Source organism: Hymenobacter lapidiphilus, assembly GCF_013377885.1.
In the GTDB taxonomy this organism is placed as follows: Bacteria; Bacteroidota; Bacteroidia; order Cytophagales; family Hymenobacteraceae; genus Hymenobacter; species Hymenobacter lapidiphilus.
Genome location: NZ_JABKAU010000018.1, coordinates 1 through 89882, shown reverse-complemented (window position 1 = coordinate 89882; position 89882 = coordinate 1). Strand labels below are relative to the sequence as shown.

General features: G+C 61.8%; 76 protein-coding genes and 1 pseudogene. 41 read left to right on the top strand and 36 right to left on the bottom strand.

Features of this window, described 5'->3' with window-relative positions:
- Nucleotides 1-154: 154 nt before the first annotated feature.
- Nucleotides 155-1966 carry a M61 family metallopeptidase gene (locus HW554_RS11405; RefSeq protein WP_176908715.1) on the bottom strand — a complete coding sequence of 604 codons (1812 nt, stop codon included), beginning with the start codon at nucleotides 1964-1966 and terminating at the stop codon, nucleotides 155-157.
- Between the two features lie 210 nt (nucleotides 1967-2176).
- Between HW554_RS11405 and HW554_RS11400 the strand changes: the two genes are divergently transcribed.
- The 3 genes from HW554_RS11400 to HW554_RS11390 all read left to right on the top strand — a co-directional run bounded on the left by HW554_RS11400 (nucleotide 2177) and on the right by HW554_RS11390 (nucleotide 4751).
- Nucleotides 2177-2821, top strand: coding sequence for a C40 family peptidase (locus HW554_RS11400; protein ID WP_176908714.1), 645 nt, complete (start codon nucleotides 2177-2179; stop codon nucleotides 2819-2821).
- A gap of 692 nt (nucleotides 2822-3513) precedes the next feature.
- Nucleotides 3514-3951 (top strand): DUF2147 domain-containing protein, encoded by a 438-nt coding sequence (locus HW554_RS11395; protein WP_176908713.1) that lies wholly within the window; start codon nucleotides 3514-3516, stop codon nucleotides 3949-3951.
- Nucleotides 3952-4115: 164 nt separating this feature from the next.
- Nucleotides 4116-4751, top strand: coding sequence for a hypothetical protein (locus HW554_RS11390; protein ID WP_176908712.1), 636 nt, complete (start codon nucleotides 4116-4118; stop codon nucleotides 4749-4751).
- Between the two features lie 87 nt (nucleotides 4752-4838).
- On the opposite strand, the gene HW554_RS11385 is transcribed toward HW554_RS11390, so the two are convergent.
- The 4 genes from HW554_RS11385 to HW554_RS11370 form a co-directional block, all read right to left on the bottom strand.
- Nucleotides 4839-6860 carry a M1 family aminopeptidase gene (locus HW554_RS11385; protein ID WP_176908711.1) on the bottom strand — a complete coding sequence of 674 codons (2022 nt, stop codon included), beginning with the start codon at nucleotides 6858-6860 and terminating at the stop codon, nucleotides 4839-4841.
- Nucleotides 6861-7237: 377 nt separating this feature from the next.
- A complete protein-coding gene (locus HW554_RS11380) occupies nucleotides 7238-7882 on the bottom strand; it encodes a cytochrome c oxidase subunit 3 (RefSeq protein ID WP_176908710.1) in 645 nt (214 codons plus the stop codon).
- Between the two features lie 180 nt (nucleotides 7883-8062).
- Complete coding sequence (locus tag HW554_RS11375) at nucleotides 8063-8410, bottom strand: hypothetical protein (protein ID WP_176908709.1); 348 nt, start codon at nucleotides 8408-8410, stop codon at nucleotides 8063-8065.
- Nucleotides 8403-8642 (bottom strand): hypothetical protein, encoded by a 240-nt coding sequence (locus tag HW554_RS11370; protein WP_116941490.1) that lies wholly within the window; start codon nucleotides 8640-8642, stop codon nucleotides 8403-8405. The genes HW554_RS11375 and HW554_RS11370 overlap by 8 nt, the downstream gene beginning before the upstream one ends.
- A gap of 254 nt (nucleotides 8643-8896) precedes the next feature.
- On the opposite strand from HW554_RS11370, the gene HW554_RS11365 reads away from it, so the two are divergent.
- The 5 genes from HW554_RS11365 to HW554_RS11345 all read left to right on the top strand — a co-directional run bounded on the left by HW554_RS11365 (nucleotide 8897) and on the right by HW554_RS11345 (nucleotide 13973).
- Nucleotides 8897-9697 carry a TapB family protein gene (locus tag HW554_RS11365; RefSeq protein ID WP_176908708.1) on the top strand — a complete coding sequence of 267 codons (801 nt, stop codon included), beginning with the start codon at nucleotides 8897-8899 and terminating at the stop codon, nucleotides 9695-9697.
- A 32-nt stretch (nucleotides 9698-9729) separates the two neighbouring features.
- The gene (locus HW554_RS11360; protein WP_176908707.1) at nucleotides 9730-10248 is read left to right on the top strand and encodes a DUF4920 domain-containing protein; all 519 of its coding nucleotides are present in this window, start codon (nucleotides 9730-9732) and stop codon (nucleotides 10246-10248) included.
- Between the two features lie 191 nt (nucleotides 10249-10439).
- On the top strand, nucleotides 10440-12554 hold the full coding sequence (gene ligA / locus HW554_RS11355) for an NAD-dependent DNA ligase LigA (RefSeq protein WP_176908706.1): 2115 nt from the start codon (nucleotides 10440-10442) through the stop codon (nucleotides 12552-12554).
- Nucleotides 12555-12627: 73 nt separating this feature from the next.
- Nucleotides 12628-13080, top strand: a complete 453-nt coding sequence (locus tag HW554_RS11350; protein ID WP_176908705.1) for a rhodanese-like domain-containing protein — start codon at nucleotides 12628-12630, stop codon at nucleotides 13078-13080.
- Between the two features lie 200 nt (nucleotides 13081-13280).
- Nucleotides 13281-13973: a spondin domain-containing protein gene (locus tag HW554_RS11345; protein WP_176908704.1), complete on the top strand. Its 693-nt coding sequence runs from the start codon at nucleotides 13281-13283 to the stop codon at nucleotides 13971-13973.
- 136 nt (nucleotides 13974-14109) lie between these two features.
- Here HW554_RS11345 and HW554_RS11340 read toward each other — a convergent pair whose 3' ends face one another.
- Entirely contained in the window at nucleotides 14110-15033 is a 924-nt protein-coding gene (locus HW554_RS11340; protein ID WP_176908703.1) for a polysaccharide deacetylase family protein, read from the bottom strand.
- Nucleotides 15034-15170: 137 nt separating this feature from the next.
- On the opposite strand from HW554_RS11340, the gene dapA reads away from it, so the two are divergent.
- Together dapA and HW554_RS11330 are read left to right on the top strand one after the other, a co-directional pair.
- Nucleotides 15171-16040, top strand: a complete 870-nt coding sequence (dapA, locus tag HW554_RS11335; RefSeq protein ID WP_176908702.1) for a 4-hydroxy-tetrahydrodipicolinate synthase — start codon at nucleotides 15171-15173, stop codon at nucleotides 16038-16040.
- 3 nt (nucleotides 16041-16043) lie between these two features.
- Nucleotides 16044-16550 (top strand): DUF2199 domain-containing protein, encoded by a 507-nt coding sequence (locus tag HW554_RS11330; RefSeq protein ID WP_176908701.1) that lies wholly within the window; start codon nucleotides 16044-16046, stop codon nucleotides 16548-16550.
- A gap of 4 nt (nucleotides 16551-16554) precedes the next feature.
- Here HW554_RS11330 and HW554_RS11325 read toward each other — a convergent pair whose 3' ends face one another.
- Nucleotides 16555-17289, bottom strand: a complete 735-nt coding sequence (locus tag HW554_RS11325; RefSeq protein WP_176908700.1) for a (Fe-S)-binding protein — start codon at nucleotides 17287-17289, stop codon at nucleotides 16555-16557.
- Nucleotides 17290-17576: 287 nt separating this feature from the next.
- A complete protein-coding gene (locus tag HW554_RS11320; RefSeq protein ID WP_176908699.1) occupies nucleotides 17577-18431 on the bottom strand; it encodes a hydroxymethylglutaryl-CoA lyase in 855 nt (284 codons plus the stop codon).
- Between the two features lie 309 nt (nucleotides 18432-18740).
- On the opposite strand from HW554_RS11320, the gene HW554_RS11315 reads away from it, so the two are divergent.
- The 5 genes from HW554_RS11315 to HW554_RS11295 all read left to right on the top strand — a co-directional run bounded on the left by HW554_RS11315 (nucleotide 18741) and on the right by HW554_RS11295 (nucleotide 23553).
- Nucleotides 18741-20075 carry a M23 family metallopeptidase gene (locus HW554_RS11315; RefSeq protein WP_176908698.1) on the top strand — a complete coding sequence of 445 codons (1335 nt, stop codon included), beginning with the start codon at nucleotides 18741-18743 and terminating at the stop codon, nucleotides 20073-20075.
- 203 nt (nucleotides 20076-20278) lie between these two features.
- On the top strand, nucleotides 20279-20764 hold the full coding sequence (locus HW554_RS11310; RefSeq protein ID WP_176908697.1) for a thioredoxin family protein: 486 nt from the start codon (nucleotides 20279-20281) through the stop codon (nucleotides 20762-20764).
- A gap of 80 nt (nucleotides 20765-20844) precedes the next feature.
- Nucleotides 20845-21888 carry an FAD:protein FMN transferase gene (locus HW554_RS11305; protein WP_176908696.1) on the top strand — a complete coding sequence of 348 codons (1044 nt, stop codon included), beginning with the start codon at nucleotides 20845-20847 and terminating at the stop codon, nucleotides 21886-21888.
- A 59-nt stretch (nucleotides 21889-21947) separates the two neighbouring features.
- Nucleotides 21948-22196 (top strand): DUF4266 domain-containing protein, encoded by a 249-nt coding sequence (locus HW554_RS11300; RefSeq protein WP_176908695.1) that lies wholly within the window; start codon nucleotides 21948-21950, stop codon nucleotides 22194-22196.
- Nucleotides 22197-22380: 184 nt separating this feature from the next.
- A complete protein-coding gene (locus HW554_RS11295) occupies nucleotides 22381-23553 on the top strand; it encodes a DUF3570 domain-containing protein (protein ID WP_176908694.1) in 1173 nt (390 codons plus the stop codon).
- A gap of 407 nt (nucleotides 23554-23960) precedes the next feature.
- Here the strand turns inward: HW554_RS11295 and HW554_RS11290 are convergent, their stop codons facing one another.
- The 3 genes from HW554_RS11290 to HW554_RS11280 all read right to left on the bottom strand — a co-directional run bounded on the left by HW554_RS11290 (nucleotide 23961) and on the right by HW554_RS11280 (nucleotide 27229).
- Complete coding sequence (locus tag HW554_RS11290; RefSeq protein ID WP_176908693.1) at nucleotides 23961-24563, bottom strand: hypothetical protein; 603 nt, start codon at nucleotides 24561-24563, stop codon at nucleotides 23961-23963.
- A 222-nt stretch (nucleotides 24564-24785) separates the two neighbouring features.
- Nucleotides 24786-25517: a hypothetical protein gene (locus HW554_RS11285; protein WP_176908692.1), complete on the bottom strand. Its 732-nt coding sequence runs from the start codon at nucleotides 25515-25517 to the stop codon at nucleotides 24786-24788.
- Entirely contained in the window at nucleotides 25514-27229 is a 1716-nt protein-coding gene (locus tag HW554_RS11280; protein WP_176908691.1) for a S8 family serine peptidase, read from the bottom strand. Before HW554_RS11280 ends, HW554_RS11285 begins: the two co-directional genes overlap by 4 nt.
- Before the next feature lie 187 nt (nucleotides 27230-27416).
- Here HW554_RS11280 and HW554_RS11275 point away from each other — a divergent pair, with 187 nt between their 5' ends.
- Both HW554_RS11275 and HW554_RS11270 read left to right on the top strand, forming a co-directional pair.
- Nucleotides 27417-28244, top strand: coding sequence for an OmpA family protein (locus HW554_RS11275; protein ID WP_176908690.1), 828 nt, complete (start codon nucleotides 27417-27419; stop codon nucleotides 28242-28244).
- 320 nt (nucleotides 28245-28564) lie between these two features.
- Nucleotides 28565-28798: a hypothetical protein gene (locus HW554_RS11270; RefSeq protein WP_176908689.1), complete on the top strand. Its 234-nt coding sequence runs from the start codon at nucleotides 28565-28567 to the stop codon at nucleotides 28796-28798.
- Between the two features lie 93 nt (nucleotides 28799-28891).
- On the opposite strand, the gene HW554_RS11265 is transcribed toward HW554_RS11270, so the two are convergent.
- Nucleotides 28892-30289, bottom strand: coding sequence for a M20/M25/M40 family metallo-hydrolase (locus HW554_RS11265; protein ID WP_246285196.1), 1398 nt, complete (start codon nucleotides 30287-30289; stop codon nucleotides 28892-28894).
- 85 nt (nucleotides 30290-30374) lie between these two features.
- Nucleotides 30375-30938, bottom strand: coding sequence for a phosphoglycerate mutase family protein (locus HW554_RS11260; protein WP_176908688.1), 564 nt, complete (start codon nucleotides 30936-30938; stop codon nucleotides 30375-30377).
- Between the two features lie 238 nt (nucleotides 30939-31176).
- Between HW554_RS11260 and HW554_RS21080 the strand changes: the two are divergent.
- The 3 genes and pseudogenes from HW554_RS21080 to HW554_RS11245 all read left to right on the top strand — a co-directional run.
- Nucleotides 31177-31659: pseudogene (locus HW554_RS21080) on the top strand (ATP-binding cassette domain-containing protein); the annotation flags it as partial.
- A gap of 654 nt (nucleotides 31660-32313) precedes the next feature.
- Nucleotides 32314-33873 (top strand): ABC transporter permease/substrate-binding protein, encoded by a 1560-nt coding sequence (locus tag HW554_RS11250; RefSeq protein ID WP_176908686.1) that lies wholly within the window; start codon nucleotides 32314-32316, stop codon nucleotides 33871-33873.
- A gap of 170 nt (nucleotides 33874-34043) precedes the next feature.
- Nucleotides 34044-36482, top strand: a complete 2439-nt coding sequence (locus HW554_RS11245) for a gliding motility-associated C-terminal domain-containing protein (protein WP_176908685.1) — start codon at nucleotides 34044-34046, stop codon at nucleotides 36480-36482.
- 50 nt (nucleotides 36483-36532) lie between these two features.
- On the opposite strand, the gene HW554_RS11240 is transcribed toward HW554_RS11245, so the two are convergent.
- Complete coding sequence (locus tag HW554_RS11240) at nucleotides 36533-37252, bottom strand: TIGR04283 family arsenosugar biosynthesis glycosyltransferase (protein WP_176908684.1); 720 nt, start codon at nucleotides 37250-37252, stop codon at nucleotides 36533-36535.
- Between the two features lie 171 nt (nucleotides 37253-37423).
- On the opposite strand from HW554_RS11240, the gene HW554_RS11235 reads away from it, so the two are divergent.
- The gene (locus HW554_RS11235; RefSeq protein ID WP_176908683.1) at nucleotides 37424-38104 is read left to right on the top strand and encodes a response regulator transcription factor; all 681 of its coding nucleotides are present in this window, start codon (nucleotides 37424-37426) and stop codon (nucleotides 38102-38104) included.
- A gap of 9 nt (nucleotides 38105-38113) precedes the next feature.
- Nucleotides 38114-39460 carry a sensor histidine kinase gene (locus HW554_RS11230; RefSeq protein WP_176908682.1) on the top strand — a complete coding sequence of 449 codons (1347 nt, stop codon included), beginning with the start codon at nucleotides 38114-38116 and terminating at the stop codon, nucleotides 39458-39460.
- Nucleotides 39461-39606: 146 nt separating this feature from the next.
- Here HW554_RS11230 and HW554_RS11225 read toward each other — a convergent pair whose 3' ends face one another.
- The 4 genes from HW554_RS11225 to surE all read right to left on the bottom strand — a co-directional run bounded on the left by HW554_RS11225 (nucleotide 39607) and on the right by surE (nucleotide 46933).
- Nucleotides 39607-41055, bottom strand: a complete 1449-nt coding sequence (locus tag HW554_RS11225) for a TolC family protein (protein WP_176908681.1) — start codon at nucleotides 41053-41055, stop codon at nucleotides 39607-39609.
- A complete protein-coding gene (locus tag HW554_RS11220; RefSeq protein ID WP_176908680.1) occupies nucleotides 41048-44245 on the bottom strand; it encodes an efflux RND transporter permease subunit in 3198 nt (1065 codons plus the stop codon). The genes HW554_RS11225 and HW554_RS11220 overlap by 8 nt, the downstream gene beginning before the upstream one ends.
- A gap of 276 nt (nucleotides 44246-44521) precedes the next feature.
- Entirely contained in the window at nucleotides 44522-45616 is a 1095-nt protein-coding gene (locus tag HW554_RS11215; RefSeq protein ID WP_176908679.1) for an efflux RND transporter periplasmic adaptor subunit, read from the bottom strand.
- A gap of 435 nt (nucleotides 45617-46051) precedes the next feature.
- Entirely contained in the window at nucleotides 46052-46933 is an 882-nt protein-coding gene (surE, locus tag HW554_RS11210) for a 5'/3'-nucleotidase SurE (protein ID WP_176908678.1), read from the bottom strand.
- Nucleotides 46934-47219: 286 nt separating this feature from the next.
- Between surE and HW554_RS11205 the strand changes: the two genes are divergently transcribed.
- The 3 genes from HW554_RS11205 to HW554_RS11195 all read left to right on the top strand — a co-directional run bounded on the left by HW554_RS11205 (nucleotide 47220) and on the right by HW554_RS11195 (nucleotide 49907).
- Entirely contained in the window at nucleotides 47220-47654 is a 435-nt protein-coding gene (locus HW554_RS11205; RefSeq protein WP_176908677.1) for a DoxX family protein, read from the top strand.
- 69 nt (nucleotides 47655-47723) lie between these two features.
- Nucleotides 47724-48137, top strand: a complete 414-nt coding sequence (locus HW554_RS11200; protein WP_176908676.1) for a hypothetical protein — start codon at nucleotides 47724-47726, stop codon at nucleotides 48135-48137.
- Between the two features lie 33 nt (nucleotides 48138-48170).
- Nucleotides 48171-49907, top strand: a complete 1737-nt coding sequence (locus HW554_RS11195; RefSeq protein WP_176908675.1) for a M14 family metallopeptidase — start codon at nucleotides 48171-48173, stop codon at nucleotides 49905-49907.
- 203 nt (nucleotides 49908-50110) lie between these two features.
- On the opposite strand, the gene HW554_RS11190 is transcribed toward HW554_RS11195, so the two are convergent.
- The 7 genes from HW554_RS11190 to dnaG all read right to left on the bottom strand — a co-directional run bounded on the left by HW554_RS11190 (nucleotide 50111) and on the right by dnaG (nucleotide 59207).
- Nucleotides 50111-50896: a hypothetical protein gene (locus HW554_RS11190; protein ID WP_176908674.1), complete on the bottom strand. Its 786-nt coding sequence runs from the start codon at nucleotides 50894-50896 to the stop codon at nucleotides 50111-50113.
- A 118-nt stretch (nucleotides 50897-51014) separates the two neighbouring features.
- A complete protein-coding gene (locus HW554_RS11185; protein ID WP_176908673.1) occupies nucleotides 51015-52265 on the bottom strand; it encodes a bifunctional 3,4-dihydroxy-2-butanone-4-phosphate synthase/GTP cyclohydrolase II in 1251 nt (416 codons plus the stop codon).
- 139 nt (nucleotides 52266-52404) lie between these two features.
- Complete coding sequence (proC, locus tag HW554_RS11180) at nucleotides 52405-53208, bottom strand: pyrroline-5-carboxylate reductase (RefSeq protein ID WP_176908717.1); 804 nt, start codon at nucleotides 53206-53208, stop codon at nucleotides 52405-52407.
- Nucleotides 53209-53381: 173 nt separating this feature from the next.
- Entirely contained in the window at nucleotides 53382-54587 is a 1206-nt protein-coding gene (locus tag HW554_RS11175) for a glycosyltransferase (RefSeq protein ID WP_176908672.1), read from the bottom strand.
- Nucleotides 54571-55794 carry a glycosyltransferase family 4 protein gene (locus HW554_RS20970; protein ID WP_176908671.1) on the bottom strand — a complete coding sequence of 408 codons (1224 nt, stop codon included), beginning with the start codon at nucleotides 55792-55794 and terminating at the stop codon, nucleotides 54571-54573. Before HW554_RS20970 ends, HW554_RS11175 begins: the two co-directional genes overlap by 17 nt.
- A gap of 104 nt (nucleotides 55795-55898) precedes the next feature.
- Nucleotides 55899-56984, bottom strand: a complete 1086-nt coding sequence (locus tag HW554_RS11165) for a potassium channel family protein (RefSeq protein ID WP_176908670.1) — start codon at nucleotides 56982-56984, stop codon at nucleotides 55899-55901.
- Between the two features lie 159 nt (nucleotides 56985-57143).
- Nucleotides 57144-59207 carry a DNA primase gene (gene dnaG, locus HW554_RS11160; RefSeq protein WP_176908669.1) on the bottom strand — a complete coding sequence of 688 codons (2064 nt, stop codon included), beginning with the start codon at nucleotides 59205-59207 and terminating at the stop codon, nucleotides 57144-57146.
- A 103-nt stretch (nucleotides 59208-59310) separates the two neighbouring features.
- On the opposite strand from dnaG, the gene HW554_RS11155 reads away from it, so the two are divergent.
- Nucleotides 59311-60414 (top strand): Mrp/NBP35 family ATP-binding protein, encoded by a 1104-nt coding sequence (locus tag HW554_RS11155; protein ID WP_176908668.1) that lies wholly within the window; start codon nucleotides 59311-59313, stop codon nucleotides 60412-60414.
- Nucleotides 60415-60541: 127 nt separating this feature from the next.
- Nucleotides 60542-61123, top strand: a complete 582-nt coding sequence (locus HW554_RS11150; protein WP_176908667.1) for a hypothetical protein — start codon at nucleotides 60542-60544, stop codon at nucleotides 61121-61123.
- Between the two features lie 169 nt (nucleotides 61124-61292).
- Here the strand turns inward: HW554_RS11150 and HW554_RS11145 are convergent, their stop codons facing one another.
- Nucleotides 61293-63929 (bottom strand): M1 family metallopeptidase, encoded by a 2637-nt coding sequence (locus HW554_RS11145; RefSeq protein WP_176908666.1) that lies wholly within the window; start codon nucleotides 63927-63929, stop codon nucleotides 61293-61295.
- Nucleotides 63930-64029: 100 nt separating this feature from the next.
- On the opposite strand from HW554_RS11145, the gene pxpB reads away from it, so the two are divergent.
- The 7 genes from pxpB to HW554_RS11110 all read left to right on the top strand — a co-directional run bounded on the left by pxpB (nucleotide 64030) and on the right by HW554_RS11110 (nucleotide 72502).
- On the top strand, nucleotides 64030-64767 hold the full coding sequence (pxpB, locus tag HW554_RS11140; protein ID WP_176908665.1) for a 5-oxoprolinase subunit PxpB: 738 nt from the start codon (nucleotides 64030-64032) through the stop codon (nucleotides 64765-64767).
- Nucleotides 64764-65774, top strand: a complete 1011-nt coding sequence (locus tag HW554_RS11135) for a 5-oxoprolinase subunit C family protein (protein WP_176908664.1) — start codon at nucleotides 64764-64766, stop codon at nucleotides 65772-65774. The genes pxpB and HW554_RS11135 overlap by 4 nt, the downstream gene beginning before the upstream one ends.
- Nucleotides 65775-65968: 194 nt before the next feature.
- A complete protein-coding gene (locus HW554_RS11130) occupies nucleotides 65969-66748 on the top strand; it encodes a LamB/YcsF family protein (RefSeq protein ID WP_176908663.1) in 780 nt (259 codons plus the stop codon).
- Complete coding sequence (locus tag HW554_RS11125) at nucleotides 66745-67926, top strand: NRAMP family divalent metal transporter (RefSeq protein ID WP_176908662.1); 1182 nt, start codon at nucleotides 66745-66747, stop codon at nucleotides 67924-67926. Before HW554_RS11130 ends, HW554_RS11125 begins: the two co-directional genes overlap by 4 nt.
- Nucleotides 67927-68035: 109 nt before the next feature.
- On the top strand, nucleotides 68036-68470 hold the full coding sequence (locus tag HW554_RS11120) for a hypothetical protein (RefSeq protein ID WP_176908661.1): 435 nt from the start codon (nucleotides 68036-68038) through the stop codon (nucleotides 68468-68470).
- A 33-nt stretch (nucleotides 68471-68503) separates the two neighbouring features.
- Nucleotides 68504-69940, top strand: coding sequence for an amidohydrolase family protein (locus tag HW554_RS11115; protein ID WP_176908660.1), 1437 nt, complete (start codon nucleotides 68504-68506; stop codon nucleotides 69938-69940).
- A 117-nt stretch (nucleotides 69941-70057) separates the two neighbouring features.
- On the top strand, nucleotides 70058-72502 hold the full coding sequence (locus HW554_RS11110) for a TonB-dependent receptor (protein WP_176908659.1): 2445 nt from the start codon (nucleotides 70058-70060) through the stop codon (nucleotides 72500-72502).
- Nucleotides 72503-72685: 183 nt separating this feature from the next.
- Here the strand turns inward: HW554_RS11110 and HW554_RS11105 are convergent, their stop codons facing one another.
- The 5 genes from HW554_RS11105 to HW554_RS11085 form a co-directional block, all read right to left on the bottom strand.
- Complete coding sequence (locus tag HW554_RS11105; RefSeq protein WP_176908658.1) at nucleotides 72686-73798, bottom strand: ArsO family NAD(P)H-dependent flavin-containing monooxygenase; 1113 nt, start codon at nucleotides 73796-73798, stop codon at nucleotides 72686-72688.
- Between the two features lie 5 nt (nucleotides 73799-73803).
- On the bottom strand, nucleotides 73804-74235 hold the full coding sequence (locus HW554_RS11100) for an arsenate reductase ArsC (RefSeq protein WP_176908657.1): 432 nt from the start codon (nucleotides 74233-74235) through the stop codon (nucleotides 73804-73806).
- A gap of 54 nt (nucleotides 74236-74289) precedes the next feature.
- Nucleotides 74290-75387: an ACR3 family arsenite efflux transporter gene (gene arsB / locus HW554_RS11095; RefSeq protein ID WP_317170871.1), complete on the bottom strand. Its 1098-nt coding sequence runs from the start codon at nucleotides 75385-75387 to the stop codon at nucleotides 74290-74292.
- A 156-nt stretch (nucleotides 75388-75543) separates the two neighbouring features.
- Complete coding sequence (locus tag HW554_RS11090; RefSeq protein ID WP_176908656.1) at nucleotides 75544-76005, bottom strand: DUF6428 family protein; 462 nt, start codon at nucleotides 76003-76005, stop codon at nucleotides 75544-75546.
- Nucleotides 76006-76123: 118 nt separating this feature from the next.
- The gene (locus HW554_RS11085) at nucleotides 76124-76474 is read right to left on the bottom strand and encodes an ArsR/SmtB family transcription factor (protein ID WP_176908655.1); all 351 of its coding nucleotides are present in this window, start codon (nucleotides 76472-76474) and stop codon (nucleotides 76124-76126) included.
- A 382-nt stretch (nucleotides 76475-76856) separates the two neighbouring features.
- Between HW554_RS11085 and HW554_RS11080 the strand changes: the two genes are divergently transcribed.
- From HW554_RS11080 to HW554_RS11055, 6 genes are all read left to right on the top strand, one after another.
- Complete coding sequence (locus HW554_RS11080; protein WP_176908654.1) at nucleotides 76857-77231, top strand: Imm51 family immunity protein; 375 nt, start codon at nucleotides 76857-76859, stop codon at nucleotides 77229-77231.
- Between the two features lie 183 nt (nucleotides 77232-77414).
- The gene (locus HW554_RS11075) at nucleotides 77415-77897 is read left to right on the top strand and encodes a DM13 domain-containing protein (RefSeq protein WP_176908653.1); all 483 of its coding nucleotides are present in this window, start codon (nucleotides 77415-77417) and stop codon (nucleotides 77895-77897) included.
- Nucleotides 77897-78751 (top strand): hypothetical protein, encoded by an 855-nt coding sequence (locus tag HW554_RS11070; protein WP_176908652.1) that lies wholly within the window; start codon nucleotides 77897-77899, stop codon nucleotides 78749-78751. The genes HW554_RS11075 and HW554_RS11070 overlap by 1 nt, the downstream gene beginning before the upstream one ends.
- Before the next feature lie 282 nt (nucleotides 78752-79033).
- Nucleotides 79034-79756 carry a response regulator transcription factor gene (locus tag HW554_RS11065; protein WP_176908651.1) on the top strand — a complete coding sequence of 241 codons (723 nt, stop codon included), beginning with the start codon at nucleotides 79034-79036 and terminating at the stop codon, nucleotides 79754-79756.
- A complete protein-coding gene (locus HW554_RS11060) occupies nucleotides 79750-81240 on the top strand; it encodes a sensor histidine kinase (RefSeq protein ID WP_176908650.1) in 1491 nt (496 codons plus the stop codon). Before HW554_RS11065 ends, HW554_RS11060 begins: the two co-directional genes overlap by 7 nt.
- A gap of 637 nt (nucleotides 81241-81877) precedes the next feature.
- Entirely contained in the window at nucleotides 81878-82096 is a 219-nt protein-coding gene (locus HW554_RS11055; protein WP_176908649.1) for a TolC family protein, read from the top strand.
- 8 nt (nucleotides 82097-82104) lie between these two features.
- Here the strand turns inward: HW554_RS11055 and HW554_RS11050 are convergent, their stop codons facing one another.
- Both HW554_RS11050 and HW554_RS11045 read right to left on the bottom strand, forming a co-directional pair.
- Nucleotides 82105-83481 carry an erythromycin esterase family protein gene (locus HW554_RS11050; RefSeq protein WP_176908648.1) on the bottom strand — a complete coding sequence of 459 codons (1377 nt, stop codon included), beginning with the start codon at nucleotides 83479-83481 and terminating at the stop codon, nucleotides 82105-82107.
- Nucleotides 83482-83562: 81 nt separating this feature from the next.
- A complete protein-coding gene (locus HW554_RS11045; RefSeq protein ID WP_317170870.1) occupies nucleotides 83563-86001 on the bottom strand; it encodes a zinc-dependent metalloprotease in 2439 nt (812 codons plus the stop codon).
- A gap of 158 nt (nucleotides 86002-86159) precedes the next feature.
- On the opposite strand from HW554_RS11045, the gene HW554_RS11040 reads away from it, so the two are divergent.
- Nucleotides 86160-87944 (top strand): S41 family peptidase, encoded by a 1785-nt coding sequence (locus HW554_RS11040; RefSeq protein ID WP_176908646.1) that lies wholly within the window; start codon nucleotides 86160-86162, stop codon nucleotides 87942-87944.
- Nucleotides 87945-88044: 100 nt separating this feature from the next.
- Here the strand turns inward: HW554_RS11040 and mgrA are convergent, their stop codons facing one another.
- The 3 genes from mgrA to HW554_RS11025 all read right to left on the bottom strand — a co-directional run.
- Nucleotides 88045-89037 (bottom strand): L-glyceraldehyde 3-phosphate reductase, encoded by a 993-nt coding sequence (gene mgrA / locus HW554_RS11035; protein WP_176908645.1) that lies wholly within the window; start codon nucleotides 89035-89037, stop codon nucleotides 88045-88047.
- Between the two features lie 35 nt (nucleotides 89038-89072).
- Nucleotides 89073-89522: a type II toxin-antitoxin system RatA family toxin gene (locus HW554_RS11030; RefSeq protein ID WP_176908644.1), complete on the bottom strand. Its 450-nt coding sequence runs from the start codon at nucleotides 89520-89522 to the stop codon at nucleotides 89073-89075.
- A 151-nt stretch (nucleotides 89523-89673) separates the two neighbouring features.
- On the bottom strand, nucleotides 89674-89882 hold a 209-nt coding region (locus tag HW554_RS11025), incomplete at its 5' end, for a hypothetical protein (RefSeq protein WP_176908643.1).

Genomic DNA, 89882 nt, shown 5'->3' with positions numbered 1-89882 from the left:
GTACAGATGGCGGCGCAACTACAGCAGGAGTAAGGCACAAAAAAAGCGCCGGCCTACTGGCCAGCGCTCTGCTTAAGTTTTGGGTAAGGACAAGGCCGGATTCCGGCGAGGGCGTTTAACCTTTAAAAACGGAAACTAATAGCTCAATGCATGCTTAGGCGCGCACCGGCAGCCACTTATCGAACACGCGCTGCTGCTCGGCGGTGGGGTTGGGCTGGCGCTCGATGCGGTAGCGGCTGAGGGGGCTGGCCAGCAGCGGGAAACTCACCTCCTGCACCCGGCCCTCGCGGGTTACGAGCAGCTTAACGGTAGAACCCACGGGCCGACCGGCCAGCAGCTTATTGAGGTCGTCGGTTACGCGCGCGCCATCGAGGCTCAGGATTTCGTCGCCTACATTGAGGCCACCCTGCCAGGCACTGCCGTCGCGCACTACGCTGGCCACCGTCTGGCGGCCCCCGGCGGGACTGATACGGGCACCAAGGTCAATTTCGGTGGCCGGGGCGGGCGTTATGCTTAGGCGCAGACCAGCATAGGCCAGGGCCTGCTCGTAGGGCAGCATTTCGGTGCCGTACACGTGCTTGGCAAAGAACGAGTCGAAGCGCTGGCCGGCTATTTTGGCTACCGCATCCTGGTACTCCTGATCGGTGAAGCCCCGGCCCTGCTTGAGGTAGTATTGGTCGTAGAGGTAGCGCATCACATCATCAAGCCGCTTCTCGCCTTTGGTGGCGTTAATTACCATCAGGTCGAGCACGGCCCCGATTACTTCGCCCTTATCGTAGTAGCTGATGGCCGTGTTGGACGAATTTTCGTTGGGGCGGTACTGCTTGATCCAAGCATCGAAGCTCGACTCGGCGGCCGACTGCACCTTGTTGCCGGGCGTGTTCTCGACGCGGTTGATGCCGTTGCTTAGGTCGGCCAGGTACTGATCGGGCGTCACGAAACCAGCCCGCTGCATAATCAGGTTGGAGAAGTACTCGGTGCCGCCCTCGCTCACCCACAGCATGCGGGTGTAGTTTTCCTTGTCGTAATCGAACGGTCCCAGCGCTACCGGGCGGATACGTTTCACGTTCCAGAGGTGGAAATACTCGTGCGCCACCAGCCCCAGGAAGCCCTTCCAGCCAGCTTCGGAGGCGTAGGCATTGCGCGACACCGACAGCGTAGTGGAAAACAGGTGTTCCAGTCCCCCGGTGCCCCGGTCAATGTTGTGCACAATGAACACGTATCGGTCGAGCGGGTTGCGGTCCATCACTTTATGCGACTCCTCGCACACGCGCTGCATATCGCGGGTGAGGCGCTGCTCGTCCACTACCGGGTCGCCGTACATGGCCACCGTGTGGGGCGTGCCGTTGGCCGTGAAGGTGTATATCTTCTGGTTCCCGATTTCGATGGGCGAATCGGCCAGCTCGTCGTAGTTGCTGCTGCGGTAGGTGAAGGTGCCACCGGCGGGCTTGAGGCTGGTGCTTACCTGGCTCCAGCCAGCAGCGGGCTTCACCTCCAGCTGGCTGGGCAGCTGCTTGTTTTCGGCCGGATACATGAACACACTTGTGCCATTCACGTAGCCGTGCGAAGCATCAACGAAGCTGGTGCGCACGCTTAGCTCGTAGGCGTACACTTTGTAGCGCACCACGAAGTTGCGGGCTTTGGGATGGTAAACGCGCCAGGTGTTCTTGTCTAGCTTCTCGGTGCGCAGGGCCTGGCTGCCGGCCGTGGCGCCGAAGTCCTCCACGTTGCGCTCAAATTCCCGAATCAGGTACGAACCGGGGGCCCAGACGGGCATTTTAACGTCGGTGTAGGCTTTGTTGAAACCGTCGAGGTTCATCTCGACTTCGAAGTAGTGGGTTTGCGGGGCCGGCATGGCCAGCGTATAGCGCAGTGTGGGCGCGGCCAGGGCGGCTGGGGCCACGTGGCCCAGCAGCACACCCAGGGCCGCCACCGCCAGGCGGCGGCGAGGAGCAGTCAGGAGCATTCAGAATGAAAAAAGGGTGGGCAAACAGATAGACCCAGCCTTACAGGCTGGTTGGGCAAAGAACGGAGAAAACCCCGAAAGGCTGCAACTACCAGCGGGGTATGCCGCCTATTTGCCACCGGCAATATACTTTACGTGTGTCCGCCCAGCACACCGGAACCCGCACCGTATCATAGCCGTTAAGCAAGCCACCAACTCTAATTTCAAGCAATGCGCTACGTCTGGTCGGTTTTTCTGCTGCTGATTGCCCTGCTGGTGGGTCGGGCGATTTGGGTGCGGCTACCGCATCCCGCTTCTGCACGTGATGCCACTGCTGCCTCCCCCACGCCAGCCCGCACCACCGCCTATACGCCAGCCGCCACAGGCCCGGCAGTTGGTAAATCACGTTCTGTTGCCGCTTTACCGTCCCCGAACCCAGCATCTCCAGCATCCGGCTTGCGGGCCGGTGCGCCCTCCAGCAAGGCCGATAGTATTGTAGCCTTCGCTCTGCGGCAACTCGGCACTCCTTACCTGTACGCCGGCACCACGCCCAACAGTGGGTTCGACTGCTCGGGATTTGTCATGTATGTGTTTGCCCGGTATGGCGTGCCCACACCTCATTCCACAGCCATGCTGATTGATGTGGGCCGCCCAGTGGCCCGCACAGCCGCCCGCCCCGGCGACATTGTGGTGTTTACCGGCACGGCCGCTACTTCTACCACGCCGGGCCATGCGGGTATCATCGTCAGCCAGCCCGGCGAGCCCATCCGGTTCGTGCATTCGTCCTCGGCCCGCCGCGAATCGGGGGTTAAAATCAGTCAGGTAGAAGGCTCCGGCTACGAGCGGCGCTTCATGCAGGTACGGCGGGTGCTTTAGCAAATACAGCTGCAGGTCAATCAATTGCTGAGTTTTGTCCATTCCTGCCGACCACACCAGTAGCCCTACTCCGCTACCACCTGAACGCAACGATGCCCGGCTGCCTGTGCAGACCTCCTTTTCGAGGCTGCTGGGCAAACCGGGCATCTAATCCTTCAAATCTTACCAAGCGGCTGAACTGGGGTACAGCCCCGCCATCTATCTGTAAGACCTTGCCAGAATGCGAAAACCCACCCTGAAGGGCTAACTGGGTTCTGCGCGTAAGCTGTTGTTAAGCGCGTCCGGCGGTGATGCGGACTACATTCGACAGGCTTGGCAGGATTTGGTTGGGACTACTAGACATTTTGTACCTCCTTTCTTTAGATCCGACATAACCCCTGCTTCGCTGCCCAGCACCTTAGGGCGGCTTGGCGGAGGCTGTAGCACTCACTACGCATGGTAAAGTTAAACGCTAAGGGGAAGGTTCAAAATAAAAACAGCTTTTTTTACGCTCCAGAGACGCATTTAATTCCATCTAATTGATAATCACTGGCTTTTACTGGGCTTAATTCACCGGTCGGTGAGTGTATTCAGATTCTGGCTTCATAGTTGCAACATAGCCGATATGGTTGAAATCTGGCCGATCAGCCGGTTCAGCTCGATTTCACTATCTTTTCTCACGAATTCACTCCCACTTCACCATCACCAATTCCATGAAAAAATTTCTTCTTCTAAGCGTAGCAATCCTCTTTGGCCTGCTATCCTCGGCTTCGGCCCAATCTCTCTCTCCGCTGGGCGTATGGACCAATGCTGAAAAGAAGGCCACCTTCGAGATTTACAAGTGTGGTACCAAGCTCTGCGGTAAAATTGTGTCGCTGACGGTGCCCAACGACGCGTCTGGCAAGCCCAAGACGGACACCCAGAATCCCGAACCAAAGCTTCGTACCCGCCCCCGCCTGGGCATGGTATTCATGAACGGCTTTGAGTATGACGAGAGCAACAAGTGGGATGATGGCAAAATCTACGATCCGGAAACCGGCAAAACCTATTCCTGCTACATGAAGATGATCAACGCCAACACCATGGAGGTGAAAGGCTACATCGGCTTCTCGCTTATCGGTAAGTCGCAGACCTGGACCCGGGTGAAATAAGGCGCACTACTGCACCAGCTTCGGCGGGGCTCCCGATAACGGGAGCCCCGTTTTTTTGCGACATCCGGGGCCGTGTGCCGGCCTGTTTTTGGAACCTGGGCGGCCGGCTGGCCAGCAAACCATTTGACCAGCCTGCGGTTACTACTTAAATTCAGCCACTCGTTTTGCTCGACCTGCTCAAAAAGCTTTTTATCGGCTCCACCCCCGAATCGGGTGTCTGGCAGCCGCTGCACCGCAGCCCGGCGCAGGAGCGGCGCAGGCAGCAGTGGCTGGCTCAGCAGGTGTATCTCAACTGGGCGGGGCCTTATTTCAAGGCCTATCATTACCAGAAAGCCGGCTTGCCCGGGGCCAGGTTTCGGGTGCAGCTGGCCCGCAAGGAAGGTCAGCGCGGGGCAGTGTTCCTGTACGACCCCAGCATGGGACCAGGCAACTTCCAGCATTTTTTCGACTTCGTTCGCGACAGGGTGCTGGCCCAGGGCTATCAGTTGGGTGCGGCCGACCAACGCACCCTGCACCACGAGCAGTACGCCGAAAGCACTCAGAAGTATTTCCTCAAGCCCCAGCCCAACGACTGCACGGACACCGGCCGCTGCAACCAGCGTTTCGGCAACGTAACCCTCGATCTGGTAAGTGTGAATGGCCAACCTGGCTTTATCCGGCTCGCCAACAACCCCTTCACCGACGAAATTTTTACGCCGGCCGCGACCTTCGATGCGCTGGTAGATGCCGTTTTCAACCTACCCCCTGCCCCGCCTGAGGTGGAGGAGCTGATAATGGCCTACAAAAAGCCATTAGCATAGCGGCTTGTACCAGCTAAAAACCGGCAAGGCCGCTGAACTTCCTATTGAGGAAGTTCAGCGGCCTTGCCGGTTTTTAGCTGGTACTTTTTAATTCTCCTTCACGAACCGGGCACGGCTGGCCGAACCGTCGGGGCTGAGCAGGCGCAGGTAGTAGAGGCCGGGGCGTAGCGTACTGGTTTGCAGCACGGGGCGGGCGGCAGGCACGGTTTGGCGCAACACCACGCGGCCGGCCGCATCGGTTACCACCGCCTGCGCGCTCGGGCCGCCGAAATCGGCTAGGCGCAACTGGTCGCGGCAAGGGTTGGGGTACACGCTGAGCTGCGGCGTATGGGCCGATTGGGTGCTCGTCACAACTCCCTCATCGCGCACGGCCGGGCCGGCAGTGTTGTTGAGCAGCCACTGATCGGGGTCGATTTCGATGCTAATCACCGCGCGCGACTCGGCTACGGCCAGGGTGCGCACCGGCTGCGTCTGGGCGAAACGAATGGTGCGGGTGCTGTTGTCGGCAAAGGTCAGGCGGTAGTCAATATCGGTTTGGAAAAAGGGCGTAACGGTAGGCATCGATACGGTTTGAGTGCTTTGCAGGTACACCTGGCCGCCGGTCTGGTTCCAGCGCAACGCAAACGTGGGGTAGCCTTCGCCCCGGAACCACTGGTCGAAGAAGTACTGCAGCGAGCGACCGGCTTCGGCCTCGAAAAGCCGTTGCAGGTCGCGGGTGCGGGCCGTGCGGCCGCCATAGGTACTCTGGAAGGTGCGCAATACCCGGAAGAACTTGGTGTCGTCGTTGAGCAGGTAGCGCAGCATGTGGACAACGGACGCGCCCTTCTTGTAGCTAAGCCGGGAGCTGAAGATGCGGCCCACGTTGCTGGTATCACTCACGAATATGCTGCCGCCGGGCTGGCTCATGGCCGAGCTATGGGCTTGGTTGAGCCAGCTACGGGCTGAAGCAGGCGTAGAAAACGCGTTCAGCGCGAGGTACTCGCCATAGGAAGCAAAGCCCTCATTGAGCCAGATGTCTTCCCAGGCCCCGCAGGTTACGTTGTCGCCAAACCACTGGTGGAACAGCTCGTGGGCCGTAAGCGTGAAATTGAAGCCGTCCTGGGTGGTCATGGTCTGGTGCTCCATGCCGCCACCGATGGGGGCCATGCTGTGGCCGTACTTCTCGTTGGCAAATGGGTAGAGCCCCACCTGGGCCGAAAAGCTCTCAATGAAGCCCGGTGTACGGTCTAATTCAGTGCGGTAAAAATTGAGGGCGGCCTGGTTGTAGACGTAGTTGACGATGGGAATACGCGGGCCGCCTGCAGGGTTTGCGTAGTTCACGTACTCGATGTAAGGTGCCACGGCCACCGAAACCAGGTAATAAGCAATGGGGTGGCGCGACTTCCACTCGTAGCGCACCTCATTGCCCGGCAGGCTGGTTATGCGCTCCAGCACCCCGTTGGAGCCCACTTTGTTGGTGGCGGCCGTCGTCACCCACACGTCGGTCGAGTCGGCTTTATCGGCGAGTACTTGCTTACAGGGCCACCACTCGTAGGCGTTGTAGGGCTCCGATAGGCTCCAGGTGGTGCTTACGTTGTAAGTGGGCGCAATACGGGTATTTAAAGCGTTGCCGATGGCGCCCGCGTTGCTGTTGGGAGCTGTGCCGTTGTAGGTAATGCGGGCCTCGAAGAACGTGTTGGCCGCCACCGGCCGGGCTAGGCCAACCGTTACGTCGCCCTGGCCTTTGCGTACCAACCCGGCGCTGGCCTGCCCGTCCACTACCACCGATTCGATGGCGAAGGTGCTGAACAGCTCGAAGGCCAGCGAGTCTAGTGGCTGGCTGCCGGTGCGGGCCTTGATGGTAACCGTGCCGCCCACGTTGCGGCTGGTGTTACTCAGCCGGATATCGAGTTTGTAGTACTTGACGTCGTAGCTGGCCATTTTCTGGCGGTGGCTAAGGCTGGCGTAGGCCGGGCGGGCCGCCGCGCCGGTATGCACGCGGGCGCAGGCCTCGGCCGCCGAGCCATCGAGGTCGGTAGCCAGGGGGCGGTAGGTGGGCAATTGAGCGGTAGCCGACAAACTGCCCGCCAGCAGACCAGCTAGTGTAAGCAGAAAAGTAGAAAGGCGCATAAAGGGGGTTGGAGTGGGAATCAGGATGCCGGGCCAAGGTACGTCCTCGCCGCTCAAAATCAGTGGCTTGTGCTTACCGGCTGCCGCGTGTGCTGAGTGCTGGTTTTGGTAGTAGCCGAGAGGGTATTCCAGCCACTGTCATAAATCGCCCTGCTTAACCCAGGTTGCCAAGAGCTTGCGCCTAGAGTGTGTAGCGCGAAGCTCCAGCTTCGCGCATCGTTGAACGATAGAACATGGCGCGGCATTCAGCGACGACACGCGAAGCCGGAGCTTCGCACCACACGCTCTGGATTTAAATTCTATCAACCAAGAAAACCGCCCCCGATACCTGATCAGGTACCGGGGGCGGAGCGGTTCGGCAGCTTGCCTACAGAGGCTTAGTACAGAAGCAGAAAGGCCGCAAACAGCGCAATCCAGAGGCCATCGATGAAGTGCCAGTAGAGCGTGACCATGCGCAGCTGGAGGCGGCGGTAGGGGTTACGAATGAACACGAGCGTACGCACGGCATCGGCGGCGGCATGGTGAGTGCGTATCAACAACACCAGCAGAAACACCATGCCGCCCAGCAGGTGCGCTACGTGCAGGGCCGACAGCAGGTACACGAACGAGCCGCTGGCCATGCCATCGAAGAACACGCCTTGAGCCATCAGCTCGCGCCAGCCCAGCACCTGCAGGCCCGCAAAAACGCAGCTCAGCAGCATAGTAGCCCCCAGGCAGCGGCGCAGCGTGGGTAGGTCGTCTTGGGCATAAATGCGGCTGGCCTGGGCAATAACGTAGCTACTGGCCAGCAGCACAATGGTACTCAACGAGAAGAAGCGCGGCAAAGCAAACAGCCCGCTGGGTGCCCCGGTCCGGAAGTGCGTAATGGCGTAAGCCCCCACCAGCCCCACAAACAGCACCGTAATTCCGGCCAGGCCCACGTAGAGCATCATCAGCAGCGGCGGCATCCGCTCCATGCGCTGGAAGGCAGAGGCCGGGCGGGTGGAACCTACCTTTTTGGGAGAATTGTGGTCGGAGCTCATAGAATAGAAAAACGGGCAGACATACGAAGTGCAAACCAATCAACGGTCCTTTAGTTCCGGGGAGCCAACGGCTGGTTTCGCCCCCCCGGGTTGTTTCTAAAGTACGCGAAATGGCTTGTTGCAACCGTACGTTTTTCGGGCCGGTTTTCTGCTGGTTCTCCTCAGCCGGCGGGCCGGTAGCTACAGCTTGCGGAAGAAGGAGCCAATTTTACCGAATACCGCGTTTATGGTAATTTTTGGGCTGTTGCTGGCTCCAAACGTAACGTGGGTTTTGCCCGCTACCCGCAAATCGAGCACCAGGCCCAGCTGCCGGGCCAGGTCGTTGAGCTGCTGCAGTGGGTCGGGGCCGGGCGGGCCCTTGGGCTTGGGCGGGGCGTGCGGGTCTTTGGGCGGGCCGGCCGTAATTTTGTCGAACACGCGCTGGCTGGGGAAATTGATAATCAGGTAGCCACCCGTGCCCGCCACCTGCACCTCGTCGCCATCAAGCGACACCACCAGCTGCGCCTCGATATCGAGGCCGCTAGCCAAGTGTGGCAGGGTTGGGGTTGGCCGGCGGCAGGTTGCCGGAAGGCGGATTCTCGCCGCGGGTACGGATGCGCAACGCGCCGTTGAGCCGCCAGGTAGTGGGGGTGCCGGGGTTCTGGGCGTTGGGCACCTGCAGCTCCATCTGGTCGAAATTCAGGGCCAGCTCAACGCCGCCCGAAAGCTTGGAAAGCAGCGAGGCGGCCGTATCGGCCCAGGAAGTAGGTTGGTCAGGCATAGTTTTGTAGTGAGTGGTTGGTATTTGGTGTGTAGGGCAATTACGCTATTCTTCGTTGCGCGCTGAATGACGTTCTTGCGCGGGCCGACGATGGCAACCCTGCAAACGCTGTTGCGGCGACCAAGTTACAGTTTTGGGCGGGCACGGCTTTTGCCTAATGCCCAATACCCCCGGCAGAATCCAAACGGGCTGGCCTGCGTATGCAGGGCGTACAGCCGGTTTTACCGGATCAGATTTTCACTTCGCTCCACTCTATGTCCTCCTCTTACTTTGTGGCTCTGGCCACCGGCCTCTTGGCTACGGTAGCCCTCCAGGCCCAAACCCTCCCGGCCTCTACTCCGGCGGCAAACTGTCCTCACCCTTTCGGCCTGGCCGACAACACGGCCCGCACCTTTACCCTGCAGGACGGTAAGGGCGAAACAACGGGCTTTGTGCACCAGCGGGTGGTGCGCTTGGAAACCGAGCAGAACAAGAAAAAGACCCAGACCACCAACACCGTGCTGCTCAAAAGCGGGGCCTACGATACCAAAGGGCGCCTGCTGTACCTGCGCGACCTAACCTTCCGCTGCCGCCAGGACACGGCCTTTACCGACGGCCTCGACCAGCTCAACCCGGAGCAGCTCAGCTCCTTCCGCGACCGGCTCCTGACCTACACCCCTACGCCTCTGGCCTGGCCCAACCAGCCCACCGTGGGCTCGGAGCTGCCCGGTGGCGGCATGCTCGTTGATGTGCGTAGCTCGGCCGTGGATATTGCCAAGGTGTACGCCACCGTCAGCAAGCGCCGCGTAACGGGCCAGGAGTCGGTTACGACGCCCGCCGGCACCTTCCTGTGCTACAAAGTGGAAGCCGAGCTGGAGTCTGCCACCGTGGCCCGCGCCGACCTGAAGCTTGCCTCGATAGTGCGCGTGGTAGATTATTACGCCCCCACCGTGGGGCTGGTGAAGTCGGAAGTATATAACAAAAAGGGCCGGCTGGAGCAGGTGCGGGTGCTGACGGGGCTGGACCAATCAGCGGGCTCCGTTGTGAAAGAGACGAGTAAGCGCAAAAAGTCCTAAATTCCGACTTTCCACCGCTTTTTTTCCGGCTTATGCGCCCCCTCCTTTTACTGCCCGCCGCGCTGCTGCTGCTGCTGGGTGCCTGCCAGAATGCAACGTCCACTTCCGGCACGGCTGCTACCGCCCCGGAGGCCGTTCCGCCAACTGCCACTTCGCCCCAGGGTAAAACCTACGGCGCGGCTATTACAAGCGCGGGCGCCCAGCCCCTATCGGCCCTGCCTACCTTGCTCGGCACCCAGGATTCGGCCCAGGTGAAGCTGGTGGGCCCGGTGCAGGAGGTGTGCCAGGCCAAAGGCTGCTGGATGACCATGAAGCTGGCCGACGGCCGCGACATGCGGGTGAAATTCAAGGATTACGCCTTCTTCGTGCCCAAAGACATCAGCGGTAAAACCATCGTCATCAACGGCTGGGCCCACCGCGAAACCGTGCCCGTATCCGACCTGCAACATTACGCCAAAGACGCCGGCAAATCGGCCGCCGAAATTGCCGCCATAACCGAGCCCCAGCAGCAGCTAAACTTCGAGGCCGACGGGGTATTGGTGCAGGAGTAGGGACGACCAGGAAAACGCCTGTCATGCTGAGCGGAGCGAAGGATCTGTACAGAAGGTAGTATCAAACTATACCTTTTATACGGATCCTTCGCTCCGCTCAGCATGACAGGCGTTTTCTCATTTATCAGCTCGCTCCTTCCCCGCTTCAACCCCTCAGTTCGTAGCTTGCGGCCCCAACCTGCCATGCCCCTATGAGTCCCGATATCGAAGCGCGCATTATCGCCCTTACCGAGCAGCTGCACCACCTCAACTACCAATACTACCAGCTCGACCACTCCGAAATACCCGACCAGGCGTTTGACGCGCTACTGGCCGAACTGGCCCGGCTGGAGGCCGAACATCCGGCCCTGGCCCGACCTAATTCGCCCACCCGGCGGGTAGGTGGCACCGTTACCAAGCAGTTCCCCACGGCCGAGCACCGCTACCCCATGCTGAGTTTGGGCAACACCTACTCGGAGACCGATTTGCGCGAGTTCGATGAGCGGGTGCGCAAGGGCCTGGAGGGGGCCGAAATGCAGTATGTGTGCGAGCTGAAGTTCGATGGCGTGGCCATGAGCCTGACCTATGAGCACGACGAACTGGCGCAGGGCGTTACGCGCGGCGACGGCACCCGCGGCGACGTGGTAACCAACAACGTGCGTACCATTCGCAACCTGCCGCTGCACCTGCGGCCTGCCGGCCCGGCCCGGCCGGCCGAGTTCGAGGTACGGGGCGAAATTTTCATGCCCCTGCCCGTATTCGGCGAGTTGAACGAGGAGCGCGAGGCCAACGGCGAAGCCCTGCTGGCCAACCCACGCAACGCTGCCAGCGGTGCCCTCAAGCTCCAGGATTCGGCCCAGGTAGCCGCCCGCAAGCTGCGCTTCTATGCCTATTCCTTCCTGATGCCCGGCCGCTCGCAGTTCGAAACCCACAGCGCCTCGCTCGAAGCCCTGAGCGCCTGGGGCCTGCCCGTTTCGGACACTTGGCGGCGCTGCGCCACTATCGAGCAGGTGCTGGATTTCGTGCACGAGTGGGACAAGAAGCGGTTTGGGCTGCCAGTCGCCACCGATGGCATCGTTATCAAGGTAGATGATTTCCGGCAGCAGGAACTGCTGGGCTATACCTCAAAAAGCCCCCGCTGGGCCATTTCTTTCAAATACCCCGCCGAGGCCGGACGCACCCGCCTGCAGGCAATCCAGTACCAGGTGGGACGCACCGGGGCCGTTACGCCAGTGGCCCTGCTCGACCCCGTACCGCTGGCCGGTACCGTGGTAAAGCGCGCCTCGCTGCACAACGCCAACCAGATTGCCGCCCTCGATCTGCGCCTCGGCGACCTGGTGTTCGTGGAGAAAGGCGGCGAAATCATCCCTAAAGTAACGGGGGTTGACCTGGAAGCCCGCCCCGCCGATAGCCAGCCTATCGTGTACCCGACGGAGTGCCCGGCCTGTGGTACGCCGCTCATTCGGCCCGAGGGCGAGGCCCACTTCCGCTGCCCCAACGACCGGGGCTGCCCACCCCAGCGCAAGGCTAAACTCGAGCATTTCGTGTCGCGTAAGGCGCTTGATATTGACGGGCTAGGCGCCGAAACGGTAGGCCGCTTCTTCGATTTAGGTTTGGTGACCGATGCAGCCTCGCTGTACGAGCTACCGGCGAAGGCTGAAGAGTTAGCCCAACTGGAGCGCATGGGCGAGAAGTCGGTGCAGCGGCTGGTGGCGGGGCTGGAAACCAGCAAGCAGGTACCGTTCGATAGGGTGCTGTTTGGGCTGGGCATCCGCTACGTGGGCGAAACCGTGGCCGAGAAGCTGGCCGCCCACTACCGCACTATCGAGGCGCTGGCGGCGGCCACGGCCCCCGAGCTGGCCGCCGTGCCCGAGGTGGGCGGCGTCATTGCCGAGTCGGCCGCCGCGTGGTTTCAGGAACCCGCCAACCTCGATTTGGTGGAGCGCCTGCGGGCAGGCGGCGTGCAGCTGGCCCTCACCGGCGAGGCGCCCCAGCCCCAAAGCGACCGGCTGGCGGGCCTCACGTTTGTGCTCTCGGGCGTATTTGAGCTGCATAGCCGCGACGAGCTGCAGCACCTTATTCAGCAGCACGGCGGCAAAATCACGGGCAGCATCAGCAAGAAACTCAGCTTCCTGGTCGCCGGCGACAAAATGGGCCCAGCCAAGCGCGAGAAGGCCACAACCCTCAACGTGCCCATCATCGGTGAAACCGAGCTGCTGGCCATGCTGCCCGCGGCTGGCGAAACGCCGGCTGCCCCAACCAACGAGAGCCCAGCCACTCCTACCAGCCAAGCTCCGGGCACTCTCACCCAGGGTTCGTTGTTCTAAAGTCCGGCGGGCCGGCCGTGCAACGCGAGCGGGCCGGCTGCGTTCTTATGTATCTCTCCCTGAAAAACTTACTATGCTTCGTCATCTGCTGCTGATTACTCTGGTTGCCGCCCCTATGGCCGTACTGGCTCAACGCCCGGCCTTTCCTCAGCAACCCAAAACCGATATGCCTGATGCCCGCACTGCAGATGGATTCAAAGACACCGGTGCCATTACTTCAGGTATCGTGCCCGTAGCCCCCGTGGCCGAAGTGAAGAAGACGCTCAGTCAGCCCAACGTAGTCCTGCTCGATGTGCGCACGCCTGAAGAGTATGCCACCGGCCATCTGCCCGGAGCCGGCAACGTCGATTTCCGCGCCCCTGACCTGGCCGCGCAACTGCAGAAGCTTGACCCCAGCAAAACCTACGTACTCTACTGTGCCTCCGGCAACCGCAGCAACAAAACTGCCCTGCTCATGCAGGAAAAAGGCTTCAAGCACGTCATCAATGCCGGGGCTTACAAGGATTTGAAGGACGAGGTGAAGTAGCGTCAACCGCCGTAAATGACATGGGCCGTGCCAGAGCGCAATCCTGCCAGTCGGTTTTTTCCGTATCATTTACTACGACGCTGCTCACGTACTGCGGAGTAGGGTTAAGTCGTTCGCTGCATCCGCTACGTCAGGAGGCCTACCTCACGACCAAGTAGCCATCGGCGCACCAATTATAGCCCACCTTAACTCCTCACGCCATGCCCCGTCTGTTGCGCCCATTGTTTCTGTTTCCGCTATTTGCGGGCTTGGCGGCCTGTTCAGAAGGGGTGGAATCCATGCCTGAGATGCCCGCCCCGGCAGTTGGCGCGGCCCTGTACCGCGTTACGTTCGAAGCCAGCTGGAGTGCGGCCACGCATGCCAGCTTCCCGGCCGGCGCCCATTTCTCCGCCGTAGTAGGCGCTTCCCACCGCGCCGATGGCCTGCTGTTTCAGCCGGGTCAGCTGGCTAGTGCCGGCATCAAGGACATGGCCGAGCGGGGCAACAACACCAAACTGCGCGCCGAAATCAACGCTTTGCAAGGCAGTGGGGCCGCTTTTAGGCTGCTGGAAGGGCGGGGCAACATCAACTCGCCCGGCATGGTGGCCGACACCATCCGCCTGGATGCAGCGCATTCCCGGCTGAGCCTGGTAACCATGATTGCGCCGAGCCCGGATTGGTTTGTGGCGCTGGAAAATGAAAACCTGCTCGGAGCCGATGGGCAATGGGTAGCCGAGCGCCGGATAGCGGCCCGGGCCTACGATGCCGGTACCGACGGCGGCGCTACCTTCACGGCGCCCGACCAGCCGATGCTACCGGCCGGGGTAATCGTGCGGCTACCATTGCCCCCCCCAACTGGACCAGCCCCCGACGGCCCCCCACTGGGCAGCTGGCACCTGGAGCGCATCAAGTAAACGGCCCCTACAGCGTGCCGACAGACCTATTCGGTGGTTCGGGTTAAATAGACAAAACCTGCCATACCAAAAGCCCCTGACGTCAGTATTGACATCAGGGGCTTTTGCTTTTTACTTCTCCTCTTTGACTTCGAGCCTAGAAGCTCTGTACCATGTTGTTGTGCAGAGTGCGAGGGGTCCAGTAGCCGCTGGCGATGATGCGGCGAACGGTGAAGAGTGGGTCCTGCTGGTCGCGCTTTTCGGCCAGGATAAAGGCCGCGTCCATGCCGCGCGACTTCAGCTCCGGAATAGCTTCGGGGTTCCAGAGGCCGAAGGGGTAGGCGAAGTAGTTGACTTTCTTGCCCGTAATTTCTTCGAGCACTTTGGTGGGCTTCTCAATCTGCGTCACCCAGTCCTGGCCCTGGTACTTCTTCACGTTGTGGTGGTCCCAAGTGTGCGAGCCGATGACGTTGCCCTCATCGGAAAGCTGCTTGACCTGCGCCTTGCTCATGTAGCGGGGGCGGCCGAGGCTCACGGTCATGATGAAGTAAACACCCTTGAAGCCGTACTTTTCTAGCGTCGGGCGGGCCACCGTGAACTGGTCGAGGTCGGTATCGTCGAAGGTGAGCATGACCGGCTTGCTGGGCAGCGGGGCGCCGGTGGTGAGGTAGGCGTAGAGCTGGTCGGGCAGAATGGCGTGGTAGCCCGAGTCGGCCAGCATTTTCATCTGAGCCTTGAACTGAGCCACCGGAATGATGTAATCCTTAGCACCTTTCGAGTCAGATGACTTCCAGTCGCGAATTTGATGGTAGCACAGAATAGGTACCTGCTTACGGCCCAGAATGGTAGCGGCATCGGCCCGCTGGCCGGCCGGGATAGTAGCCGGGCTGCCGTTGTTCAGGCTGGCGGCTGTGGCGTTGCCGGCGGTTGGCGTGGCGGCGGTTTCGGCCGAGTCGGCGGCTATTTCGGTGGCGGCGGCAGCTGCTTCGGTGCCGGCGGCGGTTTTAGTTTCGGTGCAGGCGGGCAGCGCGGCCAGGGTGGCCAGCGCGGCGGCCAGCACAGGGTACTTCGTGAACTTCATGGGTGATTGGAACGCAGGCCGCTAAGAGGCGGGCCACAGGGGGAAATGCGGTGGAGGAAAAACAGATGAACCTTAGCTGCGGCGGCCGTATCTTGCCGCCGGTCCTTCTTTCTACAAAGCAACCGCTTATTTCCCGCATGGACAAACTCCGTGGCACCGGCGTGGCCCTGGTTACGCCCTTCCTCCCCTCCCCCGACCGCGCCGTAGACTACCCGGCCCTGCGCCGCCTCATCGATTTCCAGCTGGAAAACGGCACCGATTACCTCGTTATCAACGGCACCACCGCCGAGTCGCCGACCCTGACTATTGAGGAGCGCACCGAAATCCGGCGAGTGGCCCGCGAGCATACGGCCGGCCGCGCCCCACTGGTGTACGGGCTGGGCGGCAACGATACGGCCGCGATGGTGCGCAGCCTCGAAACCATCGACTTCAGCGGCTACGACGCGCTGCTGTCGGCTTCGCCCTACTACAACAAGCCCAGCCAGCGCGGCATCATCGCGCATTACCAGCGCGTGGCCGATGCCTCGCCGGTGCCGGTGCTGCTCTATAACGTGCCCGGCCGCACCAGCTCTAACCTCACGGCGGCTACTACCCTCGAACTGGCCCAGCACCCCAACATCATCGGCATCAAGGAAGCCAGTGGCAACCTGGAGCAGTGCATCGCCATTGCCGCTGCCAAACCCGCCGATTTCCTGCTGATTTCGGGCGACGACATGATGACGACGGCGCTCATCAGCTTCGGAGGCGCGGGCATCATCTCGGTGCTGGCCAACGCTTTTCCGAAACGCTTTTCCGACATGACCCGCGCCGCCTTGAACGGCAACTTTGCCGAAGCCAGCCAGTTGCTGTTCGGCTTCGCCCAGCTCAACCCGCTCATGTATGAGGAAAGCAACCCCGTGGGCGTAAAAGCCGCCCTGGCTGCTCAGGGCCTGTGTTCAGATGCCGTTCGGTTGCCGCTGCTCGAGGCTAGTGAGGGGCTGACTGCCCGGATTAAGGAGTTGCTGTAGGAAATGCAACACTTCGTCTGCCCTACTTGCGGTGAAACTCATGCTGGACCTTCTTTCTGCTTTGGAGCAGAATATCCTGATTTTTATTTCAGCATTCCGCTGGCAGAGCGAGATGAACGCATTGAAATCAACAAGGATTTGTGTGTAGTTGACGAAAGTCACTTCTTCATCCGCGGCCGCATTGAAATTCCAATTATTGGGCACGATGAGCCATTCTGTTGGAATGTCTGGACGTCGCTAAGCAAGGAGAATTTTGTAAGAGTTAACGAACTATGGCATGAAATAGGTCGTGAGCAAGAGCCGCCTTATTTCGGTTGGCTTCAAACTGTTCTCCCCGGCTATCCGAACACTTTAAGCATCAAGACGACGGTGCACACTCAGCCTGTTGGCACGATTCCCAAAGTCAGAATTATCGAGGAGGCTCATCCACTCTTAATAGAGCAGGAACATGGTGTAACGATGGAACGAGCCTTGCAAATTGTGCATGGCTTGTTTCATTCCGACAACTAAACTGTTACCAACCACTCGCCAGCACATCGGCAATGTGCAGGGTTTTGATGGGCTTTTGCTCGCGGCGGATGTAGGCGTCGAGGTGCATCAGGCAACTCGTGTCGGTGCTGATGAGGTAGTCGGCGCCGGTGGCCAGGGCGTGCTCTACCTTTTGCTCGGCCATGGCCACCGATATGGCTTCAAACTTCACGGCGAAAGTGCCGCCGAAGCCGCAGCAGGTTTCAGTTTCGGCCATTTCGAGGCGCTCCAGGCCGGCTACGGCATCGAGCAGCTGGCGCGGGGCCTCGCGGATGCCGCACTCACGCAGGGCCGCGCAGGAGTCGTGGTAGGTGTATTTACCGTTGAGTTGCGCCCGCGGAATGCTAGTGATGCCCATCACATCGACTAGGAACTCTGTGAGCTCGAAGGCCCGGCGCTGTACGCCGTGGTAGCGACCAGCATCGGGCGTGCCCTCGAACAGGTCGGCGTAGGTGTTGCGCACCATACCGATGCAGGAAGCCGAGGGGCTCACGATGTAGCGCTCCTGCTCGGTAGGGAAATCGGTGAGAAACTTGCGGGCCACGTCGCAGCTCTCGGTTTTGTAGCCCGCGTTGTAGGCCGGCTGCCCGCAGCAGGTTTGGTTGGCGTTGTAGTGCACCTCGCAGCCCACAGCCTCTAGCACCTTCACCATATTCATGGCCGTGTGCGGGAAAAGCTGGTCAACAAAGCAGGGAATGAAGATATCGACGAGTGTGGGCATAAACTTGATTTTTAAGTTGATTAGTACTCAACAACAAGCTGCCAATCACCTGGATTTTGAAAATCAGTCGAATAGGGCCGCTCGAAAATTTTGTACTCAAAAACGTCCTCTAAATACACTATAATTAAATCGGGCCCAAACTCAATTCGATACTCTGTCTCAACGGACACAATTCGATATTCCATCCCCACTTGCATTTCTACCCCATGCTCAAAAGGTTCTAGACAAAGCTCAAGCCGCACGGGCTGCCGGTTATAAAGATCTATGCTAATATTGTTGCTCATGCGCTAATGCCCCGCAAAGATGCGCTGATTCAGCCGCATAGCCTCATTCAGCGCCTCTAGGTTCACGCCGGGCTCCAAGCCAACCTGGGTGGAAAACTCCAGGAGTCGCTCGGTGGGCATGTTGCCGGTGAGGTCGTCGGCGGCCATCGGGCAGCCGCCATAGCCACCCAGCGCCCCGTCGAAGTGTCGGCAGCCGGCCTCGTAGGCGGCCTGCACTTTTTCCTGCCAGGTATCGGGCGTGGTGTGCAGGTGGGCCCCGAAACGGATGTGCGGGTAGGCGGCCGTCAGTTCGCGGAAAGCGGGGGCAATGGTGGCCGGCGTGCTGGCCCCGATGGTGTCGGACAGCGCCACGATGCCCACGCCCAGCGCATCGAGCTGCTGGGTGAACTCGCCCAGCACGGCCGGGCTCCAAGCGTCGCCGTAGGGGTTGCCGAAGCCCATGCTCAGGTACACCACCTGCTGCTGGCCGGTGCGGGCGCACACTTCCTGGATGCGGGCCACGTCGTCGAGGGCCTGGGCAATGCTTTTGTTGGTATTGCGCTGCTGAAAGGTTTCCGACACCGACAGCGGGAAACCAATGTAGCGAATTTGCGGGTGCGTAGCCGCCGTTTCGGCCCCGCGCAGGTTGGCCACAATAGCCAGTAGCATGGTGCCCGACTGGCTCAGGTCGAGTCCCTCCAGCACTTCGACCGTGTCGGCAAGCTGCGGAATGGCCTTGGGCGACACGAAGGAGCCGAAATCGAGGGTGCTGAAACCCACTTTGAGCAGGGCGTTGAGGTAGGCTATCTTGTCGGTGGTCGGGATGAATGTGGGCCAGCCCTGCATCGCGTCGCGGGGGCATTCGGTGAGGTAGAGCATGGGCGGGATGTGGGTGGAGCGTAAAGATAAACCCTCCCCCGACAACCCCAGCCTCACTCCTGCTCCACTCCTGCCAACGGCCCACCACCCCGCAGCGGCCGCCCTTCACGTTCAGAATCAGCAAGCCGCCCACGAAAGGGTTTTGCAAACAAGGGGAACACTACGCTTTTCCGCTGCCCGGACTTCCTATTGGGCACTGCCACCATCCGGGCTTCCTGCCGGGCCCACAGCTTGCGGGCGAACTACCCGGCGCGTTTCGGGGTTGAGACAGTCCCTTCCAGTATCGCCTTACTCTTCCCCACTCGCTTCATGCCGCACCGCCTTCGCGCCCTGCCTTTTCTGTTATTGATAACGCTGCTGAGCGCCTGTAGCCAGAACCAAACCCTACGCGGCCTCTTTCAGCAAACCACGCCCCACGAAACCTACGCCCGCCGCCTGCAACAGTCGGGCCTTGCCGAAACGGCCCTGGGGCGCGACTGGCTCCGGGCCGCCGACCAAGCGCTGCGCGACTCGCTCCTTGTGAAGCTGCCTTACCAGGAATCGGGCTTCTTCCCGGCCGACCGGGCCGTGGCGCTGGGGCTGCGCTATGGCGTGCGGGCGGGCGAGGCTATCCAGGTCAGCCTCACGCTGGCTCCCGGCACGGCCGCGCCCCGCGTGTTTCTCGACGCTTTTGAGCTCAGCCCCGACCAGCCTGCGCCCCGGCACCTGATGGCCGCCGATACAGCCAGCCTCTCGTTTCGCTACGTGGTGGAGGCCGACCGCCAGCATCTGCTGCGGGTGCAGCCTGAGCTGCTTCGTGGGGGCCGCTACTCGCTCAGCATCCGCCGCGAGCCCACCCTCAGCTTCCCGGTGCAGGGTAAGTCTGATAAGGCCATTGGCTCCTTCTGGGGCGCGGGGCGCGACGGCGGGGCCCGTCGCCACGAGGGCGTCGATATTTTTGCGGCCCGTGGTACGCCCGCCGTGGCCGCTGCCGCCGGCGTCGTTACCCGGGTAAACGAAACGCCGCTGGGTGGCCGGGTCGTGTGGCTTTCTACTGCCGATTTCAACGCCCACCTTTACTATGCCCACCTCGATAAGCAGCTGGTGCAGCCCGGCCAGCGCGTGCGCGTAGGCGATACGCTGGGGCTGGTAGGCAACACCGGCAACGCCCGCACCACGCCGCCCCACCTGCATTTCGGCGTGTACCGCAGCGGCGCCCTCGATCCGCTACCCTTTGTACGCAAGGCCGATGCACCAGCTGCAACGCCGGAGAAGCTGCCCGCCGAGCTGGGCCAGTACGTGCGGGCCCGGGCCCCACGGCTCCTGTTGCGCCCCACACCGGCCACTACCGCCAAGGCCCTGGCCGGCCGCACCGCTGCGCCTACCATCCCGCTGCTGGTGCTAGGCACCGTGCCCGGCTGGCTGCGGGTGCAGCTACCCGGCGGTGGCAGCGGCTTCGTGCCCGCCCCGGCCGTGCGGACTGCCGTACCGCTGCGCCGTGAAAAGCTGGCGGCCGAGGCCGAGCTGCGCTCTTTCCCGCTGCCCGGTGCACCGGCTGTGGCGGCACTACCGGCCCAAACCGCCGTGGCCGTACTGGGCGAGTTCGGGGGCTACCGTCTCGTGCGCCAGGCCAACGGCCGCACCGGCTGGGTTAAGGCCGGTTAAGCGACCGGGATAATGCGCGCCTGTTTTTTCCGGCTCTTCATTCGGGCTTCATATAGTCGCCCGTACGTTTGAACCGGTGATTGGAGCAAGAACGCGGAGTGGCTTTTTCAGAAGCTGTTCCGCGTTCTTGCTTTACTCCGGAGCAGCAGTTGCTTCGTATGTGGCTACGGCCGCTGTATCTTACCTCTTTCTACTACCTACATATGCGCGTTTTACTTTTCGCAACTGCTTTGCTGGCAGCTGAATTAGGCTTGGCATCAGCTGGTTTCGCCCAGACGACTTCTGCGGCTGCCGTGCCCGCCGCGCCCTGGGTTAGTAGCCTGGAAGTGGCTATGCAGCAGGCCAAGGCCACCAACCGGCCCGTGCTGGCCGTTTTTTCGGGTTCCGACTGGTGCAAGCCCTGCATTATGCTGAAGCAGGAAGTGTTCGATACGCCGGCCTTCGAGCAGTTCGCCCGCGACAGGTTTGTGCTGGCGCACTTCGATTTCCCGCGCAGCAAGAAGAACAAGCTGTCGGCTGAGCAGCAAAAACAAAACGAGCTGGCCGCCTCCAAGCTCAACCAGGAGGGCTCCTTTCCGCTGGTAATCTTGCTTTCGCCCGAGGGTAAGGTGTTGGCCAAAACCGGCTACCGGCCCGGCGGTGAGGCTGCCTACGAAGCGCACCTCACCGCCCTGCTGGCCCGCAAATAGAGCACCCTTTCGCCTTGGTTGGTGCCGCCTGAATAGCAGCACCAATCAGTTTCTTTTCGGCTCCGATTATCCAATTTGCTATGCCTGCCGCCTCCTTGCTGCGTTTTTTCTGGCTGCTGGTGCTTTTGCTGCCTTGGAAACCCATGAGCGCGGCCGCTCAGCTGCGCAACTTCAGCAAGCAGGCCCAACTCATGGGCTCGCACTTCACCTACACAGTAGTGGCCGACAACGACACGCTGGGCTGGACGTCGCTCAACGCCGCCATTGCCGAAACCCGCCGCATCGACCGGCTCATGTCGTTCTGGGATTCTACTTCCCAAATCACGCAAATCAACCGGGCCGCCGGCCTGCGCCCGGTGGTCGTCGACCAGGAAGTGTACGAGCTGATTGAGCGTACCCTGCGGATTTCGGCTTTGAGCGGTGGCGCCTTCGACATCACCTTCGCCTCGGCCGACAAAATCTACCGCTTTGACCGGCAGGACCACCCGCTGCCGCCCGAGGCCGTGCGCCGAGCCGCCGTGGCCCGCATCAACTACCGCCACGTACTGCTCGACCCCACCCGGCACACCGTTATGCTCCAGGAGAAGGGCATGCGCATCAATCTGGCCGGGGTGCTGCAGGGCTACGGCATCCGGCGGGCCCGGCAGGTACTCGATAAGCTGGGCATAAAAGGTGGCCTGCTCAACGGCTCGGGCGACATTCTGTGCTGGGGCCGGCAGGCCGACGGCTCGCTCTGGCGCGTGGCCATCGGCAACCCCGACCACCCCGGCAGCATTTCGAGCTGGGTGCAGGTAACCGATGTGGCCGTGGTAACGGCCGGCAACTACGAGCAGTATTTCACATCGGGCGGCAAGGTGTACGGCCACATCATCAACCCCGCCACCGGCCTGCCCGCCACCGGCCTGCGCTCCGTCACCATCATCTGTTCCGATGTAGAGCTGGCCGACTGCCTCGATGAAGTGGTATTCGTGAAGGGCGCCGTGGAGGGGCTGGCCTTCATCAACCAGCTCAAGGGCGTCGACTGCACCCTGATTACCGACGACAACCGCACGCTGGTTTCTAAAAACATGCAGATCAACTACTACCGCAACAGCGCCCCGGTACCGGCAACCCGCCGACCGTAACCGGGTAATTTATCGTACATTTTCTGGCGCTCCGCCCTCACGCTTTCTGTCCCCTGCTCATGCCGGATATTCCCGCTTTTATTTGCCTGCGCCGCCCGGCTCTTGGGCTGGCCTGTCTGCTGCTGGCGGCGGGCAGCCTGGGGGGCTGCGTGTCGGTGGCTGCCTACCAGAAGGTATACCTCAACGACGAGGATATGAAGCTGTCCAACAAGCGGATAGAAGTGTATGAAACCAACTTCGAGTCGTACCGCGAAGGTGCTGGCGGAGCCAATGGCGGCAAAGTTGGCGGCGGTTGCGGCTGTAATTAAAGCGGTTGACTTATTATACCGGGCCTGGTTTTTTGGAAGCGTGCTTTTCGCTTATTGTATGCGTTTGATTTGGACTAGGATGGTTTTTTTTCGGCGGTTGAGCATAGCGGCCTGCGGGGTACTGTTACCTACGCTGGCCTGGGCACAGGGGGGCACCACACCTAACCGCATAGACGGCTCCGGGGTGCCACTTCGCCTCCAGACCACTGCGCCCAGCACTTCGGTAGGCGAAACCGAAATCAATATTCTGGGGAGCTACTACCAGCAGGACGGCACGCATGGGGCCGTGCAGGGCGGGCGCGGCACCGAGTACCTCACCGACGTTACCCCCACCATCATTCTCAGTATCCCGCTCGATACGGTCAGCCGGCTCACGGCCAACATCGGGGCCGACTTTTACGCCTCCGCCTCCACCGACCGTATTGATGGCGTGGAGGGCCTTTTCCTCTCCACCCCTTCGGCCCGCGACACGCGCCTGCACGCCGATTTCGGCTACTCGCGCGAGAACAAGGCCAAGCGGCGCATCATTGGGTTGGGGGCCGGTGTATCGACTGAATACGACTACTTCTCGGTGAACGTGGCGGGCTCGTGGGCCAAGAGCTCCCGCGACGGCAACCGCGAGTTCAGCGTCGCCGGACAGGTGTACCTCGATAAGGCTACCCTTATTTACCCCACGGAGCTGCGCACCGGCCAGCAGCTCGTACCCACCGATAAGCGCCAGAGCTACAATTTGTCGCTGGTGTATTCGCAGGTAATCAACCAGCGGTTACAGGTTGCCGTCAGCACCGAGCTGGTATACCAGCGCGGGCTGCTGAGTACGTCCTTCCACCGGGTGTATTTCCGCGAGCCGGGCAACGTGGCTCCCAAGGTAGAGCAGCTGCCGCAGCGCCGCTTTAAGTACCCGGTAGCACTACGCGCGAGCTACTTCGCTTCCGACTTTGTGCAGCTGCGGGGTTTCTACCGCTTCTACAACGACAATTTCGGCATCACGGCCCACACCTTTGAGCTGGAAACGCCGCTGAAAGTAACGCCTTTCTTTGTGCTCTACCCCTTCTACCGCTACCACACCCAAACGGCGGCCAGGTACTTCGCCCCCTACGCCCAACATTCCAGCACCAGCGAGTTCTACACCTCCGACTACGACCTGTCGGATTTCTCGGCCAACAAGTTCGGACTGGGGCTGCGCTATTCGCCGGTGTACGGCATCAGTCGCTTCAAAACCCCCTTCGGCAACGGCCAGGGCGGCCGTAAAGTGGCCAAATTCAAGTCGCTCGATGTACGCTACGCCTATTACCAGCGCAACAACAACTTCAACGCCAACCTAGTCAGCTTCGACTTGGCCTTCACGATGCCATAAGGAAGTAATGAGTGGTGAATTGGTAGCCTGACGTATTCTCTGCTGAAACTGTTTGGCAAGTAGTTGCTGCTCCAAGAATCGTCCTCCTTCATACAAGCCAAAGCGCCGCCGGAGTATCTCCGGCGGCGCTTTGGCTTGTATGAAGGAGGACCGGACACTCGTGCGGCAGTGCAAGTAGCTTGCTTTTTATGTAGAAGCTGTTTAGTAAGTACCCGGAATCAATTACAACGTCATGCTGAGCTCAGCCGAAGCATCTCTACCGCTTCGTTGAATGACTGTAACGAAACGGTAGAGATGCTTCGGCTGCGCTCAGCATGACGTTCTTTTGACTTTCTAAACAGCTTCGTAGTCACTTACCCGTCCGAACAGGAACTGCTGGCTGTCTGCCAGAAGCTCCTGACTCAACCTTATTCGGCAATGACTACCGCACGCTTCAGGGCCTTGGAGAAGGCCAGGCGCCGCTCCCGGCCATCGGCCGAGGGGTAGTCGAAGCCAATGGCCCGGCTATCGGCTTTCACCGACGACCACGACTGAGCATCCACGTTTTCGGGCTGAACAGCTGCCTTTGGTACAGCCGGCTGCACAAACCGGTCGTCGCGGAAAAAGCCGTTCATGCCCTGCAGAATAGCAATTTCCTTGTCGCGCACAGTGGCCGTCTGCGGGTCGGTCATGTCCTGGTCGCGGATGAGGGCGGTGGCGGGCATCACCTCCTGGCGCAGCGTATCGCCGGTGCTGTTGAGGATAATAAAGTAAGCCCGCGACGAGGCAATTTTGGGCCCGCGCAGCTGCAACACAAAGGAATCTTTGTCCTTGGTTGAGGAGAAGTTATGGCTGGCGGTTACTGTGCGCAACACGGTCCGTTCGCTCACCCGGCCGCGGTTGGCCTCTAAGCCAGGCGTAAATTGACGGTCGGTGTTGCGGGAGGTGGCCACTTCGCGCTCCGTATTCAGGCAAGACGACAGCTGAAGCAGGCAAAAGGCTCCGGCAACGGGGATTAATAGTTTTTTCATGAGTAAACAGACGCAGCAACAATTCAGCCAGACAGCCTTTTGAAAGGCTCCAGCCCCGAAAGTTCGGGATTTCCCCGCATTCGGCCAATTATTAATATCCCTAAATCAATTGACTATTAATGCCCTGCCCCTACGCTTGCATAGCTGAGTGGCCGACAGTTCACTTATTTACGAAATCTGCCCGCCGACAGACTGTTTGGGGAAGTTTTTTTTGGTCGGAACTCAGAACACCCCTACTTCTATGCCCAGCAGCCAGCGCGGTAGCTCGGGGTAAATAGCCGGTGCCGAGCTGTTAAACGCATCGGCGAGGCGGTAGCGGCCTACCAGCGCATAGCGGCCCGCACCCAACCGCGTGCCCAGGCCCCAGTTCCAGCGGCTCAGGTAGGCTGGGCGTACTTCGCGCACCAGCGTCCGAGTACCCTGCCCCTGGCCGGGCCGGTCTTCGTAGCTGTGGTTGCTGCTTAGTGCCCAGCTGCCCCAGCCGCTTACGTCGAGGTAGTGCCCTACCACGTTCCCACGCCGTCCGAAACTCAGCCGGACAAAGGGCTCCAGCTGCAGCTGCGTAAGGCTCAGGGATTCGCGGTAGTGCGGCTGGGCGGTGGGCACCTGCTTGGCGCTGTTTTGCCGCAAGTGGTAGCGCAGATAGGCAAAGCGGGCATCCAGCCCGGCCGCCGTAGCCCCTGTTATGCGCCACTTGTTACGAAGCCCGGCAAACAGCTCGCCCGACTGAGGGTAACGTAGCGGGACTCCGGGCCCATCGGCGGCGCCCACCACGGCGGTGTAGCCCAGGTACAGGTGCTGGTAGAAAGCCCGATTGGGGCCGTAGCGCCCAGGAATGGTATCGGTGGCGGGGTCGGCGCGCAGTAGCACCCGCTGGGCCGCTGCCAGGCGGGGCCAAGCGGCCAGCAGCAGCAGGGCCAGCAAGGGTAGCCAAATGGGATTGTACCTTCTCATAAAGCGCTAAAGCTAGCCGTGTACCCCCGGTAATGCACCCGCAGCGTACCGCCGGCTGGCAGCTGCCGCAGCGGCACTCGCAGTATGGCCCGCTGGCTTACCTCCAGTACCTCGTAGCGCGTAATAAAGCCGCTGGCATCGCGCAGCTGCCAGTACAGCGGGGCCAGCGGCCCGACTGCAGCGGCGTTCGAGTCGTCCAGAGACTCGGCAACGGCCTCCAGCGGCAGCGAATAAGCGGGCACAACGGCCGCTTCGGGCCGGATGATGACACTAACGGCCGAGTCGGCGACCAAAAAATCGAAGGTAGAATCCGGCGCTGCCGCCGGCTGGCCGGCAGCGCTGAAGGCGGCTGCCCGGGGCAAGCCGTAACCGTGGGCATAGTCGAAATACGGATAGAGGTGCCCGGCCTGCTGCAGCCGGGCGAATAGCGCCATAACCGGCAAATCGCGCTGCTGCTGCCAGGCACAGGCCGCAAAGCCCGCCACCAGCGGGCTGGCAAACGAGGTACCTTCGACCCGTTCGAAGCCACCCGGCACGGCCGTTATGGCCACCCCAAAAGCCGACAGATTAGGTTTGAGCCGCCCGCCCGCCGCGGGCCCGTAGCTACTGAAAGACAGGTGCAGAAACGTATCGGGGGCGAGGCCGCCCACGGTTAGCACCGAGTCGGCATCGGCGGGCGTGCCAACGATGCGCCACCTGGGGTCATCACCAGCATTGCCGGCCGCATTCACTACCAGAATACCCTTGCGCACGGCTATGGCAGCGGCGCGGGCCACCAGACTGGCACGCCCATTCATCTGCTCCGGGAAGTAGCGGCGGTCGGTGTAGCCCAACGACGAGTTGATGATATCGGCTCCGTTCCGGTCGGCCCATTCGGCGGCGGCCAGCCAGGCCTCTTCCTCGGCGTACAACTCGCTCCCCTGCTGCTCGGTGCGGGCCAGCAGGAATTCGGCGGCCGGCGCCAGCCCCAGGAAAGTGCTGTCGGGCAGCTGGCCGGCCAGGCACGAAAGCACCTCGGTGCCGTGGCTGCCGCCCCGGTATACATCGGGGGTGCGGCGCAGGAAATCGTAGGTGGCTGCTATTGCCCGGCGGCGGTACAGGTGCGCGAAGGCCGGATGCGTGTCGGTGGCGCGGAAGCCCACATCGAACACGGCAATACGCAGCCCCTGCCCCTGCTGCCCCGCCTGCCGGAACCCGGTGGCCCCGAGCACGGCCGTTTGCCGGCGGGCCAGCACCAAATCGGCGGGCGAGAGGGGCGCGGGCGAACCAGCCGGCGGCACAGCAGGGCGTTGCAATTGGTGGGCTCCGGCAGGTAGCATGGGGCGCTCGGGCCAGGTCTCAACGCTGCGCACGCCGGGTAATAGCCGCATACGGGCTGCCTGGGCAGCGGTGGCCCGGCAGGCCACGGCATTAAACCAGCGGCTGACAAGCGTGACGGAATCGGTGAGTGCCTGCACCCGGGCCAGATAGTCGGGGCGGACCGGGAAATCGGTGCTGTCGGCGGCGGGCAGGTGCTGGCGGCGGCGGCGGGCCTGGGCAGCCGGGTCGAAATAGGCGGAGGGCTGCAGCGTCTGGCCCGCTTTGTCGCGGAACGTAACCCAGTAGCGGGCCGCAGAAGCCGCAGGAGCCGCAACGGGTGCGAGGTGCTGCGCGGCGGCTGGCAGCCCGGCCAGCAACCCCAGCCACAATATCAGATATTCACGAAACCGCAATTGTTCTCTTACCTAAAACCTGTTTCAGCTTCGAAGGTACAATAAAGCCTCATTCGGCGAAACACCGGCGGCGCACCAGCCGGCAACCAGCCCCACGGTTGAGCCGTTGTAGCGGTGTAGCTGCTCAGAATTATTTTTGCGGCGCTTCTGGACAATCATTTTCTGTTTTTTCATTTTTACTTTTCATATGTTCTTTTCTTCCGTTTTCCCCAAAGTGCTCTGCGGAGCTGCTCTGCTTGTTGGCTCGGCCAGCTGCGTGTCGCAGAAAAAATTTGACGCTGCGCAACGCTCTTTTCAGGAGGCAGCCCAGGCCCGCGACCAGTTACAGGTTGAGAAATCGGCCCTCGAAAATGAGAAGGCGCGCAATGAAGAATCGTTACGTAGTAATTTACTTTCCAAAAATCAGCAGGTAAACCAGCTTAACCAAAGCCTGAGCGGAGCCCAGCAGGAAAATTCGCAGCTTTCCACCGATTTGCGAACCAAGGAAGAGCGCATTGCCGAAATGCAGCGTGTGCTCGACCAGAAGGAAGCCGCTGTGAAGGCGCTGCGCCAGAAAGTAGGCGACGCGCTACTTGGTTTCAACGCCCAGGATTTGCAGGTAAATGTAAAAAACGGCAAAGTTTACGTGTCGCTTTCCGAGCAGCTACTCTTCAAGTCGGGCTCAACCAAAGTAGACCCTAAAGGCCAGGAAGCCCTCAAGAAACTGGCGGCCGCCCTGAAAGGCAACCAGGACGTGAACGTGCTGGTGGAAGGCCACACCGACAATGTACCGGTGCGCGGCGTAGTGAACGGGGCAAAGGACAACTGGGATTTGAGCGTGTTACGGGCAACCGAAATCACGCGTATCCTCACCGAATCGGGACTTTCTGATTCGCAGGTAACGCCTTCGGGCCGGGCGCAGTTTGTGCCTATTGCAGCCAACGACACTCCTGCCAACAAGGCGCTTAACCGCCGTACGGAGATTATTCTGACGCCTAAGCTCGACGAGCTATTTCAGATTCTCGAGCAGAATTAACGACCTGCCAGCCAATGTCTTTGCCTGTAATCGACGCACTCAGCAGTCGGTAATTCACAGGTAGAACTGCATCTTCTGGCCGTAAACTATGCAGTTTGCAGGACCAGTACTATTTCAAAAGCAGGTAGCCTGTTTATCCGATTTTTAATCCGGATAAACAGGCTACCTGCTTTTACAGTGGTAACTTTATTTATTCTCCTGGCTAGACATTTTATTGTTTTTCACGTATCGGGATTATTCCGGATGCAGAAATACTTGTGAAATAAAAATAAACAGGCAACTTTGCAACCTCATAATTTCTCAACCCAGTTATTTCCCCAATGGCAACCAACGACCTCAATAAGCTCCAGGAAATTCTCAACAGCGCCGAAGACAACCACGCGCTTTTGACCCGTATTCGGAAGCAGGCTTCTAAAATCAACAGCCTGATGGAAGAAATGAATGCTATGCTGGATCCTGATTACAAGATTGAAAAGAAGGAGCGCAAGCCGCGCGCTGCCAACAGCACCGGCAAAGGCCCCGGCCGTCCGCGCAAAAACGCCGCCGCCGAATAATATTCCCGGAAAGCATAGAACTGAAAATGCCCGGCTGCCAATGGCAGCCGGGCATTTTTTTGCGGCATATTTCTCAACAGACAGGCGAGACGCTTATAGTCCGTATTTGTTTAGCAGATAAATCAGCGCAGCCATGCTGGCACCGCCCAACTCCAGCTCGCGGCGGTTTACCTTATCAAAAGTATCGGCGGCGGTGTGGTGAATATCGAAATAGCGCTGCGAGTCGCAGTCGTAGCCCACTAGGGCCTGCACCTGGCCTTTCAGCGGGCCGATATCGGTGCCGGCGTGCCCCTGGGCAAACTGGCCGCTGCCGTAGGGAGCAAACAGGGGCTGCCAGACTTCAATTTTACGCACTACGGCCGGTGCGGCATCGATATTAAAGCCCCGGGGCGTAAAGCCGCCACCATCGGACTCCATTGCCGCAAGGTGGTTTTCGTTGTTGGCCTTCGCTATTTCGGCGTATTTAATGCCGCCGCGGTTGCCGTTTTCCTCGTTCATGAACAGCACGGCCCGCACGGTGCGTTCGGGGAGCAGGCCGGTGGCCTTCAGCAGGCGCAGCGCCTCTATGCTTTGCACGCAGCCCGTACCGTCGTCGTGGGCGCCTTGGCCCAGGTCCCAGGAGTCGAGGTGGCCGCCCACAGTAATGATCTGCACGGGATATTTGGTACCTTTTATCTCGCCGATGACATTGTAGCTTTTCACGTCGGGAAGGGTCTGGCAGCTCATTTCCAGCTCCACGCTCAGGTTGGAGTCGGCCTTGAGCAGCTGGCTCAGCTCATCGGCCCCCTTGGTGCTGAGGGCAGCGGCGGGCACCTTGGCCACGCCCTCTTGGTAGCTCATGGTGCCGGTGTGGGGCAGGTCGTCCTGGGCCAGCGTGAGGCTGCGCACGAGCGCGCCCACGGCCCCGCGCTTGGCGGCGGCCACTGCCCCGGAGCGGCGCTGGTCGCCGGCTTCGCCATAGGCTTTGCCCGTTTCTACATACAGCGGGTTCATGGGGCGGTTGAAGAACACAAACTTGCCCTTAACCTGCGCTTCGGGGAGAGCGGCCAGCTGGGCCAGGCTCTGCACCTCCACCACACCGGCGCGCAGCTTGCCGCCGGTGCCCACTGAGCCGCCCAGGGCAACCACGTTCAGGCTCACACCCTTGCCCTTATCGGCCCGGATGGTGGCTTTTTCGGGCTTGCCGCGCACCCAATGCGGCACCATTACCTCCTGCAGATACACGCGGTCGAGGCCTAGCTTTTCCATGGTTAGCTGCCCCCACTGCACGGCCTGGGCTGCCTGGGGCGAGCCGCTGAGCCGGGCGCCAATCTGGCCGGTAAGGTAGCGCAGGTTCTCGTAGCTCTGCCCCCGGGCCAGGGCCTCATCGTAGATGCGGCGGATGTTCACCGAGTCGGTGGCGGTGGGGGTTTGGGCCTGGGCGGCCAGCGGAACGGCAGGCAACAGCAGCGCCAGCGCAAGGGCGCGGCGGCGGAGGGCAGAAAGCATCATAGTAGAAGAAAGGAGGGAAAGCAAACCGGTACAGTGGCTAAGAGAAGCGTAAGCGGGCCGCCGGGTTGCAGCGCCCCGGCCCTGGCTAATGGCTCCGCACGCCGTAGTGATGCGCAACGGCCGTGGCGGGCAGGGCGGCATCGGCCGGCAGGCGCACCTCCAGCAGGTAGTCGTAGGCTTCGTCGGGGATGAGGGGCACGGGTCGGGGGGCACCCAAAGCATCCACGGTTTCGAGGATGGTGTTGGAGTGGCCCACTACCAGCACATTCTGGTTGGGGTAGTCGCGGCGGAGCCGGGCGGCCAGCGCGGGCAGGTCGCGGGCCTCGTAGAGCAACACCGGCAGGGCGCGGGCGGCGGCCAGGGGCTGGGCCGTAGTACGCGTGCGGGCGGTATTGGTGCTGAAAACGGCGCTCAGGCGCGTCTGGCGCGGAATAGCGGCGGCCAACGCCTGCGCCCGGGTCTGCCCTTCGGCCGTCAGGGGCGGGTCGGTGAGGCCGGGTGTGAGGTCTTTTTCGGCGTGGCGCACAATGTACACCCGGGTTACGGGGCCGGTGGCGGCCTCGGTGGGCGTTGCTTTACGCACGCAGGCCGCCAAAGTCATCAGCAGGCTAAAAAAAAGCAGAATCCGACGAGCAGACAGTTGTATCATGGGGAAAGAGCTGTTAAATCCGGGTGAGCAACCGGAAGGTGCTGGCGGCCGCACTTGGTTTGCATGGGCATGGGCCGCCGACAATTGTTTGCTCAAAGCTAAGCCAGATTCGGAACCGGACAATTTTGGGGGTGGTTGGATGCACCTAAAGATTGTATGGCGGGCTGTTGGCTTTCCTGGGCCGGATTAGCCCACTGCCTTTTCCTACCTTACCTTTCAGCGCCTTACCCCCGCCGCCATGCCCGCCCTCGAAGCCCGGAACCTGACCAAGCACTACGGAAGCCGCGCGGCGGTGCAGGACGTGTCGTTTCGGGTGGAAGCGGGCCAGACGCTGGTGCTGCTGGGGCCCAGCGGCTGCGGCAAAACTACGCTGCTGCGCATGCTCAACCGCCTCGTGGAGCCCGATACCGGCGTGGTGCTGGTTAACGGGCACGATGCCAGGAGCCAGCCGCCCGAACTGCTGCGCCGGGGCATGGGGTACGTGATTCAGCAGGTGGGGCTGCTGCCCCACTACACGGTAGCCGAAAATGTGGCGGTGGTGCCGCAGCTGCTGGGCCACGCCCCGGCCGCCGTAGCTGCCCGCACCGAGGAGCTGCTGCGCCGCTTGCACCTGCCGCCCGAGCAGTTCGCACACCAGTACCCCAACCAGCTTTCGGGGGGCCAGCAGCAGCGCGTGGGCCTGGCCCGGGCCCTGGCCGCCGACCCACCCATCATCCTGCTCGATGAACCCTTCGGCGCCCTCGACCCCATTACGCGGGCCAGTATCCGGCGCGAGTTCCGGGAGCTGCCCGAGCTGCGCCGCAAAACAATGGTGCTCGTCACCCACGACGTAACCGAAGCCTTCGAGCTGGCCGACCAGATTCTGCTGCTCGATGCCGGCCGGGTGCAGCAGCTGGGGCCGCCCCGCGAGCTGCTGCTGCGCCCCGCCAACAACTTCGTCCGCCGCTTCTTCGGGGCCGATCAGCTGGCCCTGCAACTCCGGGTTCTGCGGCTGGCCGACATACTATGCGAGCTACCAGACAACGAATATTTTCAACCATCAAGTATCAGTTATTCAGTCAATAATCCTCTTCCATCTACAGCATCAATACATGACACACTGGAGAAGCTGAGCCACATCCCGGCCCCGGCTTCCGGCGAGCCCACAGTGTGGGTGCAGGTGTCGAAAAGTACCGCCCGACCTCTCACCTACCCCACGCTTATGACCGCCTTCGGCCGGGCCATACGGCGGCTGAGGGAAGGGCCGTAAAGAACGAATGGGGGCGGGACTTGTCCCCGTCTGCCGCTAACCAAACCACGCACCGCCGCTGCACGGGGGGCGGGGCAAGCCCCGCCCCCACTCATTCTTTACGGTCCACATTTCCTGCATTTCACCTTGACCATCCTTACCGAACTCTTCGCCTTTTGGCAGGCGCAGGCCGACAAACTGGGCCAGCAAACCCTGCAGCACATCGGGCTGACGGCGGCTTCGCTGCTGGCAGGCGTGGTGGTGGGCGTGCCGCTGGGGCTGCTGCTCACGCGCCGGCCGCGGCTGGCCCCCTGGGTGCTGGGCGGGGCCGGCGTGCTCCAAACCATTCCGAGCATTGCCTTATTGGGCTTCCTGATTCCGGTGCTGGGCATTGGGCCAGGGCCAGCCATTGTGGCGCTGTTTCTGTACTCGCTGCTGCCCATTGTGCGCAACACGCTGGCGGGCGTGCAGGGCGTAGATGCCGCCGTGGTGGATGCCGCCCGCGGCCTGGGCCTCACCGATGGGCAGGTGCTACGCCGGGTAGAGCTGCCGCTGGCTTTGCCGGTACTGCTGGCCGGCATCCGCACGGCGGCCGTAATAAACGTGGGCGTGGCCACGCTGGCGGCCTACGTGGCAGCGGGCGGACTGGGCGAGTTCATTTTTGGCGGCATTGCCCTGAACAACCCGGCCATGATTCTGGCGGGCGCTATTCCGGCCGCGGCGCTGGCTTTGCTGTTTGATGGGGCGCTGGCCGGACTGCAGCACCTGCGCGGCCGCCGGCTGATGTGGGCCGGGCGGGCGCTGCTGCTGGCGTTGCCCCTACTGGCGGGGCTGTACCTGCTGCCCCGCGCCGCCAGCAAGCTGCTGGCCGGTTTCAGCCCTGAGTTTGTGGGCCGCTCCGATGGACTGCCGGGACTGCGCCAACTTTATGGTCTCGACCCCGCCTCAGTGGTGCTGGCCCCGGCGCTGGTGTACGAGGCAGTACGCAGCGGCGACGTGGACCTGATTGATGGCTACTCGACCGACGGCCGCATCCGGGCCTACGACCTACAGGTACTGCGCGACGACCGTCACGCCTTTCCGCCCTACCAGGCCGTGCCCGTAGTACGCCGGCAGGCCCTGGAGGCCCACCCCGAGTTGGCCCCGGCGCTAGCCCGCCTCGCCGGCCAGCTCTCCGACTCGGTGATGACGGAGCTGAACTACCGGGTGGATATCCGCCACGAAACGCCCCGGGCCGTGGCCCACGATTTTCTGCGTCGCCGAGGGCTGTGGCACGCCCCGCAGCCCGCTACTGGGGCCACCATTCGGCTGGGTTCCAAGATTTTTGGGGAGCAATATATTCTGGCCGAGATGTATGCGGCCCTTATCAAAGGCTACACCAACCTGCAGGTGGAGGCCAAAACGGGTCTGGGCGGCACCAGCATCTGCGCCGACGCGCTGCGCACCGGCGCCATCGACCTCTACCCCGAATACACCGGCACCGGCCTGCTGGTGGTGCTCCAGCCGTCGGCGGCCGTGCTCGACTCGCTCGGCCCCGATCCGGCGGCCGTGCTGGCCTACGTGCGCCGCGAGTACCGCCGCCGCTACAACCTGGAGTGGCTGGCGCCGCTGGGCTTCAACAACACGTATGCGCTGCTCATGCGTCGCCAGCAGGCCGAGCAACTGAGCATCCGTACGGTATCGGAGCTGAGCGCTTATTTAAGGTAGAAAAAGGCGACTTAAACTGGGCTTTGTTTTAGCTAGATTTTTCCATCATTTTTGTCTTAATCGAGGGGTTACCTGCTACATTGGCAGTCGATTTTACCCCTCTTCGAATGATTGCACCTCTAGCAGCGAATCCATCATCCAGGCGAGTCCGCTACTGGTGCCTTTGGCTTATGGCCATCTGCTTCGTGCAGCTGGCAACCGCCGCTACCGCCCAGCAATTGCCCAGGCGGCAATGGGACCGGGTGCTGGGCGGCGATGGGCTTGAAAATTTTAAATCGGTTCAGCCCACTACCGACGGCGGGTACATTTTGGGCGGCACTTCCGGCTCCGGCGTGTCGGGCGACAAAACCCAGCCCACCAAAGGCGCCCCCTCAGAACCTAGCACCAACTACGACTATTGGCTGGTAAAGCTGGATGCAGCCGGCAACAAGCAGTGGGACCGGGCCTACGGCGGCAACGATACCGACGCCCTCGCGGCGGTGCAGCAAACCACCGACGGCGGGTATATCATGGGCGGCTACTCTGTTTCTCCGGCTTCCGGCGACCGAAGCGCTCCGGCCAAGCACGGTTACTGGGTGGTGAAAGTGGATGCGCAAGGAGTGAAACAGTGGGATAAGTCGTTCAGCAACCAAAGCCTGCCCTCCCTGAATGCCCTCCAGCAAACCGCCGATGGGGGCTACATTCTGGGCGGCTACAGCCTGGGCGACCTACCGGGCACCCCGGGCCGGGACGACCAGTCGGGACCCTACCAGGGCGGGCACGACTTCTGGGTAATCAAGCTCGATGCAGCCGGCAACAAGCAGTGGGACCGGGCCCTGGGCGGCACCGAATTCGACTTCCTGCACGACGTGCGGCAGACCGCCGATGGCGGCTACCTCGTAGGCGGGACCTCCACCTCCGGTATTTCGGGCGACAAAACCGAGGCCAGCCGGGGAGGCAACGATTACTGGGTGGTGAAACTCGACGCGCGCGGGGCCACGCAATGGGACCGTACCTACGGCGGAGCCGGCCCTGATGCCTTGTATAGCCTGTGCCAGACCCTTGATGGCGGCTATATTCTGGCCGGGCAATCTGGTTCGGGCATTTCGGGTGATAAAACCCAGGCCCAGCGGGGCGGCGGCGACTATTGGATACTGAAAGTAGATGCGCAGGGCCGCAAACTCTGGGACCGAAGCTTCGGCGGCAGCGGGCAGGACCAGCCCAACAGCGTCTGGCCCTGCCCCGACGGCGGCTTTCTGGTGGCGGGCCAGTCCGATTCGGGCATTTCCGGGGATAAAAGCAAGGCCGGCTTTGGCCTGGCCGACTACTGGCTGGTGAAGCTGAATGCCGCTGGCACCAAAGATTGGGACGAGGTGTATGGCGGCAGCAACCTGGATTTTTTGCAGGGTGCGCGGCCTACGCCGGATGGAGGCTTTATACTGGGTGGCACTTCGTATTCGGGCGCTTCCTGCGGCAAAACCCAGGACACTTGGGGAAGCGCCGATTACTGGATTATCAAGCTGGGCACGGCGGCCAACTCGCCACTCGGCACCATCATCGGCGATACGCTATTGTGCGGAACAAGTCCCTCTTTACTCCGTCTCAAAACAGTCGTAACGGCCTCCTCCTACCAGTGGAGTACTGGCGCCACCACCGCCTCTATTCCTGTTACGCAGCCGGGCCTCTACTCCGTCAGCGCCACATTGTGCGACGGAACCGTAGCGGCGGCCCAAATTCGGGTGGGCCAGGTAACAGCGGCAGTGCGCGGGCCCGCTTCTTTCTGTGCGGGTAGCACCGCCGCGCTGCTGGCAGATGCTCCGGGAGCTACGGGTTTCTCTTGGAACACGGGCCAGCGCACGGCCGCCATTACGGTGGCGCAGGCGGGCACCTACACAGTTACGGCAACCTTTCCCGGCGGCTGTAGTCTGGTCAGCTCGCACACCGTTGGCGTGCCGCAGGTAACGCTTAGCGGCGACTCGTTGCTGTGCGAGGGCCGCCCGCAGCAACTAACGGCTGCAACCACTGATGGGGTGGCTTCTTATCGTTGGAGCACAGGAGCCACCACCGCCAGCATCGCCGTTGCCCAGCCGGGGCGCTACTCGGTAACTGCTACGCATGCCAATGGCTGTACCAGCACCGCCACCCAAACCGTTGGCCTTATTCCCCGCCTCTCCCCGCCGCCGCCCAGCACCGACACCACCGTTTGCGAAACGGCCGAACTTGTGTTGCGGGCCCCGGTAGCCCACGACACCCGCGCCACCTACCGCTGGTCCGATAACTCTACCGATTCTACGCTGCGCGTTACTCAGCCGGGGCTTTACACGCTGCAAGTCACTAATCCTTGCCAGACGGTAGCCGTTAGCTGGCGCGTTACCTACCGTAGTTGCGTCTTCATTCCCAACATCGTTACGGCCAACAACGACGGCGTAAATGACCGATTTGTAATAAACAACTTGCCCGCCGGAGCCTGGGATTTGCAGGTTGTCAACCGCTGGGGCGCTCAGGTATACCATGCGGCACATTACCGCAACGACTGGGGCTTGGAGGCCATTACCGGGGTGTATTACTACGTGCTGCGTAATACCAAATCCACGGAGATTTATAGAGGATGGGTACAGGTTGTACGCTAAGAGTTGAACAGAAGCCCGAAAGTATACCGCAGGCTTTAGGTCGGATAACCTCATCCCCGCACCAGCCACTTGTACAGCTGCACCAGCCGGGGTTGCGGCACGCCGAGCCAGAACAGCCCGGTGAGCAGCGCAAACACGCCCTGGAGTCGGTAAACGCCGTTGCGCCGATACTTGCGGGCCGAGGTAATGATGTAGCCCGGCAGCACCCGAAACGGGCCGTGTTGCCGCAGCCGACCCACAATTTCCTGGTCCTCGAGCAGCTGCAACTTCTCGCGGTAGCCGCCGGCTTGCTCAAACACCTCCCGCCGCACAAACAGGCTCTGGTCGCCGTAGCGGATGCCGTTGAAATTGAAGCGCGTAAACCAGGCGTTGGCCACCAGAAACCAGTGGGGCTCGTCGAAGCGGAGGCGGTAGCAACCGGCCGCGGCCCCGCTGGCCACGGCGGCGCGCAAATCGGGCAGCAGGGTGGCGGGTGGCAGCGAGTCGGCGTGCAAAAAATACAGGAGTTGCCCGGTGGCATGGGCGGCCCCGTGGTTGAGCTGGGCGGCCCGGCCCCGGCGTGGGCACTGCACCACCCGGGCCCCGTGGGCGGCGGCTTCGGCAACCGTTTCGTCGGTGCTGCCCCCATCGGCCACCACTATTTCCACGGCCGCATCGGGGCCGATAATAGTCCGCAGGTGAGCCAGCAGTCGGCCAATATGCTCCTGCTCGTTGAAAGTGGGAATAATGATGCTGACGAAAAGCGGCGGAAAAGCAGGGCCGGAGGGCATGGATATGTGGGGCGGGCGACGGGCAATACTGGCCCCAACTTACGAAACCAGCCGCCCGGAAATTTCCCGGGCAGCTACTTTTCAGCGCAGCTCACGCATAAGCCAGTGCCCTATTCATCACTCCTTCATGGCCGGCTGCGTAAGTTGGGGTTCATTTAGGCCCTGCTTTCTATGCACGTATTGCTGGTTGAAGACGAAAAAAGCCTGCACCAGGAGGTGCGGCAGTTTCTGGTTGGGTCGCAATACCTGGTCGATTCAGCCTTCACCTACGCCGAAGCCTCGGAGAAAATATTTACGAACAGCTATGATTTCGTGCTGCTCGACCTGGGACTGCCCGGCGGCGACGGCCTCGACCTGCTGCGCGAAGCTCGCCAGAATGAGCGCCAGGAAGCCTCGTTCATCATCCTGACGGCGCGCGGAGGCATCGACGACCGGGTGAAAGGCCTCGACCTGGGGGCCGACGACTACCTGCCCAAGCCCTTTTCGCTGCTGGAATTGCAGAGCCGGATGCAGGCCGTTATGCGTCGTAAATTTGGCCTCAAGCGCCAGGAGGTATCTTTTGGAGAGGGTTTTTCGCTCGATGTCAGCGGCCGCACCATTCGCCACGGGGGCCAGGATGTGCCGCTCACCAAAAAAGAATTCGACCTGCTGCACTACCTGCTGCTGCACCGCAACCGGGTGCTCACCCGCCTGCAGCTTGGCGAGCATCTGTGGGGCAACGTGCTCGAAGACGATTCCGACTCCAACTACATCGACGTACACATTAAAAATCTGCGCAAAAAGCTCAGCCAGTTTGCCCCCGCCGATTTCATCGAAACCGTGCGCGGCATCGGGTATTCGATTAAAAACTGACCTTCTGCTATGCGTCTTGAAGCCAAGCTGGCGCTGTCCAATACCCTTTCGAAGCTGCTGCTGGTATTGCTGGGGGCCCTGCTGATTCCGCCCATCGTGGAGCGCGTAGCAGTGAGCCACACCGACGAGCAGCTGCGCGAGAAGTGCGAGCAGGTGCTGACGCTTATCCGCCGCGATGGGATAGCCACTTTCGTACAGGGCGAGCAGTATGCCGACTACAATATTCTCAAGCAGGAATATATAACCCTGACACGCTTACCGGCGGCCTCGGGTGGTGCCCTTCCGGCTCCCCTTCGCATTTTCGACGAGCCCCGCCAGGTCGACAATGAAATGGAGGACTTCCGGATTATAAGCCGGCAGTTCGTTTCCACCGGTCAGCGCTACCGCCTCGAAATCGGTTCGTCGCTGGCGACGGTGGAGCTGCTAACCGCTACGCTACGACGGATGGCGCTCTGGGTACTCGTGATTGGGGCCTTGGTTACCGTCTTGTCGGATGCGGCATTTGCCCACCACTTGCTGCGGCCGCTGCACCAGCTCATTGTGCGGCGGCTCGAAGGCGTGCACCACCCGTCGGCTTTCTCCTACGAGCCGCTGGCTACCACCACCGCCGATTTCCAGCGCCTCGACAGCAGCCTCACCGACATGATGCGGCTGGTACAGTCGGCTTTCGAGAAGGAGCGTGAGTTCATGAGCAACGTGTCGCACGAGCTGCTCACGCCGGTCAGTATCCTGCAATCCAGGTTTGAAAACATGCTGCAGGACCCTACTCTAGGCGATGCGCATTTACTAAAACTGGTAGATTCGCAGAAGACGCTTTACCGGCTACGCAACACAGTGAAAACGCTGCTGCTCATCGCCAACATCGAAAACGAGCAGTACCTGCGCGACGAATCGGTATCGGTGGCGGCGGTGCTTACCGATGTAGTCGAGGAGCTAGAGGACCGGCTGACCCAGCGCGAAATAGTGCTACACCAAGACCTACAGCCCGATTACGTGCTGCTCCAGGCCAACTCCACGCTGCTGTTCACGCTGTTGTTCAACCTCGTCAGCAATGCCATCAAGTACAACTGCGAGGGCGGCCGCATAACAATTACGGGTCGGCCCGCTGTTACGGGCGGCTACCAACTAGCCGTTACCGATACCGGGCCGGGCATTGCGGCCCGCCACCTGCCCTATCTGTTCGACCGTTTCCGGCGGGTGCAGGCCGGGGCAGCTGCGCCCGAGGGCTACGGGCTGGGGCTGCCCATCGCCAAAACCATTGCCGAGTTCCACCAGGCGCGGCTGACGGTAGAATCGACCGAGGGCCAGGGCACCACGTTCACCCTCCATTTCAGCCAACCGTCCCGCAACGCTTAGCCATATGGGTGCCGGGTCAGCTAACCGGGCACTGCTGCCTGAGCGGCCGTGGTGCCCGGTAATCAGCTTCATTCTCACCGGGCGCCATTCTATAGTAGCTCTGAACCCCGCCTTAGCCGCGTCTGGGGCAACGGCAACTTGTCATCTTACTTCCAGCCGCCACCTAGGGCGCGGTACACGTTCACCTGGGCATTGAGCTGCTTCATCTTCAACTCAATCAGCTCGTACTTGGCTTCCAGGGCGTCGCGCTGGGTGAAAAGGACTTCGGTGTAGTCGGCGCGGGCCGAGCGAAAAAGGCTGTTGGAGATGGTAACCGACTGGTTGAGGGCGGCCACGGCGCGGGCCTTTTCGTCGTAGCTCTGGCCCAGGTTGCGCAGGCTGGCAAGCTGGTTGCTTACCTCCACGTAGGCGTTCAGCACTGTTCGTTCGTAATTGTAAGCCGTCTGAATCTGGGCCGCGTTGGCGCTACTATACACCGACTTGATGCCGTTGCGGTTGATGAGCGGGGCCATCAGGTCGCCGGCCGCCGAGAACAGCAGCGACTGGGGCGTGGTGAACAGCAGGCCGGGCCGGAAAGCCTCGAAGCCGGCCGAGCCGGTGATGCGCAGCGCCGGATAAAAGGCGGCGCGGGCCACCTGCACATCGAGGTTGGAGGCCAGCAGGCGCTGCTCGGCCTGCCGGATATCGGGGCGGTTCTGCAGCAGCTGGGCCGGTACGCCGGCCCGCACCAGCGGCGGCACCAGGGCATTAAAAGCCTCGTCGTTGCGCACCACCAGTTGGGGGTAGCGGCCCACCAAAAAGTTAATGCGGTTCTCGGTTTCCGTGATTTGCTGCTGAATGCTGAACTGGTTGCTGAGCGTGTTGTGCAGCTGGGCCTCAAAGCGCTGCACGGCCAGTTCGGTGGTGCGGGCCGACTCCTTCTGCAGCTGCACCAGCTGCACCGCGTTGCGCTGAATCTCGATGTTCTGGCGCGTAATGGCCAGCTGATTATCCAGCGCCAGCAGCTCGTAATACGAGGTAGCCACCTCGGCAATCAGGTTGGTAACGGTGAAGTTCCGGCCCTCCACGCTGGCCAGGTAGCGCAGCGCGGCGGCCTTGCGGGCGTTGCGCAGCCGGTGCCAGATATCCACTTCCCAGCTCGCAAACGCGCCCACCTGGTGGTTGGCCAGCGGATTGGGGTTGCGGTGGTCTTCCCTGATACGAATCTGCTCCTCGGTGGCGCCGCGCAGCGTGTAGCGGCCGGGCCGGCCCACGTCGGAGCGCACGCCTACGCCCAGGAACGGCAGGTACTCGCCCTTGCGCACCTGGATTTCATTTTTCGAAATCCGGATTTCCTGCAGCGCAATGTTCAGCTCCTGGTTGTTGCGCAGGGCCGTGTCGATGAGGGCGGTGAGGTTGGAGTCGATGAAAAACTCCTTCCAGCGCAGTTGGGCGGGGTTAATGCTGTCGGCGGGCGCCGCGGCGTAGGTGCCGGGGTAGCTGGCCGGCACCGCGTGGCTGGCCGTGCGGGGCGCAATGCCCGGCGTAACGCAGCCCGCCAGGGCCACCGCACAAGCGGCAGCCCCCAAAAAGTTATACAGGCTCTTCTTACGCATGGGTGGCAACTTGTTCTTCTTCAATTACAGTTACGTGGGGCTCAAATTCGGAAAGCGGGTTCTCGTTTTCGTCTTGGATGAGCTTGCGGCCGGCGGCCATGGTGCCGAAGACATAGTACAGCCCGGGCACGATAATTACGCCGAATACGGTGCCGAACAGCATGCCGCCCAGCGCCGCCGTACCAATGGTGCGGTTGCCAATAGCGCCCGCGCCGGTGGCCAGCACCAGCGGAATCAGGCCGGCAATGAAGGCGAAAGAAGTCATCAGAATCGGGCGGAAACGAACTTTCGCGCCCTCGATGGCGGCGGCGCGCACGCTCATGCCCTCCTCATGCTTCTGCACCGCAAACTCGACAATCAGCACCGCGTTCTTGCCTAGCAAACCCACCAGCATCACCAGCCCCACCTGGGCATAAATGTTGTTGGCCAGGCCCATCACTTTAATCAGCAGGAACGCCCCGAAAATGCCCGCCGGCAGGCTGAGCACCACTGCCAGCGGCAGCAGGAAGCTCTCGTACTGGGCGGCCAGCACCAGGTACACGAAGCCGAGCACAATCAGGAAGATGATGACGGCTTCGTTGCCGCGGCCCACTTCGTCCTTGCTCAGCCCGCCCCAATCAATATCGTAGCCCCGGGGCAGGGTTTTGGCCGCTACTTCCTGCACCGCCTTAATGGCCTCGCCCGAACTGAAACCGGCGGCGGCGTCGCCCCGAATCGAGGCCGTGGTGTACATGTTGTATCGGTTGATTTCGTTGGCGCCCTGGCTCTTCTTGATTTTCATGAAGGCCGAAAACGGGACCATCTCGCCCTTGTCGTTCTTCACCCACATGTTCAGAATGTCCTTGGGCAGGCGGCGGTACTCGGGCGAAGCCTGCACGTACACCTTGAAAAAGCGCTGGTACTTGATGAAGCCCAGCTCGTAAGTCGAGCCAATCATGATGCTGAGCGTGTTCATGGCGTTGCCGATGCTCACGCCCTTCTGCATAGCCAGTTGGTTGTCAATCTGGAGCTCGTACTGCGGGTAGTTGGCCGAGTAGAACGTGAACAGACCGGCCAGCTCCTTGCGCTTGCGCAGGTTGGCCATAAACTCGTCGTTCACCTGCTCCAGGGCCTTGTAGTCGCCGGTGTTGGTTTTGTCGAGCAGTTGCAGCTGGAAACCGCCCGCTGCGCCGTAGCCCGGCACCGCCGGCGGCTCAAAAAACTCAATGGTCGCGCCCGGAATTTCCTTGGCCTTCTCTTCCAACGCCAGAATGACGTCGTGGATGGATTCCTTCCGCTCGCTCCAGGGCTTGAGGTCAATCAGGCAGGTGCCGGCGTTGGAGCCGCGGCCCTCGGTGAGCACTTCATAACCGGCCAGCGTGGAAATGCTGGCAATGCCGGGCACGTCTTTGGCCAGCCGCTGCAAATCCTGCGAAATGGCGTTGGTGCGCTCCAGCGTCGAGCCGGGCGGCGTCTGGATAATGGCGTACAGCATGCCCTGATCTTCGGCCGGAATGAAGCCCGAAGGCAGCGTAGTCGAGATGCCGAAGATGCCGAAGCCGAAAGCGGCCAGCACCAGAAACGTAAGCACCCGGCGGTCCACCACTTTCTCCAGGAAGCCCACGTACACGCCCGTCAGGCGCTCAAAACCACGGTTGAACCAGTCGAGGAAGCGGTTGATGGGCGACTTGCTGCGGGGCTTACCGTGGTTGTTTTTCAGAATCATGGCGCACAGCACCGGCGTCAAAGTCAGGGCCACGATGCCCGAAATAACAATGGCGGAGGCCATGGTAATCGAGAACTGCCGGTAGAAGATACCCACCGGACCGCTCATGAACGCCACCGGCACAAACACGGCCGTCATCAGAATGGTAATGGCAATAATGGCCCCGCTGATTTCGCCGATAACCTCGCGCACGGCCCCGTAGGGCGAGAGGTGCTTTTCCTCCATCTTGGCGTGCACGGCCTCCACCACCACAATGGCGTCATCGACCACGATACCGATGGCGAGCACCAGCGCGAACAGGGTAATCATGTTAATGGTGAGCCCGAACGCCTGCATGGCCATAAATGCCCCAATCAGCGACACGGGCACGGCCAGAATCGGAATCAGCGTCGAGCGCCAGTCGCCCAGGAACAGGAACACCACCAGCGCCACCAGAATAAAGGCGTCGCGCAGGGTATGAATTACGTTTTCAATGGAAGCGTCGAGGAAGTTCGACACGTCGTAGCTGATTTTGTAGTCCATGCCGGGCGGCATGGTTTTCTTCAGCTCGTCGAGCTTGGCCTTCACCTCGGCAATTACGTCCTTGGCGTTCGAGCCGTAGGTTTGCTTGAGCACAATGGCCGCCGAAGGGTAGCCGTCGAGGTTGGAGTAGATGTCGTAGAATTCGGAGCCCAGCGCCACGTCGGCCACGTCTTTCAGGTGCAGACTTTCACCGTCGGCGTTGGCCCGCAGAATCACGTTCTTGTACTGCTCCACGTCGCTGAAACGGCCCTCATACGTCAGCACGTACTCCAGCGCCTGCGACTGGCCCCCGTCGGAGCGGCCGATGCGGCCGGGCGAGCCAATCACGCTCTGCTCGTCCAGGGCCTTCATCACGTCGTCGGCCGAGATGTTGTAGGCCCGCATGCGGTCGGGCTTGAGCCAGATGCGCATGGCGTACTGGCGGCTACCCAGAATGGAGGCCCGCCCGATGCCGTTGATGCGCTGGATTTCGGGCAGCATGTTCACCCCGGCATAGTTGAACAGGAACTTCATGTCCGTATTCTTGTCCTTGCTGTACAGGTTCACATACATGAGCATGTTGGGCACCACGCGGTTCACAATCACGCCCTCGCGCTGCACCAGCACCGGCAGGCGGTTGATAACCTGCGCGATGCGCGTGTTCACGTTTACTACCGCCTGCTCGGGGTCGGTGCCCAGGTTGAATACAATCTGGATGTTGGCCTCGCCCGCACTCACGGCATCGGCGGTCATATACTTCATGCCCGGCACGCCGTTCACGGCCTGCTCCAGCGGAATCAGCACCGACTCGGTGAGCACCTTGGCGCTGGCGCCGGGGTAGGCCACGCTCACCATTACCATAGGCGGCGAAATCTCGGGGAACTGCGAGGTGGGCAGCGTATTCATGGCCAGCATCCCCAAAAAGACGATGACGATGGAAATGACGATGGCAAAAACCGGCCGTCGAATGAATTTACTGAACATGTTTTTTGAGTTGTTAGCGGAGAGCCGATAGGCACGGTCATACTGAGCGAAGGCGTAAGCCGCAGTCGAAGCATCTCTACCGCAATGAAATTGTCATGCTGAGCGAAGGCGTAAGCCGCTGTCGAAGAATCTTTACCGCAATGGAACTGTCATGCTGAGGTCACGAAGCATCTGTACCGCATCGTTGCAGTCGGATGGATTACCATTGCAGTAGAGATGCTTCGGCTTCGCTCAGCATGACATCGTTCTATTCGCCCTTCTGGCTGCTGTTCCCAGTTACTCCGAGTGGGTGCCCAAGTGGGTGATAACCTGCTTGGGCGCCTCGTACTCGAAGTCGATTTTGTCGCCGTCTTTCACCTTGCGGATGCCTTCGAGCAGGAACTTCTCGCCGGGCTTCAGGCCACTCTGCACCACGTACAGGTCGGGCATTTCCGAGCCGACGGTGATTTCGCGCTGGTGCACGATGCCCTTGGCGTCGAGCACGTAGAGGTACTTCTTCTCCAGCACCTCATAGGTGGCTTTCTGCGGAATGATGAGGGCCTTTTTGAGCGGCACCGTCATCAATACACTACCCGTTTCGCCGCTCCGCAGCAGGCCCTCGGGGTTGGGGAAAGTGGCCCGGAAGGCAATGTTGCCGGTTTCGTTGTTGAAGTCGGCCTCAATGGTCTGCACCACGCCGGGGTGCTTGAACTGCTCGTTGTTGGCCATCAGCAGCTTCACGTTGGTCTGGTTGGCGGCCTTGGCGTTGGTTTTATAGGAGAGGTACTCGGCCTCGGGCACGTTGAAGTACACCCACATCTGACTGTTGTCCGAGAGCGTAGTCAGCAAGTCGCCCTCATCCACCAGACTGCCCAACCGCACCTGAAACTGGTCCATCAGGCCGCTGAATGGCGCCTTGATGGTAGTAAACGACAGGTGCGTTCTGGCCAGCGACACTTCGGCCTGGGCCTTGCCCACCTTGGCGGCGGCCAGGGCCAGCTCGCTTTTCGACACCACGTTGTTGTCGGCCAGGCGCTTGGTGTTCTGGTACTCGATGCCCACGTAGTTGGCCTCGGCCTCCGACTTCTTCAGCTCGGCCTGGTACATGAGGGGCATGATCTGGAACATCAGCTGGCCCTTGCGCACGGCCTGGCCCTCATCCACGTAAATCTTTTCGAGGTAGCCCTTCTCCAGCGCCCGCAGCTCAATATGCTGGATGGCCTTGATCTGGGCCACGTACTCCTTGGTGATGGTGGTATCCTGCAGCAGCGGGCTGGTAACGAGGTATTTTACAACTTCTTCCTTTGCCTCCTCATGCTTGGTACAGCTGGTGCCGAAGCACAGGACGCCAAGGCCGAGCAGCAGAAGGGTTTTCGTATTGCGGGCTATCATAATGGCCGTTAGGGGTTTCATTTACACTCGTTCACTGTGCCGGAGCCGGACCCCACAACAGCCATAATTCAGGCGGCGGCAAGTGCCGGCTTGGTCGCGGGCTACCGGCTAACCCGAAAGCCAGCATGGTGGCGGCTTCCAGTCAGCTTCGGTCATTGACTGGCACAAAGCAAACGCCCGCTTCATGAAGCGGCTATGAAGCCACTGCTCCCGGCCCACAAAGTTTTAGCAGCCGCCTGCTGGATTTTGAAGCCGTGACCGCAACGCAAAAACGCCCGCCACGTCACCTTCCCAAGCAGGAAAAGCAACACGACGGGCATTAAGTCGAAACTAGTGAACGGCTGATAGCGCAAGATGAATCAGCGCGCTATCAGCCGTTTATCAAAGCATTTTACGATTCAGGGCCGGAAGCAAACGCTCCCTTCGCTGGCACTCCTACCCCAGCCCGGTAGCCGATTCGCCGGGGCCGGGAGTAGCGCTGCCAACTGCATCCAGGGGAAATTCTGGGGCCGGGGTGGCCGAGCCGGGCACCGAGAGGTCCCAGCTTTGCTGCATCTGACGCAAACCCGACTGCGAAGTCAGGTCGTACTGGCAGGGCACGATGGATATGTAGTTGTTGGCCAGTGCGTATTCGTCGGTATCCTGACGCGGGTCTTCGTTTACAAACGAGCCGATGAGCCAGTAGTAGGGCCGCTTGTAAGGGTCGTGGCGCAGGTCGAACTCTTCCTGCCACTTCGCCCGGGCCTGGCGGCAGACCATGGCCCCGGCAATAGGCTGGTCCGATTTCTTAGGAATATTCACGTTCAGGGCCGTGCCGGCCGGAATACCGTGCTCCAGCGCCTGCCGGGTCAGGCGCTCCACCCATTCCTCGGCGTGCGAGAAGTCGGCATCGTGGCCATAGTCGCAGAGCGAGAAGCCGATGGCCGGCAGCCCTTCAATAGCCGCCTCAATGGCCGCCGACATGGTGCCCGAGTACAGCACATTCACGGCCGAGTTGGAGCCGTGGTTGATGCCCGACACCACCAGGTCGGGGCGGCGGTCCTTGAGGACGTGGTGCTTGGCCAGCTTCACGCAGTCGGCGGGCGTGCCGCTGCACTCATAGGCCTCAATGCCCTCAAAAATGTGGTTGGGGTCGAGGCGCAGTGGCTTACCGATGGTAATAGCATGGCCCATACCCGACTGGGGCGAGTTGGGCGCTACCACCACCACTTCGCCCAGCCGGCGCATTACGCGCACGAGCGTGGCAATACCGGGGGCCGTAATGCCGTCGTCGTTGGAGATAAGAATAAGCGGCTTGGCAGAGGCGGAAGTTGACACAGTAGACAGGCTTATGAGGATAAGAAGGAATTGCCGGGCAAAGGTACGCTCTGCCCGGCAGGCGTGTTTCTTAACGCCCCTCTGCGCTCGGATGTTTTACGACCCGGCCACCACTGCCCGACCACCAGACCGCAACAGCCTGAACCGTAGCCACCGGCCCAATAGCAGCGCCGCCACTTGGACAATGCTACAAATAATGTATTTTGCCACCCCTATATACGTCCTAACCATCGTGGCGGGCCGTTTTTGTCCTACTCTCTGCCTTGGCCCACCCGGCCACCTGCTTATGGCTTTGTTTGAAAATCGTTACCGCACGCACGATTTGGGCCTGCTGCTACTGCGCGTGGGTATTGGCTTTATGTTCACGGTGCACGGCTACCCCAAGCTCACGGGTGGCCCGCCCGTGTGGGCCGAAATCGGGGGCGTGATGAAGCTGGTGGGCCTCAATTTTGCCCCCGTCTTCTGGGGCTTTCTGGCCGCTTTTGCCGAGGCCATCGGTGGGCAGCTGCTAGCGGTGGGCCTGTTCTTCCGCTGGACCTGCGCGCTGCTGCTCGGCACCATGATAATGGCTACCATTATGCACCTGAGCAAGGGCGACGACTTCAGCGGCTACTCGCACGCACTCGAATCGGCCTTCCTTTTCCTGGGGCTGGCTTTTACCGGCCCCGGCCGCTTCAGCCTCGACCAAGTGCTGTTTCCTGCCCCCCGGCGGCTGTACTAGGGATTAAGGAGCAGCTAAACTGTAACCACATACTCTCTTTTGAGGATAAATTTCATGAGGATACATAGTATGAAAAATGCATTCATTGTATTGGCTTACTTGCTGATTTCTATTTCTTGCGTGGCACAAGAAAAGGCACAGCAAATATCAAATTCAGGTTTGCCAAAAGAGTTTTTTCGTCGCTGGAAATTAGATTATGGAACGGCAGACGGAAGTAAGATAGACCTCTCACAAGCCCCACACGATGAGTATGAGTTTAAGCAGAATGGTAAATACGTGCTTTATATTGAAGATGGCTCTTTACTAACTGGGACGTGGGAATATGACGAAAAAGAGAAGGTAGTCTATACAAAACGTGATGACGGAGAATTAAATGGGAGAATTACAGAGATAAAGCCGGGAAGTATAACGCTAGTCCCTGATGGCAAGGGTATCTCAGGAACAATGTTTGAGAAGTTTAAATTTTATTATAAGCCGAACTAGAATCAAACTTTACCAATACGCTAGTTTCGCCTCATGCTCCTGCTTTCCCTGCTCTCCTTGCTGCTGACCACGCCCACCAGCCCGGCTCCGACCGACTGGCGCACGCCCTTCGAGCGGGGCAACGGTAATACCACCGCCACCTATGACGAGTGCATCGGCTACTACCAGCGGCTCGATGCGGCGTATCCCGAAATCCAGCTGCGCGAGGCGGGTACCACCGACAGCGGCCGGTCGCTGCATGTAGTGGTCGTATCGGCCGATGGCGACATGGAGCCGGCTTCGCTGCGGGCCAAGGGCCGGCGCATTGTATTTATCCAGAACGGCATCCACCCTGGCGAGCCCGAGGGCATTGATGCCAGCCTGATGCTGGCCCGCGACTACGTGCAGAAAAAGGCCCTGCGCCGCCAGCTCGATGATGTGGTGCTGGTCATCATCCCGATTTACAACGTGGGCGGCGCGCTCAACCGCAACTCCAGCACCCGCACCAACCAGAACGGCCCCGAGAGCTACGGCTTCCGCGGCAACGCCCGCAACCTCGACCTTAACCGCGACTACATCAAGCAGGATTCGCGCAATGCCCGCTCATTTGCGGCCCTGTTTCAGCGCTGGCAGCCCGATGTGTACGTGGACACCCACACCTCCAACGGCGCCGACTACCAGTACACGCTCACGCTCATTGCCACCCAGAAAGACAAGCTGCACCCCGCCCTGAGCCAGTATATGCAGCAGCAACTACTGCCGGCCCTCTACGGCGGCATGGATAAGCAAAAGTGGTATCTGAGCCCCTACGTGGATTTTAACGGCCGCACGCCCGATGCTCGGGGCCTGCAGGGTTTCCTGGAAAGCCCGCGCTACTCCACCGGCTACACCGCACTGTTCAATACCATCGGTTTCGTAACGGAAACCCACATGCTGAAGGCCTACACGCCGCGGGTGCGGGCCACCTACGATTTTCTGCGCTTGCTGATTGGTACGGTGCAGCAGCAGAAAGCCGCGCTGGCTTCGGCCCGCACCGAGGCCACCCGCCTCAGCCAGCAGCAGCAGGCGTTTGCCCTGGGCTGGCGGCTCGATACCACGCAGGCCGAGCGGTTCACGTTCCGCGGCTACGAGGGCAAAACCAAGCCCAGCGACGTGAGCGGACAGCCGCGGCTGTACTACGACCGGAAGGCGCCTTACACCAAATCCATCCCCTACTACAACACCTTTGTGCCCACGGCCACGGTGCAGCGGCCCCGCGCCTACGTGCTGCCCCAGGCCTGGGGCGAGGTAGCCGAGCGCCTGCGCCTGTCGGGCGTGCAGCTACGGCAGCTGTCGGCGGACACCGTTATCAACGGCGAAACCTACTACATCCAGGACTACAAAACCAGCCCCCGGCCCTACGAGGGCCACTACCTGCACTCCGGAGTGCAGGTCCGGCCGGTGCGCCAGCCCCGCCAGCTGCTGCGCGGCGACTTCTACATCTCTTTAAATCAGCCCGCCGCCCGCTACCTCATCGAAACGCTGGAGCCCCAAGCCACCGACTCGTTTTTTGCCTGGGGCTTCTTCGACAGCATCCTGCAGCAAAAAGAGTATTTCTCTGATTACGTGTTCGAGGACCTGGCCGCCCAGCTGCTGCGCCAGCAGCCCGCGCTGCAGGCCCAGCTTAACCAGAAAAAGCAGGCCGACCCCGCCTTCGCTGCCAGCGGCCCCGCCCAGCTCGACTGGCTTTACCGCCAATCCGACCACTACGAGCCCAGCCACCTGCGCTACCCCGTGCTACGGGTGTTGTAACAATGAATACGGGAGGTCTGGTTAACCCTGGTTTTGCAGAACGGTGTAGGGGCGGGGCTTGTCCCCGCCCGCCGTTGCAACAACATGTTGAACGGCTGTTTGGACGCCCAGAAAAGCCCGTGCACACGGCGGGCGGGGGCAAGCCCCGCCTCTACACCGTTCTGCGGAATTCCAGGTTAACTAGCGTTTCCACATTAATTCATTTACTCACTGACTACCAGCGAGTTAGCATAGTTTACCAGATAAGCCAGGTCGCGGGCATCGGTGTAGTTGAGGTTGTTGGTTTTGGCGTATTGGGCTAGCTGGCGGGCCTGTGCCCGGAAGTAGCTGGGCAGGTCTTTCTTGGGCGTGCGCAGTGGCAGCACGGTGCCGTCGGGCAAACCCAGGAAGAAGTTATCCTTGACTTCGGTGTAGTAGCCCAAGGTCATGCCGGCTAGGCCCATGCCGCCGTAGCTGTAGGGGCCACCGGCCGTGATGGGCCGCTCCACCAGCCCCTCGCGGCGCAGCAGAATAACGGGGCCACCGCTGAGCTGCTCGAAAAATCCGGGGGCTTTAAAGTCGCTGTAGTCATTGTCGCGGTTCCAGCGGTACACCCGAAACACACGCAGCAGGTTGGTATCGGCCCGTTCGCGGCGGCGGGGTGGCGGGGTGGCGCCAAACCCGGGGTTGCCCGAGTAGTAGCCCTGGCGCATGGCGTAAAAGTCGTCGTAGTAGAGCCGTTCGCGGCTTTGGTCGTATTGCTCGCCGCGCACTGCGAAGCTCTGCACATTTACGGCGGGCAGCGTGCGGACAGTGTTGTCGGCTAACGTCATCGTCAGGGTTTCCTCGCCCCGGTGCAGCGCCAGCGGCCCGCTGATACTGTCGCCCGAGCTGAGCAACACGCTGCCCTGGGTGAACTGCTGGGTAAAGCCCTGCCCGCCCCCACGCTGGGCCTGCGACGTCAGGGGTAGCAGCAGGGCCAATAGTAGCGGATAAAACAAGTTTCTCATATCCGGAAGTTAGCTGATTGCGGCCATATTAGCATGCTTTGCCCCCGCCCCACACGCAACGGCCCGGCCAGCAAATGCTGACCGGGCCGGACGGAACAAAAAGAAGGGTTACAGGAGCTTACTGCCCCGTAACGCCGGGCACCTCAGCAACCGGATTAGCGGCGCCGGTCTGGTGCAGAATGGTGTGGCCCAGCTTGTCGCGCTTGGTGGTGAGGTAGCGCTGGTTGTGCTCGTTGGGTTCCACCTCAATGGCCACCGACTCAACCACCTCCAGGCCGTAGCCGATGAGGCCGGTGCGCTTGCGGGGGTTGTTGGAGAGCAGCCGCATCTTGCTGATGCCCAAATCGCGCAGAATCTGGGCCCCTACGCCGTAGTCGCGCTCGTCCATGCCGAAACCCAACTCCAGGTTGGCCTCCACTGTGTCGCGGCCCTGCTCCTGCAGCTTGTAGGCCCGCAGCTTGTTGAGCAGGCCAATACCGCGGCCCTCCTGGTTCATGTACACGATAACACCGCGACCTTCGCGCTCAATCTGTTGCATGGCGTGGTGCAGTTGGGGGCCACAGTCGCAGCGGCACGAGCCGAAAATATCGCCCGTTACGCAGGAGCTATGCACGCGCACCAGCACTGGCTCGGGGCCCGAAATATCCCCTTTCACCAGCGCCAGGTGCTGGGTATTGTTACTCTGCTGGGTGTAGGCAATCAGGTCGAAGTCGCCGAAATCGGTGGGCAGGCGCACCGATATTTCGCGGGCAATCAGGCTTTCCTTTTCGAGGCGGTACTTGATGAGGTCCTGCACCGAAATCAGCTTCAGATTCCACTTGTCGGCAATTTCGCGCAGTTCGGGCAGGCGGGCCATTTCGCCGTCCTCCTTCAGAATTTCCACCAATACCCCCGCCGGCTCGAAGCCAGCCAGACGGGCTAGGTCCACGGCCGCCTCGGTGTGGCCGGCGCGGCGCAGCACGCCCTCTTTGCGGGCCTTAAGCGGGAAAATGTGGCCCGGCTTGCCCAGCTCCTCGGGCTTGGTTTCGGGGTCGATGAGAGCCAGAATGGTTTTGGAGCGGTCGGAAGCGGAAATGCCGGTAGTCACGCCGTTTTTCAGCAGATCAACGCTCACCGTAAAGGCTGTGGCATGCAGGGCCGTGTTGTTTCCCACCATCAAATCGAGGCCCAGCTCCTCGCAGCGGGTTTCGGGCAGCGAGGCACACACGAGGCCGCGGCCGTGTGTGGCCATAAAGTTGATGACTTCGGGCGTAGCGCAGCGGGCGGCACAGATGAAGTCGCCTTCGTTTTCGCGGTCTTCATCATCAACCACCACTACCACCTTACCGGCGCGGATATCAGCAATAGCGTCTTCAATCAAGTCAAGCATGGATCACGGATTAGCGCGGATTTTTTCGGATTTCACGGATTCGGTAGCGCCCAGCGGGCTACCGTGGGGCTGGCGTACAACCAGCGGCGGCCGGGCAAAGTTACGAAGCCGGAACTGGCAGCCGGCAGCAGTGGCACCCTCACTCGCTGGCCAGCTCGGTGGCGCGGTGCTGGGCGGCTTTCATGCCGGCAATCAGGGTTTCGGCCAGGCCACCAGCCCGGAACTCGCGCAACGCGGCTTCGGTGGTGCCGCCCTTCGAGGCCACGGTGGCAATTAGCTCGTCGGGACTTAGGGCGGAGGTGTTGAGCAGGTGATAGGCGCCGAGCATGGTTTGTTTGACGAGCAGCCCGGCCACCGACTCGGAAAAGCCCATTTCCTGGCCTGCCTGCATCATGGCCTGCACCAGAAAGTAGAAGTAGGCCGGGCCGCTGCCGCTCACGGCCGTTACGGCATCGAGCAGGCTTTCGTCTTCCAGAAAAATGGAGCGGCCGGTAGCGTTTAGCAGGTTCTCTACTTCGTGCAGGCGGCTACGCTCGACCTCGGGCGCGGCCGAAAAACCGGTGATACCCATACCCAGCAGTGCCGGCGTATTGGGCATGGCCCGCATCACCTGTTGGTGGTTTAGCTCGCGCTGCAGCCGCGCAATCGGAATGCCGGCCATAATGGACACCACCACCTGCCCCGGCTGCAGCACCGCCCGCAGCCCTGCGGCCACCTGGCTGAAATCCTGGGGTTTTACGGCCACTAGCACCACGCCATAATCGGCCACAGCGGCGCTCAGGGCCGCTACGGGCAGATCGGGGTGCTGCAGGGCGAGGCGCTGGCAGTGCTCGTCGTGGCGGGCCACCAGCAGCAAATCAGGCCGGGCCACCAGGTTGTAGTGCAGAAACGACCGGGCAAAAGCCAGGCCCATGTTACCGCAACCCACAATAGCAATACGCAGTGGTTTCATGAGGGGAAAGTGAGTATAGAGAAATAGGTACAGAGAGGTGAGAAATGAGAGGTGAGTAAAGGAACGTCATTCAGAGCATGATGCGCTTGGAGCAGCATGCTCTGAATGACGTTCCTTTATTCCCTTCTCACCTTTCTGTACTCACTGCTCATCTCTACCCCCTCTCACCGCCTACCCTGGAACCGGGCAGTAGGCTCCCAAACGGCGGTTTTTATGCCGCGCAAATAGCGCCAGAAGCCCAGCAGCAAGGCCGCGTTCATGGAATAAAAATGGCTGATGAAGCGTAGCAGCCGCAAATGAATACCTACCTGATGCAAGGCGGCATCGAGCAGCGGCAGCAGCAGCGCGCCCAGCTGCCCGGCCAGCAGCAGCTGGTACAGCCAGCCGCCGCCCCGCGCCACCAGCAGCGCGCAGCTTAGCAGCATACCCAGCAGCAGCAGCGGCGTAAGCCAGCGCAGTACTTTATGCGACCAGTAAGCAAAACCCACACCCCGCCACGGTGGCCACAGCAGGCGCCGGAACACCACCAGATTCTGGAAGTTGCCGGCCGAAATGCGGGCCTTGCGCCGGAACTCCTCGGGCAGCTGGTCCGACACGTCTTCGTGGCACACGGCGGCCAGCTCGTTGATGGCCTGGTAGCCGTCCTGCAGCACGGCCATTGAGATGAAGAAGTCATCAACAATAAAGCCGCGCGGGGCCGGGTGGTAGCAGGCGCGGCGTACCGCAAAGCAGCCGCCGAAAGCGCCTATCATGCTTCCCCACACCACGCCCTCCTGGTACTTAATCAGGTTTTCGCGCTCCAGATACGCTTTCTCCTGGCCCGAAATGCCTTCCTGGCGGTGGTCGGGGTTGAGGATGTGGCCCCCCACCAGGCCAATGGCCGGGTTGCGGAAATGCTTCACCAGCTCATACAGCGTGTCGGGCGTGAAAAACACGTTGGCATCGGTGAGCACCAGCACCGGCGCGGTGGCTTGCTCCGACAGCACTTCCATTACGCCGGGCTTACCGGTGCGCTGCCCCAGCGGCCGGAACTGCAGGCCCGGGTACCCGGCTGCCAGTTGGGTGATAAGGGCATTAGTGCGGTCGGAGGAATTATCGGAGCCGATGTAAAACGTGAGCTTATCCAGCGGGTAGGTGGTGGCGAAGGTTGAGCGGATTTTCTCCTCAATCACCTGCTCCTCGTTGTACACGGCCAGCAGCACGTCCACGGCTGGCAGCTCCGCGCTATCGGGGGCGTACACCTCAGCGTTTTGCCGGCGGCCGCGGGCCAGGCGGGCCAGTAGCAGCGGGTACAGCACGTAGGTGTGGGCCACCAGCAGCAGGCTGCCCCAGAACGTGGCCGCCGCCAGCACGTCAGGTAGAAGCGGCACGGGCGGGCAGCAGAATGGTGTATAAATCGAGGAAGCTCTCTATCACCCGGTCGTTGTCGTAGCGGCGGGCAATGGTGCGGGCGGCCTCCTGCCCGATGGCGGCGGCCGGCAGCTCGTTGCGGTAGTAGCGGCCCAGCTGCGCCAGCCACTCCGGGGCCGAATCGGCTACTATAATATCGAAACCGGGCTTTACATGAATGCCTTCGGCCCCGAGCGTGGTGCTGAGAATGCACTTACCCAGAGCCATGCCCTCGATGATTTTGATGCGCATGCCGCCCCCGCTCAGCAGCGGTACCAGCATCAGCTCGTACTGCTCCATAAACGCCGCGGCCGACTCGACGAAGCCATGCACCGTGACGCCGGGCAGCCGCAGCTGCCGGAACCTCTCGGGCATGTTCTTGCCGCCTATATGCAGCTGCAGCTCCGGAAACTGCCGCCGCGCCTCGGGCCACACCTCGCGCAGCAGCCAGTCGAGCCCCTCCTGGTTGGGCAGCCAGTCAAACGAGCCCAGCATGCACAGCGTGCGCGGCCGGGGCCGGATGGTGGGGTCGGGCCGGAAACGGCTCAGCTCGACACCGGCCGGCACAAATACTACCGGCTCGGAGCAGCCCAGCCGGCGCAGGCGCTGCTGGTCGGGTTCGGTAATGGCGGCCACGGCATCGAAGCGGGGCAGTACCAGCTGCTCGAAACGCCGCAGCCGGCCGGCCAGCTGGCGCAGATACCACTTTTTGAGCGGGTTGCGGGTTTTGTCGGCCAGCATCTGCCAGATGGTGTGCTCCACGTTGTGCGCCCGCAGCACCACCGGCACCGTGGGGGCCAGCCGCTTCAGCACCTCCACGTACCAAGCCACAAACGTGCCCTCCACCTGCACCACATCAAACTGCTCCTGCTGCAGCAATTCGGCCAGCTGCGCCTCCACGGCCGGGCTCACGAACCGCTCCACGTTGTAGGGCAGCGTGCTGGAAAGCAGGTTCTGCAGGGCTTTGCGCGGCGAAAGACGCGTATCCACATCCACGGTCAGCAGGCGCACGTGGGGGCCCAGGTGGGCAAGCACGGTGGCGGGCTGCTGATGCTTGGGCGTGTTGAGGGCCAGCACCGTTACGCGGTGGCCGGCGCGGGCCAGGCCGGCGGCTACGTCGTACATGGCAATGGCCCCGCCATCGGTAGGCGGGAACGGTACGCGCGGGCAGATTTGGAGGATATGCACGAGGGAAAGGCGGGCTGATGCGGCCGCGTAAAGCTACGAAAGAAGCACCCGTGGCCCCAGATGCCCCAGGCTTCCCAGAGCTAAAGCCTTGGGGCATCTGGCAACTACGCCCCCCGAAACGAATCCAGCAGCCTCGTTATCTGCTCCTCGGTGCCCAGAAACAGGAACACGTCGCCGGGGCCAGGCACGATGTCGGCGGGCGGGCTGATGGTGAACTCGCCGGTTTGGTGGCGCAGGCCGATAACGGTGGTGCCGGTGCGGGAGCGGACGTCGAGCTCCCGGATGCTGCGGCCCTGCAGCTCGGGGCGCAGCTCCTCGGTGCGCATTTCTTCCAGCCGCAGCCGGTGCGGACCCATGCCCGAAATCATATCCAGGAACCGGATGACCTCGGGGCGCATGATGAGGTTGGCCATGTGCGAACCCCCGATTTCGTCAGGCATCACCACCGAATCGGCCCCGGCCCGGATAAGCTTGGTTTCGGAGCTTTTGAGGCTGGCGCGGGCGACAATCGTGATGTTGGGAGCCAGTTCGCGGGCCGTAAGCGACACGAATACGTTGTCGGCATCCTTGGGCAGGGTCGTAATCAGGGCCCGGGCCCGCTCGACGCCGGCGGCCCGCAATGTGTCGTCGAGCGTGGCGTCGCCGCGCACCACCGAAATATTTTTGTCCTGGGCCGCCTCGTCGGCCACGTCTTCCTGGAGCACGGCTTCGTCGAGTTCAACTACCACCACCTGTGCCCCGCTGGCGCGCAACTCCAGGTAGGCTTTGCGGCCGTTGCGGCCAAAACCGCACACGATTACGTGGCCGGAGTACCCCCTGATTTCCTGGTCGTTTCTGAGCATGGCAAACATAATGCGTAAGCCCCCGTCGAAGATGTAAGTGCTTAGCACCGACAGCAGGTAGGCTAATATCAGCAGGTTGAAGAAAATATACACCGACACGAACAGGCGGCCCGCCGCCGAGAGCGGGTGCACCTCCGAGTAGCCCACCGTCGAAACGGTAATCATGGTCATGTAAAGCGCATCAAGAAACGAGTATTTCTCAATCCACATGAAGCCGGTAATGCCCGCGGCCAGAGCGCTTCCGGTAAGCACCAGCGCGCCCACAAAGCGCCCCAGCTTGAAGCGTCGCCAGACGTCGCGCACGTAATTCGACAAGCCGGGACGTGGGGGCTGAATGAGAGGGGGCATTGGTACGTTTGAGCTGCTTTCTTTGCGCTGGTAGCTGGTAGCTGCGGGCATTTGTGCTAAACTGAGTTGTGCTCGCGGCTGAAATAGCCCATTTTTCGCGGGAGTCAATAGCGGAGCCGCAAGAACGCCAAGCGCGGGCGCAATGACAAGGCGGTAGCGCTACCCGTTCAGGCGCGGAATAACCGTGCCCAGCAGGTTGGCCAGCTGGTTATCCATTTGCTTGAGCAGATGAATGGTTTGCAGGTTTTCCATCATTTCGGCCTCGTCGGTGGGGTTGCGCAGGGCTTCGAGGCGCACGGCCAGCTCGCGCTCCACATTTACTTTGTTGAGGCGCAGAATGGCGTTGTCGCAGGCCGGCTGGAGTACATCCAGCTCGCGGGGCACATGAATCTGGTGGGTGGTCCAGTTGGGGCTCAGCTCGTACTTCTCGGTGGCCAGCTCGGCCACCGCGCTCCGGATATCGGCGCGGCCGTGCTGGATGAGCGTACGCACCTCGGGCCAGCGGCCCTGGTTGAGCTCCTCGCGGCACAGGTGCAGCATATCGGCGTAAATACCGGTCTTGAATGTCGTATCGTCGAGCTGTTCCAGCAGGTATTGGGCCACGCTGACTTCGGGGGCCAGCGGCTGGGCCGAGTACAGCAGCAGCAGCCGCACTACCTCCCGCTCGCAGCGCTCCAGGATGTCGGGCACCGGCTCCATGTCGTCGGTGGCCGCGCCTGCGCCGCCGCCCGCCAAATCCTCGGGCGAGGCGCCGTACATGAGGGCCTCGGCCTCTTCTTCGGGGCTGAGCTGGCGGCTGGCGCGAGGCGGCTGGTTTCGGGTTTCGGGCTGGAAGCCGGCCCCGCTCCCACCGCCGCTGCTGGTGTTGCCGCCGCCGGTGCCGGGTTTGCCGGCGGGCTGGCGGGCCAGCTTGTTGTACTCGCTGATGATTACCTGCTCATCAATCCCGAAGGTTTGCGAGGTCTGCTGCAGAAACACCTGCCGCTTGATCGGGTCGGGCACTTTGGCGATGCTCTGGAGCACTTCGCGGATGGCCTCGGCTTTCTTCACCGGGTCGTGGGCGGCTTCGCGGCTCACCAGCTCGGTTTTAAACTGGATAAAGTCCTGGCTGGCCGTTTCGAGGTAGTCCTTGAAACGCTGGTCGCCAACTTTACGGATATAGCTGTCGGGGTCGTCGCCGTCTGGAAACAGCACCACGCGTACGTTCAGGCCGCCTTCGAGCAGCATATCGATGCCCCGCAGCGAAGCCCGGATGCCCGCCGCGTCGCCGTCGTAGAGCACGGTTACATTGTCGGTATAGCGCTTCACGAGCCGGATCTGCCCATCGGTGAGCGAGGTACCGGAAGTCGACACCACGTTCTTCACGCCGCCCTGGTGCAGGCTCAGCACATCGAGGTAGCCTTCTACCAGGTAGCACTGCTCCTCGCTACGGATAGGCTGCCGGGCCTGGTAGAGCCCGTACAGCACGTCGGATTTATGGTAAATCTCCGATTCGGGCGAGTTGAGGTACTTGGCCGTTTTGTCGTGGGGCTTGAGTGTGCGCGCCCCAAAGCCAATCACGCGGCCCGATACGTTGTGAATCGGGAACATCACGCGCCCCCGGAACCGGTCGTAGCGCCGGCCGGTATCCTGGCCATTATCGTCTTCCTTGACGACGACAAGGCCGGTTTTCTCCAGGTATTTCTGCTCGTAGCCCGCGGCCGTAGCCGATTTAAGCAGGTTGTCCCACTGGTCGAGCGAGTAGCCGAGCTCAAAGGTGGCAATGGTGGTCTGGTTGAGGCCGCGCTGGCGCAGGTAGCTCCAGCCCACGCTCTGCCCCTCGTCGTCGTGCTCCAGCAGGTGGTGGTAGTGGTCCTTGGCCCAGTTGGACACGATAAACTGGGAGTCCTTCTCGTTCTGGGCCAGCTGCTGCTCGGGGGTTTTTTCTTCCTCCTGAACGTCGATGCCGTACTTTTTGGCCAGGTACTTCAGGGCCTCCACGTAGCTGGTGCCCTCAATGTCCATGATGAACTGCACCACCCCGCCCGCCTTACCACAACCAAAGCACTTGTAGAGCCCCTTGGCCGGCGCCACCGAAAAACTGGGCGACTTCTCGTGGTGAAACGGGCAGCAGGCCCACATATTCTGGCCCTTTTTCTTGAGGCTCACGAAGTCGCCCACCACCTCCACAATATCGGCGTGGTGGATAATCTGGTCGACGGTTTCTTTGGGGATGCGGGCCATAGCGGGCAAAGGTAGTGATGCCCGCACCGAACCCGGCGGGCCGCAACCGCCACCCCGGTTTCCGGGTTATCTTTGCGCTTCGTTACTTACCCGCAACAACCCTATGGCCACTATCACCAAAGAAGCCGTCCTGAAAGCCCTCAGCTACGTCGAGGAGCCCGATTTAGGCCAGGACCTCGTTACGCTCAACATGATTGAGGACGTGGCCATCGATGGTCGCACCGTCTCGTTCACCGTTGTGCTCACCACGCCCGCCTGCCCGCTCAAGCAGCTCATCCACGACGCCTGCGAACGGGCCATCCATACCATGGTCGACAAGGACGCGGAGGTGGTTATCGTGATGACCTCCCGGGTGACGACTATGCGCCAGAACCGCGACATTCTGCCCGGCGTGAAGAATATTATTGCCGTGGCTTCGGGCAAGGGCGGCGTGGGCAAAAGCACCGTAACGGCCAACCTGGCCATTGCGCTGGCCCAGTCGGGTGCCCGTGTGGGCCTCATCGACGCCGATATTTCGGGCCCCAGCATGCCGCTTATGTTCGGGCAGGAAGCCGCCCGGCCGCACGTGTTTCAGGGCGAAGACGGCAAGAACCGCATCCAGCCCATCGAGGCCTACGGCGTGAAGCTGATGAGCATTGGCTTCCTGGCTCCCGCCGAGTCGGCCATTGTGTGGCGCGGCCCGATGGCCTCGTCGGCCCTCAAACAGTTCATCACGGAGGTCGATTGGGGCGAGCTGGACTACCTGCTGCTCGACATGCCCCCCGGAACGTCCGACATTCACCTGACCATGGTGCAGACCGTGCCCGTAACCGGTGCCGTTATCGTGACCACGCCCCAGAAGGTGGCGCTGGCCGATGCCGAAAAGGGCCTCCAGATGTTCCGGCTGCCGCAAATCAACGTGCCCATCCTCGGCGTAATCGAGAACATGGCCTGGTTTACGCCCGCCGAGCTGCCCGACAACAAGTACTTCCTGTTTGGCCAGGGTGGTGGCCAGAGCCTGGCCGACAAGCATGAGCTGCCGCTGCTGGGTCAGATTCCGCTGGTGCAGAGCATCCGCGAAAACGGCGACCAAGGCACGCCCGTTATGCTGCAGAAAGATTCGCCGGCCGCCGCCGTATTCGGACAGCTGGCCGAGGAAGTGGCCCGGCAGGTAAGCATCCGCAATGCCGTGGCGCCTAAAACGAACATTGTGGAGATGAACCGCTAGTCATCTTTGCAAACCAGATAAAGGTTGCGCCGCGGGGATAGTGCTGTTCGTTGAATAGCACTATCCCCGCGGCCTTTTCTTTGGCCTTCGAGGCAGAAAATCCAGTAGAAGGCCAATCTTTGCGCTTATGAAAATCCTGCTGCCTGCTCTGCTTGCTCTGTCCTGCACCGCTGCCCTCGCCCAAACGCCTGCCCCCACCGACCCCGCCGACCCTGCCGTTCCGCGCCTGATTGCCGAGCGCCAGCAGCTGGTAAGCCAATACGAGGCCGCCAACGGCCAGCGCAATGCCTTTCTGGCCAACAAACCCAGCAAAAAAGACCTGCAGGAAGTCGTGGACGCGCTTAAGGGCATCATCCGCAAAGATACCGAGCTGATTCAGGCGGTGCAGGCAGCCACCCTGCGCAGCACCGCCGCCGTAGTGGCCGAAAACCAGCAGGTGAAGCAGCAGGTAACCGTGGCCCAAACCGACCGCAGCAGCACCCAGCAGCGCTTCTACGACCTCGAAAACCAGGTGCAGAACCTACAGGAGCGCGAGCGGCAGCAGGCCAAAAAAATGCGCGACCTGCAGGCCACCGCCGATGCTGCCACCGGCGCCCGCACCAGCCGCGAAGTACTGGCCGCCACCCTGGCCCTGCTCGCCGCCGGGCTTTTGGCCTACGTACTCAAGCTGCGCGGCCAGCTAAGCGCCCGGCCGGCCCGGCGGACGTAGTTGTCGGTCGCTGGTAAACGGCTGCCGGAAGAAGAAACGTCATGCTGAGCGGAGCCGGAGGCGGAGTCGAAGCATCTCTACCGCCAAAGTAATCCTGATGCCAGGGTGTGTTTCGGCGGTAGAGATGCTTCGGCTGCGCTCAGCATGACGTTCTTTTTTGCCCTCAAACCTACTCCTGCACTAGCTTCTCAGCCCGAAACACATCGTCAGCCGCCTGCAGCAGCTTGGCGCGGAGCTGGGGGTTGTAGCTGGGGTGGGCCCTGAGGAACTCACGAACGGTGCGGGCGGCGGTGGGCGTCTGGTAGCTGCCGAGCGTGGATTGGAGCCAGGAATAGGGGAAGAAAATGTCGCCGGTCTGCTGGATTTCTTCGAGCAGGGCTAAGCTCTGGGGCAGGTATTTTTCGGAGGTGGCGGCCCGTAGCGGGTGGTGCAGGTAGGCCAGGGCGGCCGTCACCCAGGCTTCTTTTTCGCGGTTCTTTTCATCAGCCAACGAGGCAAAGAAGGCGTCGCGGGTGGCCGGGTCGGGCGAGAGGGCGGGCAGCAGGAACTCCATGCGCTTGCGGCGGTCGGGGTTAGGAATTCGGGTGAGCTGGCGGGCCAGAATGAGCGCGGGAGCCGGATAGTCGCGCACAGCCAGCGCCAGGGCCAGGCTCGTGTAGTCATCCTCGGTCAGCTTCACGCCCGCCGGGGCCTGTTGGGTGTCCCAGATGCGGTAGAGGCGCGTTTGGGCCGCCCGGCTCAGGGCTATGCTCTGGTAGGCCTTGAACAGCAGCTTTTTGGCATTGGGCGCGGAATTTTGCTCCATTGCCCGCCATAATTCGGCTTCCAGCGCGGGGGCCAGGGTGGCACGGCGGGCGGGCGGCAGCAGCTTCCAGTACACGTCGGTGAGCTGGCCCGTGAGCAGCTTGAGGTTCAGCTCCTCGGTTTCCAGCGGCAGCTGGCGGCGCACCACGGCCAGCAGTTCGGCGGGCGTGAGGGCGCGGCCGTTGAGCATGTTCTCGTAGAGGTTCACGTAGGCCGCCGCCCGCGCCACCGGGTTGGTGAGCGTGGCCAGACCGACCGGCAGCGGCTTATCAATGGGAAACACGCCGTAGCCCAGGCCCGTGGAATTGAAGAGGATAAACGCGGGGGCCGGCTCGCCCACGGCAGCGGGTACCGCCACTTCGCGGGCGTTCTGGTTCACAGTCAGCTCGCGGGTGCGGCCGTTAGGGTACACCAGCAGCACCTCGAATAGCTGGGGCCAGATGCGTTCGGAGCCGTCTTCGGCTTGCTGGGTTAGGGTGAGTCGGGTAATTTTTCCGGCGCTGGTTTTTAGGTCGTAGTCGAACACCGGGCGGCCGGGCTGGTTCACCCAAACCTGGTTCCAGGCCTGCAAATCAGCCGGCGTACGTTCGTCCAGTATGCGGATGAGGTCGGGCCAGGTGGCGTTGCCGTGGGCGTACTGCTTCAGGTAGGCGCGCAGCCCGTCGCGGAAGGGCTCCTCCCCCATCAGCCGCTCCAGCTGGCGCATCATAATGGGCGCTTTGTGGTAGATGATGCCCCCGTAGAGCGAGCCCGCGTCGCTCAGGTTTTCTAGATTCTGGCGGATGGGGTTGGCCCCGCTGGTGCGGTCGACGCCGTAAGCGGCCGGGTAGTGGTCGATGACGAACTTGAGGTCGTAGTTCGACTCCGGAAGCGCGACCTGGGTAATTTTATCAGCCATGAAATTGGCGAACACCTCCTTCATCCACACGTCGTTGAACCACTGCATGGTTACCAGGTCACCGAACCACATGTGGGCCGTTTCGTGGGAAATCAGGTTGGAACGGGCATTTTTTTGGTCCTGGGTCGCGCCCTCATCCAGAAACAGCGAGCTGGCTTTGTAGTCGATGGCCCCGACATGCTCCATGCCGCCGTACTGGAAATCGGGCAGGGCTACGAAATCGAACTTCTGAAACGGGTACGGGATACCGGTATAGCTCTCCATAAACCGGAGCGCGTCGGCATGAATCTGGAAGATGGGGTCCAGGCTCAGGGCCAGTTTGCTCTTGTCGGTTTCGCGGTGCAGCAGCTGCATGGGCCGCCCCGCCACAGTTCGTTCGAGGCGCGAGAACCGGCCCGCCGCAAACGAGAACAGGTAGGTGCTGATAGTATCGGAAGGCGCGAAATAGTAGGTCGTCGACGGAGGAAATAAGCCACCTAAATTATTTTCGCTTGACCTAAGCGGCGCGTTGGCCATAGCCTCCCAACCGCTGGGCACATCCAGCGTGAGCGTGAAGGCGGCCTTCAGGTTGGGCTGATCGAAGACCGGAAATACCGTGCGGGCGCGGTCGGGCACGAGCAGGGTGTAGAGGTAGTCGGCGTTGCGGTTGAGGCTCTGGTTGCCGGCTGTAAAGTCTATCTGCACCTCGTTGAGGCCGGTTTTGAGGGCGGCGGTGGGTAGCACCAAGTGCTCGTCGTGGTGGTCGATAGGCACCGGCTGGCCGTTTACGCGCAGCCGGCGTAGGTTGGCAGTCGGGGCCTTGAAGTCGAGTTGCAGCGGCTGGCCGACGTCGGCGAGGCGGAAGCGGACGGTTTCATGGGCCTCAATAGGCGCCGCCTTGTCGGCGGGCACGTTCAGGCTCAACTCGTAGCCCAGGCGCGACACCCGGCGGGCCCGGTCCTCGGCCAGCTCCCGGCTCACGCCCGGTACCACAGCCACTGCTGGGGCGGCGACGGCCGCAGCGGGCGTAGCCACCGGCACCAGCGGCACGCGGGCGCAGGCGGCCAGAAGCAGCGGCAGTGAAAGCAGTGGATAAGCGGCGCGCGGGCGGGTCAGGAAACTCATGCGGAGGAAAAAATCAGCAGGACGAAGTGGCTCAAGATACGGCCGTTTAGCCGCTGTGGCCCAGACTAAAGTTCATGCCACAGCCCTATCTTGCCCATCCATGCCCCAGTCTTCCCTCCTACCCGCCGCCCTGTCCCCCCGCATCTATCCACTCGGCGAGGCGGCCGTGGTGCTGGAGTTCGGCGCCGTTATCAGCGAGGCCACCAACGCCACCATTCAGGCCGTGGCCGATTACCTGCTGGCCCACCCTTTTGAAGGTTTGCAGGAATTGGTACCCGCCTTTACCACGCTCACCGTTTTCTACGACCCCTGGCAGGTGCGCTCGGCCGGGGCCGGGTCGCCATATGAAGTCGTAGCCGCCACCTTACGGGAACGGCTGGCCCAACTGCCTACTGCCGCGGCCGCCGCGGAAACCGGGCCGGTGATAGAAATTCCGGTCTGCTACGGGGGTGAGTTCGGGCCTGATTTAGAGGCGGTGGCCCAGCACTGCGGGCTGAGCCCGGCGGAGGTGGTGGCCCGCCACGCCGGGGCAGAGTACCGGGTGCATTTCATCGGTTTCGCGCCCGGTTTTCCCTACCTGGGCGGCCTACCCGCCGAGCTGGCCATGCCCCGACGGGCCAGCCCCCGGCCCCAAGTGCCGGCCGGGGCGGTGGGTATTGCCGGCGCTCAAACCGGCATATACTCCCTGCCCACGCCAGGCGGCTGGCAGTTGATTGGCCGCACTCCCGAACGGCTGTTCCGGCCCGAAGCGGCCGACCCCAGCCTGCTGCGGGCGGGGCAGCGGCTGCGATTCGTACCCATCACGGCGGAGCAGTTCCATCAGTGGCCCACCGCATGAGCCTGCACATCCTGCGTCCCGGCCTGCTCACCACTATTCAGGACGCCGGCCGGCCCGGCTACCGGCGGGCGGGCGTGAGCGTGGGCGGCCCTGTCGATGCCCGAAGCCTGCGCGTAGCCAACCTGCTGGTGGGCAACGCGGCCGGCGCGGCGGCCCTCGAAATCACCCTGCTCGGCCCCACCCTGCGCTTCGAGGCTGACCATCTGCTGGCCCTCTGCGGCGCCGACCTGGACGCCATGCTCAACGGCCGGCCCCTACCCCTGAACCGGGCCGTAGCCGTGCGGGCGGGCACCGAACTCACCTTTGGGCGGCCTCAGGCAGGCTGCCGGGCCTACCTGGCCGTGGCCGGCGGGTTGGCGGTGCCGACGGTGCTGGGTAGCCGCGCCACCTACCTGGCGGCCGGCATCGGCGGGTTGGCGGGCCGGGCTTTGCGGGCCGAGGACGTGCTGCCCGTGGCCGAACCCGCTCCTGCCGCCACTAGCCTGCGCCAGCACCTGCTGGCCCGCTCGCCCGAATTACCCCGCGTAGCAGCACCCTGGTTCGCCGACCCGGCCCTGACGCCCCAGCCCGAAGCTACGCCCGTGCTGCGGGCGGTACGCGGACCGGAGTACGGGCAGTTTACGGCGGCCAGTCAGCAGGCTTTCTGGACCGAGGAATTCCAGGTGACGCCGGCCTCCAACCGTATGGGCAGCCGGCTGGCGGGCCCGACCCTGCTTCGCTCCGCCGATGTACCCGAGCTGCTCTCATCGGCCGTTACGTTCGGCACGGTGCAGGTACCGCCCGGGGGCCAGCCCATCGTACTGCTGGCCGACCACCAAACCACCGGCGGCTACCCCCGCCTGGCCCTGGTAGCCGCCGCCGACTGGTCCCGCCTGGCCCAAGTGCCCCCGGGCGGTACGTTGCGGTTCCAGGAAATCAGCCTGAATGAAGCCCAGCAACTGTATATGGCCCAGGAAGACCGGCTGCGCCAGCTGGAACGAGCCGTGGCACTGCGGAGGTCGATGTAGGGGCGGGGCTTGTCCCCGCCCGCAGTTGAACGGAATCGGACGCTACCGTTCGACGAACCCAAGCGCCGCTGTTCAATCAAACCAGCCGCCCGTCATCAATGGCACCATGCGCCACTGTTCAATGATAACCGTTCAACGGCGGGCGGGGGCAAGCCCCGCCCCTACATCGGCCGCTTCCGCCTATCTTGCCGACCATGACTCATTCCTACTCTGTTGACCTCAACTGTGACCTGGGGGAAAGCTTCGGCGCGTACTTTCTGGGGCAGGATGAAGCCATTCTGCCCTTGATAACGTCGGCCAACATTGCCTGCGGCTACCACGCCGGCGACCCGGCCGTGATGAAGCACACCGTGCGCCGGGCCCTGCACCACGGCGTGGCCCTGGGGGCCCACCCCGGCCTACCCGACCTAGTGGGTTTCGGCCGCCGCGAAATGGCCATTTCGCCCGAGGAAGCCTACGACATGACCGTGTACCAGATTGGGGCGCTGTTGGCGTTTATGCGGGCCGAGGGCGGCACATTGCACCACGTAAAGCCCCACGGCGCGCTTTATAACATGGCCGCCGGGAACCCAGCCCTGGCCGAGGCCCTGGCCGAAGCCGTGTACCGGGTGGCCCCCGAAGCCTGCCTCTACGGGCTGGCCGGCAGCGCCCTACCCCAGGCGGCTGAAAAGCTCGGCCTGCGCACCGCCCACGAGGTATTTGCCGACCGCAGCTACCAGCCCGACGGCACGCTCACGCCCCGCCGCCAGCCCGGCGCCCTCCTCACCGACCCCGCCGAAGCCGAAGCCCAGGTGCTGCGCATGGTCCGCGAGGGCAGGGTGCGGGCCCAGTCGGGCGAGGACGTGGTGATTCAGGCCGATACGGTGTGTTTGCACGGCGACGGGCCCCACGCCCTGGCCTTCGCCCGCCGGCTCTGGGCCGCGCTGGCGGCGGCTGATGTGGCGGTGCAAACGCCCTTTGGGCGGTACGTATGAAGCCGGCCCGCAACTGGGACGTGCTGCTGGGGGCCGCCTTTCTGATGGCCACTTCGGCTGTGGGTCCGGGCTTCCTGACCCAGACCACCGTGTTTACCGAACGGCTCGGGACCAGCTTCGGGTTCGTTATTATGGCGTCTATTCTGCTCGATATCGGGGTGCAGCTGAACGTGTGGCGGGTAATTGCCGTGGCCGAGCTGCGGGCCCCCGACATTGCCAACCGCGTGCTGCCGGGCCTGGGCAGCGTCATTTCGGTGCTGATTGTGCTCGGCGGCCTGGCCTTCAACGTGGGCAACGTGGGCGGCGCCGGCCTGGGCTTATCGGCCCTCACGGGGTTGCCCGTAACGGTTTGCGCCGTGCTGGGGGCCGGGGTGGCGCTGGGGGTTTTCCTGGTGAGGGAAGCCGGCCGGCTCATGGACCGCTTCGCCCAGGTAATGGGCCTGGTGCTGGTGCTCACCATCATCTACGTGGCCTTTGCTACCCATCCGCCTTTGGCCGAAGCCGCCCGCCGCACCCTGGTTCCCACCCAACTCGACCTCACGTCCATCATCACGCTGGTGGGCGGCACGGTGGGCGGCTACATCACCTTCTCCGGCGGCCACCGCCTGCTCGATGCCGGTATCCGGGGCGAAGCAGCCCTGCCCGAAGTCACGCGCAGCGCCGTACTGGGCATTTCGGTGGCCTCGCTGGTGCGGGTGTTCCTGTTTCTGGCTACGCTGGGCGTGGTGAGCCAGGGCTTGGCCATTGATGCGGCTAACCCGCCCGCCTCGGTGTTCCGGCTGGCGGCCGGGGAGCTAGGCTACCGGCTGTTTGGGGTGGTGATGTTCGCGGCGGCCGTCACATCCATCATCGGCTCGGCCTACACCTCCATTTCCTTTCTCAAGGCCCTGCTGCCGCGGGTATCGGCCCACGAGAACCGCTGGATTATCGGCTTTATTGTGCTTTCCACGCTGCTGTTCCTCACCATTGGCCAGCCGGTGCAGGTGCTGCTCTGGGCCGGGGCACTCAACGGCTTCATTCTGCCCCTCACCCTGGGCACATTGCTGGTGGCGGCCTACCGTCCGGCCATCGTGGGCAGCTACCGCCACCCGCTGGTGCTGGCCATATTCGGGATGCTGGTGGTGCTGGTGATGACCTGGCTCAGCGGCTCGGTGCTGCTGAAGGCGCTGGCAGGCTGAGCAAACTTGCGCCCAAGCTGCGCCACTTTCTTTTTATCACACTCCGTTCACCGTTGTGCATCAAAAATTTCTGTGGGCTCCATATAGCCGCATACTCGCACTACTTGTAATGACTGGTCTATCCGGCTGTACAGCAGAAAATACCGAAACCATCGAAAAACGCAAACTACCGCCCGAGAAGAATACGCCACCTTCGGTTTACCCCATCAGTAGTGCGAGCATGGATACCTTTCTGCTTTTTAGCCCTCATGAAATCAAGATCTACATGAACTATGATTACGTGTCGCAATTAGCCAAAAGCAACCACGTTGAAAACAGCGTCATTTTTACGTGTGAACCCGATGACGCGTACTTCAATATTTTGAGTTCGCGCTTTGTGGATGATACGGCTTACGTTCGCTTCACCACGATCAACAAAGCACTCCCGACTGCTCCGGTTCTTAAGGCTAGGTTGCGTTATCGGCTCAAAATGGATTTCGATCCGGCCAGACCAGGTATTGACACGACGTTTGTATTACACGACATGTTTTACCTCAAGCGGTGAGTTCGCGCGCTTTCTTAGCCTACCTTCCACCCCATGCCCCACCCCACCCGACTCCTGTTCGCCGCCGCCCTGTTGCTGGCCGCCAGCTGCACCACCCCACCCGCCACCACGACCTACGACCTCGTCATCACCCACGCCAACGTGGTGGACGTGGAAACCGGCACCATCCGGTCCGACCAGACGGTGGCAGTAGCTGAGGGCGTCATCCGCCAACTCGGTGCCACTACGGCTAGCACGCCGCGGGCCACGCGCACGCTCGATGCGCAGGGGCGCTACCTGATGCCCGGGCTCTGGGACATGCACGTGCATTTTCGGGGCGGCGACTCGCTGATAACGGCCAACCGCAACCTGCTGCCCCTGTACCTGGCCCACGGCATTACCACCGTGCGCGACGCGGGCGGCGACCTGACTCCGGCCGTGCAACAGTGGCAGCGGCAGATTACGGCCGGCCAGCTAGCGGGGCCCACCATTTTCACTTCGGGCCCGAAAATAGACGGACCGGGCGCGTTCTGGGCCGGCTCGCTGGAAGTGGAAACGCCCGTCCAGATTAGTCGCGCCCTCGATTCGTTGCAGCGGCTGAAGGTCGATTACGTGAAGATTTACGAGAGCACGATTTCGCGGGAAGCGTTTCTGGGCACCATTGCGCAGGCCGAAAAGCGGGGGATGCTGACTACCGGCCACATGCCCTACACCGCCACGCTGGCCGAGGCTTCTGCGGCGGGTCTCGACGCCTCCGAGCACCTCTACTACGTATTCAAGGCCTGCTCCAATCGGGAAGACAGCATTACGGCCGCCATCCGCCAGAGCCAGGGCACCGCCCGGCCCATCGGGCTGTTTGCGGCCCTGCCGGCCGTGTACCGCACCTACGACCCGGCCACCGCCGCCCGCACGTTCCGGATGCTGGCCGAGCGGCGCACGGCCGTGGTGCCCACGCTCTACATTCAGCAGCTGCTAGCCGATTTGCCCACCACCGACCACTCCCGCGACTCGCTGCTGGCCTACATCGACCCCAGAATTGAGGCCACTTACACCCGCCGACTGGCCGGGGCCCGGCAGCAGTCGGCCGCCACCCGGGCCTTCAACCAGCAGCTAGGGGCGCGGTTCCGCAGCCTGATTCCGGGCATGCAAAAGGCCGGCGTACTGCTGCTGGCCGGCTCCGACAGCGGGGCTTCGAACTCCTACGTGTATCCCGGTGCAGCTTTACTTGGGGAGCTCGACCAGCTGGTGCGCGCCGGCCTCACGCCCGCCGAGGCACTACGCACGGCCACTATCAACGGAGCCATCTTCTTTCACCAGGAAGCCACCGCCGGCTCCATCGCCCCCGGCAAAGCCGCCGATTTGCTGCTGCTCGACCAAAACCCGCTGACCAGCCTATCGGCCCTGCGCGGCCCGCACACCGTGGTGGCCCGGGGCCGGGTGTACCCGGCCGCCGAGCTGCGGCAGATGATACAAGCCGTGCGGCGGCGGTAGCGTGGGCAGCCCGCCTGAAACCTCTCCGCACCGGTTGGGTTTGGGTTGAATAATCACAAAGCTGACACAGAACGGCCGTTCTGCCTCCCTTTAATCATCCCAGCACCCCACTATCGTATGCGCTTCCTCTACCTGCTGTTACTTTGGTTGCTGCCACTCATCAGCTGGTCCCAGACGGGCGTGCTTAGTGGAACGGTGCGCGACCGGGCCACCCAACAGCCGGTGCCGGGCGCCACCATCACGCTGGAAGGCAGCACGCTGGGCACGGCCGCCGATGAGCAGGGCCGTTTTCGGCTGGCTGATATTCCGACGGGCAGCTACAACGTGCGGGCCTCGTTTATTGGGTATGAGCCGCTGTTGCGCGCCAACATCGTTATTACCAGCGGCAACGCCAACATTGTGGGCTTGGAGCTGGTAGGGGCTCAGCAGCAGCTGGGCGAGGTAACCGTGACGGCCAGCCGGGCCATTCGGGTGGCTACGGCCGAAACGCCGCTGAGCGTGCAGCGCCTGAGCGCCCAGGAAATCAAGAGCAATCCGGGCGGCAACTTCGACATCTCGAAGGTGGTGCAGGTGCTGCCCGGCGTGGGCGGCGGCGGCACGGGCGGCACCGCCGGCTTCCGCAACGACATCATCATCCGGGGCGGCGCACCCAACGAAAACGTGTACTACCTCGACGGCATTGAGGTGCCGGTCATCAACCACTTCCAGACCCAGGGCAGCGCCGGTGGGCCGGCGGGCATGCTCAACGTGAGCTTTATTGAGGACGTGACGCTGAGCACCTCGGCCTTCGAGGCGCGCTACGACAACGTGCTGAGCAGCGTGCTGCAATTCCGGCAGCGCGAGGGCAACCCCGACCGGGTGCAGGGCAACATCCGCTTGAGCGGCACCGAGGTAGCCGGCACGCTCGAAGGTCCGCTGGCCCCTAACACCACGTTTCTGGCTTCCGTGCGCCGTTCCTATTTACAGGTGCTTTTCAAGCTGATTGACCTGCCTATCCGGCCCGATTACTGGGATTCCCAGTTCAAAATCACTTCGAAGCTGGGGCCCAAAACTACCCTCACGGCTCTGGGTCTGGGCGCTTTGGACCACTTCGAGGTGGCCGTGCCGCGCACCACTACCCCCGAGAAGGCCTACATCATCCGCAACACGCCCACCATTGACCAGTGGAACTACACCGTGGGCCTGAGTTTGCGCCAGCTGCTGCCCCAGGGCTACCTCAATCTGGCCCTCAGCCGCACCCAGCTCAGCAACCAGGTCGACTTTTTTGAGGGCGGGTCTGTTAACCAGGGCGATGAAAGCAAGCGGGTGCTGCTCACGCGCTCGGGCGAAACGGAGAACAAGCTGCGCCTCGACGTGAACCGGAGCGTCGGCCGCTGGCGCTACGCTTACGGGGCCGTGGGCCAGCTGGTACACTACGACAACCGCTTTTTCAACCGCCTGCGCCAAGCCGTACTGGCCCCCGATGGCACCGAGCAACAGCCGGCCGTTACCGTCAATTTCAACGCCAGCCTCGACTTCGCCCGCTTCGGCGCGTTTGCCCAGCTCACCCGTTCCTTCCTCGAGGCCGACCGCCTCACGCTCTCGGCCGGCGTGCGCACCGACGGCAACAGCTTCACCGATGGCGGGGCCAATTTGCTGCGCACGATTTCGCCCCGAATTTCGGCCACGTACGCCCTCACGCCGCGCTGGAACGCCAGCGCCAGCGTGGGCCGCTACTACAAAATTCCGCCCTCCACCCTGCTCGGCTTCCGCGACAATGCGGGCCGGCTCGTGAACAAGGGCAACCGCTACATCGGCAGCACGCACTACGTGGCGGGTCTGGAATTCCTGCCCAGCGCCAGCCGCCGCATCACGCTCGAAGGCTTTTGGAAGCAGTACGACCACTACCCGGTGAACGTGCGCGACGGTATTTCGCTGGCCAACCTGGGCGGCGACTTTATTGCCCTGGGCAACGAGGCCGTGACCAGCACCGGCCGGGGCCGGGCCTTTGGGGGCGAGCTGTTTTTTCAGCAGCAGCTCACCCGCAACCTCTACGCAGTGGCTTCCTACACCCTGTTCAACAGCGAGTTCACCGGCGCCGATGGCCGCTATAAACCTTCGGCTTGGGATACCCGCCACCTGGCCTCGGCGCTGTTGGGCCGCAAATTCGGGCGGGGCTGGGAGCTGGGCCTGAAGTACCGCCTGGCCGGCGGCGCGCCCTACACGCCCTTCGACAACGCCGCCTCCCGGGCCAACTACCTCACCGTGGGCAACGGCGTGCTCGACTACAACCGCCTGAACACCCAGCGCCTGGGTACCTTCCAGCAGTTCGACTTCCGCCTCGACAAGAAAATCAACCTGCGCCGCTTCACCTTCGATTTCTACGTCGACATCCAGAATGCGCTGGCTCTGAAGTCGCCCGCCACGCCCAGCTATGCTTTCCAGCGCACCCCCGATAACACCGAATTCGTGTCCACCGACGGCCAGCCCCTGCGTCCCGACGGTAGCAACGGCATCCCCGTATTGCTCGACAACAACGCCGCCACCGTGCTGCCCACCATCGGCTTTATCGTGGAGTTTTAGAGCATATATGGAAATTTATCAAGACAGTGTTTACGTCATGCGGAGCTTGCCGAAGCATCTCTACCGCTTCGTTAGAAAAGCTCCTGGCAAAGCGGTAGAGATGCTTCGGCAAGCTCCGCATGACCGCCTTGTGCTTTCTCAATAGATTCGATTCCCGAATCCAGCTTAAAGGCACCGGCCAACCTATTCGTTCGATGCTTGGCTGAGGTCTAGGAACGTCTTGATTTCGTCCACGGCAGCGCGGGCCGAGCGGCCCACACCGATGAGTGTGGCCGATGCAAAACCCGTCCAGGTGCCGTAACCCACCAACCACAGGCCGGGCGCGGCAGTGGCGCGGGCACCGGCAGTAGCCACCCGGCCATTGGGCTGCAGTACGCCCAGGCCGGCCAGAAACGATAGTGCAGGCCGGAAACCGGTGCACCAGATAACCGCGTCCACGGCTTCCTCGCGCCCATCCGCCCACACAACACCCGTTTGTGTGAACCGCACAAACGGGCGTACACTACCCAGCACGCCTCGGCCGCGGGCTTTCTTCACGGGCGGCACCATTACGATGTGGCCGAACGTAGCTGGCGGAGCTGGCGCCGCGCCGGCTTGAGCGTTATAGCGCTGGGTGGCCTGGGTGAAGAGTACCCGGCCGTCCACGTCGTCGGGCAGGAAGCGGGGTTCTTCCTGGGTGACCCAGGTAGTGCGGGCTACCTGGGAGACTTCGGCCAGCACCTGGGCCCCGGAGTTGCCGCCGCCCACCACCAGCACCCGCTGCCCGGCAAACGGGGCCGCCTGCTGGTACCGGGCCGAATGCAGCTGAACCCCGCCAAAATCGGCCTGGCCGGGGAACTGCGGCACAAAGGGGCTACGCCAGCTGCCTGTGGCGCATACCATGGCCCGCGCCTGGTACGTGCCGGCGTCGGTTTCTACCACGAAGCTGCCTATACTGCCCGACAACGACGACGACGACCGGCGCACAGCGGCCACGCGCACGGGGCGGCGCACCGGTAGTTCGTAGCGCTGCTCGTACTGCGTGAGGTAGTCAATTACCGCGTCGCGGGTGGGGAAGCCGCTATCGGCGGCGGGTGGCCGGGGCATGAGCCAGCCGGGCAGGGAGCTGGCATCGGCCGGCGAGAACAGCCGGAGCGAGTCCCAGCCGTGGGGCCAGGCCCCGCCGGGAGCCGCCTGGTCGTCGAGCAGTACGAAATTCAGGCCCGCCCGCCGCAGATAATAGCCCACCGCCAGCCCGCTCTGGCCGGCCCCGATAACGAGCACATCGGTGGTAAACGCAGCAGAAACGGTGGCCATAAACGTTAGGTAGTTAGGAATTCGGTCCGCGCGAAATTGTGGGCATAGGCCTTCACCTGGTCGCGCACCTGACGAAACTGCTGGCTGATTTCTTCCTCGGTGCCCGTGGCTTTGGCCGGGTCGAGGAAGCTGTGGTGGTGCTTTTGGGCCGTGGATGGGAACACCGGGCACACCTCCTGGGCGTGGTCGCATACGGTGAGCACGTAGTCGAAGGGCACGGCCGCGTACTCGTCTACATGGTTGCTGGTGTGGTGGCTGATGTCCAGGCCATCCTCGGCCATTACGCGCACGGCACGGGGGTTGAGGCCATGCACTTCCACGCCGGCGCTATACACGGCAGCCCGCTCGCCCAATATCTGTTCGAGGTAGCCGTGCAGCAGCTGGCTCCGGCAGGAGTTGCCGGTACAGAGCACCAGTACGTTTTTCTTGCTTTCCATAGGTAGTGGTGAGAAGCGGGAGATGAGAAGTGGTAATTTAGAGAGGGCAACAACTTACGCCGCCGCCGTTTTGCCACCGTACCAGCGGCGGCGGAACCAGAAAGCCACGTTGACCAGCGCAATAAGGGCCGGTACTTCAATCAGCGGGCCAACGACGCCGGCAAAAGCCTGGCCCGAGTTCAGGCCAAACACCCCGATGGCCACGGCAATGGCCAGCTCGAAGTTGTTGCCGGTGGCCGTGAAGGCAATGCTGGCATTCTCGGCGTAACCGGCCCCTAGCCACTTGCCGGCCGCAAAGCTGACCACGAACATGACACCGAAATACAGCGCCAGCGGCAGGGCAATGCGCAGCACATCGAGCGGCACCTGCACAATGGTTTCGCCCTTCAGGCTGAACATGACCGCAATCGTCAGCAGCAAGGCCACCAGCGTAATCGGGCTGATGGCGGGGAGGTAGACCTGCTCGTACCAGGTGTCGCCCTTGAGCTGGCGCAGCACTAGGCGCGACAGGAATCCGGCCGCAAACGGGATGCCCAGGTACACCAGCACGCTCCGGGCAATATCCCAGATGCCGATATTCACGACGTAGCCCTGCAGCCCAAAATACGGCGGCAGCACCGTGATAAACAGCCAGGCCAGCACCGCATAAAACAGCACCTGGAAGATGGAATTGAGCGCCACCAGTCCGGCGGCATACTCGCGGCTGCCATCGGCCAAGTCGTTCCAGACCAGCACCATGGCAATGCAACGGGCAATACCAATGAGAATCAGGCCCATCATGTACTCGGGCTTGTCGGGCAGCAGCCAGATGGCCAGCCCAAACATGAGCACCGGCCCCACCACCCAGTTCAGCACCAGCGAGAGCCCGATAATGCGCGTGTTGCGGAAGACGGTGGGCAGCTGCTCGTACTTCACTTTGGCCAGCGGCGGGTACATCATCAGCACCAGCCCAACAGCCAGCGGCACGTTCACGGTACCCACCGAAAAGTAGTTCACCGTGTCGTTGAAGCCGGGCACCAAGTAGCCCAGGCCCACGCCCAGCAGCATGGCCAGAAATATCCAGAGCGTAAGGCCCCGGTCGAGGCCCGAGAGCTTTTTTTCGGCCAGCACGGCGGGAGCCGGGGCGGCCTGGATGGATGGGTGCGAAGTCAAGTTGAGAGGAATTTAGAGCCAGGTTACTCCCCGGCCCCGGTGCTAACAGGCGGTTTGGGTTGTAGAGACGCAAGGTTTTGCGCCTCGTCGTTGCACGGACAACATCAGCAGCGAGGAGACGCAAGATGTTGTGTCTCTACATCGTTTAATACAGCTCTAGCAGCACCCGCCGCCGGGCGTGCAGGCAGCCATTTGCAGCTGCGGCAGGGCTATTTGCTGAGCGTCGGGGATGCCGCAGGCATCCTGGGCCAGGCAGGCGGTTTGCTTGGCCGTCAGCACGAAATCGGTGCCGTCGAAAGTGAGGCCGAACTTGCCAATGGTCGCCTGCTGATACTCCACTTCAATGGCTAAATCCTCGCTGCCCAGAATCTTATCCGACAGGTTGAGGATGTGCAGGAATTTCTGGGGAGCCAGCCGGTGGTCGTAGTCGCCGGCTTCCCAGAGCTGGAAGTTGGCCACCGTTTCGCGACGCTCGGTGCCGCCACAATCCACAAAGTGCTTGCTGACCAAGCCTACCTCCGTAACGTGGAAGTGCGGGGGCAGCTGCTCGCCGGTGGGTAGGCGGAAGTTCACCGCGCTGAGCCCCTGTAGGGCCTGCTTCATTTCGGAGATGTTCATGGCTAAAAGGAGTTAATTGAAGCGTGGGTTGAGTGTCTGTTTCAGTATTTTCTAAGGCAACTACTGCTGTTGAACCGGGGAGCTAATGGCTATCAGCTAAAAGCTGACAGCTTATCAATCAGCACGCGCAACTATCGTCCGGGCCGCAGGCCGCGCCGGTAGTGGCGGCCGTGAAGAAGGCGGTGAACTGCTGCTGTACCTGGAGCAGCAGCTCGGTATTGAGGCAGTAGCAGACTGTGAGCCCGTCGATTTCGCCCCGAATCAGGTCCAGCGCTTTGAGTTCCTGCAAGTGCTGGAAAACGGTGGTGCGCGAGAGCGGCAGCTCGGCGGCAATATCACCCGAGATGCAGGTGTGCTTGCTGGCCAGTAGCTGAATGATGGCCACCCGCGCCGGGTGGGCCAGGGCTTTAGCCACGCGGGCCAGCTGCTGCTGGTCGGCGGTAAAAGCGGCGGTTTTGGCGTAGGTCATAGAGGGAAGCGGGTAACTATGTCGCAAATATACGACATATTATGACGCATGTTTACGACATAGGTGTCTGGATCGGTCATAGTAGCCACGTATTCAGTTCACATACCTCTCTTAATAAATTGAAATACAGGTTTTTTACCTTCACAAAACCCCAACACATTTCAATACAAATCGAGTAGTAGTAGTAGTAGTATAGTGGTTTCGCAAACGGTGGACCATGCTGGGAAGCCGCAACAGTTAGCGTTTCTCGTGGCTGATGTTTCGTATGCAGCATGGCCGTTCAAGGGTGAAACGCCAGCTGTTACGGCTTCCCAGCATGGTTCATTGTCTGCGAAACTGCCATAAGCGCCTCTCTACCCCGCCCGCCGTACCTTGCGGCCCTATGCCCACAACGCCCCCCGACACCCACCCCTTCATCCTCACCCAGGTTTCGCCGGAACTGATGACGCCCGAGCGGCAGCAGCGCCTGCTGGTCGACCTCTCGGACATGGACGATTACTACGTGGTGTTCGAGCGCTACGGCTTCGGGGGCGGTGGGGCCAGCTGGGCCGAGCACATCGAAACCATGCTGGAGGAGCACGACCCCGAGCTGCTCGACCATGTGGAGCTGGCCGGAGCGGGTGAGATTTTCCGGGCCTACACCGACGGGCCGGCCGCCACGGCGCGGCTGCTGGCGCTGGTGCAGCCCGTGTTTGCCGATTTGGGGGCTCTGAGCAAGTACCTGGCCCAGGCCGACCCCACCGACTTTTTCGAGTAGTAGCTAAATCAAGTTGCAGACCAGCAACCAGGGCTAACGCCTCTCCTTCCCAAGGAGGGGCGTTAGCGGCTTGGCCCAGGGAGTTCCCAAAAGCAAAGAACACAGATATATAGCTTATCCGTGATACTTTCGTGAAGTGTAGAGGCGAACTTTAGCTCATTGCTCATCCATTTCCTCCAACGCATGAAAAAGCTACTGTTTCCCCTATTGCTAGTGGCCCTGCTAGGTACGCCTGGCCTGCTGTCGTCTTGCTCCAGCAGCAACGACGATGACCCGGCTCCGCAGCCCCCCACCACCGGCACGGTTACGCCCAACGGCAACCTCACCACGCTTAAAACCGGCACCATTGCGCCCCAGAGCGGCACGCCTACCACCGGGATGCTTACCATTGTGCGCGACGCCGACAACCGCGAATTTGTGCAGCTGGCCGATAATTTTGTATCGGACTTTCACACGGGCACCGTTACCATTTACTTAGCCAAAGACGCCACCAATATCGGAGCCCAGCGCCGGGCCGATGCTACCAACGTAAAGGTGGTGGCCTTGGTGAATAAGAACGGCCGGCAGGTTTTCCTCATCGACCGGGGCGGGCTGGAGTCGTTCTCCACCGTAGTGTTCTACTGCGAAACTGCCGCCATTAACTTCGGGGCGGCCCCGCTGAAATAGTGCGGGCGGCTGTCAGGACCGGCGTGGGGCTGCTGCTGGCGGGCGGGCTACTGGGTACGGGCGGCACCGCTCACGCTGGTGGTGGCTGGATTCGGCCTGCCGGTGGGGCCTACGCCAAAATCGGCCTCACCAGCGTCAATACAAACAAATATTACACGCTCGCGGGCCAGGAGATTACCACTAATCGTTTCAGTCAGCAGGTGGCCAGCCTTTACGCCGAGGTGGGGCTGGGCCACCACCTGGAAGCCGTGCTGAATTTTCCGGCTTACCGGCGGGCCAGGTTCAGCGCCTCCACGGCCACGCAAGGCATCGGCGATGCGCAGTTGGGGCTGCGCTACGGGGTGTTGCGTGGGGCCTGGCCGCTGGCCGTAAGCGTAACCGCCGAACTGCCCACCGGCAACCCTGATGCCCGCGGCACCAACACCAGCAACTCGCAAATAGTAATTGCCCTACCCACCGGCGACGGCGAGTTTAACGTCTGGACCCACGCCGCCCTGTCGCACAGCTTCTTCGAGCAGCTTTACGGCACCGTAGATGTGGGCTTTAACGCCCGCACCAAAGGCTTTACCAATCAGTATAGCTACAGCGCCCAAGTGGGTTATTTACTGCTGCGCAAAGTCTGGCTGACGGGCACAATCCGGACGCTGGCCAACGTGCAGACGCCGCGTTCCGGTCGGCTGGCCAGCATCGGCATTGGCGAGGGCGTGGCTTACTCCACGGCCGCGTTGGGGGCCAACTACGCCGCCACCGACCACCTCTGGCTTACGGCCGACTGGGCCACCGGCTTCGGCAAGCTGCGCAACGTGTACGCCGGCAGCCAGTTCACGGTGGGCGTAGCCTGGGAGTGGAAGTAGGTTTTGAACTGCGTCTTACGGGTTATCCTGCGTATGTTCGTTACTCTGATAGAAGCTGATTAAGAAGTCAAAAAGAACGTCATGCTTCATCTGGCGTCCGCGCAGTCGAAGCATCTTTACCGCTTCGTTGCAATCATCAGAGTTAGCATTGCAGTAGAGATGCTTCGGCTGCGCTCCGCTTCGCTCAGCATGACACGTTCCTTTCTGACTTTCCGAACAGCTCCTCCGTTACTTTGCCCCAAAAGTTAATAGCCAACAGCTAGTAGCTATCAGCTCAAAAAAATGCCCACCAAACACGCCCTGATTGTGGAGGACGACGCCGACATTGCCGCGCTAGTGGCCGTGAATCTGCGTGACATCGACTGTGGTGCAACGGTGGCTACCAACGGGCTGGAAGGGCTGCGCCAAGCCACAGAGGGAGAGTTTGACGTGATTATTCTCGACATTATGCTGCCCGGTTTGAGTGGCATTGAGGTGTGCCGCCGCATCCGGGAGCAGCGCGTGAGCACGCCCATTCTCATGCTCACGAGCAAGGCCGAGGAAATTGATAAAGTGCTGGCCCTGGATCTGGGGGCCGATGACTACCTGACCAAGCCGTTCAGTGTGCGCGAACTGCTGGCCCGGGTGAAAGCCCGCCTGCGCCGCTCGGCCCCCGACAAGGAGCCCGGATTTGCCGGGGCCACCGCGCCCATCCGCTTCCGTTGCGGGGCGCTGGAGCTCGATACCGAGTTGCACCGCGTGAGCGTGGCCGGCCGGCCAGTGGAGCTAACGGCCAAGGAATTCGCACTGTTGGCCCAGTTCATGCGCCACCCCGGCCGCACCTACTCGCGCACCGAGTTGCTGGATCAGGTGTGGGGCTACTCCTATTCGGGCTACGAGCACACGGTGAACTCGCATATCAACCGCCTGCGACTCAAAATTGAGCCCGACCCCGCCCAACCCACTTACGTGCTAACCGTGTGGGGCGTGGGCTATAAGCTCACCGACGAAGCGCCCGTATGCTGAGCTGGCCCCGCCCCCGGAGCCTGCAGCTGCGCCTCTCGCTGCTGTTCGTAGTCCTGCTGGTAGCTGTGAGCGGGGTGTATCTGCTGCTAATCTCGCGCAATGCCGATGACTACCTGGCCGAAAACATGCAGCGCCGCAACCTGGATTTGGCGGCCTCGATAGCCAACGTGCTCAGTATCGACTCGGCTACCAACGAAATTGCGCCCGCCGCCATTGCCGAAACCTTCCATGCGGCCATGGTCATCAACCCCAATATCAAGCTCTACCTGATTGGGCTCGATGGGCACCTGCTGGCCGCCTCCGCCCAGCCCAACGAAATCCGGACCCGCACCGTGGCCATGGATCCGGTGCAAGACCTGCTGGCCGGCCGTCAGCCCCTTCCCCTCTACGGCACCGACCCCCGCCATCCCGCCCGGCCCCGGCCCTTTTCGGTGGCCCCGCTACACAATGGGGGCGGCGGGGTACACTGCTACCTCTACATCACCCTCGACGGGCCCGCCGCCGCTTCTTCCGAACCAGCTGCGTTGCGCCAGAACCACTTACTGGGCGTGTTGCTGCGCACGCTGCTGGTGGCCGGTGCGGGCGTGCTGGTGGTGGGGCTACTGCTGATTTCGCTTCTCACCCGCGACGTGCAGCGGCTGGTGGCGGTGGTGCGCCGCCTGCAGGCCGGCGACTACTCGGCCCGGGCCCGCGGCATTGGGGCCAACGACGAACTAAGCGAGCTGGCCACGGCCTTCAACGCCATGTCGGTGCGCACCGAGCAGGCCCTCGACGAGCTGCGTACCACCGATGCCCTGCGCCGCGAGCTGGTAGCCAACATCTCCCACGACTTGCGCACGCCGCTGGCCAGCATTGAGGGCTACACCGAAACTATCCTGCTCCGCCAGCACCTGCTGGCCCCCGCCGAGCAGCAGCAGTACCTGGAAACCATCCTCAAAAACACCCACAGCCTTAAGCGTTTAATATCCGAGCTGTTTGAACTCTCGAAGCTCGAAGCCCACCAGACGGTGCCCCAGCCCGAGCCTTTTTCGCTCCCCGAGCTGGTCCACGACGTGGTGCAGCAGCTCAAACCCACCGCCCAAACCCAGGCCGTAACCCTGCGGGTTGACCCCACCCCCGCCGCCCTGCCCTTCGCCTACGCCGACGTGGGCTTACTCGAACGGGTGCTGCAAAACCTGCTCGACAACGCCCTGCGCTACACGCCCGCCGGCGGCGCAGTGAGTGTACAGGTAACCCCCACCGCCGGCCGCCTCGCGTTGCAGGTGCGCGATACTGGCCCAGGCATTGCCGCTCCCGACCTACCCCGCCTCTTCGACCGGTTCTACCACTCCGACCAGGTGCGCTGCAAGTCGCGGGGTGGGTCGGGGCTGGGGTTGGCCATTGCCCGCAAAATCGTGGAGCTGCACGGCGGCGAGCTGACCGTTAGCAGCACCCAGGGCCAGGGGGCGTGCTTTGCGTTTTCGGTGCCGGTGTACGCGCCTTGAGTAGTCGGAGCAAACCTGAAGATGCAGCGGTAACTTCTCTCCCCAAAAGCGTTCTGCTACCGCGAATATCAGTCACCCGTCAGGCACTACCGATTTATTGGGAATTATTCCCGGCGCTGGCGCTGGGATTTCCTTTCTATCAACCAGCTCATACAGCATCCATCATCCTACATATACATCGAAGCTGTTTAGGAAGTACCAGGAATCAGTTAGGACGCCAGATGAAGCATGATGTTCTTTTGACTTTCTAAACAGCTTCATCCTATAAAATCAGCGGTTCCAAACGGTTTCTCGCCCCTAATGAGGCCGGATTGCCGGCTTTGCTCCTGGGGCGGGAGTAGCCGGGGAATGACTTTTGTGCCGTCGGGCTGCCGTCATACGCACTTCTTTCGTCCCCAACTCCTCTCCAATACCCCTGCCCCTGCTCTCCCGTTTCCGTTGGTTGCTGTTAGCCAGTTTGTCACCCCCAGTGTTCAACCGCGCCGAGCTGCGAGCCGGTTACCGCCGCTCGGTGGTCTAGCAACAGATTGCCTACAGCACCTACCAGAAGGCCGTTCAGGTAGGTTTCGAGGAAGTGAGCACCAACCTGCGCGGCATCGGGAACTACCAGCGCGTGTTCGAGCTGCAACTGTAGGAAGTGGAGGTCCTCCAGAAGGCCGTGAGCATCTCCGACGACCTGTTCAAGGCCAGCTACGCCACCTACCTCACAGTCGTCAGTGCCCAGCGCAGCGTGCTCGAAGCCGAGTTGGAACTCAGCGACACTCGCCGCCAGCAGTTCCTGCAGCTCATCGACCTGTACCGCGCCCTCGGCGGCGACTGGGCCGCTACTGACGCCCCTAACCCGGCTGGTCGGTAACTACTCGTTCATTTAATAGGCTTGAAGCTGGTTGGCAAGCAGGGAGTCATCGTGCGCAGATAGAAAATTCCATCGTAAAAGTTGGGCCAGTTAGCATAAATTATCTGGTGACCCTTGCCCTTCATAGCGAAGTATTCGGGTGGAAGCTGTTGGCTCTGCAGGGGTTTAAAGTCAATAAACCCATACGCTACATCAGCAGGCAGCCAGCTTTCCAAACTGTTCTTACTAGGCGAAGGCAGTACCGTGGGCGCACGCACGGTAGTACGCTGGCTCATGCCACTACCCGAGGTGAATCCAAGTATATAGGTCTGCGCCCGATTACGTGCATCTCCCGTAAATACCAATCCCATTGGACGTATTGCCGCAAGCTCTGCCCGAATTTGGACTTGCTGCGTAGCCGGCAATCGGCCTTGCACGAGATAGTCGCTGGCTTTGCCTTTCGTTATATGGGAACTTGCTGCCCAGACAATGATTTTTTCGCCGGCGAACTTTGTATTTACCAGCCAGTCAAGATTATCGGCCATTTGAGCATCCCGCACGTTGTAGGTGGTGTTATGGTCCTCGGTATAAGCGGCGCTTTCCTGGGCCAGTGCGTAAAGGTTGCGCAGTAATAGCCGGTCGAACGACCCAGCGCTCAAATGGGGAGATAATTGCGCCGTAATCGTGTCAAGGCAGGTTTCAAAGCGTTGCAGCTTGGCATGCTTGTCACGGATTGCTAGCCCATGCATCTGGTTGTCCAAGTCCAATTTTCCGGTAATGAAATTGGTGGACACCAATAGCGTATCCACGAAAGGCCGGAAGAATTGCTGGTAGGTACTGGTCTTAATAAAATCTAGCTGGTTCTTCGCCAGCAAATCGTGTAGGTACTGCGGAAAATGGCCCTTGCTAAAGCTGCTGTACAGCTGGTTATCAAAGCCCGAAATATGCAACGGGTGCGGGGTACTCGTTGTCTGCGGCACATACTGGTAAAGGAGATTGTCGCATTGCTGGCAAGCAGACCAATAGCGGTAAATGTTGCTATTCAAAAAAGCCGCTTGTGCAGCGGGGGTGCCAGCCACTTTCTCCCAACCCTGGTTCAAGGCAAAGAGGTCGCCTTCGAAGGCTAACACGTTGAAGCCTTTTTGTTCGTGCAAATACTTGACGAGTCTGGTTTTGGCGGTGAAGGTGGCTCCATCGCCGTGGTCCTGCTCCCCTAGCATCACGATGCGGGCATCGCCAACAGCTTCTCCAAAAGCCGCTAAATCCGCGTTATCGTGGTAATCTGGCTCAACAGAAGCAACCCGATTCAGCTGTTGTTGCACATGCCTCTTCGCGCGGGTTTGGGCGGCTCCGGATAATGTTGATAACGCAAAAAATATAGTCAGCGTGAGGTAGCGGAGTAGCATGGAAAGGATTAATTGGTCTGCTTGGTCAGATACCTTGGTTAGATTTAGAGTTGCAATCGAAATCTTATTAGTCCGGCTTCATTACCAAACCCCGCAGTCATCGGAGCCGATGGGGGCACCGTCGGGCATGGTTAGGGCGGGCGTGGGCTGAAACTTCTCGGGGTTTTCCTCGAACTCTCCGATAGTGCGTAGGGCGAATAGGCCCGTAGCGCGCTGGCTTTCGTTTTTGGCTGATTTCTGGCTTTTTTCGAGCTGGGTTTTCAACCTATCTATTTTGAGAGCTACCAGGGCCCGCACACCCATCGGAGCCGTGGGCGTGGCGGCCAAGGTGAGCAGCTGCCGGAGCGTGAGTAGCTGCACGAGGCGCTGTAGCTCGCCGGCCGGGCCGGTTTCGGGGCGGGCGTGCCAGGTGGCGGCCAGCAGCTTGTCGAGCACGGCGCTCAGGCCGGGCTGTTCGGGGTGGCGGGCGTGGTAGTCTTCCAGGCGGGCCGCCCGCTGGGGGTTCAGCAGAAACTCCAGCGTGGTAGCCGCCGCCGATTCGGCCGCACCCAGGGCGTCGAAGGTCAGGCCGGTGCGGGTGGGGAAGGTTTCGCGGGAGCGGCCATAGTTCACGGGCCGGGGCGGAATCTTGGCCAGCAGCTCCTCCGATAGGGCCAGCTCGCGGGGCGAAATCGTGCGTAGCAGGGCTTCCACGGCCTTCCACTGCTCGGCGGGCGGCACCAGCTTCGTAATGGTCTGGCCGTCGCCTTTCAGAGCGTAGGTGTAGTAGAGGCCACCCACCTGCTTGGCCGCCGCCTCTACCTGGTAGCGCTGGAGCAGGTAAATGGGCACCAGCACTTCTTCCAGAAGCGCCATCGGCCGGCCCGGGGCCAGGGCTTTTTCGGAGAAGCGGGCCAGCAGCTGCCCGCGCACATCCATCAAGCGGTTCAGCTCGTCGGCGGCGTTAGCGCCATCGTCCCAGAGGTGGGCCGTGGGGTGGGCCCCGCCGGCGGCCCGGGCGTCGGCATCAGCCATAAAGGCGAAGCCCTCGGCCAGGGTCTGGCGCATGATGGCGGGCAGGGCCGTTTTTTCGGCGGCCAGCGACCCAAAATCCTGGTAGCCGTAGAGAATGGCCCGCTTATCCCAGCTGCCAATGCCGGCGGCGTAAGCTTGGCTCAGGTCGATGCTGCCGTCGGGGCGCATCAGGATGCGGGGCATGGGATAATCCATCACCGAAGCCCGCTCCTGGGGGCTGGCGGCGTAGTTGTGGTAGAGGCCCAGCGTGTGGCCCACCTCGTGGGCGGCCAGTTGTCGCAGGCGGGCCACTGCCATTTGCAGCATGGCCGGATTGGTGGGCTGCCCATCGCCCTGGTAGGGTTGCAGCAGCCCCTCGGCAATCAGGTAGTCCTGGCGCACCCGCAACGAGCCCAGCGACACTTGGCCCTTGATAATTTCACCGGTGCGCGGGTCCACGATACTCGCCCCGTACGACCAGCCCCTAGTGGAGCGATGCACCCACTGAATAACATTGTAGCGAATGTCCATCGCGTCGGCGTCTTCGGGCAGCAGCTTCACCTGGAAGGCGTTGCGGTAGCCGGCCGCCTCAAAGGCCTGGTTCCACCACGCGGCGCCTTCCAGCAGGGCTGAGCGCACGGGTTCGGGCGCGCCCCGGTCGAGGTAGTACACCAGCGGCTCCACGGCCTCACTCACGGCCGCTGTGGGGTCCTTCTTGCGCAGCCGGTGGCGCACCAGTTGGCGCTGCATCAGCGGCTGATCGATGGGGGTGGCGTAGTCGGCGAATTCGTTGGCGTAGAAGCCGGCGCGGGGGTCGAAGGCGCGGGGCTGGTAGCCGGAATCAGGGAGCTGAATGAAGGAGTGATGCAGGTGCACCGTGAGGGCGCTAGGGTCGGGCGTGACGGAGCTGATTTCGCGGCCCTTGGCCTTGCCCACCAGCGTCACCATCGACTCAAACTCCACGTTTTGCGGGAAGCCCTTGGTGTTGGGCAGGAACACGGCCGAGCGACTTTCCTCGGCCTTATAACTGCCCTGCTTGAGCTCCTCCAGCTTGTCGCCGAGCTGGTGGGAGTCGCGCAGCAGAAAGGGCGTGAGGTCGACCAGCACCCGGTTGCCCTCCCGCGCTTCGGCCTTGAAGCCCCAGATAACCGACCGGGCAAAGGCCTGCTCCACCGACTTGCGCTCGTCGGGGTTGGGACTCACGGCGCGGTAGTCATAGTTGGGCTGGAGCAGCAGGATTTTGGGGCCGCTGCGCACGAATTTCACGATACGCGTCTGCCCAATCTGGCCTCTATCCAGCCCCAAATCGTTGGAGCCCACGCCGTGGGGCAGGCTGCTGACGTAGAGAATCTCTTGGTCGAGCTTGTCGATTTCGAGCAGAATACGGCCGGTTTTCTCATCCCAATAAAAGGGAAAGAAGCCCTCGAATTTCTGCAGCCCTTTGGTTTTTTCGGCTAGGGTCTGGGCCTTCAGACCGTGGGCCGCCAGCAGCAGCAGGCTTAGCAGTAATGCGTAGAATTTGGTCACGGGCGGGGTGCGGTTGCATAGTGGCAAGGAGCGGTAAGGTAGCACGGGAAACGCACTACCCGACCGGCGGCTTGCGTGGTGCCCGACTTGCTGGCAGCAACTGCAACCTCCAACCAGCCGCCGGACTCCTGCCAGCATTATTCACAACCCGAGTTCCATTGGCTGTCTTCCTCCCGCTCTTGTTGCTGGCCCTCTCCCGCCCAACTCCCTCCGCCCCACCCGATACCCTGACGGCCCGCGAAACCCGCAACCTCACGGCCCTGGCCAAGGCGGTGGGCGACCTCAAGTACTTCTATCCCAACCGACACACGGCCCGCGTACGCTGGGAAACGGTGCTCACCCACGCCATCCCGGCCGTGCGCCGCGCCCGCACCGATCAGGCGCTAGCTGCCACGCTCAACAGTCTGCTGCGCTCCCTGGCTTCCGAGGCCGTTTTCACGATTTCGCTGGCCACACCCGCCTCAGTTGTCCCAGCTGACCCGGCAACGGTTACCGTCGGCCACTTCTGGGAGCATCACGGTTTAGGGCTTGACAAAGCTGGTATGGGGTTGGTGAAAGGCCTAATGCGCCTGAGCGGGCTACGCTACGAGAGCCGAATCCGGACTATTTCGGTAGCGGAAGTAGCGGCATCTTTTCCAGCCGGGCAGCAGCACTACACTGAGCACCTCACCGATTCGCTACACCTGACTTTGCCACTGGTGCTCACCGAGGCCCAGCACCGGCAGCGACTGCGCTACCGGCCGGGCCGGCGGTTACGGCGGCTACGGGCCGATACCCAGGAGCAGCGGCTGGCCACCACGATGCTCACCTGGAACGTTATCCGTCACTTCTACCCCTACCGCACCGTACTCGATAGCGCCCGGTGGGCCAACGCGCTGACCGAAGCCCTGCCCCGGGCCGCCCGTGCCACCACTGAAACCGAACTTGTAAACGCCACCCGCCGGATGCTGGCCCACCTGCCCGACCGCCACATCAACTTCGTGCCCAACACCCGTACTGGCCTGCATATCAGCCCGCCCCCGTATGCCTTGCAGCTGGAACTGGCAGACAGCGCGGTAGTGGTGCGCCAGATACCCGCTCAACTGCGGCCGCTCGTAGCCCCCGGCGCGGTACTCACCCACCTGAACGGCAAAATTACAGGCCAGCTGCTGGGCTCGCTACGCCTGACAATCCCGGCTACCTCGCCCGCGGTAGCTCGTCAGCTGGCAGCCCAAGAGCTTATCCCGATAATGGGTGCCGAATATCGGGCGGTAGATTTTACGTTTCAGGATTCCGCAGACCAGTCGCGCACCCACCGCTGGACGTTCCGGCAACTACGCGGCAGCAACTACCACCAACTGCCACCAGTGCGGGAGCTGGCCGGAGGCCTCGTGTACCTCGATGCGGCCCGCTTGCGCTACAGAGATTTCCAACGGGCGCTGCCGCAGCTACAAGCCGCCCGGGGCCTAGTAATTGACTTGCGCCGCCGCCCCCATTACGAGCTGCTGCGCATTCTGCCCCATTTTAGTACCAAGCCGTTGCGCTCCATTAGCACGGCCACGCCCCTGTTGCATCAGCCTAACTTTAACCACGCCATTTTTCGGTTTCGAAACAGCGCCCCCGAACTGCCGCAACTGCCACTGCTCGCCATGACCAAAGTGTTCCTGACCGGCCCCAACACTTACAGCTACAGCGAAACGGTGGCTACTACAGTCCGTAACAACCACCTTGGGCCGCTGCTGGGCCAGCCCACGGGCGGTACCAACGGCGAAATGAACTTCGCCACCATCGGCCGCACGTACAAGCTGAGTTTCACTGGCCGCCGCGTCCGGCCCACGGGCGAGACCTACCAGGGCCGCGGGCTGGCTCCCGACATGCTGGTGACGCCCACCCGGCAGCAACTGGCGCGCGAACAGGATGCGGCGCTGGAACGGGCCGTGCAGTGGCTTCTGAGTAAACGGTAGTCAGCCTACCTACAGCGGCTTACGGAGGGATGCGCAGAGGTAACGAGAGAACCTCCTTTTAACCCTCCCGAATCCCTCCATAAACCGCTGCAGGAAGGCCCTACTTCCCCACTATCCCCTCAATCTGCGCCAGCTCTTCGGCGCTGAACGCCAGCTGCTCCAGGCAGCGCAACGAGTCGTCGAGCTGCGCGGGGCGGCTGGCTCCGATGAGCACCGACATTACCCGCTCGTCGCGCAGCACCCAGGCCAGGGCCATTTGGGCCAGGCTCTGGCCGCGCTTCTGGGCCAGTTCGTTCAGGCCGTTAATCTGGCGCAGGCGCTCTTCGGTGAGGTTGTTTTCGGTGAGGAAGCCCACGCCCTTGGCCACCCGCGAATCGGTGGGGATGCCCTGCAGGTACTTGCCCGTGAGTAGGCCCTGGGCCAGCGGCGAGTACGGAATGCAGCCCACACCCTCGTGGCCCAGCAAGTCGAGCAGGCCGTTTTCGGGACTGCGCTCAAACAGCGAGTACTTGGGCTGATGGATCAGGCAGGGCGTGCCCAGCTCGCGCAGCAGCCGGATGGCCTCGGCAGCTTCGGCGGGCTCGTAGTTGCTGATGCCCACGTACAGCGCCTTGCCCTGGCGCACAGCCTGGGCCAGCGCGCCCATCGTTTCTTCGAGCGGCGTGTCGGGGTCGAAGCGGTGCGAGTAGAAGATATCGACGTACTCCAGGCGCATCCGTTTCAGGCTTTGATCGAGGCTGGAAAGCAGGTATTTGCGTGAGCCCCACTCGCCGTAGGGGCCGGGCCACATGTCGTAGCCGGCCTTGGTCGAAATCACCAGCTCGTCGCGGTAGCCCCCAAAATCCTCCTTCAGAATGCGGCCGAAGTTGGTTTCGGCGGAGCCAGCCGGCGGGCCGTAGTTGTTGGCCAGGTCGAAGTGCGTGATGCCCGAGTCGAAGGCGCGGTGTAGGATGGCACGGAAGTTACTGAGCACGTCCACGTCGCCGAAGTTGTGCCAGAGGCCGAGCGAGACGGCCGGTAGTTTCAGGCCGCTACGGCCGCAGCGGCGGTAGGGCATAGCGTCGTAGCGAGCGGGGCTGGGGAGGTAGTGCATAGGTTGGTGTTGAGGGGATTTTGCGGCCAACAGGATCAGGTAGATTGTTCCAGCATCTGTTTCAGGTCGCGCAGCCTTCCGCGTACGTTTAGTTGCAACACGTAGCTGGCCAGAGGGGAGAACAGCCGCAAAGGGCCACGCAGAGCGAAGGAATAGGTAAACGTGGCGTTGGTAAGGTCGGGAGAAAGGGCTTCGAAGCGCCAGGAGCCCGCGAAAGCCTGAAACAGACCGGCCGGCCGCGTCAGCTTTACGGCTGCCACGCGAGGCGAATTGAACGACACGTACTCCGTTTCCATACCAATACCGTGCTTCGATACGCACCACGACTTCACGCCCAACCCCGCCTCCGTAGCCCCGTCGAGTAGCACGGCTTCGCGTAGAAACGTGTCCCACTTCAGCCGTTGGCCGTAGTCCTGGGTGTAGTCAAACACCTCCTGCTGCGGCCGGGCAATCTGGATAGATTCCGTGAATTTAAACTGCCTCATGTTCGGCGTTTCGTTGGATAGAGCGCAACAAATAACGCTGAAACAAGTGTAATACGGCTGTAATCGGGGCCAGCAGCAGCCACCGCAGATTACGTTGCACGCTATACTCGGTGCGGAGCGTTAGCATGGTGCCACCCGCCTCTTCGCGCAGTTAGTAGGCTCCGGCCATCATCCGGAATATGCCCGCCGACAGCTCAAATACATAGCCCACCCGAAAGCCGGGCTCGGGGTTGAAGCGGAAGGAATAGTACGTATTGGGCTCCCAGCGCAGAATCTGCTGCTCGAATTTCTTGCCGTTGGCAAAATACGCCGTGCGGCTACCACCGCCGCCCTCCGTAAGCAGTTCGGCCCGTAGTGGCT

Coding starts and splice junctions, on each gene's coding strand:
- HW554_RS11405 (WP_176908715.1), bottom strand. CDS start 1,966: ATGCTCCTGACTGCTCCTCGCCGCCGCCTGGCGGTGGCGGCCCTGGGT.
- HW554_RS11400 (WP_176908714.1), top strand. CDS start 2,177: ATGCGCTACGTCTGGTCGGTTTTTCTGCTGCTGATTGCCCTGCTGGTG.
- HW554_RS11395 (WP_176908713.1), top strand. CDS start 3,514: ATGAAAAAATTTCTTCTTCTAAGCGTAGCAATCCTCTTTGGCCTGCTA.
- HW554_RS11385 (WP_176908711.1), bottom strand. CDS start 6,860: ATGCGCCTTTCTACTTTTCTGCTTACACTAGCTGGTCTGCTGGCGGGC.
- HW554_RS11380 (WP_176908710.1), bottom strand. CDS start 7,882: ATGAGCTCCGACCACAATTCTCCCAAAAAGGTAGGTTCCACCCGCCCG.
- HW554_RS11370 (WP_116941490.1), bottom strand. CDS start 8,642: ATGCCTGACCAACCTACTTCCTGGGCCGATACGGCCGCCTCGCTGCTT.
- HW554_RS11365 (WP_176908708.1), top strand. CDS start 8,897: ATGTCCTCCTCTTACTTTGTGGCTCTGGCCACCGGCCTCTTGGCTACG.
- HW554_RS11360 (WP_176908707.1), top strand. CDS start 9,730: ATGCGCCCCCTCCTTTTACTGCCCGCCGCGCTGCTGCTGCTGCTGGGT.
- ligA (WP_176908706.1), top strand. CDS start 10,440: ATGAGTCCCGATATCGAAGCGCGCATTATCGCCCTTACCGAGCAGCTG.
- HW554_RS11350 (WP_176908705.1), top strand. CDS start 12,628: ATGCTTCGTCATCTGCTGCTGATTACTCTGGTTGCCGCCCCTATGGCC.
- HW554_RS11345 (WP_176908704.1), top strand. CDS start 13,281: ATGCCCCGTCTGTTGCGCCCATTGTTTCTGTTTCCGCTATTTGCGGGC.
- HW554_RS11340 (WP_176908703.1), bottom strand. CDS start 15,033: ATGAAGTTCACGAAGTACCCTGTGCTGGCCGCCGCGCTGGCCACCCTG.
- dapA (WP_176908702.1), top strand. CDS start 15,171: ATGGACAAACTCCGTGGCACCGGCGTGGCCCTGGTTACGCCCTTCCTC.
- HW554_RS11330 (WP_176908701.1), top strand. CDS start 16,044: ATGCAACACTTCGTCTGCCCTACTTGCGGTGAAACTCATGCTGGACCT.
- HW554_RS11325 (WP_176908700.1), bottom strand. CDS start 17,289: ATGCCCACACTCGTCGATATCTTCATTCCCTGCTTTGTTGACCAGCTT.
- HW554_RS11320 (WP_176908699.1), bottom strand. CDS start 18,431: ATGCTCTACCTCACCGAATGCCCCCGCGACGCGATGCAGGGCTGGCCC.
- HW554_RS11315 (WP_176908698.1), top strand. CDS start 18,741: ATGCCGCACCGCCTTCGCGCCCTGCCTTTTCTGTTATTGATAACGCTG.
- HW554_RS11310 (WP_176908697.1), top strand. CDS start 20,279: ATGCGCGTTTTACTTTTCGCAACTGCTTTGCTGGCAGCTGAATTAGGC.
- HW554_RS11305 (WP_176908696.1), top strand. CDS start 20,845: ATGCCTGCCGCCTCCTTGCTGCGTTTTTTCTGGCTGCTGGTGCTTTTG.
- HW554_RS11300 (WP_176908695.1), top strand. CDS start 21,948: ATGCCGGATATTCCCGCTTTTATTTGCCTGCGCCGCCCGGCTCTTGGG.
- HW554_RS11290 (WP_176908693.1), bottom strand. CDS start 24,563: ATGAAAAAACTATTAATCCCCGTTGCCGGAGCCTTTTGCCTGCTTCAG.
- HW554_RS11285 (WP_176908692.1), bottom strand. CDS start 25,517: ATGAGAAGGTACAATCCCATTTGGCTACCCTTGCTGGCCCTGCTGCTG.
- HW554_RS11275 (WP_176908690.1), top strand. CDS start 27,417: ATGTTCTTTTCTTCCGTTTTCCCCAAAGTGCTCTGCGGAGCTGCTCTG.
- HW554_RS11270 (WP_176908689.1), top strand. CDS start 28,565: ATGGCAACCAACGACCTCAATAAGCTCCAGGAAATTCTCAACAGCGCC.
- HW554_RS11265 (WP_246285196.1), bottom strand. CDS start 30,289: ATGATGCTTTCTGCCCTCCGCCGCCGCGCCCTTGCGCTGGCGCTGCTG.
- HW554_RS11260 (WP_176908688.1), bottom strand. CDS start 30,938: ATGATACAACTGTCTGCTCGTCGGATTCTGCTTTTTTTTAGCCTGCTG.
- HW554_RS11245 (WP_176908685.1), top strand. CDS start 34,044: ATGGCCATCTGCTTCGTGCAGCTGGCAACCGCCGCTACCGCCCAGCAA.
- HW554_RS11240 (WP_176908684.1), bottom strand. CDS start 37,252: ATGCCCTCCGGCCCTGCTTTTCCGCCGCTTTTCGTCAGCATCATTATT.
- HW554_RS11235 (WP_176908683.1), top strand. CDS start 37,424: ATGCACGTATTGCTGGTTGAAGACGAAAAAAGCCTGCACCAGGAGGTG.
- HW554_RS11230 (WP_176908682.1), top strand. CDS start 38,114: ATGCGTCTTGAAGCCAAGCTGGCGCTGTCCAATACCCTTTCGAAGCTG.
- HW554_RS11225 (WP_176908681.1), bottom strand. CDS start 41,055: ATGCGTAAGAAGAGCCTGTATAACTTTTTGGGGGCTGCCGCTTGTGCG.
- HW554_RS11220 (WP_176908680.1), bottom strand. CDS start 44,245: ATGTTCAGTAAATTCATTCGACGGCCGGTTTTTGCCATCGTCATTTCC.
- HW554_RS11215 (WP_176908679.1), bottom strand. CDS start 45,616: ATGATAGCCCGCAATACGAAAACCCTTCTGCTGCTCGGCCTTGGCGTC.
- HW554_RS11205 (WP_176908677.1), top strand. CDS start 47,220: ATGGCTTTGTTTGAAAATCGTTACCGCACGCACGATTTGGGCCTGCTG.
- HW554_RS11200 (WP_176908676.1), top strand. CDS start 47,724: ATGAAAAATGCATTCATTGTATTGGCTTACTTGCTGATTTCTATTTCT.
- HW554_RS11195 (WP_176908675.1), top strand. CDS start 48,171: ATGCTCCTGCTTTCCCTGCTCTCCTTGCTGCTGACCACGCCCACCAGC.
- HW554_RS11190 (WP_176908674.1), bottom strand. CDS start 50,896: ATGAGAAACTTGTTTTATCCGCTACTATTGGCCCTGCTGCTACCCCTG.
- HW554_RS11185 (WP_176908673.1), bottom strand. CDS start 52,265: ATGCTTGACTTGATTGAAGACGCTATTGCTGATATCCGCGCCGGTAAG.
- HW554_RS11165 (WP_176908670.1), bottom strand. CDS start 56,984: ATGCCCCCTCTCATTCAGCCCCCACGTCCCGGCTTGTCGAATTACGTG.
- dnaG (WP_176908669.1), bottom strand. CDS start 59,207: ATGGCCCGCATCCCCAAAGAAACCGTCGACCAGATTATCCACCACGCC.
- HW554_RS11155 (WP_176908668.1), top strand. CDS start 59,311: ATGGCCACTATCACCAAAGAAGCCGTCCTGAAAGCCCTCAGCTACGTC.
- HW554_RS11150 (WP_176908667.1), top strand. CDS start 60,542: ATGAAAATCCTGCTGCCTGCTCTGCTTGCTCTGTCCTGCACCGCTGCC.
- HW554_RS11145 (WP_176908666.1), bottom strand. CDS start 63,929: ATGAGTTTCCTGACCCGCCCGCGCGCCGCTTATCCACTGCTTTCACTG.
- pxpB (WP_176908665.1), top strand. CDS start 64,030: ATGCCCCAGTCTTCCCTCCTACCCGCCGCCCTGTCCCCCCGCATCTAT.
- HW554_RS11135 (WP_176908664.1), top strand. CDS start 64,764: ATGAGCCTGCACATCCTGCGTCCCGGCCTGCTCACCACTATTCAGGAC.
- HW554_RS11130 (WP_176908663.1), top strand. CDS start 65,969: ATGACTCATTCCTACTCTGTTGACCTCAACTGTGACCTGGGGGAAAGC.
- HW554_RS11125 (WP_176908662.1), top strand. CDS start 66,745: ATGAAGCCGGCCCGCAACTGGGACGTGCTGCTGGGGGCCGCCTTTCTG.
- HW554_RS11120 (WP_176908661.1), top strand. CDS start 68,036: ATGACTGGTCTATCCGGCTGTACAGCAGAAAATACCGAAACCATCGAA.
- HW554_RS11115 (WP_176908660.1), top strand. CDS start 68,504: ATGCCCCACCCCACCCGACTCCTGTTCGCCGCCGCCCTGTTGCTGGCC.
- HW554_RS11110 (WP_176908659.1), top strand. CDS start 70,058: ATGCGCTTCCTCTACCTGCTGTTACTTTGGTTGCTGCCACTCATCAGC.
- HW554_RS11105 (WP_176908658.1), bottom strand. CDS start 73,798: ATGGCCACCGTTTCTGCTGCGTTTACCACCGATGTGCTCGTTATCGGG.
- HW554_RS11100 (WP_176908657.1), bottom strand. CDS start 74,235: ATGGAAAGCAAGAAAAACGTACTGGTGCTCTGTACCGGCAACTCCTGC.
- HW554_RS11090 (WP_176908656.1), bottom strand. CDS start 76,005: ATGAACATCTCCGAAATGAAGCAGGCCCTACAGGGGCTCAGCGCGGTG.
- HW554_RS11085 (WP_176908655.1), bottom strand. CDS start 76,474: ATGACCTACGCCAAAACCGCCGCTTTTACCGCCGACCAGCAGCAGCTG.
- HW554_RS11080 (WP_176908654.1), top strand. CDS start 76,857: ATGCCCACAACGCCCCCCGACACCCACCCCTTCATCCTCACCCAGGTT.
- HW554_RS11075 (WP_176908653.1), top strand. CDS start 77,415: ATGAAAAAGCTACTGTTTCCCCTATTGCTAGTGGCCCTGCTAGGTACG.
- HW554_RS11065 (WP_176908651.1), top strand. CDS start 79,034: ATGCCCACCAAACACGCCCTGATTGTGGAGGACGACGCCGACATTGCC.
- HW554_RS11060 (WP_176908650.1), top strand. CDS start 79,750: ATGCTGAGCTGGCCCCGCCCCCGGAGCCTGCAGCTGCGCCTCTCGCTG.
- HW554_RS11050 (WP_176908648.1), bottom strand. CDS start 83,481: ATGCTACTCCGCTACCTCACGCTGACTATATTTTTTGCGTTATCAACA.
- mgrA (WP_176908645.1), bottom strand. CDS start 89,037: ATGCACTACCTCCCCAGCCCCGCTCGCTACGACGCTATGCCCTACCGC.
- HW554_RS11030 (WP_176908644.1), bottom strand. CDS start 89,522: ATGAGGCAGTTTAAATTCACGGAATCTATCCAGATTGCCCGGCCGCAG.